Genomic DNA, 108,902 nt, shown 5'->3' on the forward strand with positions numbered 1-108,902 from the left:
CCGGAGCTGGGGGCCGAAGGCGGATCGGGTTGGGCCGTGCTGCCGGACTATGCCAGCGAACAACCGCTGCCCGAAGGCGTGACGCCACTGGCCGCGCATGTCGGGGTGCCGGAGGTGCTGCGGCGCAGGATCGGCCAGATCGGTCTGGTGGATCCGGCGCAGGCCGCCCGCTTGCAGGTGGACTTGCAGCCGGGGCAGCGGCTGGTCAGCCTTGCGGGCGATCTGTGGCGCTGGGACGGGTTCCGCGCCGGGGCCGAAGACGCGCCCTCGGCGGCGGCGCTGCGCCTGCGGCAGCTGAACCGCCTTGTGCAGTTGAAACGCGATCTGGAGGATGTGGCGGCGCGGTCCGAAGGCGCGCGGCAGGCGCATGAGGCCTTGCAGGCACGCTTGTCCGATCTGGCGCGCGCCGATCAGATGGCGCGCGATGCCCGGCGCGCGGCAGATGCCCGCGTGACCGAGGTGGGCCGGGCACTGGCCCGGGCCGAGGCCGACCGCTCGATTGCGGGCGGCAAGCTGGAGGCCGCGCGTCTGGCGGTGACACGGTTTGAGGATGAGGCGATGGCGGCGCGGGCGCGGCTGGCCGAGGCGGAGGCCGGGGCCGAAGGTCTGGGCGATCTGGAGGCGGCGCGGGCCGGGATCGAGGCGCTGCGCATTGCGGTGGAGGCCGCGCGCATCACCATGATGTCGCGCCGCTCGGCGCAGGACGAACTGCGCCGCGAGGGCGAGGCCCGGGTACGGCGGCGGCAAGAGGTCACCAAGGAAATCTCGGGCTGGCGGCATCGGCTGGAGACGGCGGAAAAGCGCAGTGCCGAACTGGCCGAACGCAAGGCCGAGGCCGAGGAGGAACTGCTGGAAGCCTCTGCCGCGCCCGAAGAAATCGCCATCAAGCGCGAAGAGCTGGGCGAGGCGATCGACGCGGCAGAGCAGCGCCGCCGCCGGGCCGCAGATGCGCTGGCCTTGGCCGAAACCGCCTTGCGCGAGGCGCAGGCCGCCGAACGCGAGGCCGAACGCGCGGCGGGCGAGGCGCGCGAAGGCCGGGCGCGGGCCGATGCGCGGGCCGATGCCGCGCGCGAAACCGTGGCCTATGCCGCCGAGCGTATCCGCGAGGATATGGAGCTGTCGCCTGCGCAACTGCTCGACACGCTTGCCGCCGACCCTGACCGGATGCCCGCGGCGGATCAGCTGGATGCCGATGTGAACCGCCTGAAACGCCAGCGCGAGGCCTTGGGCGCGGTGAACCTGCGGGCCGAAGAAGACGCCAAGGCGGTGCAGGTGGAACATGACACGCTGAAACAGGAAAAGCTGGATCTGGAGGAGGCGATCAAAAAGCTGCGCGGCGGGATTCAGGGCCTGAACCGCGAGGGGCGCGAGCGGTTGCTGACGGCGTTTGAACAGGTCAACGGCTCTTTCGCCACGCTGTTCACCCATCTGTTCGGCGGCGGCGAGGCGCGGCTGGTGCTGGTGGAAAGCGATGATCCGCTGGAGGCGGGGCTGGAGATCATGTGCCAGCCGCCGGGCAAGAAGCTGGCCGTGCTGTCGCTTTTGTCGGGCGGCGAACAGACCTTGACCGCGCTGGCGCTGATCTTTGCCGTCTTCCTCGCCAATCCTGCGCCGATCTGCGTGCTGGACGAGGTGGATGCGCCGCTGGACGATGCCAATGTGACGCGCTTCTGTGACCTGCTGGACGAGATGACGCGGCGCACCGAGACGCGCTTTCTCATCATCACGCACCACGCCGTGACCATGGCGCGCATGGACCGGCTGTTCGGGGTGACCATGGTGGAACAGGGGGTCAGCCAATTGGTGAGCGTGGATCTGAAAAAAGCCGAGGCGCTGGTGGCATGACCCCGCAGGACGTGGCAGAGGCGCTGCGCGCCGCCGGGTTTTGTGGCGTCGAGGCCGAGGGTGGGGTGATCTATGCGCGTGTCGCCCCGCAAGCCCCCGAGTTTCGCGCCGAAGAGGGCGCGGCTGGCTGGCGTCTGGTCCTGCCCTGGAACATCTCGCCCCCGGCCGCTGCGCTGGCCGCGTGGAACGCGGCGATGGGCAGCGCCCGGATGCAGATGGTGCAGGGCGAGGCGCAGCTGGTGATGGCCTATCCCGGCCCCGAGGTGCTGCCGCGCTGGGCGGCGCTGGCGGGCGAGGCCGAGGCGCATTTTATCCGGTGGCGGCGGCAGCGGCGGCCCTGGGAAGGCATGTGAGGCTCAGAGGATGCGGGGTCAGCCGGTGATCCGGCTCAGCCGGTCGCCAAGCCGCATCTCGCCATCCTGTTCGACCGAACACAGAATGCCGCGCAGCCGCAAGGCCGGGTGGCCGGGCAGCGTGACCCAGGCCTTTGCATCGGCCCCATAGCGCACCTTCCATTTCACACAGGCATCGTTGAACAGGTCGCTGACGCGCAGAACAGCGGTGCCCGCCTGCAACAGCGTGCCGACGGGCAGATTTTCCTCGGTCATGTCCAGATCGGCCACAATGGTATCGCCCGGATGCGGGGTGCCGATACGGTCGCGCCAGACCAGATCCATCACCCGCAGGGGCAGGATGGACACCTGAATACGCGGATCGCCCGACCCATCGGCCAGCCGGACCCAGGGCGCGGTGCCGAAGCGTTCGCCGGGGATGCCATCGCGGCGCGTTAACGTGATGGCCTCCCGAAAGTCGCGCTCGCCATAGCCCGGGCGAAAGCACAGTTGCAGGATCGGCGCGGCATCCTTGGGTGTAGCCAGCACATGCGGCAGGGCCGCCATCAGCTCGGGCAGGGTGATCGGGGTCAAAACAGCACCATCAGACAGGTCAGACACAGCATCAGCCCCCAGGCCCGCCACAGCGCCGTGCAGGCGGCGTCGATCTGCGCCGGGCCGGGGCTGCGCTGGCCTTCGGGGTAAACCCAGGGGAAATCGCGCATCTCGCCATTGTAGCTGCGCGGCCCGGACAGGCTGATGCCCAGAACCACCGCCATCGCCGCCTCGGGCCAGCCCGCATTGGGCGAACGGTGCAGCGGCGCATCGCGCAGGAGGATGCGCGCGGCGTCAAACCGGCCATGGCTGAGCAGGATCAGCAGCGCGGTCAGCCGGGCCGGGATCAGGTTCAGCAGATCATCGAACCGTGCCGCCGCCCAGCCGAACTGCTCATGGCGCGGGGTGCGGTGGCCGATCATGCTGTCGGCGGTATTGGTGATCTTGTAGAGCAACAGGCCCGGCAGCCCGCCGATCAGATACCACAGCAGCGGCGCAATCACGCCATCCGACAGGTTCTCGGCCGCGCTTTCGATGGCGGCGCGGGTGACGGCGGGGCCATCCATCGCGGCGGTGTCGCGCCCGACGATGCGCGCCACCATGCGGCGACCCTCGGTGATCGACATGCGCAGCCCGTCGCCCACCACGCGCACATGATCGACAAGGCTGCGCTGCGCCAGCAGCACGGCCACGGTGACAATCTCCAGCACGCCGCAATCCGGGATCAGATGGATCAGCCATCCCAGCAGCAGCGCCGCCCCGCCCAGCCCTGCCATGGCGGCCACCCCTTTCAGGCGGCGCGCGGGGCCATGGTTCAGCCGTGTGTCAGCCCAGCCGACGGCGCGGCCCATCAGCACGGCGGGGTGCGGATAGCGGCTCCACAGCAGCTTTGGCTCGCCCAGGGCCGCATCGAGCAGCATGGCGGGGATCAGCAGCGCGGCGCTCATGCCCGTGCCTCTGAGATCGCGCGCCCCAGCCGCGCCCAGCCGCTGGCGGGGGGCAGGCCAAGGCGCAGCCAGCGGGTTGAATAGGGAAAGATCCGGCTCCAGATCCGGTGGCGGGCGAGGTGGTGCTGCCAGTCTGCCGCCACGCCCACGTCATACAGGCGGAACAGCGATGTGCCGCCCACCGCCGGGGCGGGCATCAGCGCGTCAAGCCGGGCGGCATCCCGGTCAAGCCGGGCGCGGGTGTCGGCAGCCCAAGCCGGATCGGCCAGCGCCGCAGCGCCAACCCGCAGCGCCGGGCCAGACACCGGCCAGGGGCCAAGCCGCGTCGCCATTTGCGCGATCAATGCGGGATCCCCGATGGCAAAGCCCAGGCGCAGCCCGGCCAGCCCCCAGAACTTGCCAAAGCTTTTCAGCACGATGGTTCCGGGGTCTGCCGCGCGGGCGATCAGGCTGCGATCTGGCGCGATGTCGCAAAAGCTTTCGTCGATCACCGTCAGCGCGGCCTGCGATCCGCCATCCCAGAACCGGCCATCCGGGTTGTTGGGATGCACCCGCACCTGCGCATCGGCAGGGCCATCGGTCAGCGCCCAGCCTGCGGCGCGAAAGGCGCGGGCATGTTCGTTATAGGTGGGGGCGGGGATACGCACACACGTCGCAGGCACAAGCTGCGGGATCAGCGCAATCGGAGCCGAGGCTCCGGGCGTGGGCAGAACCGCAGCCCCTTCGGGCACCGACCAGCAGCGCCGGGCGGCGGTGATCAACGCCGCATGGGCGGCCTGATCGGGCAGGGCGGTCCAATCCTGCGGCAGAAAGGCGGGCAAGGGATAGGGTTCGGGGTTGATGCCGGTCGACAGGTCGATCCAGTCGGCGCGGTGGCCGCCAAAGCGCGCCGCTGCGGCGTCGATACCGCCACCATGATCGGGGGTCTGTTCCGTCTGCATCCTGCCCTCGTGCTTTGGGTCAGAGATTGCCGATTTGCACAGGGAAGGCAACAGCCCGCCGCGCCCGGCGATTCGGCCCCTGCTGCGGCTTTCCCGCAACGCCGGTCCGGGCTTTGTGCGGCAATGGCGGATTTGGACGGATTCTGTCGGCTGTTACCTTGATTTTAACATGATGTGGCAGACACTTGTTTTCGGAGGACGGGAGGCGAAGATGCTGGAATTTCTGCCCAAGGAGCTGCGCGAGGGGCTGGACCTCGCGATGGTGCGCAAGGCACGGCGCAGCCGGTTGCGGGTGCAACTGGGCGAGGCGGTGTTTCCGGTGCTGCATCTGACGACCGAGGTGATCGTGCTGGATGCCGAGCGCACACCCCGTCTGCGCGGGCTGGTCGATGTGTTCGATGGCGCACGGCATATCCTGCAAGGCCTGATCGTGGCCACCCGGGTGGAAAACGGGCGGCTTGTCTGCGAATTCAAACGCGCGACCGTGGTCAGCGAAACGGCCCCGCTGGATTTCTGGCGCGATGAAAACGCGCCGGTGGCCTATCTGCCCAAACACTAGGGACGGATTTCCACTTCGGTGCCCAAAGGGGTTGCGGCCCAAAGCTCCGCAATCTCGGCATTGCCGAGCGCGATGCAGCCTGCCGTCCAGTCATGCCGCAACAGGCTCTGCGCGGGCAGGACATTGGGCTGGCCGTGCAGGAAGATATCGCCGCCCGGATCATAGCCCCCGGCACGGGCGCGCGCGATGTCATCGGCTTGCGGATAGTTCAGGCCCAGCGACAGGTGATAGGCGCTGGCCGCATTGCGGCGGTCGATGCGAAACAGCCCTTCGGGCGTGCGGCCATCACCCTGTCGCTGCTTGTCGCCTTCGGGCGCAAACCCCAGCGCGATGCGATAGGTCTTCACCGCCTGACCTTCGCGGAACACGGTCAGGCGGCGGGCAGATTTCTCGATCAGGATGCGGTCGATCTGGCCAGTCAGCGCGATGTCTGGGCGCGGGGGCGGCGCCGGTCGCAGCCAGATCAGCGCCCCTGCCGCTCCCAGAAGCGCGAGCAGGGTCAACACAGAAAAGATCCGCGCCAGCCAGGTCATTGCAGATCGGCAAAGGCCTTTTGCAGCCGCGCCACCGCGTCGATCACCTGCGCGCGCGGGGCCGCGAGGTTGAAGCGCAGGAAGCTTTCGCCGCCCGCGCCGAAGGTGGCCCCATGATTGGCCACGATCTGCGCATCGGTCTGCACACGCGCGATGACATCGGCGGAATCCATGCCGGTATCGGCAAAATCGACCCATGCCAGATAGGTGGCCTCCAGCGGCATGGAGCGCAGGCCCGGAATGGCATTCACCCCGTCATCGAACAGGCGGCGATTGCCTTCCAGGTAGGTCATCAGCGCATCGACCCAGGCCGCCCCTTCCGCCGAATAGGCCGCCGTCGCCATGAACAGGCCAAAGGAATTGGCCGAGATGCCCATGGCGTTCATCCGGGCGGCAAAGCGGGCGCGCAGCGCGGGATCGAGGATGATCACATTGCCGGAATGGCTGCCTGCGATGTTGAAGGTCTTTGTCGTCGCCGTCATCATCACCAGCCGGTCGACCACATCCGGTGCCGCCAGCGGCATGACGGTATGGTGCTGCCCCGGAAACACCAGATCATGGTGGATCTCGTCCGACACGAGGATCAGGTCGTGGCGTTTGCAGAAATCGGCAATGGCGCGCAGCTCGTCGCGCGACCAGACCCGACCGCCGGGATTGTGCGGAGAGCACAGAATCATCATGCGGGTGCGCGGGGTGATCTGTTCATCCCACCCCGAAATGTCGAGCATGTAGCGCCCGGCATCATTGCGCAGCTTGCATTCGATCACATCGCGCCCGGCTGCTTTGATGACGCGCGCGAAGGCGTGATACACGGGCGTCATCAGCACCACCGCATCGCCGGGCTGGGTGAAGCTGTCGACGCACATCGCCGTGCCGTTGACCAGACCGTGCGTGGTGAAAATCGCCTCGGCGGGCACCTCCCAATCGTGGCGATTGGCCATCCACCAGCGGATCGCCGCCAGATACTCTGCATCGTCGCCGTAATAGCCATAGACGCCATGCGCGGCCATGCCCTCGACCGCCTGTTGCACACAGGCCGGGGGCCGGAATTCCATATCCGCAACCCACATGGCGATGCCGGTCTGGGCGGGCACGCCGTAAAGCTTTTCCATCATGTCCCATTTCACGCAATGCGTGCCGTGGCGTTGGATCACCTCGTCAAAGCAGGTGGGGCTGATCTGCGGAATGGGATGCGCGATGGTCATGGTTTGGTTCCTTATGGTCACACACAGCCTAACGCGGTGGCAGGCGGCTGCAAGGGATGCCCGGCAGGATAGGGGAATGGTCGAAATTTTCCACATCCCGCGCTGCAACTGCCTGAAATCTCTGGTTGTATGTGACATGGTGAGATTTTTTCGCAGAAATTGATATAGATAAGAGATTTTATCCCAGACGCAGAAAATTCGCCGCAGCGGTCTGTGACGCTCTCCCACCCTGCGCGCGGGCATTGCAGGAAAGGCGCAGTTTGCGTAAATCAGGCACATGATACGCCCGATCCTCATCCACCCCGATCCCCGCCTCAAGAAGCTCTGCGAGCCGATTGCCGCTGTCACGCCCGAACTGGGCAAGCTGGCCGAGGATATGCTGGACACCATGTATGACGCGCCGGGCATCGGTCTGGCCGCGCCGCAGATCGGCGTGACCCGCCGCCTGATCGTGCTGGATTGCGAAAAAGAGCCGGGCCATGCACCCCGGCCTCTGGTGATGTTCAACCCGGAAATCATCTGGTCCTCTGAAGACCTGTCGACCTATGAGGAAGGCTGTCTGTCGATCCCGGATCAATATGCCGAGGTGGAGCGCCCGGCCGAAGTGCAGGTGCGCTGGCTGGGGCTGGATGGCAAGCTGCAGGAAGAGCAGTTCTCGGGCCTCTGGGCCACCTGCGTGCAGCACGAGATCGACCATCTGAACGGCAAGCTGTTCATTGATTTTCTGGGGCCGCTCAAGCGGCAGATGATCACGCGGCGGATGGAAAAGCTGAAACGTGAACGGGCGCGGCAGGCCTGATGGCGATCCTGCCCATTCTGACCTGGCCTGACCGGCGGCTCAGCCGCCGCTGCGCCGAGGTGGCCGAGATCACGCCCGAGGTGGCGCAGCTTGCTGCGGATATGCTGGAGACCATGTATGCGGCACCGGGGCGCGGGCTGGCCGGGCCACAGGTTGGCGCGATGCTGCGGCTGTTCGTGATGGATACCGATTGGAAAGACGGGCCGCGCGCCCCGAAAGTGGTCATCAACCCCGATATCCTGTGGATGGATGACACCCGCATCGAAGGGCCGGAGGGCTGCCTGTCGCTGCCCGGCATCATCCCGCAGATCAGCCGCGCGACCGCCATCCGCCTGCGCTATACCGGGCTGGACGGGGCCGAGCGGGAAGAACTGCTGCACGGTTTTGCCGCGATCTGCGCCCAGCATGAATTCGATCACCTTGACGGGATCATGACCCTGAACCGCCTTGCGCCCGAGGCGCGGGCCATAGCCGAAAAGCAGTATTACCTGTGACCGTCCGCCGCTGCCTGCCCTGGCCGGACAAACGCCTGCAAACCCCCGCAGCCCCCGTGGACGCGATCACCGACGAGGTGCGCGCGATCTGGGCCGATATGGTCGACACCATGGATGCGATGCCCGGCTATGGGCTGGGCGCGCCACAGATCGGCGTGATGCTGCGGTTGGCAGTGGTCGATTGCTCGGACGAGCGGGGCCGTGCCGTGCTGATGGCCAATCCCGAGGTGTTGTTTGCCAGCGGCCAGTTCCGCGAGCATGAAGAGGCCAGCCCCAATCTGCCCGGCGTGTCGGCGGTAATCGCCCGGCCGCGTGCGGTGACGGTGCGGTTTCTGAATGCCGAAGGGGAGATGGAGGACCGCGATTTTGTGAACCTCTGGGCCACCTCTGTGCAGCATCAGATCGACCATCTGAATGGCTGCCTGTATTTTGACCATCTGAAACCGTTGAAACGCAAGATGCTGATTGCCAAGGCCGAAAAGCTGCGGGGCCGGGCATGAAGGTTGTGTTCATGGGCACGCCCGAGTTTTCGGTGCCGGTGCTGGAGGCGCTGGCGCGGGATCACGAGGTGGTCTGTGTCTATAGCCAGCCACCGCGCCCGGCGGGGCGGGGCAAGAAAGACCGCCCGTCGCCGGTGCAGGCGCGGGCGGAAGGCTTGGGCCTGCCGGTGCGTCATCCGGTCAGCCTGAAAAGCGCCGAGGCGCAGGCCGAGTTTGCGGCGCTTGGGGCGGATGTGGCGGTGGTGGTCGCCTATGGGCTGATCCTGCCGCAGCCGGTACTGGATGCGCCGCGCCATGGCTGCCTGAACATCCATGCGAGCCTGTTGCCGCGTTGGCGCGGGGCTGCGCCGATCCATCGGGCCATCATGGCCGGGGATGCGGAAACCGGCATCTGCATCATGCAGATGGAGGCCGGGCTGGACACCGGCCCGGTACTGCTGCGCGAGGCCGTGGCGATCGGCGCGGACGAGACGACCGGGCAGCTGCATGACCGGCTGAGCGGCATGGGCGCGCGGCTGATCGGCACCGCACTGGCGCAGCTGCCGGACCTGCACCCGGAGGTGCAGGCGGCAGAGGGCGTGACCTATGCCAGCAAGATCGACAAATCCGAAGCGCAGGTGGATTGGACCCGGCCCGCCACCGAGGTGGATCGTCTGATCCGGGGCCTCTCGCCCTTTCCGGGGGCCTGGTGCCAGATTGGTGGCGAGCGGGTGAAGCTGCTCGGCTCGCATCTGGCCGAGGGGCAGGGCGCGCCGGGGCAGGTGCTGCATGGGCTGACCGTGGCCTGTGGCAGTGGCGCGGTGGCGGTGACGCTGGCGCAGCGCGAAGGCAAGAAACCTATGGCCCCCGATGCGTTTTTGCGCGGCTTTACCCTGCCCGACCGTCTGGTCTGATCTGCGGGCCATGGACAGGCGGCAGGGCTTGGGTCACTCTGCAACAGAACCGCGAAAGGGCCCGTGATGTCATTGTTTCTGTTGATCCTGATTGTGGGGGCCGCAGCGGGCTTCCTTGCCACCCGGTTCATGCGGGTGCAGACCGATGTGCCGACCACCATCGCCCTGGGCATGGCCGGGGCGGCGGTGTCGTGGTTCGTGCTGCGGCTGATCGCCAAGCTTGCCGGATCGGGGCTGATGTTCATCGGCGCGGTGCTGGGGGCGATGGCGCTGATCTGGATCTGGAAGACCTATATCAGTCGCTGAGGCGCTTTACCGCGTCTTTCAGGCGAAAGCCCTTGCCGCCTGCCATCTGCCACAGCATCTGCCCCTGCCAGGCCGCGAACAGCAGCGCCGCTGTCTCGCGCCCCTTTGCGCCGCCGCCCAGCCGCAGCGCCAGCGCGGTTTCCACCTGCGCGCGCCAGGTTTCGGCACGGGCGCGCAGCACGGGATCGCGGAAATCCGCCGCCAGCAGCGTCAGATCCGAGGTTTCCGGCGCATCCGCCCCCAGCGCCTTGAGCAGGGCCTGCGCCCCTTTGGCGTTCAGCGCGGCATCGCCTTCGGCCTGGGTCGTGGTGGCCTCCAGCGCATCCCAGGCTGCGGCGAGGGCCGCACGCAGCATGGCATCGCGCGAGCCGAACCGTTGCACCAGCGTCGCGGCGGCCAGGCCCGTGGCCTGCGAGATGGTGGAGAAGGACACCGCCTTTTCGCCGCCCTGTGCCATCAGGTGCCGGATTTCGGCAAAAACAGCCGTGTCGGGAATGAGTTTCTTGCGGGCCATGGCGCTATCATAAGTGAATAAAAGGTTATGAAAAGAGGGCTTTGCACAGAATCAGCGGTTCAGCCCGTCGCGCGGCGGGCGGGGGTGATAGACCGGCAGCCGCCAGCCAAAGCCCAGCGATCCGGCGCGCAGGGTAAAGGTCACCCCGGCACAGGCCAGCAGGGCGACATCACGCCCCAGCCCGGCCAGCAGCACGGCGGCGGCGGCCCCGGCAAAGGCTGCGGTGACGTAAAGCTCGCCCTGCCGCAGCACCAGTGGCACCTCGTTGCACACCACGTCGCGCATCAGGCCGCCCATGCAGCCGGTGATCATGCCCATTACCAGCACCACCGGCCAGCCCAGCCCGGCCCCCATCGCCACCCCCACCCCGGCTGGCACCGCAATCGCCAGCGCACAGGCATCCAGCCAGAGCAGCGCGCGAAACCGGCTTTCCAGCCGGTGTGCGGCAAAAAACACCAGAATGGCGGCAGCCGAGGCCACGGCGAGGATGGCCGGATTGCCGACCCAGAACACCGGCTCGCGGTTGATCAGCACATCGCGCAGCGTGCCGCCGCCCACCGCCGTCAGGCAGGCGATGAAGATGAAGCCCACGATGTCCAGCTGCGCCCGGCTGGCAACCAGCGCCCCCGTCAGAGCAAAAACCGCGACCGAGACGTAATCAAGGGCCGACAGCAGGGTCATGCTGCCGGGGCCTTTTTCGGTTTGAACGGCGCCATGCCTGCGCGGGCCAGCTCGTCGGCGCGTTCATTCTCGGCATGGCCCGCATGGCCCTTGATCCATTTCCACGTCACCTGATGGCGGGCCTGTGCCGCATCCAGCCGTTGCCACAGATCGACATTCTTGACCGGCGGGCCACCAGCGGTGCGCCAGCCCTTGCGCTTCCATCCGGCCATCCATTCGGTGATGCCGTTTTTGACATAGGCACTGTCGGTGACGATGGTGATGGCCGAGGTTTTGGTCAGCGCCTCAAGCGCCGAAATCGCGGCCATCAGCTCCATCCGGTTGTTGGTCGTGTCCGGCTCGCCCCCGTTCAGCGTGCGCTCCTTCACCACCACAGCCCCTTCGCGGGCCAGCATCAGCACACCCCAGCCACCGGGGCCGGGATTGCCGGAACAGGCACCATCGGTATAGGCGTAAAGGTCTGGCATGGCTGTCCTCTGTGCTCAACGTCCTAGCGTGTGCCATAGCCTGCCCGGCGCGGGGATGCCAGCGCGGCCCGGATCAGGCGGCGCGTTCCATCGCCAGTTTCGCGCCCAGCCCGGCAAAGGAGGCGGCAAAGGCGCGGCGCAGCCATGCCATTACCGAAGGGCTGCCCAGCAGTGCCCGGCGGCCTGTGGCGGCCAGCACGGCATAGAGCAGGAAGGTGACAAAGGTCATGGCAGAAAAGCCAAGGCCCAGTTCGATCATCAGGCCGAGGGTCGCGCCCTGCGTCGGCAGGAATTGCGGCAGGAAGGCCACGAAGAACAGGGGCAGCTTCGGGTTCAGGATATTCAGCAGCACCCCGCGCCACACGATCCGCCCGATGGGGGCCGGGGCCGCAGGGGCGATATCCATGCCGCCCTTTGCCTTCAGCACGGCCCAGGCCATCCACAGCAGATAGGCGACCCCGGCATATTTCACGGTCTGGAACAGCACGGCACTGGTGTGCAGCACGGCGGCAAGGCCCGCCAGCGCCACGATCAGATGCAGCACCGTGGCAATGGTGCAGCCGATCGAGGCCCAGATCCCGGCGCGAAAGCCGCCCCCCAGGGTCATCGACAGGGTATAGACCACGCCGATACCGGGCGCGATGCAGACGACAAAGGCGGTCAACAGGAATTCGGGCGACATGGGTAAACCTCCGCTGGGTGTCTTACCCTATGCGATGCGTCGTATCTGACAAGCCAAGACTGACGGCGGGTTTCCTATTCCTGCACGCGCAGGACGCGGGGCACCTTGAACTCAACATGCTCTTTTGCGGTTTCCACCAGTTCGACCGTGGTGTCATAGCGGCTGCGGAACGCATCCAGCACCTCGTTCACCAGCACTTCGGGGGCCGAGGCCCCGGCGGTGATGCCGACGCTCCGGATGCCCTCCAGCGCGCGCCAGTCGATTTCGGTGGCGCGGTGCACCAGCTGCGCATAGGCGCAGCCTGCGGCCCGGCCCACCTCGACCAGACGGCGGGAATTGGAGCTGTTGGGCGCGCCGATCACCAGCAGCGCGTCGATCTTCGGCGCAATCGCCTTGACCGAGGCCTGGCGGTTGGTGGTGGCGTAACAGATGTCTTCCTTGTGCGGCCCGATGATTGCTGGGAAACGCGCCTGAAGGGCGGCGACAATCGCGGCGGTATCATCCACCGACAGCGTGGTCTGGGTGATGAAGGCGAGTTTGGCCGGATCGCGCGGGCGGACCTGCGCCACATCCTCGACCGTTTCCACCAGCAAGACCTCACCCGCTGGCAGTTGCCCCATGGTGCCGATGGTCTCGGGATGGCCCGCATGGCCGATCATCACCATTTGCAGTCCGGCCTCGTGATGGCGCTCTGCCTCGATATGCACCTTGCTGACCAGCGGGCAGGTGGCATCGACATAGATCATCTCGCGCCGCGCCGCTTCGGCCGGGATGGATTTGGGCACGCCATGCGCCGAAAAGATCACCGGGCGGTCATCCGGCACGTCGTCCAGCTCTTCGACAAAGACCGCGCCAAGCGCCTTGAGGCCGTCGACCACATATTTGTTGTGAACGATTTCGTGGCGCACATAGACCGGCGCGCCCCATTTGGTCAGCGCCATTTCCACGATCTTGATGGCGCGATCCACACCCGCGCAGAAACCGCGCGGCGCTGCGAGATAAAGGGTCAGGGCGGGTTTTGTCGTCATGGCGGCCTCGGGCTGGGATGGGGTTCAGGTAGGGCTTCGCGCGGCTCAGGTCCAGCCCCAAGCGATCACACCTGCGGTCAGCGCGGCCAGCACGGTGTAACGGGCGGTCTTGGCAAAGCCGACGATCAGCACGAATTGCCAGATCGGCACCCGCAGCGCCCCGGCGACAAAGCAGATCACATCGCCCAAAGGGGCCCAGCTGAGCAGCAGCGTCCAGCGCCCCCAGCGCTGATACCAGCGTTCCGCCCGCGCCAGCTGTGCCTCGGCCAGCGCAAAGCGCCCCTCCAGCCGCCGCGCGCCGCGCCCCAGGGCCCATGTCAGCGCCGATCCGGCGGTATTGCCAAGGCCCGCCACGGCGATCAGCAGCCATAGCGGCACTTTGCCTGCCAGTTGCAGGCCGACAAAGACGGGTTCGGATTGGAAGGGCAGCGGCGTGGCGGCCAGAAATGCCGCCACCAGCATGCCGAACAGCGAGGCGGGCAGCATCATGCGCGCACCGCACTCGCAAAACACAGACGCGCAGGTCTGCATGGTGCCATCCCCGCACCGATGCCGATCTGCGCGCCTGTCTTGGGTCTGCGTCTGGTCAGGGCGTCAGCCGCCCGGAACCGCATTTATTTCACGTCGACCGACAGATCCTCGCGTTCCAGACGCGGTTCGCGGGGCGGGCGGCCGATCACTTCGCGCAGTTCGTCCAGTTCGATGAAATTGTCGGCTTGACGGCGCAATTCATCGGCGATCATCGGCGGCTGGCTGCGGATGGTGGAGACCACCGACACGCGCACGCCCTGCCGCTGAAGGCTTTCCACCAGCGGCCGGAAATCGCCATCGCCCGAAAACAGCACGATATGATCGACGCGCGGTGCCAGCTCCATGGCGTTCACCGTCAGCTCGATGTCCATATTGCCTTTGACTTTGCGGCGGCCCTGACTGTCGGTGTATTCCTTGGCCGGTTTGGTGACCATAGTGAAGCCATTGTAGTGCAGCCAGTCAACCAGCGGGCGAATGGGCGAATAATCGTCATTCTCCAGTAGGGCGGTATAGTAGAAGGCGCGCAGCAGTTTGCCCCGGCGCATGAACTCCTGTCGAAGCAGCTTGTAGTCGATGTCAAACCCCAGGGCCTTCGCGGCGGCGTAAAGGTTTGATCCGTCTATGAACAGCGCAAGCCGTTCGTCCTTGTAAAACATATGTCTTTCCCCTCAAATATGCTTCGCGGCCAACATGAGCGTGAGTGGTGGTCGTGCCTTCAGAAAAACGCGCGAAACGTGATTGGATACCAATCAGTCTGCAAACCGCGCAACCCATACTTAAGAGAGTATCATTGACCCTCCCAACTGCAAGTCATGCGCTTGTCGCTTTTGGTGCCAATCTTCCTTTTGCCGACATGCCCCCGGCAGAGACCCTGCGTGCAGCGCTCGCCGCCCTTGTGGAGGAGGGGTTTCCACTTCTGCGTGTCAGTAGAATATATGCCTCTCCCTGCTTTCCGACAGGGGCTGGTCCCGATTATGTGAACGGGGCGGCGGTGATTGACGCGGGCGGGCGGTCGGCGGCGGAGGTTCTGGCAGCGCTTCACCGGATCGAGGCGCGGTTTGGCCGCGAACGCGCGACCCGCTGGGGCATGCGCACGCTGGATCTGGATCTGATTGCGCTGGGGGGGCTGGTGCTGCCGGATGCCGCGACCCAACAGGCCTGGCGCGATCTGCCTGCCGATCAGCAGGCCCGGCTTGCGCCCGATCACCTGATCCTGCCGCATCCGCGGATGCAGGACCGCGCCTTTGTGCTGGTGCCGCTGGCCGAGGTGGCGGGCGATTGGGTGCATCCGCTGCTGGGCAAAACCGTCTGTGCGCTGCGCGATGCGTTGCCTGCCGCCGCTTTGGCAGAGCTCGCATTGGCGTGATGCCGCACTGCCCGGTGGATTCCGGTCTTGTCAAGTGTCTTGCGGCGGCTTAAAGAGGCCGTTCACTGCCCCCAGTCCACAACGGAGTACCCCATGGCCCGCGTGACGGTCGAAGATTGCGTTGACAAGGTCCCCAACCGGTTCGAGCTGGTGATGCTTGCTGCCCATCGTGCCCGCGAGATTGCTGCCGGTTCCCCGCTGACAGTGGACCGCGACAATGACAAGAACCCCGTCGTCTCGCTGCGCGAGATTGCGGAAGAAACCCAAAGCGCCGATTCGCTGCGCGAGCGGATGATCGAAAGCCATCAGACCCAGATCGAAGTCGATGAGCCGGAAGAAGACCAGATGGCCATGCTCATGGGCAATGGCGAGATGGTGGATCGCCCCGCACAGGACGACATGTCGGAAGAGAAACTGCTGCGCGCCTTGATGGAAGCGCAGGGCGACCACTGAGTCGCATATAAGGCAAGGATGCGGCGAGGATGATCGACGTCGAAGACCTGATCGCCCTCGTCCGCAATTACAATCCGCGCACCAATGCCGACCTGATCCGCCAAGCGTATAGCTATGGCAAGCTGATGCATGACGGGCAGTTCCGCAAATCGGGCGAGCCCTATTTCACGCATCCCGTGGCGGTGGCCGCGATCCTGACCGAACAGCGGCTGGACGATGCGACCATCGTGACCGCCCTGCTGCATGACACGATCGAAGATACCAAATCCACCTATGCCGAAGTGGCGCGCATGTTCGGCGAAGAAGTGGCCGAGCTTGTGGATGGCGTGACCAAGCTCACCAATCTGCAACTCACCTCGACCGAATCGAAGCAGGCGGAAAATTTCCGCAAGTTGTTCGTTGCCATGTCGCGCGATCTGCGGGTGATCCTGGTCAAGCTGGCCGACCGTCTGCACAACATGCGCACGATCAAGTCGATGCGCCCGGAAAAGCAGGCGCAAAAGGCACGCGAGACGATGGAGATCTATGCGCCGCTGGCCGGGCGCATGGGGATGCAGTGGATGCGCGAAGAGCTGGAAGACCTCAGCTTTCGTGTGCTGAACCCCGAGGCGCGCAATTCCATCATCCGTCGCTTCATCACGCTGCAACGCGAAGCGGGCGATGTGGTGCACAAGATCAGCGCCGACATCCGCAACGAACTGGAAAAGGCGCAGATCGAGGCCGATGTCTATGGCCGGGCGAAAAAGCCCTATTCCGTCTGGCGCAAGATGCAGGAAAAGGATCTGGCCTTTTCGCGCCTGTCCGACATCTATGGGTTTCGGGTCATCACCCGGGGCGATGCCGATTGTTACCGGGTGCTGGGCGTGATCCATCAGCGCTGGCGGGCGGTGCCGGGGCGGTTCAAGGATTACATCAGCCAGCCGAAATCCAACGGCTATCGTTCGATCCACACCACCGTGTCGGGCCGTGACGGCAAGCGGGTGGAGGTGCAGATCCGCACCCGCCAGATGCACGAGGTCAACGAATCCGGCGTGGCGGCGCATTGGTCCTATCGGGAAGGCGTGCGGGCGCAGAACCCGTTTGCGGTGGATCCTGCGAAATGGGTGGCGGGCCTGACCGAGCGGCTGGGCGAGGAAGATCACGACGATTTCATGGAGAACGTGAAGCTGGAAATGTACACCGATCAGGTGTTCTGCTTCACGCCGAAGGGCGATGTGATCCAGCTGCCGCGCGGGGCCACGCCACTGGATTATGCCTATGCGATCCACACCCGGATCGGCAATTCCTGCGTGTCTGCCAAGGTGGACGGCATCCGCGTGCCGCTGTGGACCCGGCTCAAGAACGGCCAGTCGGTCGAGATCATCACCGCCGAAGGCCAGCGCCCGCAGGCCAGCTGGATCGACATCGTGACCACCGGCCGTGCCAAAGCGGCCATTCGCCGCAGTCTGCGCGAAGAGGACCGGGGCCGGTTCGTTAAACTGGGGCAAGAGCTGGCGCGCGCCGCCTTTGACCACGCGGGCAAGAAGGCGACCGACAAGGCGCTGCGCACCGCCGCCAAGATGCTGGGCCTGCCGGACGAGATCGAACTGCTGGCGCAGCTTGGCTCGGCCGAGCTGACGGCGCGCAAGGTGCTGGAGACGATCTATCCCGAACTTCAGGCGCAAAGCCCTGATGTTGTTGACGCACAGCGGCCTGTGGTGGGCCTGTCCTCGGATCAGAGCTATCGCCGCGCCTCCTGCTGTCAGCCGGTGCCGGGCGAACGGATCGTGGGCATCACCTACCGGGGGCAGGGGGTCGTGGTCCATGCGATTGATTGCCCGGCGCTGGCCGAATATGAAGAGCAACCGGAACGCTGGGTCGATCTGCGCTGGCAGGCCGGCCGCCATGCCGCGGTCAACACGGTCAGCCTGGAATTGACCATTTCCAATGACGCGGGCGTTTTGGGTCGGATCTGCACCTTGATTGGCGAGCAGAAGGCCAATATCTCAGACCTGCATTTCGTGGACCGGAAACCAGACTTTTACAAACTGGTGGTTGATGTCGATCTGCGGGATCTGGAACATCTGCACATGGTGATGACCGCGCTGGAAGCCGAAACGGAAGTGGCCCAGATTGCGCGGCACAGAGACATGAGCCGAAAGCCCTGAACGGGGCAGGGAAGAGACAGACGTGGTATTCAAGCGGCGCGATCCGCGCACATACAGCCAGATGGCCCGCGACTTCGTATATCCGAAGGGTGGTTTCCGGCGTGCCATACACTATGTGCTGCACCGGATGCGCCGCCTGCCGGACCAACCACACCGCATTGCGCGCGGGATCTTTGCCGGAACCTTCGTCAACTTTCCGCCGGTTTACGGCGTGCAGATGCTGTCGGCGGCGGCACTGGCCTGGGTGTTGCGCGGCAATATCATCGCGGCGCTGCTGGCCACCTTCCTGTCAAACCCGCTGACGACGCCGTTCATCGCGATGGGCTCGCTGAAGCTCGGCCACTGGATGCTGGGCATCGAGGCGCCGATGACCTTCATGTCGGTTTATGCCGCCTTTACCGATGCGGGCGGGCAGTTGTGGCACAATTTTCGCGCGGCCTTTACCGATGATGTGGCGCAGTGGGACAAGCTGATCGACTTTTTCTGGTTCATCTTCTGGCCCTATACGATCGGCGCGATCATTCCGGGGCTGGTGGCCAGTTTCATCGCCTATTACCTCTCGTTGCCGCTGATCCATGCTTATCAGAAGCTGCGCAGCGCCCGCCTGCGCGAAAAATCGGAAAAGCGCAAAGCCCTGAAGGCGCGGCTGGCCTCTGTGGCAAAGGGTATCGTGCCCACGCGTGAAAACGGGGATGACGATCCGCCCGGCGCAGCCTAGGGTCAGGCAGACGAAAGAGGAGAGGCTTGGAATGGCATCTGGCAAATTGCGGCTCGGCGTGAACATCGACCATGTGGCAACAGTGCGCAACGCGCGCGGGGCTGTCTGGCCCGATCCTTTGCGCGCAGCGCTGTTGGCCGAGGCGGCAGGCGCGGATGGGATCACCGCACATCTGCGCGAGGATCGCCGCCATATCCGCGACGCCGATATGGATGCCTTGCAGGCCGGTCTCGGGATTCCGCTGAATTTTGAATGTGCGGCAACCGCCGAAATGCAGGCCATCGCACTGCGGCTGGCGCCCCATGCGGTTTGCCTTGTGCCCGAACGGCGGGAAGAACGCACGACCGAGGGCGGGCTGGATGTGGCGGGCGATGCCGACCGGCTGGCCGCCTTCATTGCGCCGCTGCGCGCGGCGGGCTGCCGTGTCAGCCTGTTCATCGGTCATGATGCGCGCCAGATCGAGGCTGCCGCGCGCGTCGGTGCGGCGGTGGTGGAACTGCACACCGGCCATTACTCCGATCTGCACGCCGAGGGCCGTCTGGACGAGGCCGAAGCCGAGCTGAACGCCCTGCGCGCCGGGGCGCGACTGGCGCACGGGCTGGGGCTGGAGGTCCATGCGGGCCATGGTCTCACCTATGACAATGTAGGGCCGGTGGCGGCGATCCCCGAGGTGATGGAACTGAACATCGGGCATTTCCTGATTGGCGAGGCGATTTATCTGGGCCTTGGCCCCGCCATCGAAGAAATGCGCCGCCGGATGGACGAGGCGCGGGCTTGATCCTCGGCATCGGCACGGATCTGGCCAATATCGACCGGATAGAGGCGGTGCTGGCCCGGCATGGCGACAGGTTCCGCAAGCGCGTGTTCACCGACAGCGAACAGGCCAAGGCCGAAAGCCGCCCCCGCGCCGTAGCCGCCACCTATGCAAAACGCTGGGCCGCAAAAGAGGCCTGTTCCAAGGCGCTTGGCACCGGCCTGCGCATGGGGATCAGCTGGCGCGACATGGCGGTTTCGAACCTGCGCAGCGGTCAGCCGGTGATGCGGCTGAGCGGCTGGGCGGCTGAGCGGCTGGCCAGCATGACCCCGCCGGGCCATGAGGCGCTGGTGCATGTGACGCTGACCGACGATCACCCCTGGGCACAGGCCTTTGTGGTGATCGAGGCACGCGCGGTATCGCCGGGCATGGCCGGGCAAACTTGACTCCCGCAGCCATGGCGCGCATGTAGCGCGGCGAACAACCAAAGAGGCAGAGCATATGGCCAGCAAGGCGAAATCCGAAGGCGGTATCGTTGAGACGATCAAGACCGTGGTCTATGCCCTGCTGATTGCAGGGGCCTTCCGCACATTGCTGTTCCAGCCCTTCTGGATTCCGTCGGAATCGATGAAGGAAACGCTGCTGATCGGTGATTTTCTGTTCGTCAATAAAATGGCTTACGGCTATTCGCGCTATTCCTGCCCCTTTGCCATGTGCCCGTTCGAGGGCCGCATCCTCGGATCCGAGCCGGAGCGGGGCGATGTTGTGGTGTTCCGCCATCCGGTGAACGGCTCTGACTTCATCAAACGGCTGATCGGCCTGCCGGGCGATACCGTGCAGATGAAGAATGGCATCGTTTGGCTGAACGGCCAGGAAGTGCCGCAGACGCCCGATGGCCAATTTGAGGAAGTCTATGAACGCCAGGGCCCGATGGGCAACCTGCCGCGCTGTGAAAACGGCCCGGTGGGCGAAGGCGGGCTTTGCACCCGGTCGCGGTTCATCGAAACCCTGCCGAACGGCGTGCAGCATACCGTGCTGAACATCGACACCAATGGCTTTGGCGACAATACCGATGTATTCACCGTGCCGCCGGGCCATTACTTTTTCATGGGTGACAACCGCGACAATTCCACCGACAGCCGCTATAGTCAGGCGGTGGGTGGCGTTGGCATGTTGCCTGCGGATTATCTGATTGGCCGGGCTGACCGGATCATGTTCTCTTCTGCGGGCAAATCCATGCTGTATTTCTGGACATGGCGGTCGGATCGTTTTTTCAAGGCAGTTGAGTGAAACTCTCAGGGGATCTTCTCGCCTTTGCAGGGCGCATCGGGCACACATTCCGCACGCCGGAATTGCTGGTGCAGGCGGTGACACATGCCTCGATCTCATCCGCAACCCGCCCTGACAATCAACGGCTGGAGTTTCTGGGCGACAGGGTGTTGGGGCTTGTGATGGCCGAGGCTTTGCTGGCCGCCGATACGCGGGCGGCCGAAGGTCTGCTTGCACCCCGCTTCAACGCGCTTGTGCGCAAGGAGGCCTGTGCCGATGTGGCGCGCGAGCTCGGGCTTGGCGATGTGTTGAAGCTGGGCCGGTCCGAAATGATGTCGGGTGGCCGCCGCAAAGAGGCCCTGCTCGGCGATGCGATGGAGGCGGTGATTGCCGCCGTCTATCTCGATGGCGGGTTCGACGCGGCGCGCGATGTGGTGCTGCGCCATTGGTCTGGCCGCATCGGGGCGGTGCAGGCCGATGCGCGCGATGCCAAGACGGCCTTGCAGGAATGGGCGCAGGCGCGGGGGCAGGTGCCGCCCACCTATACCGAAATGGGCCGCGACGGCCCCGATCATCAGCCGGTGTTCACTGTCGAGGTGCGGCTGGCCTCGGGCGAGGGCGAAATCGCCCGCTCTGGAACAAAACGTGCGGCGGAACAAGCTGCCGCAAAGGCGCTGCTGGCGCGATTGGAGAAGCGGAATGACTGAGGCGACGCGGGCAGGTTTTGTGGCGCTGATTGGCGAGCCGAACGCCGGAAAATCCACACTTCTCAATCGGATGGTCGGCGCCAAGGTTTCCATCGTGACCCATAAGGTGCAGACGACGCGGGCGCGGATCCGCGGTGTCTGCATGGAGGGCACCGCGCAGATCGTGTTCGTGGATACGCCCGGTCTGTTCCGGCCCCGGCGCAGGCTTGACCGCGCGATGGTGGCCGCCGCTTGGGGCGGCGCTGCCGATGCCGATATCATCGTGCTGCTGGTCGAGGCGCATCGCGGCCTGACCGAAGGCACCAAGGCCATTATCGACGCGATTAGAGACCGGATTCCGCGCGGCCAGAAGGTTGCGCTGGCGATCAACAAGATCGACCGGGTGAAGGCCGAAACCCTGCTGGCGCTGTCGGCAGAGCTGAATGAGGCGTTTCCGTTTGTCGAGACCTTCATGATTTCCGCCGAAAAGGGCTATGGTGTGGACAAGCTGCGCGTCTGGCTGGCCGGCGAGATCCCCGAGGGCACCTGGTTCTATCCCGAGGATCAGATCGCAGACCTGCCGATGCGCATGATCGCCGCCGAAATTACGCGCGAGAAGTTGACGCTTCGTTTACACGAGGAATTGCCCTACCAGCTCACGGTGGAAACCGAGACCTGGGAAGACCGGCCGGACGGGTCTACCCGCATTGACCAGATCGTTTATGTCGCGCGGGATGGCCACAAGGGCATCGTTCTGGGCAACAAGGGCGAAACCATCAAGGCGGTGGGGCAGGCCGCGCGGATTGATCTGGTGGCCTTTCTGGAACGCCCGGTGCATCTGTTCCTTCAGGTCAAGGTGCGGCCGAACTGGCTGGACGAGCCGGACCGCTATTCGGAAATGGGGCTTGATTTCAAGGATGGCGATTAAGCCTTTCTTCATCGCTTCCGTGTTTGCATGAGCGCGCGGCTGGCATCCGGCCTGTGGGTGGCGGCATACCTTGCCCGTCTACGGCTGGCCGATATTCCAGCCTATCTGACGGCGCGCGGCGATGAGACGGCGGGGGCCGTCGTGGTGAAATGCGCGACCCTTGACGGTCAGGCGCGTGCCATGCAGCGGGTCTATGATTTTGAACAGGATCGCCGCATCTGGGTGCCGCTCGCCAACGGGGCCGAGGCGGATGTGGATGCGACGATTGCCCGCGCCCGGCGGTCTGACCCCGACCTCTGGGTGATCGAGATTGAAGAGCGCACGGGGCGGGATCTGCTGGATCAGGACGGCCTGCGCGAGTGATCCTCCGCCGAATTCCCTTGCCCATGTTAACGCTTTGTTCTTGTCTTGGTGGCAGCGTGCAGAGATCGGATTGCAGACATGGACTGGAGGGATGAGGGAACTGTGATCGCGGTGCGCCGTCATGGCGAAACCGCAGCGATTGTCGAGGTGTTTACGGCACAGCACGGGCGTCATGCCGGGGTGGTGCGGGGCGGGATTTCGCGCAAGATCGCCCCGATCCTGCAACCCGGATCGCAGCTTTCGGTGCAGTGGCGGGCGCGACTGGACGAGCATCTTGGGACATTTGTGGTTGAACCTCTGCGCAGCCGTGCCGAAGTTCTGGCGGATCGTCTGGCCTTGGCGGGGCTGAACGCAATCTGCGCGCTGCTGTGCTTCGCGTTGGCAGAGCGCGAGGCGCATCACGGGCTTTATGCCCAGACGCAATCCTTGCTGGATGCCTTGGGGCATGTTGGCGACTGGCCTGCGCAATATCTGCGCTGGGAACTTATGTTGTTGGAGGATATCGGCTTTGGCCTTGATCTGGGCCGCTGCGCGGTCACAGGATCACGCGAGGATCTGGCCTATGTCAGCCCGAAAACCGGCCGGGCGGTCAGTCGGGCGGCGGCGGGGCCTTGGGCAGACCGGCTGTTGCCCTTGCCGCAGGGGATGCTTGGGCAGGGGCCGGTGTCGCAACTGGAACTGGGGCAGGGGCTGGCCATCACAGGCCATTTCCTGACGCGGGAATTGGCGGGTCAGCGCCGCTTGCCTGCCTTGCCAGAGGCGCGCGGGCGGTTGCTGGATCTGTTGCTGCGCCCAAGCACAACCCGCGACACCCCGCCCTCCGGCTGAGCGTCGCAAAGACCTTGGTGCCATGTGCGACGCGGAATGTCGCGCGTGGTGCAGACGCCTGTGGCTTTGGCGCGGTCTATGAAGTGGGAGACACGTCATGGCCAATAAATACATCCCTCTGATGCTGCGGCATTCGTCGACACCGCGCATCGAGGCCTTTGCCTTGCTTGCCGGGCTTGAGGCGGCTGTTCGCGGCACCTTGATCTCGGTCATGCCACTGGTGGTGTATGAGGCGGTGAAGGATGCGGCGATTGTCAGCCGGATCTATTTTCTGGTCGGCATTGCATCGCTGATCTGGGGGTTGATGGTGCCCTGGGCCACCCGCCATGTGCCGCGGCGCTGGATGTATACCTTCGGCACCATGCTTTACCTGCTGTCGATGGGGCTGGCCATTCACGGGGAAACAACGGCTGTCACCATGGCGCTGTTATCGGCGGCCTTGGCGACAGCGACCTGTTTTGTCTGCTTCAACGCCTATGTGCTGGACTATGTGGCGCGGGCGGATCTGGGGCGGACGCAGAGCCTGCAGATGGTCTATGCCGCAACGCCCTGGGCTGTCGGGCCACTGTTCGGCGTCTGGCTGCGGGATCTGTGGGGGCCACTGCCCTTTGTGGTGGCGGCGCTGTTCGCGGTGCTGCTGCTGGCGGCCTTTTGGGTGCTGCGGCTGGGCAATGGCAAACAGATCCAGCGGGCCAAGGGGCCGACGGTCAATCCGCTCGCCTATCTTGGTCGGTTCTTCCGGCAACCGCGGCTGATCGCGGGCTGGCTGTTTGCGGTGCTGCGCAGCTGTGGCTGGTGGGTCTATGTGGTCTATCTGCCGATCTTCTGCCTTGAGGCAGGTCTTGGCGACAAGGTGGGCGGGGTCGCCCTGTCGATGTCGAATACTCTGCTGTTCATCACGCCGCTGCTGTTGCGGCTGGTGCAGCGCACATCGGTGCGGTTTGCGGTGCGCGGGGCCTTTGCGGTGTGTATGGTGATGTTCACGCTGGCGGGGGTGTTGTCGGGCTGGCCATGGATGACGGTGCTGTGCCTCATGGCAGGCTCGTTCGGGCTGGTCATGCTGGATGCGGTGGGCGGGTTGCCGTTCATGATGTCGGTGAAACCGTCAGAGCGGGTGGAGATGGCCGCCGTCTATTCCAGCTTCCGCGATGTGTCGGGCATCCTCACACCCGGGGCGGCCTGGGCTGTGCTGCTGGTCGCACCGCTGGCCGGGGTCTTCGCGGCAAGCGGTGCCGGCTTTGTGGTGGCCTGGCTGGTGGCCGGGCAATTGCATGCCCGGCTGGGGGTGACGCGCCCCTCGCGGGGCGGCGTGCAGGCTTAATCGAGCAGGCGGCGGGCGATCACTTGCGCCTGAATCTCTGCCGCGCCCTCGAAGATGTTCAGGATCCGCGCGTCGCAGAGGATGCGGCTGATCTGGTATTCCAGCGCAAAGCCGTTGCCGCCGTGAATTTGCAGCGCATTGTCGGCGCAGGCCCAAGCCACCCGCGCGCCGAGCAGCTTGGCCATACCCGCCTCAAGATCACAGCGCTTGTCGTGATCCTTTTGCCAGGCGCTGTAATATGTCAGCTGACGCGCCACCATGATCTCGACCGCCATCATCGCAAGCTTGCCCGCCACGCGCGGAAATTCGATCAGCGATTTGCCGAATTGCTTGCGGTCTTCGGCATATTTCATGCCGACCTCCAGCGCCGATTGCGCGACGCCGATTGCGCGGGCGGCGGTCTGGATGCGGGCCGATTCAAAGGTCTGCATCAATTGCTTGAAGCCCTGGCCTTCCACGCCGCCGAGCAGGTTTTCGCCCTTCACCTTGAAGCCGTCAAAGGCCAGCTCGTATTCCTTCATCCCGCGATAGCCCAGAACCTCGATCTCGCCGCCGGTCATGCCCGGGGTCGGGAAGGGGGCCTCGTCCGTGCCGGGGGTCTTTTCGGCCAGGAACATCGACAGGCCGCGGTAATCGGTGGTGTTGGGATCGGTGCGGGCCAGCAGCGTCATCACATGGGTGCGCGCGGCATGGGTGATCCAGGTCTTGTTGCCGGTGACCGTCCAATCCTCGCCCTCTTTCACCGCGCGGGTGCGCAGGCTGCCGAGATCGGAGCCGGTGTTGGGTTCGGTAAAGACCGCCGTGGGCAGGATTTCACCCGAGGCCAGCTTCGGCAGCCACTGCGCCTTCTGCTCTGCCGTGCCGCCACACAGGATCAGTTCGGCCGCGATTTCAGAGCGGGTGCCCAGCGAGCCGACGCCGATATAGCCGCGCGACAGTTCTTCCGACACCACGACCATCGAGGCTTTCGACAGGCCGAATCCGCCGAACTCTTCGGGAATGGTCAGGCCGAACACGCCCATTTCGGCCAGGGATTCGATGATCTCCATCGGGATCAGCTCGTCCTTCAGGTGCCACTCATGCGCATGTGGAATGACCCTTTCATCAGCAAAGCGGCGGAACTGATCGCGGATCATTTCCAGCTCTTCATCAAGGCCGGAGGTGCCGAAGGTGGCGCGGCCATGATTGTCACGCATCAGCACGACCAGACGCGCGCGGCTTGTCGGCGTATTGGCCGCCGCGATCAGCTGTGCTGCCGCAGCACCGGGTGTGGCCACCAGCCCAAGATCCGACAGCCGCGCAGTTTCGTTCTGCGACATCGCGATGCCACCATGGATCTGCGCCAGATATTCGCCAAAGGCGATTTGCAGCAGCAGGCCTTCCATTTCGCCAAAGCTGCCCGCTTCGGTCAACCGCTCGGCCCAGGCCTGCATCTGGCGCAGGCTTTCGGTATAGGTCGCGAGCCAGCTGAGCGTATGGGCCGCGAACTGATGCTCTTCCAGCGCCGGGGCCGAAATCTTGCCATTCACCGACACGCGGCTGCGCAGGGCCTCGCGCCCCTCTGCGAACAGGGCTTCAACCTCGGGCAGGGCGGCTTTCGTCAGGGTCAGCAGATCAGCCATCAGGGGCGATTGCGGCGCGGCTTGTCCATCATGCGGCATGGCGTTTCCTCACGGTCTGCAGGGATTCTGCGGTTGCGAAATGGGTAATCCCTTTGCAGTTGCAGCGCAACAAAAATTCAAACCGCATGTAACGTTTGAAGCAATGTGTCGCGGAAGAATAGGTCGTGCGATGCGCAAGGCAAGGCGGTAAAGCTGCACAAAATGGAGGCGATCATGGATATTCTGATGGCGGGGCTGGGCCTTGGCGCGTTCTGGGCCGCGATGGCCATCACGCTGTTTGCGGGCTTCGTCAAAGGCGCCCTGGGCTTTGCCATGCCGATGATCATGATTTCGGCCTTTTCCTCGTTTCTGCCGCCCGAGGTGGCCTTGGCCGGTCTGATCCTGCCGACACTGGTGGCCAATATCGGGCAGGCCTTCCGGCAGGGCGCGGCGGCGGCCTGGGGATCGGTGTGCAAATACCGGCGTTCGATCATTGCGACGGTGGTGTTCATCGCGATTTCCGCGCAATTCGTCCGGGTGATCCCGCAGGATCTGTTCCTGTTCGGCCTGGGGTTTCCGATCACGCTGTTTGCGGTGCTGCAACTTCTGGGGCGCAGTCTGGCGTTGAAGCTGGAACACCGCGACCGGGCCGAATGGGGGCTGGGCGTGATCAGCGGGCTTTATGGCGGGGTGTCGGGGGTGTGGGGGCCGCCGTTGTTGGTATTTCTGCTGTCGGTCGGGGCGGACAAGGTGGAAACCGTGCGGGTACAGGGCGTGGTGTTCCTGATCGGGGCGGTGGTGCTCTGCGTGGCCCATTTGCAATCCGGCGTGCTGAACGGCCAGACGCTGCCGTTTTCGGCGGCGCTTGTGGTGCCATCGCTGCTGGGCATGTGGGCCGGGCAATGGGTGCAGGACCGGCTGGATCAGGCGAAATTCCGGCGCTGGACGCAAGGCCTGCTGGTGGTGACCGGGCTGAACCTGATGCGGCGGGCCGTGGGCATGTAAAAAGGGCTGCGGCTTGTGCCGCAGCCCTTCTGGATCGGTGCAGCGGCGGTTAGCCGATGGCAGCGGCTTTCACATCGGCGTCGATGAACGGCACATACTGGCCGAAGTTATCGGCAAACATGCCCACCAGCTTGGCCGCCTGTGCATCATAGGCAGCCGCATCGGCCCAGGTGGCGCGCGGGTTCAGCAGGGTCGCATCCACGCCCGGCACAGAGACCGGCACGTCAAAACCGAAGTTCGGATCCTTGCGGAACTCGGCCTTCGAAAGCGAGCCGTCCAGCGCGGCGGTCAGCAGCGCGCGGGTGGCCTTGATCGGCATCCGCTTGCCGGTGCCGTGTTTGCCGCCGGTCCAGCCGGTGTTCACCAGCCAGCATTCGGCGCCGAACTGGGCGATCTTTTCCTGCAGCAGCTTGCCATAGACCTCGGGCCGACGCGGCATGAAGGGCGCGCCGAAGCAGGTCGAGAAGGTCGGCGTCGGCTCGGTCACGCCGCGCTCGGTGCCCGGGGTTTTCGAGGTGAAGCCGGACAGGAAGTGATACATCGCCTGTGCCGGGGTCAGCCGGGCGATGGGCGGCAGCACGCCGAACGCATCGCAGGTCAGCATGATCACGTTCTTCGGATGCCCGCCCAGCCCGGTGGCCGAGGCATTGGAGATATAGTCCAGCGGATAGGCACAACGCATGTTCTGCGTCAGGCTGCTGTCCTCGAAATCCAGCTCCAGCGTTTCGGGATCGTAGACCATGTTTTCGATCACGGTGCCGAACTTGTGGGTCGTGCCATAGATCTCCGGCTCGGCCTCGGCGCTCAGGCTGATGGTCTTGGCATAGCAGCCGCCTTCAAAGTTGAAAGTGCCCTTGCCGGACCAGCCATGTTCGTCATCCCCGATCAGGATGCGCGACGGATCGGCCGACAGCGTGGTCTTGCCGGTGCCCGACAGGCCAAAGAACACGGCGGCATCCTCGGGGTTGCCGATGGCGTGGTTGGCCGAGCAGTGCATCGGCATGATGCCTTTTTCGGGCAGCAGATAGTTCAGCAGCGTGAAGACCGACTTCTTGTTTTCGCCCGCATATTGCGTGTTGGCGATCAGGATGACCTTCTTGTCGAAGTTCAGCGAGATCACGGTCTCGGTGCGGCAGCCATGGCGGGCCGGATCGGCCTTGAAGCTGGGGCAGTTGATGATCGTCCATTGCGGAACGAAGCTGTCCAGCTCGGCCCGATCGGGGCGGCGCAGCAGATGGCGGATGAACAGGCCATGCCATGCCAGTTCTGTCACCACGCGCACGTCCAGCCGATGTTCGGCATCCGCGCCCGCATAGAGATCCTGCACAAAGTAGTCGCGGCCCTTCATATGGGCCAGCATGTCGGCGTGCAGGCGGTCAAAGGCCTCGGGGGCCATCGGGGCATTGTTTTCCCACCAGATGGTGTTTTCAACCGATGCCGTGCGGACCACGAATTTGTCTTTGGGCGAGCGTCCGGTAAATTGCCCGGTCGAGCAGAGAAACGCACCGCCCTTGCCCAGACGACCTTCGCCGCGCCGGACCGCCGCTTCGACCAGCGCCGGTTCGATGTCGTTGTAATAGACCGTTCCCAGCCCGCTGATACCTTGGGCTTCAAGGGTGTGGCTAGGGTTCACGCGTCCATTTGTCATTGTGCAAGCTCCCGGTGCCGCATGGCGGCGTCTTCAGGTTCAAATCGGCGGCCTGGGCCAAAGGGTCACCGGCCGACCCCGGTGAGCGGGTCGACACGCGCCCTATAACATGAGGATTTCGTGACGGAATAGGACGCTTTTGCACAGTTAGCGCAACCATCTCCGGTTTAGCGCAACCATTTTCCTCCAACGGGCAGGAGTGAGACAAATTAGCCATTCCTTGAGGGTTTTCGCATCGACTGAGCAGGTGCTCGGGGGGTGATTCGCAGTTTGATGTTGATTCTTGAGGATGGAAACGGAACAATGTTGTCAAAACTAGAACAATGAGCAGTACAGGAAAATCACAGATGTCGAGGATCGCCCTTGTGGACGACGACAGGAATATCCTGACGTCGGTTTCGATGACTCTTGAAGCGGAAGGCTTCGAGGTGGAAACCTATAATGATGGCCAGTCGGCCCTGGATGCCTTCAGCCGCCGCCTGCCGGACATGGCGGTTCTGGACATCAAGATGCCGCGGATGGATGGCATGGACCTGTTGCAGCGTCTGCGCCTGAAAACGACCATGCCGGTGATTTTCCTGACCTCGAAAGATGACGAGATCGACGAGGTTCTGGGTCTGCGCATGGGCGCGGATGATTATGTGAAAAAGCCGTTCTCGCAACGGCTTCTGGTCGAACGCATCCGCGCCCTGCTGCGGCGTCAGGAAGCGATTTCCACCGATGAGGTGGCTGTGACCGAAGAAACCAAGATCATGGAGCGCGGCTTCCTCAGGATGGACCCGCTGCGCCACTCGGTTGCGTGGAAAGGGCAGGATGTCTCTTTGACGGTGACGGAATTCCTGCTGCTTCAGGCACTTGCACAGCGACCGGGCTTTGTGAAAAGCCGCGATCAGCTGATGGATGTGGCCTATGACGATCAGGTCTATGTCGATGACCGCACCATCGACAGCCATATCAAGCGCCTGCGCAAGAAGATGCGTTCGGCAGACCCGGACTTCTCGGCGATCGAGACGCTGTATGGCATCGGTTATCGCTACAACGAGGAATGACGGCACAGCATGACTGCGGCGCAGCGTATCACCATGGGAAACAGTGAGCCTGTCCCTCGCAAGGGCGATGTTCTGCTGGGAGAAGACTGGGTGACGCCAGATGCGCTGGCGGAACAGGAGTTCCGGGCGGGGCGCGGGCGGCGTGGTCTGATGTCGCTCAACCGCTCGCCGCTGGCGCGCAAGATCGTGATTTTCAATATGATGGCAATTGTCATCATGGTGGCGGGGGTGCTGTTCCTGAACCCGTTCCGCGACAGCCTGGCCTTGCAGCGCGAACAGGGGTTGATCACCGAGACCGAGCTTGTCGCCAATATCTTTGAAGCGCAGCTTGCCGCCGAAGGCGGGCTGGCCGGGGCGCAGGCCACCTTGTCGAAGGTCGATCTCGGGCCGGGTGTCGAGGTTCACATCTTTGATGCGCAGGGCATGATCGTGGCGCAGGCCACCGGCGCTGCCCGCCCGATGCTGGCACCGGAGCGGTCCACCATCATCACCGATTCCCTGAACATGGTCTGGGATGGTGTCTCCAGGGTGCTGTCAGGCGGACGGAGTGCCAGCGATGCCCCCGATGGCGAGACGCTGGCGCGCGATCTGCTGGACCAGGCCAAGGCCGGGAAAACCGTGTCGAATACCGTGCAGGCCCCCGAGGGCGGCGCGCTGTTTTCTGTCGCCACGCCGATTGAGCTGGCAGGAGCGGTGCAGGGCGTGGTGGCGCTGACCTCCGCCGAGGGCGAGATTGACCGGCTGGTCCGCTATGAGCGGGAGCAGGTCTTGCAGATGTTCGTGATTGCGCTGCTCGTCTCGATTGGCCTCAGCCTCGTGCTGGCCTCGACCATTGCCAATCCGCTGTCTGATCTGGCGGCGGCTGCCGAACTGGGGCGCGACCGGGATGCCCGCAAGATGGCCCCCGGTCGGGTGCGGATCCCGGATCTGACGGCCCGCCCGGACGAGATCGGGCGCCTGTCGGTGGCGATGCGCGGCATGGTGGCCGCGCTCTATGACCGGATCGACGCGAACGAACAGTTTGCCGCCGATGTCTCGCATGAAATCAAGAACCCTCTGGCCAGCCTGCGCTCTGCCGTCGCCTCGCTGCATGTGGCGAAGCGCGATGACCAGCGCACCCGGCTGCTGGAAGTGATCGATCATGATGTGCGGCGGCTGGATCGCCTCGTCTCCGATATCTCCAATGCCTCGCGTCTGGACAGCGAGCTGGTGAAAGAGGAGGAGGAAGAGTTCAACCTGCTCAAGACCCTGGCGAATTTGTCGGAGTATTTGGGCCAGCAGGCACAGCAGCGCGGGGTGGAGTTCATCACCGATCTGCCCGCCGAACCGATCATGATCCGGGGGCTTGAGGCCCGGCTGGCGCAGGTGTTTGTCAATCTGATCACCAATGCGACCTCGTTCTGCGAAGAGGGTGATGCGGTGCGGGTCTGGGCACGCCAGCGCGACAACCGGGTGCTGATCGTGGTGGAGGATACCGGGCCGGGCATCCCGGAACAGGCGCTTACCAAAGTGTTCAAGCGGTTTTACTCTGAACGTCCGCAGGGTGATTTTGGCAATCACTCCGGTCTGGGGCTGGCGATTTCCAAACAGATCGTCGAGGCGCATGGCGGGGTGATCTGGGCCGAAAACATCCGCCCGACCCATGCCGACATCACTTCTGATCCACTGGGCGCGCGCTTCGTCGTCGGCCTGCCGGTCTGATGCCAGAGGGCGAGGCCGAAGCACTCTGGCACGCCAGCTGTGTGGCGGTCGGAGAGCGTGGCCTGCTGATCCACGGGCCTTCGGGGGCGGGCAAATCGGCGCTGGCGCTGAAGCTGATGGCACTGGGGGCGCAACTGGTTGCCGATGATCAGGTGCTGCTGCGCCGCGACGGGGCGGATGTGGTGGCGCGCTGCCCGCCGCAGATCCGCGGGCTGATCGAAGCGCGGGGCATGGGCCTGCTGCGGGCCACTGCGCGCGACGCGGTGCGGGTGGCGCTGGTGGTCGATCTGAGCCGCCAAGAGGATCACCGGCTACCGCCCCGCCATCACATCGCAGTGCTTGGGGTGACGTTGGACCTTGTGCTGGCGGTCCAGGCAGACCATTTTCCCTATGCACTCCTGCAATATTTGCGGGACGGACGGCAGGCATGATGAACAGACCAACGGATCCCCCACAGACGCATGAGCATGAATTGCTGCTGGTGACCGGCCCCTCTGGGGCAGGCCGCACCACGGCGATCAATGCGCTGGAGGATCTGGGGCATGAGGTGATCGACAACCTGCCGCTGAGCCTTGTGCCGCGCCTGATCGACGGGCCGCCACTGGGCCGTCCCATCGCGCTGGGCATCGACGTGCGCAACCGCGATTTCAACGCGACGGCGCTGATCGAACTGATCGACACGCTGACCGCCGATCCCCGCGTCATGCTGGAGCTGCTGTATCTGGATTGCGCGACCGGCGAGCTGATCCGGCGCTATTCCGAAACGCGCCGTCGGCATCCGCTGGCAGCCGAAGAAACGCCTGCGCAGGGGATCGAGCGGGAGATTGACCTGCTGGCGCCGATCCGCGTGCGTGCCGATCATCTGATCGACACAAGCGAGATGTCACCGCATGATCTGAAGGCCGAAATTGCGGAATGGTTTCACCGTGCCGGCGCGCCGGGCCTGTCGGTTTCGGTGCAGAGCTTCAGCTACAAGCGCGGCGTGCCCCGTGGGCTCGACATGATCTTCGATTGCCGGTTTCTGCAAAACCCGCATTGGGTGCCGGAGCTGCGGGCGCTGGATGGTCGGAACGAGACGGTGGTGCGGTATGTGACATCTGACCCGCGATTTGCGGAATTCCACGAAAGGTTGCGCGGGCTGCTGCTGTTTCTGCTTCCGGCGCAGAAGGCCGAGGGCAAAGCGCATCTGGCGATTGGCTTCGGGTGTACCGGGGGGCAACACAGATCGGTTGCCGTTGCAGAAATTATAGGCAATGCGCTTGCAGAAGCTGGCTGGTCAGTGTCAAAACGGCACAGGGAACTTGAACGCAGGTCCGCAGTTGCGCGACCTCAGGGATCTGGGTGATCGGGGTTTGATCGGAATCGTGATCGTGGCTCATGGCGGTTTGGCGCGGGAATATCTGTCCGCGGTCGAACATGTTGTCGGGCGGCAGGACGCAATGAGCGCGATCTCCATTGAGGATGATCACGACCGTGGCGCCAAATCGGCTGAAATCAGTGCAGCCGCAGATGCGGTGGACCAGGGCGAGGGTGTCGTGGTGGTGACGGATATGTTCGGCGGCTCGCCGTCGAACCTGTCGCTGCCGGCCTGTGCGGCCCGGAACCGCCGCATTCTGTATGGGGCTAATCTGCCGATGCTGATCAAACTGACCAAATCGCGCGATCTTCCGCTGGCAGAAGCGGTGAGCCTCGCCTTGGACGCCGGACGCAAGTATATAAACAGCCTTGATCTGGGGGGCGAGGCCGCTCCTGGGCAAGGGGGACAGGAATGACGAGTCGCAATCTGCGCATTGTGAACGAAAAAGGCCTGCACGCGCGGGCTTCGGCAAAGTTTGTCGAATGTGTCGAAGGGTTCGATGCCAGCGCCGAGGTCAGCAAGGATGGCATGACGGTGTCCGGCGATTCCATCATGGGCTTGCTGATGCTGGGCGCATCGCGCGGGACCAGCATTGATGTGGCGACGCAAGGCGCAGAGGCGCAGGCGCTTGCCGACGCGCTGGAAAAGCTGGTGGCCAACCGCTTTGGTGAAGACCATTGACGCGCCAGAGCCAGTGGACGGTGTTGTTTTGACCGAACCGACAAAGGTGACGGGGAAGGCCGAGCGGACCTATGACATGCGCAGGCTGTCATATGCCGGCACCTTCACCAATCCGTTCAAGGCGGGGGCGATCCGCAGCATTGAATGGCTGACGGCCAAGGTGACATTGTTGCGGTTGATCCGGCAGTTCGAACGGTCGGGCGCGCCGTTCGGGGCGCCATTCTGGCCCAAGGCCATCGCGCAGATGGGGATCGACATTCAGACCCCGGCGGAAGAAATCGCCCGCATCCCGGCCACTGGCCCGGTGGTGGTGGTGGCAAACCATCCGCATGGTCTGGTGGATGGCATGGTGATGGCCGAGATGGTCACGCGGGTGCGGCCGGATTTCAAGATCCTGACGCGCTCTCTGTTGACCGGCATCCCCGAGATCGAGGAATTCATGATCCCCGTGCCTTTCCCGCATGAAGACAATGCGCGCGAACTGGGGCTGGAGATGCGCAATCAGACCATGGCGCATCTGAAGCGTGGCGGGCTGATCATACTGTTTCCGGCGGGCAAGGTGGCCTGTTCCGAAGGCTGGTTCGGACCGGCGATCGAGCCGGAGTGGAACCCGTTCACGCATAAGATGATCATGCGCAGCGGTGCCACGGTGGTGCCGATCCATTTCACCGGCCAGAATTCGCGCGCCTATCAGATTGCCAACAAGCTCTCCTCGACAGTGCGGCAAGGCCTGCTGCTGTATGAGATCAAACGGGCTCTGTTCAAACCGCAGCGCCCACATATCGGGCATCCGATTCCCGCCGAGGTATTGAAGCAGTGGGAAAACAACCCGCGCGGCTTTCTGGCCTGGCTGCGCGAGTTGACGCTGTCTTTGGGGCGTTGACCGGATCCTAGCGGGTGGGAACCGGCGTTTCGCCGCGATAGTCATAAAAGCCACGACCCGTCTTTCGGCCAAGCCAACCGGCTTCGACATATTTGGTCAGCAGCGGGCAGGGGCGGTATTTGGTATCAGCCAACCCTTCATGCAGCACGTTCATGATGGCAAGGCAGGTATCCAGCCCGATGAAATCCGCCAGCTCCAGCGGCCCCATCGGATGGTTCGCGCCCAGCTTCATGGATTCGTCGATGGATTTGACCGAACCGACTCCTTCATACAGCGTATAGACCGCCTCGTTGATCATCGGCATCAGGATGCGGTTCACGATGAAGGCGGGGAAGTCTTCGGCAGAGGCCGCGGTCTTGCCCAGCTTGCCCACCACGGCCAGCAAGGTCTCATAGGTTTCGACATCGGTGGCGATGCCGCGGATCAGTTCGACCAACTGCATCACCGGCACCGGGTTCATGAAGTGGAACCCCATGAACTTTTCGGGCCGGTCGGTGCGCGAGGCCAACCGCGTGATCGAAATCGACGAGGTGTTCGAGGTCAGGATCGTCGTGGGTTTCAGATGCGGCAGCAGGGCATCAAAGATCTGCTGCTTGACGGTTTCCTTTTCGGTCGCCGCCTCGATCACCAGATCGGTCTGGCCCAGATCGGCCAGCGTCATCGTGGTCTTGATCCGGGCCATCGCGGCGGCCTTGTCTTCGGCGCTCACCTTGCCGCGGCTGACCTGGCGTTCGATGTTTTTATCAATGATGGCAATGGCTTTGGTCAGCCCCTCTGCGCTGACGTCGTTCAGCAACACCTCATAGCCCGCCAATGCGAACACATGCGCGATGCCATTGCCCATCTGACCCGCCCCGACAATGCCGACCGTTTCGATTGCCATGCCTATCTCCCCAATCATCGGGCGAACCTTATGCGCCGGATGACCCCCGGCGCAAGACCGGATCGGTTGTGGCGGCCTGCTGCCGTTAGCCATTTGGCAAGGGGTTTGCGGCAAAGTGAGTCTCGGGTGACTGAGAAACTTGGGTGGGTGCAATGGTCTATGCGTATCAGGGCGAGGGGGCCCTGGATTATTTTCCGTGCCGGTATGGCACATCGAAACTGCTGTTCCGGGGGCCGCGCCGGTCTCTGGAGCCGCCCTATATTGCCGTGCTAGGGGGCACGGAAACCTATGGCAAATTCGTGCCGCATCCCTATCCCGCGCTGGTGGAGCGGGCGACAGGGCTGCGCCTGGTCAATCTTGGCGCGGTCAATGCCGGGCTTGATGTCTATCTGAATGATCCGGAGATTCTGGGCATTAGCTCTGCTGCCCATCTGACAGTGGTGCAGATTGTCGGGGCGCAGAATCTGTCGAATCGCTTCTATGCCGTGCATCCGCGGCGCAATGACCGGTTTCTGGGGGCGACGCCCGTGTTGAAATCCCTGTATCGCGAGGTGGATTTTACCGAGTTCAATTTTACCCGGCATATGGTGCAGAGCCTGCAACGGGTGTCGGCAGAGCGGTTCGAGATCGTGGCGCAGGAATTGCGCAACAGTTGGGTCAGCCGGATGGCCGCACTGCTGGAGCGGATCGGCGGCAAGACCCTGCTGTTGTGGATCGGCGCCGCCGCGCCAGCCCCCGTGCTCGGGCCTGCAGATCTGGGCCGGGATCCGCTGCTGGTCGATGCGGCCATGGTCGCGGCCGTCAAAAGCCGTGCCACGGCCTATCTGGAGGTGCTCTACCCGCCCGTCTCTGACCCGCCTGTGGGCGAGGGGCTGCGCTATGCAACGCTGGATGCGCCTGCGGCAGAGGGCGTTCCGGGGGCGGGTGTGCATGAGACCATTGCGGCGGCCCTGGCACAGACCCTTGCCAAGCTGCTGGGGTAACAAAAAAGGCCGCCCGAAGGCGGCCTTTTCAAAATGTGGTGCGTGGGATCAGAGCTTGGCAATCAGCTCTGGCACGGCGGTGAACAGGTCTGCCACAAGGCCGTAATCCGCCACCTGGAAAATCGGGGCTTCTTCGTCCTTGTTGATGGCAACAATGACCTTGCTGTCTTTCATCCCGGCAAGGTGCTGGATCGCACCCGAAATGCCGACCGCGACATAAAGCTTGGGAGCCACAACCTTGCCGGTCTGCCCCACTTGCCAGTCATTCGGGGCATAGCCCGAATCGACTGCCGCGCGGGATGCGCCAACGGCAGCGCCGAGCTTGTCCGCCAGCGAGGAGATCAGGGCGAAATCGGCTTCGGAGCCAACGCCGCGCCCGCCCGACACCACGATCCCGGCCGAGGTCAGCTCGGGGCGGTCAGAGGTGGCGACCTTGTCTTCGACCCAGGCCGAAAGATCAGCCGCCGTGGCGCCCGAAATCGGCTCCACCGCAGCCGCGCCGGTATTGCCAACAGCGGCAAATGCGGCGGTGCGCACAGTGAACACTTTCACCTTGTCGGTGGATTTTACGGTCTGAATGGCGTTCCCGGCATAGATCGGGCGCTCGAACGTGTCGGCGTCGATCACGGCGGTCACATCGGTCAGCACCATGACATCCAGCAGGGCGGCGACGCGCGGCAGGACGTTCTTGGAAAACGCCGTCGCCGCAGCCGCGATATGGCTGTAGCCACCGGCCAGACCCACGATCAGGGCAGCGGTGGGTTCAGCCAGGCCGTGGCAATAGCTGTGATCCCCGGCGAACAGCACCTTGGACACGCCATCAAGCTTGGCGGCCTCGGCTGCGGCGGCATCGCCACCCTCGCCTGCCACCAGCACATGCACATCGCCCAGCGATTTTACCGCTGCAAGCGTCTTGGCCACCGCATCGGTGGCAAGCTGCCCGTTGTTCACATCGGCAAGCAGAAGAACACCCATCAGATCACCCCTGCTTCATCTTTGAGTTTCGCAATCAGCTCGTCGACCGATGCCACCTTCACGCCAGCCTTGCGGCCAGCCGGTTCGGTGGTCTTGATCACGGTCAGGCGCGGGGTGACATCGACGCCGTAATCGGCGGCGGTCTTTTCCTCCAGCGGCTTTTTCTTGGCCTTCATGATGTTCGGCAGCGAGGCATAGCGCGGCTCGTTCAGGCGCAGGTCCACGGTGACAACGGCGGGCAGCTTCACCTTGATGGTCTGCAAGCCGCCATCCACTTCGCGCGTCACCACGGCATTGTCGCCCTCAACGGCCAATTCGCTGGCGAAGGTTGCCTGCGACCAGCCGAGCAGCGCCGACAGCATCTGGCCGGTGGCGTTCATGTCATTGTCGATGGCTTGTTTGCCGGTCAGCACCAGGCCGGGGGCCTCGTCCTTGATCACGGCGGCCAGCAGCTTGGCCACGGCCAGCGGCTCGACGTCGGTATGCACATCCGAGGCGGCTTCGATCAGGATGGCCCGATCTGCGCCCATCGCCAGCGCGGTGCGCAGCGTTTCCTGGCTTTGTTTCACGCCGATCGACACTACCACGATCTCGGACGCGACGCCCTTTTCCTTCAGGCGGATCGCCTCTTCCACTGCGATTTCGTCAAACGGGTTCATCGACATCTTCACATTCGCAAGATCGACCCCGCTGCCATCCGCTTTCACGCGAACTTTCACGTTATAGTCAATCACGCGTTTGACAGGCACCAAAACCTTCATCAGCGGCAATCTCCTAGTTTCCAGACCCCAAGCGGGGCCTCCCAAGCTCTCCGCTGCGTTGTTAGCCCGTGAATGGCGCGGAAAACAATCCAAAAGCGACGCGCTGCGACGCCACGACGCCGCGTTATTTACCTGACGTAAGGTCTTGCAGGATCAGCGGGTCAGCCCCGGCACCCAAAGCACGTCCTTGCGGCCATCGTCATTGGCGATGCGGGCGGCGACAAAGAACCAATCACTGAGCCTGTTCAGATATTTGACGGCTTCGGCATTGATGTCTTCCATGGTGGCCAGTTCCACCACCAGCCGTTCGGCGCGGCGCGAAACGGTGCGGCACAGATGCAGATGGGCGGCCAGCGCAGAGCCGCCGGGAAGGATAAAGCTTCGCAGCGGTTCGAGATTTGCGTTCATCGCATCAATCTCGGCCTCCAGTCGCGCGACCTGCGATTCGATGACACGCAGCGGCGTGTAGCCTGCCTCGTGATCGCGGGCCATGTCAGGGCGGCAGAGATCGGCGCCCAGATCGAACAGATCGTTCTGGATGCGTTGAAGCGCCTCGTCCATGGCACCGCTGGCGTGCAGACGGGCAAGACCCAGCGTGGCATTGGTTTCATCCACCGTGCCATAGGCCGTGACGCGCAGCGAGTGTTTCGCGACGCGCACGCCATTGCCAAGCGCCGTTTCGCCCGCATCGCCGGTTTTGGTGTAGATCTTTGACAGAACGACCATCAGTTCCCCCCGCGGCTGCGGATATAGGCAAAGGCGACAATCAGGATCACCGCCAAGGCCTGCGCCGCGATTCTGTAGCGCATCAGCCGGTTTGCATGTTTGCGGTTGAACTCGCCGCCCTTGGCGAAGCCACCGATGCCGATCATCAGGATAATCAGCACGCCAAATGATGCAAGCGCGGCAACGATGAACAGCGGATCCTTGAGCAGCATGGTGTTCCCTTTCGCAATTGGCCGAGATGTAGCGGCTTTACATGGAAAGGCGAGGGCTTTGTTGTCTCAGCTGCGGGCGATCAGCCAGTCGAGCAGGCGTGTGGGCAGGATGCGGCGGGCAAAGCCCATCAGATGCGTGGCCTTGGTCACATAATAACGCGGCCTGGGCCGGGGGCTTTCCAGCGCATGAATCAGCTTGGCGGTAACGGCTGAACAGGGCAGCTCGAACGGGTCCGGGCCGGTTTTCGGATGATACAGGCGGCTCAGCAGGCTGCGGTATTCCTCGGACCGGGCAGAGCTTTCCCACTTCACCCATTTTTCGAAATGCGGGATGGAATTCTGCCGGATCAGGGTGGGAATCGGGCCGGGTTCGATCAGGATCACGGCAATGCCGGTGCCGCGCATCTCAACCCGCAGCACATCGGTCAGCCCTTCCATGGCGAATTTGGTGGCCACATAGGCACCGCGCCAGCGCATGCCGACCAGACCCAGAACCGAAGAGCAGTTGATGATGCGCCCGGCGCCCTGTTCCCGCATCATCGGGATCACCCGGCGGGTCAGATCGTGATACCCGAACAGATTGACCTCGAAAATCTCGCGCAGCGCGCTGCGGGGCAGATCCTCGACAGCGCCGGGGCAGGCATAGGCCCCATTGTTGTAAAGCGCATCCAGCGTGCCGCCGGTGCGCGCCTTCACCTCTGCGACCGCCGCTTCGATCGAGGCCTCGTCGCTGTAATCGAGCAGAAAGCTTTCCAGCCCTTCTGATTGGAGCCGGTCACAATCAGCCTGCTGCCGACAGGTGGCAAAGACACGCCAGCCGCGCGCCTTCAGGCCACGGGCGGCATCATAGCCGATCCCCGAAGAACAGCCGGTGATCAGAATGGTACGGGGGGATGACATCAACTGCTCCGGGGTTTTTCTCCCGGTTACGGCTTTTGCACCGCTAGCGCAATCATGCCAGAGTTGGGCAGGCGCGGATCAGGGCGCGGCCGTCGCGAGGAATTCGCCGGAAATGAATCCCTCCACGCCATCGCCTTCGATCAGGATGCGCGCCCAGCCATTGTCCTCGGTCCAGATCACAAGCGCCGCCTCGCCGCGTGTCAGTTTTCCAACCACGGGAAATTCGGTCGACGGCCCTTCGCGCACATTCACCGACCGGGCGGTGATATAGCGAATCTCGCCGCCGCTGGTCGGGGCAGGGGCCTCGGTCTGGGTCGCAGCCGGGCTGACCAGCGGCAGAATCAGCGGCATCTCGGGCTGCGCTTCGGGTTCGGGGGTAAAGCTGGCCTGCGTCACAAGGGGCTGCACCGGCGCGACTGCGGGCTCTGCGCTGGCCTGGGCGGGTGCCGGATCGTTTTGCAGCGCGGCCAGACCGGGGCGAAGCTGGCCGTAATCCCGCCCGCCGACGAGCATCACGACAAACAAGGCAGCACACAGAAGAAGGATCAAACGCAGCATGGGGCACCTGGAATCACTGGGAATGATCGGGGTCTATCACGGAAGTTTACGCTTTCGTGTGGAAAAAGTCCGCTCTTTTTCCCCCGCAGATAAAAGCGGCTGGACCGGCGCACGGCCTGCGATTACACCACATCCATGACCAAAAAGACCGATGACCCCAAGATCGAGCCCGTCCTGCATTCGGAGCCGCTGCGCCGTGCCATTGGCGAGCGCTATCTGACCTATGCGCTGTCCACGATCATGCACCGGGCGCTGCCCGATGCGCGGGATGGATTGAAGCCGGTTCATCGGCGGATCCTTTATGCCATGCGGGAACTCAGGCTCTCGCCCACCGGCGGGTTCCGCAAATCGGCCAAGATTTCGGGCGATGTGATGGGGAACTATCACCCCCATGGCGATGCGGCGATCTATGATGCGATGGCGCGTCTGGCGCAGGATTTCAACGTCCGCTATCCGCTGGTCGACGGGCAGGGCAACTTCGGCAATATCGACGGCGATAACCCCGCCGCCAGCCGCTATACTGAAGCCCGTCTGACCGCGATTGCCGAAACTTTGATGGAAGGGCTGGCGGAAAACGCGGTCGACTTCCGCCCCAATTACGACGGTACGCTGGAAGAGCCGGTGGTGATGCCTGCCGCCTTCCCCAATCTTCTGGCCAATGGGTCCAGCGGGATTGCGGTGGGCATGGCGACCAATATCCCGCCGCACAACCTGCACGAACTGATCGACGCCTGTCAGTTGATGCTCAAGCGCCCCGATGCCTCGGATGACGAGGTGGTGGCGCTGGTGCCCGGCCCCGATTTCCCGACCGGCGGCGTGATCGTGGAGCCGCGCGAGAATATCCTTGAAGCCTACCGCACCGGGCGCGGCGCGTTCCGGCTGCGCGCGCGCTGGCAGGTCGAGGATCTGGGCCGCGGCATGTGGCAGATCATTGTCACCGAAATTCCGTATCAGGTGCAGAAGTCCAAGCTGATCGAACGTCTGGCAGAGCTGATCCAGACCAAGAAAGTGCCGGCCCTGGCCGATGTGCGCGACGAGTCCGCCGATGACATCCGCATCGTGCTGGAACCGCGCGTGCGCACGGTGGAACCTGACATGCTGATGGGGATGCTGTTCAAGAACAGCGATCTGGAGATCCGCTTCAGCCTGAACATGAACGTGCTGATCGACGGGCGGGTGCCGCGCGTCTGTTCGCTGAAAGAGGTGCTGCGCGCCTTCCTCGATCACCGCCGCGAGGTTTTGCAGCGCCGCACCACCCACCGGATCGAAAGGATCGACCATCGGCTAGAGATTCTGGAAGGGTTCATCATCACCTTCCTGAACCTCGACCGGGTGATCGACATCATTCGCTATGACGAAGACCCCAAACGCGCCCTGATGGCCGAACACTGGGGCCGCAAGCACAAGCGCGCCACGTCGGAGGCCGATTATGTCGCCCCGGCACCGGGGGCGGGCGCGCTGACCGAGGTTCAGGCCGAGGCCATTCTCAACATGCGTCTGCGCAGCCTGCGCAAGCTGGAAGAGATGGAACTGGTGGCAGAGCGTGATGCGCTGCGGGCTGAACGGGCCGATCTGTCAGAGCTGATGGCAAGCGACATCTTGCAATGGAAGCGCATCGGCAAGGATCTGGCCGATATCCAGAAGCAATTCGGCAAAGGCGCTGCGGGCGGCGCCCGGCGCAGCACCTTTGCAGACATGGCCGATGTGGAAGACGTGCCCTACGAGGCGATGATCGAACGGGAACCGATCACGGTCATCTGCTCCAAGATGGGCTGGATCCGCGCCATGAAGGGCCATGTCGCGCTGGATACCGAGGTGAAGTTCAAGGATGGCGACGAGGGCCGCTTCATCTTCCATGCCGAGACGACCGACCGGATTCTGCTGATCGGCGCCAATGGCCGGTTCTATACGCTGATCGGGGCCAATCTGCCCGGCGGGCGGGGTATGGGCGAGCCGGTGCGCCTGATGGTCGATCTGCCGAATGACAGCGAAATCACCGATCTGATGATCTGGCGCGCGGCGGAAAAGCTGCTGGTGGCCTCGACCGCCGGGGACGGTTTTGTCGTGCCCTCCGAAGAGGTTGTGGCGCAGACCCGCGCGGGCAAGCAGGTTCTGACGGTGAAGGACGGGGTGAAAACTGCCCTGTGCCGCCGTGTGCAGGGCGACCATGTGGCTGTTGTCGGCGAAAACCGCAAACTGCTGGTGTTCCCGCTGGCAGAGCTGCCCGAAATGGCCAAGGGCAAGGGCGTGCGCTTGCAGAAATACAAGGATGGCGGCCTGTCTGATGCCATCACCTTTGTGCTGGCCCAGGGGCTGAGCTGGAAAGACCCGGCAGGGCGGACGCGGCTGGAGGCCGATCTGGCGCAGTGGCGCGGCGCACGGGCCTCTGCCGGAGCGATGGCCCCGCGTGGCTTCCCGCGCGACAACCAATTCAATTGAGCGGATCGGGCGGATACGAAACGATTGCGGAATCCTGATCTGCGCGCCTAATCTCTGGACGGGATAGAAAAGGGGAATACTCCATGGCTGTTTTTACCTTCACAGCAGTTGGCCGCGATTGGGCAAATATTGATCTTTTGTCCGTGCGCAACGATTTCGTCGACACCGTATTCGACAGCAAGCGGGAGACCTTCAGCAGTTCCGCAATCCGCCTGTTTTACGATGATGCGACCATCACCTTCGGCGGCAGGGGCTTTGCCGGCGTGTTTATCGGCGGCGAACTTGCCGATGTGACGGCGGGCACGCTGACATCGCTTTTTGTGGATCTTCCGGGCGGGCAGCGCCCCATCAGCATGACGGGCGGCGCTGTGAATGGCGTGCGCTTCTTTGACCTGCTGGAGGCCGGAAATTCGACTGGAAGCTTCAACCTGCTGTTTGCCGGAAATGACCGCGTGACGGGCGGAACCGGCAATGACCGTCTGTTTGGCCACACCGGCAATGACACCGTTGTCGGTGGGGCCGGTGGCGATACCCTGCTGGGCGATGCGGGCAAGGACCGGCTTGAAGGCGGTGCCGGGGCAGATGTGCTGGCTGGCGGCCTTGGGGTTGACCGCCTGCTGGGCGGAAAAGGCGCGGATTACTTTGTCATTGCATCCCGCGCTGGTGAGCGTCATGCCGACGTGATCGTCGATTTCAACAGGGCGGTTGACGAGATCACGCTCGACAATGACTTCCTGACCGCGCTGACGGTTTCCGGCGCGCTGGATGCGGATGCGTTCTTTGCAGGACGCGCTGCGCGCGATGCCGAGGACCGTATCATCTATCAAAAGTCCACCGGCAGCATCTATTATGATGCGGATGGCGTGGGCGGCGCAGGCAAACTGCTGATTGCCGAGGTCAAGGATGGCTTGCAGCTGTCGGCGGACGATTTCTTCGTGATCTGAGCGTTTTTCCTGTCGGCACGCCGCGTGCGTGCCGACAGGATCATTGACCGATCAATGTGCAGTGTATCGCATGGGTTTTGCCCGCAAGCTCTGCAACCGGGCCGGAGACCAGCCCGCAGTCCAGCAGATTGTCCTCGAACACCTGACGCGCGGTATAGACATTCACCGTCAGCATCGGGTCTTTGACCAGGGACAGCGGCAGGCCATCCCGCGCCCCGCCCAGTATGATCGTCTGATCCACCGGAGCGACGACATAGGTTTCACTGCCCAGATCCACCAACCCGATCTCGTTGGCACGACCCTTGCCCGCGGCAGTCGGCTCTCCCTCATACCAGACGGTGACCGTCACCATTTCATGGCTGTCGGCAATCTTGCTGCGGGCCGCCGCGTCAAAGCTGAGGTTGAGCGTGACGGGCGAGGTATCGGCCAGAGCGGGAAGGCTGGTCAGCATCAGCAGAAGCGGGGCGAGGTGCCGCATGGTCGGGCCTCTTCCATGGCAAAATGACAAGGGCGCCCGCAGGCGCCCCCGAATCAACGGCTCAATCCGCCCGGCAGGTCGGGCATATCCAGCGGCGAGAAGCCGTAGTGGCGCAGCCAGCGCAGATCGCCCTCAAAGAAGGCGCGCAGGTCGGGGATGCCGTATTTCAGCATGGCGATGCGGTCGATGCCCATGCCGAAGGCAAAGCCCTGCCATTTGTCGGGATCAATGCCGCCAGCCGCAAGCACCTTGGGGTGCATCATGCCAGAGCCGAGGATTTCCATCCACTTGTCGCCCTCGCCGATCTTCAGCTGACCACCGACATTGGAATAGCGGATGTCGACCTCGGCCGAGGGTTCGGTGAAGGGGAAGTGGCTGGCGCGGAAGCGCAGCTCCACCTTGTCCACCTCGAAGAACGCGCGGCAGAATTCTTCCAGCACCCATTTCAGGTTCGCCATGCTGATGTCGCGGTCGATGGCCATGCCTTCGACCTGATGGAACATCGGCGTATGGGTCTGATCCATATCCATGCGGTAGACGCGGCCCGGCGCGATCACGCGGATCGGCGCACCCTGATCCAGCATGGCGCGGATCTGCACCGGCGAGGTGTGGGTGCGCAGCACATGCGGCGGACGGGTGTCATCTGCGGCACGGTTCATGAAGAACGTGTCATGTTCCTGCCGCGCCGGATGTTCCGGCGGAATGTTCAGCGCATCGAAATTGTACCAGTCGCTTTCGACCTGCGGCCCTTCGGCCACCGAAAACCCCATATCGGCAAAAATCGCGGTCAGCTCGTCCATCACCTGCGATACAGGGTGGATGGAGCCAACCCGGCGCGGGCGGCCCGGCAAGGTGACATCCAGCCATTCGGCCTTCAGGCGGGCATCCAGAGCGGCATCCGCCAGCCCGGATCTGCGGGCGCGCAGGGCGGCGTCGATCTCGTCCTTGACAACATTGAGCGCAGCCCCGGCTACTTGCCGTTGCGCGGCCTCCATCTGGCCGAGTTCCCGCATCTTCAGGCTGATCTCGCCCTTCTTGCCAAGTGCCGCCAGACGCACCTCTTCCAGTGCCGCCTCATCGGTCGCACCGGCGATGGCCTCGATATACTTGCCACGCAGTTCGGTCAGGTCCATGTCAGCCTCCGTTTTCTTGGCGTCGGTGCTAGCGGGGAAGGGGCTGATTTGCAAGGCAGTGCAGACATGCGCAATCGCAGGGCCTGAAAGAACAAAGGCCCCGCCTAAGCGGGGCCTGTGCCGGATGTTTGCCGGTGGGCTTATTTCCAGATGCCGTGATCCACACCTTTGGCAATGCCCGGATGATCCGCGATGTGGAACTTGGGCAGCTTGCCAGCCTTGCGCTGTGCCAGATAATCGCGCGTCAGCACCGTGACAGTGCCGGACAACGCCAGAATGGCGATCAGGTTGATCGTTGCCATCAGCCCCATTGAGGCATCGGCGAAATCAAACACCGTGGTAACGGCCTGCAAGGCGCCCCAGACCACCATGATCAGCACAAGGCAGCGCAGCGCCATGATGGCCGAGGCATTGCCCAGCCCCAGGAAGACCATCGCGCTTTCGCAATAGGCGTAGTTGCCGATGATGGTGGTGAAGGCAAAGAAGAAGATGGCCGCCGCCACGAACCACGCACCCATCGGGCCGAAGTGATGGACAAGCGCCTGTTGCGTCAGCGCGGTTCCGGTCACGCCGCTGCCCGGCTCCAGCACGCCCGACAGCAGGATCATCACGGCGGTGGCGGTGCAGATCAGGATGGTGTCGATGAACACACCCAGAGCCTGCACAAAGCCCTGGCTGGACGGGTGGTGCGGGTCGGGAGTTGCCACGGCGGCGATATTCGGTGCCGAACCCATGCCCGCCTCGTTCGAGAACAGCCCGCGTTTTACCCCGTTCAGCATCGCAGCGGCGACGCTGCCTGCCACGCCGCCCGCCGCCGGGCCAAAGCCAAAGGCGCTGGCAACAATGTCACCCAGAACGCCGGGCACGGCTGTGATGTTCATCGCCAGAACGATGATGGCGAGCAGCAGATAGGCCCCGGCCATGAATGGCACCACGACCTCGGCGACGCGGGCAATCTGGCGGATGCCGCCAAAGATCACCACGGCGGTCAGCGCGGCAATGCCAAGGCCCATGCCCAGCTTGGGGATGCCAAACGCACCGGCAAAGGCATCCGCAATCGAATTGGCCTGAACCGCGTTGAACACCAGCCCGAAGGAGATGATCAGGCAGACCGAAAACACAGCACCCAGCCACGGCAGGCCAAGCCCTTTGGAGATGTAGAAGGCCGGGCCGCCGCGATACATGCCGTTCGGGCCATGTGTCTTGTACAACTGCGCGAGCGCGCTTTCTGCATAGGCGGTCGCCATGCCGACAAGTGCCACCATCCACATCCAGAAAATCGCACCGGCACCGCCCAGATACAGGGCCACCGCAACACCGGCGATATTGCCGGTGCCGACCCGTGAGGCCAGGCTGACGGTCAGCGCCTGAAACGGCGAAATGCCGTCCTTGTCGGTTGCATTGGAGCCGACCACACAGCGCAGCATTTCCCCGAAATGCCGGAACTGCAAAAAGCCGAGCCGGATGGTGAAGAACGCCCCCACAGCCAGCAGGCCATAGATCAGGACATAGCCCCAGAACACTGTATTGAGAAAACCGATGAGTGCTGTCACGCAAATACTCCTTGTCAACTGGCGGAGCGGGGGAGACCCCGAAAGGAGCGGCCCGGATCGGGGCGGCTCTGCCTTTTACCCATGCACGGTTTCGTGATCCGGGCCAATTGCAAACTTGTATCCGGCGCGCCGAATTTACGCCTTATGCGTGTGCAAACAGCAAAAAGCCCCCAACGCGATGCGTTGAGGGCTTTTCAAAGCGGTTTAGCTGCTGAAAATCAGACAGCCAGAGCTTGCTTGGCTTGGGCTGCGATGGCGTTGAACGCCTCCGGCTCATGCACGGCCAGATCGGCCAGAACCTTGCGGTCCACTTCGATCCCGGCTTTTGCCAGACCGTTGATGAAACGCGAATAGGTCATTTCGATGTCGAACAGACGCACGGCAGCGTTGATCCGCTGGATCCACAGGGCGCGGAAGTTGCGCTTGCGGGTCTTGCGGTCGCGGGTCGCGTACTGGTTGGCCTTGTCGACGGCCTGAGTAGCTGTGCGGAAGTTCGTGGAGCGGGCGGCGTAATAGCCTTTCGCTGCCTTGATCACCTTGCGGTGACGGGCGTGGGTCACAACGCCGGATTTAACGCGGGACATATGAGGCTCTCCTTACCGGTCGTAGGGCATGTATTTTTTGACGATCTTCGCATCGCTTGCGCACAGGATCATAGCGCCCGATGCGTCGCGGATGAACTTGGTCGTCCGTTTGATCATGCCGTGACGTTTGCCGGCCGGGCCAGCTTTCACACGACCGGAAGCCGTGAAGCTGAAACGCTTCTTCGCCGCCGATTTGGTCTTCATCTTGGGCATTTCCATCTCCTCGCTGAGGGGTGAACGCACGACTCGGCAATGCCACATGGGCCGGTCGCGCGGGTATAGAGCGGGCCGTATAGGGCCCAAATGAGTGCGGTGCAAGACCCGGATGGCAGGATTCAGTGGCGCAACTGCCCGATCACGCGGAAAAATGCGTTGGGAATGTCACGCACCTCATAGCCGCCGGGCTTTCTGGTCATCGCCAGAACGATCAGCACACCGGCGATCAGCACAAGGATCGCGGCCACACGGGGCGCCCGGCCTTCAGAGAAGGCCGAGAGCATGGAGGGAACGGCCAGAACGCCAAGTATGAGGCCGATAACCAGATATAGGTCGGAACTCACAGCATACCCCTCACAAGACCCTGCGAGAGCTTACTCGGGGTCGACGCGGTGAATCAACCGTTCATCACAGGGCGCGACACGCAGGATGTTGGTGGTACCCTGCGTGTTGAACGGCACGCCGGCAGTGACCACGATCTGATCGCTCTCGGTGGCAAAGCCCTCCTCGCGGGCGGCGCGCGCGGCCGAGATGACGGCCCCCTTGAAGCGGTCCTGCTCTTCGGTCAGCACGCAATGCGTGCCCCAGGTCAGGCACATGCGGCGGGCCGTTTCCATCAGCGGGGTCAGCGCCAGGATCGGCACGCGCGGACGTTCGCGCGATACCAGACTGACCGTGGTGCCCGACTGCGAGAAGCAGCAGATGGCCTTGATGTCGGTTGCTTCGGCGATTTCGCGGGCGGCGGCCACGATGCCATCGGCAACCGTGGTGCGTTTGGCCTTGCGCGAGGCTTCGATGATCTCGCGATACACCGGATCGCTTTCGACCGAGATGGCAACATTGTGCATCGTGGTGACGGCTTCGATCGGATATTGACCGGCGGCGCTTTCCGCCGACAGCATGACCGCATCGGCCCCTTCATAGATGGCGGTGGCCACGTCGGACACTTCAGCGCGGGTCGGGACCGGGCTTTCGATCATCGACTCGAGCATCTGCGTCGCCACGATCACCGGCTTTGCCGCCGCGCGGGCGCCGCGCACAAGGCGCTTCTGGATCGGCGGCACGGCTTGCACCGGCAGTTCGACGCCCAAATCGCCACGGGCGACCATGATGCCATCCGACACCGCCAGAATGGCGTCATAGGCCTTCACGGCGGCAGGTTTTTCGATCTTGGACAGGATCGCCGCGCGGCCCTTGGCCAGTTCGCGCGCCTCGATCACATCCTCGGGGCGCTGCACGAAGCTGAGGGCGAGCCAGTCCACGCCGATAGCGCAGGCAAATTCCAGATCCTTGCGGTCTTTGTCCGACAGCGCGGCCACCGGCAACACCACGTCGGGCACGTTCACGCCCTTGCGGTTGGAGATGGTGCCCCCGACGCTGACGGTGCAATCGGCGAAATCCGGGCCACACTCATTGACGCTGAGCCGGATCTTGCCGTCATTCACCAGAAGGGTGGCGCCGGGTTCCAGGGCCGCGAAAATTTCGGGGTGGGGCAGTTGCACGCGGTTCAGATCGCCCGGTGCATCGCTCAGGTCCATGCGGAAGGTTGCCCCCTCCACCAGATCCTCGGAGCCATTGGCAAACACGCCAACGCGCAGTTTCGGGCCCTGAAGATCGGCCAGAATGGCGATCGGGCGGCCGGTATCGGCTTCGATCTGCCGGATGATGGCGTGGCGGGCACGAATATCTTCGTGTGTCCCATGGCTCATGTTCAGGCGGAACACATCGGCCCCAGCCTCGAACAGCTTGCGGATCATGTCGTAATCCGACGAAGCTGGCCCCAGCGTGGCCACGATTTTCACATTGCGCAGGCGTCTCATGCTGCCGGTTCCTTGTCTGTCTATCTGGATGCGAGGGCCGCGGACCTTATGCCGGAAATCCGGCCGCGCGGCAACGACGCATTTGTTAGCGGTAACACCAATCGCGCAGGATTTTCATGATTCCCTTGGGCGATGGCGGTCTTTAAAGATGTATTGTGCAGAATGGTGACGAACGAATGACGAACACTCCCTTTTGGATCACGGGTGAGGCGCGGCCCGGGCGCTGGCTTGTGACCTGTGATCACGCCACCAATCATGTGCCCGCCGATCTGGGCGGTGATCTCGGCATCGCGCCCGAGGATATGGCGCGCCATATTGCCTATGATGTTGGCGCGGCAGGTCTGGCAGAGGCTCTGGGGCAGCGGCTCGACAGCCCGGTGATCTGTTCGGATTTCTCGCGGCTGGTGATCGACCCGAACCGGGGCGAGGATGACCCGACGCTGGTGATGAAGCTCTATGACGGCACGATCATTCCCGCCAACCGCCATGTCGATGCGGCCGAGACGGAGCGGCGGCTGAACAGCCTGTATCGTCCCTATCATGCGGCTTTGGCGCGGTTGGCGGCGCGGCAGGCGGATACGGTGATCGTGGCCATTCACAGCTTTACCCCCTGTCTGCGCGGGCGTCCGCCGCGCCCCTGGCAGGTGGGGGTTCTGTATTCCCATCTGGATCTGCGCCTGTCGCGCAGACTTATCGCGCGGTTGCAGGCCGAGCCGGATTTGTGCGTGGGCGACAATCAACCTTATTCCGGCCATCTGCCCGGCGATGCGGTGGATCGTCATGCCTTGCAAGGCGGGCGGCACAACACGCTGATCGAGCTGCGTAATGATCTGATCGCCACATCTGCGGCACAGGCCGCCTGGGCGGATCGACTGGCACCGATTCTGATGGCGGCGCTGTCGGATCTGGATTGAGCGATCATCCGGTCTGCGGGGCCGGATTGTTTCCCGCAAGTGGCAGAACCGCTTTGCATTTTTGACTCCGGTAGTGGCGGGCTGCTAGGGTTTGCGCTGTTTTGGGTGCGAGGGTGACATGGAAATCCTGCTGATGCTGATCGCCCTGCCGCTTGCCCTTGTCGGGATGAGTCTGGGCGGCGATGACGATGACCGGGATGATGCCCCCGAGGCGGACGCCGAACGATCTGCCGCTGACGATGGTGCGGCAGAGGCAGAACTGGCCGAGGAGGCCGAAGCCGATGTGCCGCCGGATGCAGGCAACTGGCCCGAGGCTGAGGGTGGCGCGGATATGCTGTTTGCCGAGGATGGCGAGGTTGCGCAGGCTGAGGACGTGCCGCCAGACAGCGATTGGCCCGAGGCCGGGGCAGAGCAGGGCACAGAGCATGACGAAAGCGGGGCAGAGCCGCAGGTTGTAGATTATCTGCAAACTCCGGGCGAGGCGGTCACGATCCCCGATTTTCGCGGTGACACCGATCTGCTGGATCTGAACGGCCTGTCTGATCCCGCCGCGGGTGCCGAGGATCCGGTCTGGCAGGCTTCGGGCGATGGCCAATCCACCGAGATCCTGTTGGAGGGGCGGGTTGCCGTGATCCTCGAAGGCGTCAAGGCGGTCGATTTTCAGGCCGATTGGCTGCGGGGATAAGGCCGGGGGAGGCACGCTCCCCCGGACCTGCGGCTGTTACACGGCGGCTTTGCGCATCTCGTCCAGATAGATCTCGCGCATCCGCGTGGCGACGCGGCCAACGGTGCCGTTGCCGATTGCGGTGCCGTCCACCTCGACCACCGGCATCACGAAGGCCGAGGCCGAGGTGATGAAGGCTTCGTCGGCACTCTGCGCCTCGGCGATGGTGAAATTGCGCTCTTCAACCTCCATCTGGGCTTCAACCGCAAAACGCAGCACGGCTGCGCGGGTGATGCCGTGCAGAATGTCATGCGACAGCGCGCGGGTGATGATCTTGTTGCCCTTGACGATATAGGCGTTGTTCGAGGTGCCTTCGGTTACGAAGCCATCCTCGACCAGCCAGGCGTCATCGACGCCCGCCTTCTTGGCGGCCATCTTGGCCATCGACGGGTAAAGCAGTTGCACGGTCTTGATGTCGCGGCGGCCCCAGCGCACATCCGGCACCGAAATTACCTTCCAGCCGGTTTTGGCTGCCGGACTGTCGGCCAGACCGGGCTTGGCCTGCGTGAACAGAACCACCGTCGGCGGCAGATCAGCGGCAGGATAGGCGAAATCGCGGTCGCCCGGATTGCCACGGGTGACTTGCAGATAGACCATGCCATCGGCAATGCCGTTCTGCGCCACCAACGCGCGGTGGATCGCCAGCCACTCATCATCGCTGTGCGGATTGGTCATCTCCAGCTCGGTCAGCGAGCGGGCAAGACGGGTGCAATGGCCCGCGAAATCAATCAGCTTGCCGTCCAGAACGGAGGTCACTTCATAAACGCCATCCGCCATCAGGAAGCCGCGGTCAAAGACCGAGATCCTGGCTTCATGTTCCGGCAGGTAATCCCCATTCACATAGACGGTGCGGCTCATCACAATTCCTTCGTGCTTGCGTCTGCGGCTGATGCGGTTTGGGCCAGCACAGCCAAGTCGTCAAGCCTTTGCTGGGACATGGCCGCTATGCCGCCGCGCAGCGGAATTGCTGCGTTTGCAAATCCGGCTTGCTTTCTGCTGCGCAAGAATATAACCAAACCAAGCAAATCCCCGACATTTCATTACCGAGAGACGCCGATGAGCTTCCGCATCCAGCCCACCGCCCCCGCCCGCCCGAACCGCTGCCAGCTTTTCGGCCCCGGCTCTCGTCCGGCGCTGTTTGAAAAAATGGCGGCCTCTGCGGCGGATGTGATCAACCTTGATCTGGAAGATTCGGTCGCCCCGTCCGACAAGGATCAGGCGCGGGCGAATATCATCACCGCGGTCAATACGCTCGACTGGGGCCGCAAGACGCTGTCGGTGCGGATCAACGGGCTGGATACGCCGTTCTGGTATCGCGATGTGGTCGATCTGCTGGAACAATGCGGCGAGCGTCTGGATCAGATCATGATCCCGAAAGTGGGCTGTGCCGCCGATGTCTATGCGGTCGATGCGCTGGTGACGGCCATCGAAAGGGCAAAGGGGCGGGCAAAGCCGATCAGCTTCGAGGTCATCATCGAATCGGCGGCGGGTATTGCCCATGTCGAGGAAATCGCCGCCTCCAGCCCGCGCTTGCAGGCGATGAGCCTTGGCGCTGCCGATTTTGCCGCCAGCATGGGGATGCAGACCACCGGCATCGGCGGCACGCAGGAAAATTATTACATGCTGCGCGAGGGCGTGAAGCACTGGTCCGACCCGTGGCACTGGGCGCAGGCCGCCATCGTCGCCGCCTGCCGTACCCATGGTGTTCTGCCGGTAGATGGCCCGTTCGGCGATTTTTCGGATGACGAAGGCTATCGCGCGCAGGCCCGCCGTTCGGCCACGCTGGGCATGGTTGGCAAATGGGCAATCCATCCCAAACAGATCGCGCTCGCCAACGAGGTGTTTACGCCCTCTGATTCGGCTGTCGGCGAAGCGCGCGAGATTCTGGCGGCGATGGAGGCTGCAAAAGCCCGAGGCGAGGGCGCAACCGTCTATAAAGGGCGGCTTGTGGACATTGCATCCATCAAACAGGCCGAAGTCATCGTGCGTCAGTCTGAAATGATTGCTGCCGGGGCCTGATATCCGTTGACAGCCTGCCCGTTGCGCGGGCAGGCTCATGTAACAGCGGGTTAACAATTCAGCGATCTGCGAAAAGATACCCCGCCGCAACGAGGAGAGGAGGCCTCTTGCGGCATCTTGGGAGGAGCACGCCCCGTGGCCATGCCACGGGGCGCTGCTGTTTTGGAAGGTCGCTGGCGCAGTTGCATCTTGGCCCCGCCTTGGCCATATAGAATGCCGACACTTGTGGAGCCGCCATGAACTATCTGGAATTCGAGAAGCCGCTGGCCGAAATCGAAGGCAAGGCCGAAGAACTGCGTGCCCTTGCCCGCGCCAACAAGGAAATGGATGTCGAGAAAGAGGCGGCGGCGCTCGACAAGAAGGCCGATGTGCTGCTGAAGGATCTCTATCGGGATCTGACGCCGTGGCGCAAATGTCAGGTGGCCCGCCACCCGGACCGGCCGCATTGCAAGGATTACATCGACGCGCTGTTCACCGAATACACGCCGCTGGCCGGAGATCGCAACTTTGCCGACGATCACGCCATCATGGGCGGGCTGGCGCGGTTCAACGATATTCCGGTGATGGTGATCGGCCATGAAAAGGGCAATGACACCAAATCGCGCATCGAACGGAATTTCGGCATGGCGCGGCCCGAAGGCTATCGCAAGGCGATCCGGCTGATGGACATGGCGCATCGCTTCGGCCTACCGGTGGTGACGCTGGTCGACACGCCCGGCGCCTATCCGGGCAAGGGCGCGGAAGAGCGCGGGCAGGCCGAGGCCATCGCCCGCAGCACGCAGAAATGTCTGGAAATCGGGGTTCCGCTGATTGCGGTCATCATCGGTGAGGGCGGATCGGGTGGGGCTGTGGCCTTTGCCACCGCCAACCGCATCGCCATGCTGGAACATTCGGTCTATTCGGTGATCTCGCCCGAGGGCTGTGCCTCGATCCTGTGGAAAGATGCCGAAAAGATGCGCGAAGCTGCCGAGGCGTTGCGCCTGACCGCGCAGGATCTGCAAAAGCTCGGCGTGATCGACCGCATCATCAAGGAACCGCTGGGCGGCGCGCAACGCGGCCCGAAAGAAACGGTAGAGGCCGTGGGCAAGGCGATCGAAACCATGCTCAAGGAGCTTTCGGGCAAGAAGCCCGAGGCGCTGATCCGTGACCGCCGCCAGAAATTCCTGGATATGGGCTCCAAAGGCCTCGCCGCCTGATTCACGCTTGCCATAATCCACCTTGCCAGAATCCATAGGGGCTGCGAGCCTTTGTGGAGTGGCAAGGTGGTGGGGTCGTGCATGGTGCGCCGTTTCGGAACTGATGAAGCGCAGAGCCTGTTTGGCAGCGGTCGCGCTGACTTGATCCATGGGCTTGGCGGCTTTGACTATCTTCAGGGCAATGGCGGCAATGACACGCTGGCGGGCGGCGGCACCGTCTATGGCAATACGGGCAACGACCTTTATTCGGGTGTGCGCTTCCTGTGGGACTATCTGCCGACCGCGATCTTCAAGCTTTACACATTGGATCTTGGCGCGGGCAACGACCGCTTCGTGATCAATGATCAGGATGGCCGCTTTGGCGACGGCAATTATGTCGGTCTGGGCGATCTGACGCTGGGGGCCGGGGCGGATCGGGCCATCATCGCCTCGTGTTACGGCACCACGCTGGCGCTCGGCACCGGGGCCGATACCGCCTATGTGTTGAGCGATGCAGGCGCGCGGGTGCAATTGGCGGACGGGTTTCTGCAGACCGCCGACGGGTCTGCGGATGTCGTGCATTTCGATGGCCATGGTGACGCGCTTGCGCTCTATGGCTTTGGCCGCGAGGATCGGCTGATCCTTTATGATACCGGGTTGAGCCTGGCGCAGATCCGTCAGCGCACCACCTTTCTGGATCCGGTCTCTAGGACCGATCTGCGCATCACCCTGCCGAATGAGACTGTGATCACGATTTCCAAGGCGTTTTCGGGCCATCTGACCCCGGACATGCTGGGTCTGACCGAGCGGCGGCTGGTGGTGGGCGAGGAGATCGTTCTGGGGGCGGCACGGGGCACGCAGAATGCCGTCTTTGCCGGCGGCGCGGATGATGTGCTGACAGCGGCGGGCAGGGCGCTGTTTCTGGGCGGCGGTGATGACATCGGGCGCGGTGGGCGCCGGGCTGACAGCCTTTATGGCGAAACCGGCGAAGACACGCTGCGCGGGCAGGGCGGCAATGACAGCCTGTGGGGCGAAAGCGGCGATGATGTGCTGTCTGCCGGGGCCGGGGCTGACCTGATCGACACCGGCAGCGGCGCCGATATGGCCTTTGGCGCGGCAGGGGCCGACACCTTCGTGATCCGGTTCAGTGGCGATACCCTGTCTGGTGGTGCGGGCGATGACCGGTTTGTATTTTCGGACTATCTCGGCTCTGAGACTGCCCGCATCAGTGGCGGGCAAGGGCGCGATATCTATGTGGTCGACTCCGACACCCGCAATGTTGTCGTCACGGATTTCAGGCCCGGCACGGATCGTATCGACATCAGCCTCTGGTTCACCGGAACCCCGAAGGGGCCAGAGGCAGAAGCCCGGTTCAGGGCCTATTTCTCTGAGGGGCAGTTGGTGACGCAGGATGATTTCTATCCGGCCACCGGGCTTTATGTTTCTATGTTCAGCATGACCTGGGTGTTTGAAGGCTTGAAACCCGGCGACCTTGATCGGCAGGATTTCATCCTGTTCTGACACGCAGGGCGTCAGCCCCGGAACCCAGCCTCGGCCAGCAGCCGGTCGGAGGTGCTTTCCACATCACGTTCCAGCCGCGCCATGAACTCGCCATTGGACAGGCCGGGCGGGATGGCGGGCAGGAAGGCGACGACAGCCGTGCCGGGTTTGCGCAGGATGCCGTGCTTGGGCCAGAACAGCCCCACATTGGCCGCCACCGGCACGCAATCCTGCCCCAACTGGCTATACAGCAGCGCGGTGCCCACCTTGTAGGGGGCTGAAGTGCCGGGGGCGACGCGGGTGCCCTGCGGATAGATGATCAACTGGCCCGGCAGGCTGATCCCAGCCTTGACATCCGCCATCATCTTGAGGATGGCCGCGCCACGCTTGCCCCGGTTCACCGGCACGCAGCCGATACGCAGGGCATACCAGCCAAGGATCGGGGCCCAGCGGAGTTCACTTTTCATGATGAACTTGCCCCGTGGCACCGCGCCGAAGATCAGCATGATGTCCAGAAAGCTTTGATGTTTTGCCGCGATCAGCACTTCGCCCTGCGGCACCACGCCCCGCACTTCGGTGTGCAGGCCACAGAGCGCGGCGAGGGTCCAGCGCACCCACACGCAGAAGCTGCGGCAGGCGGTATGGGCAAAACGCCGGTCGATCAGGGCAGGAATGAACAAGACAATCCCGATCACCAGCATCGCCAGATACATCTGCACGATGAAGATCAGCGACAGCGCCCATTGCAGGGGCAGGATACGGCGCATCAGGTCAACTCCCGCAATTTGGACAGGGCGGCGGCACGGGTGGCAAAGAAGGCCACGATCCCGGCCAGCAGGGGCAAGGCCAGCGGCAGCAGCCAGCCCCAGCCGGTAAAGCCAAGCCCGGTCAGAAAGCCGCCCGCCGCATCGGCGGAGGGCAGCAGCGCCACGCCGATCATGCCGGCCAAGGCTCCCACCGTCGCGCCGCCCAAGGCGCGCAGGGTAAAGCGGCGCACGAAGGCGCGGGCGATATAGGTGTCGCGCGCGCCCACCAGCCGCAGCACCCGGATCACCTGCGCATTGGCCGCGAGCGAGGCATTGGCCGCCAGCGTGATCATCGCCCCCATGGTGCCAAGGATCAGCCCGATGGACAGCAGCCCCAGCAGCCGCAACCGCCCGGCAGCCGTGGCCAGCGGCCTGCGCCAGCGGGTGTGATCGTCCAGCACGGCACCTGGGGCTTCGGCGGCAAGCCGTTGGCGCAGGCCTTCGGCATCATAGCCGTCGCCGGTCTCGGTCAACTCGATCAGGCGCGGGATCGGCAGCGCCTCGACCGGCAGGTCAGGGCCGAACCACGGCTCCAGCAGGGCGCGCTGCTCCTCGTCGCTCAGGGCGCGGGCCTCGCCGACGCCGGGCGTGGTGGACAGCACCGCCAGTACGGCCTGCGTCTGCACCTCCAGCTGATCCGCCGGGGCCGAGACCCGCACCGTGGCGGTGCGCGCCAAGGCGTCCGACCAGCGGTCGGCCATCCGCCCCGAGGCAAGTGAAAGCGCCAGCGCAAAGACGGCCAGAAAGGTCATGGCTCCGGCGGTGAAGCTGGTCAGCCAGGCGGTATGGCCGGTGGGCGGCACCACGCGGTCGGCCTGACGGTCGCCCTGGACCAGCAGCGAAAGATAGCGTTTCAGTATCACAGATCCGCCCCCGCCAGTTGGATGCGCCGCGCCTTGATCCGCAACACGCGGGCCGCAACCTGCGCCTTGGCCTGCCGGATCAGGTTCAGATCATGGGTGGCGATCACGATGGTCTTGCCCATCCGGTTCAGTTCCACCAGCAGGGTCAGCAGCCGCAGCGACAGATCCCAGTCAAGGTTGCCGGTCGGCTCATCCGCGAGGATCACATCCGGCCCCATGATGATGGCGCGTGCCAGCGCGGCCCGCTGCCGCTCGCCGCCCGAAAGCGAGGGGGGCAGGGCATCCGCCAGATGTTTCAGCCCGACCCAGCCGAGCAGGTCGCCCAGATCCTCGCCGCTCACCTCGCGGTTGGAGACGGTCAGCGGCAAGGAGACATTGGCGGCCAGCGGCAGGTGGTCAAGAAACTGGCAATCCTGATGCACCACCCCGACCCGGCGGCGCATCCTTGCCACCTCGTCGCGGTCAAGGCTGCGCACTTCACGGTCGAACAGGGTGACATGGCCCGAGGTGGGCAGCAGCTCTGCATAGCACAGCTTCAGGAAGGTCGATTTGCCCGATCCGGACGGCCCGGTCAGGAAATGGAACGATCCGGGTGCCAGCCGCAACGACACATCCGAGAGCAATTCGCCCCCGCCGTAAGTATAGGCTACATTCTCAAGTGAAATCACAGGCAGGCCCCTTCCGCACACGCGCTGCACAATCGCCCAGCCACGCGGCGGTTTCAACGGGCAGGCCGATGCAACGCGCGAAAATCATTCCTGCGTGAGGCTTGGATATGCGGAATATCGTTGCTACAACAGAATTCGTCACCAACCGGACAACGGTTGGGGCGGACACCGGCAGGGGCGGGGACGAATGCGGCTGATTTGCCCAAATTGTGATGCACAATACGAAGTTGCCGATACGGCGATCCCGGATGAAGGGCGCGACGTGCAATGTTCCAACTGTGGCCATGGCTGGTTTCAGCTGTCGCCCCATGCGATTGCCGCCGCCGAGGCCGAGGCGGAACTGTTCGAGGCCCCTGAACCCGTAGCCGTAACCGATGAAGAGGGGCCTGCCGAAGCGGACGCGCTGATTGCGGGGGATGTGCCGCAGACGGATGTGCCGCCCGCCCCTGAGGTGCCGGTTGCCGAAGAGCCTGCCGCCGTGCCGCCGCCCGTGGCCGCAACCCCGCGCCGCAGCATGGATGAAAATCTGATGGCCGTGCTGCGCGAAGAGGCAGAGCGCGAGGCACAGGCCCGCGCGAAGGAAGAGCCGCGCCCGCTGGAAACGCAGGGTGAACTGGGGCTGGAGGCAGCGACTGCCGCCGCAGCCATCAGCCCCTCGGACCGCCGTATTGCCCAACTGAAAGGCATCGACCCCGATGCCATGCCAGAACCGGAAGTCATCACCCGCGCGCCCAAGGGCCGCGAGTTGCTGCCGGATATCGAAGAGATCAATTCGACGCTTCGGCCCAGTGTGGATCGGGGCGAAGATGCGCAGGCGCTGGCGGATGTCGGCCCGTCATTGCGGCAAGACGCCAGCTTTCGCAGCGGCTTCGCGCTGATGCTGTTGCTGGCGGCCGGGCTGGCGCTGGCCTATGTGATGGCCCCGCGCATCGCCCAGCAGATCCCCGGCACGGCCGATGCGATGACGGCCTATGTCGCGGCGGTGGATGCAGCACGGCTGTGGCTGGACGCCTGGATGCAACGGGCGATCATGGCGCTTCAGGGCTGATTACCCGGCCTACCTGCCGATCCTGCGCGCGGATCAGAACAGCTCCAGCAAGCGTTTGAGGTAGTCGCGCTCGGTTTCGGCGCGCTGCTGCTCGCCTGCCCGACGTCGGATTTCATCCAGAAGATCCTGCGCGCGGCGATAGACATCCGGCCCGCGTGCCATGTTGCCATCCGATCCGATCACTCCGGAATTGCCGGTTTCGCGGCCCAGCGGGTCGCGCTGCGGCCCCTGATCGCCCCGACCCTGCGCCTGCCCTTCGCCCTGCTCTTGCCGTTCGGCTTCGGCCTGCGCATCGCCCAAGGCGCGCATGCCGTCGCGCATCCGGTCCATCGCATCGGCCTGCCGGTCCAGCGCGCCGGACAGATCGCCGTCGCGCAGGGCACGCTCGGCGTCATCCATCTCGCGCTCGGCCTCATCCAGCGCCCGCCGCCCGGCTTCGCCTTTTTCCGATCCGGCACCGGGCAGGCGGTTGCCATTCAGCGCGTCAAGACGGTCGCGCAACGCCTGCTGGCGTTCGGCAAGGTCTTTGCCCTCGGGGCCTTCGCTACCGCTACCATCACCCTGCTGCTGCTGGCCGGAAGGGCCTTGCTGCAATTCGCGGAAGGCTTCGTCAGACAGTTGTTGCTGATCGCGCAGCGTGTCCTGCAATTCGCGCATGCCGGGCATCTGCGGCCCGCCCTGACCCCCGGCCCCGCCTTCGGTGATTTGCAGGTTCTCCAGCAATTTCTGCAACATCGCCATGGCTTCGGCGGCCTCGGCCATGCGGCCTTCTTCCATCAGACGCTGGATTTCATCCATCATTTCCTGAATCTGGTCGCCAGTCAGCTGCATCCGCTGCTGATTTTCGGCCATCTCGCTGTCGGGATTGCGCTGCGCCTCTTCGGCCAGAAGCTGCATGTAGTCTTCGGTTGCGGCGCGCAGTTCCTCCATCAGCTCCTGAATTTCCGCCGGGTCCGCGCCGTTGCGGATGGCTTCGTTCAGGCGCTCTTGCGCGCGGGCCAGCCTCTCGCGCGCCGAGGCGAGATCGCCCTCTTCCACCAGCAGGGCAATCTCCCACAACTCATCCGCCAGCGCATCGCGCTGCTCGGCGGTCAGGCTTGCCGCGGTGGTATTGAGCTGCTTGAGGGCGGCCATCAGCCGTTTGAACGTGGTCTCGTCGCGCATCAGATCATCGGGCAGATGGGTGATCGCCTTGAAGATTTGTGCCGCGCGCGGGCCGTTTTCGCGCGACCATAGCAAATCGCGGCGCAATTCGATGATCGTGGCGGCCAGCGGATCAAAGAACCGCTTGCCGGGCAGGATGATGCTCAGCGGGTCAGCCGTGCCGGTCTGATTTTGCGCATCGGTGGCCGTCAACCGGATCTGCACCGGCTGATTGGCAAAGGGGTGCTTCGAGACATCTTCGATGAGCGCATCCGAAAAAGCGGCGCGATTGCCGCTGATCGGCAGCGGCAGGTCGATCACCAGCGCCTCGCGCGGCTCTGGCGCGATGGCAAGGCCATAACGGCGGTCCAGCTTGGCCAGATCCAGCGCGATGCTGGCGGTGCCGCCGGTGATGCCATAATCGTCCTCGACCGCGAAGGGCAGCTTCATCTTGCCATCACGTTCGCGGCTGACATCGCCGGTGATGCGAATGGTGGGCGCCGTGTCGGGAAGCGCCATGATCTGCCATGTGCGCCCGCCCGGCCCATTGATCGCCACCGCGCCATCCTGCATCACCGCAAAGCTTTGGGCGAGATCGGAAGCCGGGGGCGGCGTGGTCTGGCCGGACACGGTTTCCGACAGCGTCAGCGCACCGACCTCGCCATAAAGCCGGATCTGCATCCGCGTGCCTTGCGGCAGCTCCAGCGGCCCCTGCGCAATGTCATTGAGGTAGAGCGCCGGTTTGCCGGTGTGCAGGGGCGGCTGCGCCCAGCCTTCCCAGGTCGGGCCGTTCATCATCGCCTCGGCCGCGCCGGGGGCCAGCCCCGAGACACTTGCCACCCGCCAGATGGAGCCGAACATGAGCGCCATCACCAGCGCCGTCAGCGCCAGATACCGCAGCCCGAACGGATCGCGGCTGGCCAGCCGCAGATCGGGGCGCACCGGCTTGGCCATGGCGGCCCGCGCTGCCATGCGCGCCCGGTGGGTCTGCCACACGGCGACTGATGCGGGGTCGGTGCTGCCAATCGCCTGATCATCGGCCAGCGCCGACAGCGGGTGCCCCGGCAAAGATGCATCCAGCCGCACCACGGCCTCTGCCCGTCGTGGGTGGTGAAACCGCCGCAACCCGTGCCAGACGGCCCAGACCCCGCCGACGATGGCGGCGACAAGCCCGCCCCAGGCGGCTTCCAGCGGCAAGGCATCCTGCACCCCGAAGGTCAGCGCGGCGAGTGTGACAAGCGCCACCGACCACAGCGGCCAGAACGCCCGCGACAGCCGCTCGGCCCAAAGCCCGGCCCACGTCAGCCGCAGGGGCCAACGGATGCGGTGCATCACTTCGGGGGTGCGTCTGTCTGTCATGCCCTCCGCCGCGGCGCTTGCGGTCCTGTTACAGCCATTCGGGGATGTTATCGCGCTTCAGGATTTCGTCAAAGCTTGGTCTTGCGCGGATGACAGCGAAGTGATCGTCCCGCACCAGCACTTCGGGGATCAGCGGGCGGGTGTTGTATTCGCTGGCCATCACCGCGCCATAAGCCCCGGCAGAGCGGAAGGCGACCAGATCACCCTCGGCCAGCAGCGGCAACTCGCGGGCCTTGGCGAAGGTATCGCCGGTTTCGCAGACCGGCCCCACTACATCAAACCCCTGCGAGGGTGCCGCCGCCGCAGGCTCCTGCACCGCCACGATGTCGTGATGCGCGCCATACATCGAGGGGCGCACCAGATCATTCATCGCCGCATCGAGGATCAGGAAATCGCGGCCTTCGCCGTTTTTCACATAGATCACCGTGCTGACCAGAACGCCCGCATTGCCGGCAATCAGCCGCCCCGGCTCGATCTCGATCTCGCAGCCCAGATGGCCGACGGTGCGTTTGATCAGCGCGCCGTAATCCAGCGGCAGGGGCGGGGCCTCGTTGGAGCGGGTATAGGGAATCCCCAGACCGCCGCCCAGATCCAGACGGCGGATATTATGGCCATCGGCGCGCAGCACCGCCGTCAGATCGGCCACTTTCAGATAGGCCTGTTCAAACGGTTCCAACTCGACCAGCTGACTGCCGATATGCACGTCGATGCCGACGACATCGAGGCCCGGCAGGCGTGCCGCCTCGGCATAGACCTCGCGGGCGCGGGCGATGGGAATGCCGAACTTGTTTTCGGATTTGCCAGTGGCGATCTTTTCATGGGTGCGGGCATCGACATCCGGGTTCACCCGGATGGTGATCGGTGCCACCACCCCCATGCTGGCCGCCACGTCGGACAGCGCGCGCATCTCGGGCTCGCTTTCCACATTGAACTGCCGGATGCCGCCCTCCAGCGCCAGCCGCATTTCGGCGCGGGTCTTGCCCACACCGGAAAACACGATGCGGTCGCCCGGCACACCCGCAGCCTTTGCGCGCAGATATTCGCCGCCCGACACCACATCCATGCCCGCGCCAAGATCGCCCAGCAGTTTCAGAACCGCCACATTGGACAGCGACTTGATGGCGAAACAGACCATATTGGGCAGTGGATCAAGGGCTTCCTTGAACAGCTGATAGTGGCGGGCCAGCGTCGCGCTGGAATAGCAATAGAACGGCGTGCCGACACTGGCGGCAATCTCTGACAGGGCCACATCCTCGGCGTGAAGACTGCCGTTTTTATACAGAAAATGATCCATTGCCCGCCCTTTCGTGCCTAACAGTCCGCGTATAGCAGAACGGACCGGCCACGCAATCGCGGCTCATCTGACCTGGGCGGTGCGCAGGAACAGATACAGCGGAAGCCCGCAGCTGACGCCGATGCAGAAGGTGGCGGGAATGGCGATCAGGGCGCGCCAGTTCCGCCGCACCCGCGTTTCGGCCAGAATCCACAGCGTCAGCGCCACGGCGGCAATCGTCAGATCCCAGGTCAATCCGGTGGTCGAGGCATTGACATACCACGCGTCGATCAGCCCCGAGAGGCCACTGCCGGTCTCGCGCATGTGGCGCAGGAACCAATACATCGGATGGATGGCCCCCCAGAGCGCCAGTGCCAGATAGGCAAGCCGCAGCGGCGACATCACAGGCCGATCCCGATGCCGACCCCACCCACCCGGGTGGAGATGCGCCCGCCATAGGGGTTCACCCCCAGACGGACGCCGCCAACGTTGGTGGCCACATTGGGCGTGACCCGCACGCCCTGCGGCGTGACGCCCATGTTCACCCCGACCTGCGGTTCGCGCACGGGGGCGGCGCAGGCCGCAAGCACAAGGCCCACAAGCACAAGGCAGGACACCCGCGCGCGCGCCATCACAGGGTTCCCACCACGCCCATGCGTGCGTCGCCGCTGATCGACAGGCCGGGTTTCGGCTTCGGGGCCTCGGGGGCGCCATCGGCACCACAGGCAGCCAGCACGGCCAGAACGGCAAAAGACAGGATCACACGCATCACGGACTTCACTCCTCGGGGTTTCACCAGCCTATGCTCAGGCCAGCGCCGCCTTCCAGCGAGCAATCTGTGCCCTGACCTGAACCGGCGATGTTCCGCCATAGGATGTGCGCGAGTTGACCGAGTTTTCCACCCCCAGCACATCAAAGACATCGGCGCGGATGCCCGCATAAACCGATTGCATATCGGCCAGCGACAGATCCGGCAGATCAATGCCCCGCTTTTCGGCCATGCCGACCAGCGTGCCGGTCACATGATGCGCCTCGCGGAAGGGCAGGCCGAGTTCGCGCACCAGCCAATCGGCCAGATCGGTGGCGGTGGAAAAGCCCGAGGCCGCCGCGACGCGCAGATTGTCGACCATGGCGTGCATGTCCCCGACCATGCCGGTCATCGCGGCCAGACCCAGCATCAGCGTATCGGCGGCGTCAAAGACCTGTTCCTTGTCTTCCTGCATGTCTTTGGAATAGGTCAGCGGCAGGCCTTTCATCACGGTGAACAGTGCCACCGTCGCCCCCATGATCCGGCCCAGCTTGGCGCGCAGTAGTTCCGCCGCATCGGGGTTCTTCTTCTGCGGCATGATGCTGCTGCCGGTGGTCCATTTGTCGGACAGGCGCACAAAGCGGAACTGGGCCGAGGACCAGATCACCAGCTCTTCGGCAAAGCGCGACAGGTGCATGGCGCAGATGCTGGAGGCGCTGAGGAACTCAAGCGCGAAATCGCGGTCGGCCACCGAATCAAGGCTGTTGGCGGTGGGGCGGTCAAAGCCCAGGGCCTGCGCCGTCATCGCGCGGTCAATCGGGAACGAGGTGCCCGCCAGGGCCGCCGCGCCCAGCGGACATTCATTCATCCGCGCCCGCGCGTCGATGAACCGGCTGCGGTCACGCGCCAGCATTTCGACATAGGCCATCATGTGATGGCCCCATGTCACCGGCTGTGCGGTTTGCAGATGGGTAAAGCCGGGCATGACCCAATCGGCCCCGACCTCGGCCTGCGCCAGAAACGCCTGCATCAGCGCCTCGATCCCCGAAATCGCCGCATCGCACTGGTCCCGCACCCAGAGCCGGAAATCCACCGCCACCTGATCATTGCGCGACCGGGCGGTGTGCAGGCGCTTGCCCGCTTCGCCCACGATCTCGGTCAGGCGGGCTTCCACCGCCATATGGATGTCTTCCTGCTCCACCCGGAATTCGAAATTCCCGGCCTCGATCTCTGACAACACCGTGAGAAGGCCTTCCCGAATGGCCTCGGCATCTTTATCCGTCAGGATGCCCACGGTCGCAAGCATCGCGGCATGGGCGCGTGAACCGGCAATATCCTGCGCGTAAAGCCGCTGGTCAAAGCCGATGGAGGCGTTGATCGCCTGCATGATGGCATCTGGCCCGGCGCTGAAGCGCCCGCCCCACATGGCGTTGGCGGAGGATTGGGGGATGTCGTTCGCGCTCATGGGCCTGCCTTTGGAGGTGATATGCTGCCTGTCCGTGCTGCCGTCCTTTATACGGCCTTGCTGTTTGGTGCAAACCCGGCTGCGGCCGATATTGCCGCCGCCGATGCCCTGCGCGAGGGCGACATGAAGAAACTGAATTTCTCGGAGGCGCAGCCGCTGCCTGCCATCGGGCTTGTCGGCATGGATGATGCGCCGCGCAGCCTTGAGGAATTTCGCGGCAAATGGGTGCTGGTGAACTTCTGGGCCACATGGTGCCCGCCCTGCCGGAAAGAAATGCCCAGCCTCGGCGCGTTGCAGACCGAATTCGGCGGCGCGACATTCGAAGTGGTCACTGTTGCCACCGGACGCAATGCCGTGCCCGCCATCGACAAGTTCTTTGCCGAAGCAGGCGTGACACATCTGACCGCGCTGCGCGATCCGAAGGCCGAACTGGCCCGCGAAATGGGCGTGGCGGGCTTGCCTGTGACGGTGGTTCTGAACCCCGAGGGGGCCGAGGTCGGGCGGCTGATCGGCGATGCCGATTGGCACAGTGCCGAGGCGCGGGCGGTGCTTACGGCCTTGATGCAGTAAGGGCCGCCACCCTCGCATGGCTGGGGCAGGTGATCATGTGATCATTCACCATGCCAGTGGCCTGCATGAAGGCGTAAACGATGGTCGGGCCGCAGAACTTGAACCCTTCGGCCTTAAGCGCCTTTGACATGGCAACCGACTCTGGTGTCTGGGTCGGCACCTCTGCCATGCTGGCCCGCCGGTTCTGGACCGGGCTGCCGCCGACGAAACTCCACAGGAAAGGCGCAAAGCCCTCGCGCTGGTCAATCCGCAGATAGGCCTGCGCGCCGGTGATCGTGGCCTCGATCTTGCCGCGATGGCGCACGATGCCCGGATCGGTCAGCAAGCGTTGCACCTCCGGCTCGCCCCATGTGGCGATGATCTCGGGCCGGAAGCCTGCGAAGGCCGTGCGAAAGCTTTCGCGTTTGCGCAGGATGGTGATCCAGCTCAGCCCGGCCTGAAACCCGTCCAGAATCAGTTTTTCCCACAGGGCGCGGCCATCCCATTCCGGCACGCCCCAATCAGTATCGTGATAGGCAACATACAGCGGATCATCTCCGCACCAGCCGCAGCGTTGGTCTTGCATGGCTGACTCCCGAATTAAAATTAGAACTAAATGTGAACCTTCACGCTGTCTTTACCTTTGGCGGCGCAGTCTGTCGAGGATTTCGAAACGCTGAGGAGGGGATGCGATGGCCACGGACCGCAGGCGCAATCAGGCGAGTCTGGTCCCCGATGCCAATCCGCTGGCCTTTGTGGTTTCCGAACAGGACAAACAAACCATCACGATGGTCGAGGCCGCATTGCGTGAAAAGCGCCTGCGCCTTGCCTATCAGCCGGTGGTGCTGTCGGCCGATCCGCAGCGCGTCGCCTTTTATGAAGGGCTGATCCGGGTGCTGGATGAAAGTGGCAGGGTGATCCCGGCGCGTGATTTCATGGGGGCGGTGGAAACGCAGGATCTGGGCCGCCGGATCGACTGTGCCGCGCTGGAACTGGGGTTTCAGACCTTGGCGAAACACAGCGATATCCGGCTGTCGGTCAATATGTCGGCACGGTCCATCGGGTATCCGCAGTGGATGCGCACGCTGAAACAGGGGTTGGAACTGTCACCCGCCATTGGCGAGCGGTTGATTCTGGAGATCACCGAAAGCTCGGCCATGCTGGTGCCGGAACTGGTGACCGCCTTCATGGATGATCTGCAACGCGCGGGCGTGGCCTTTGCGCTGGATGATTTTGGCGCGGGCTACACCGCCTTCCGCTATTTCAAGGATTTCTTCTTTGACGTGATCAAGATCGACGGGCAGTTCATCCGCAATATCCACCGCGATGGCGACAATCAGGTGCTGACGCGGGCCCTGCTGTCGATTGCCCGGCAGTTTGAAATGTTCACCGTGGCGGAATCGGTCGAAACGATTGAGGAAGCTGAATTTTTGCGCGGCATCGGTGTGGATTGCCTGCAAGGTTATCTGTTCGGCGCCCCCACGCTGCACCCGGCCTTCCTGTCCGAGAGCGAGCGGCGCCGGGCATGAGGCGACGTGCCGCAGATTGGATGCGTGTCAAAATTCCGCAGTCCCGCGCAATTTTCTTGCCCCGCTACGCAATCTTGCTTACCCCAAGTTGCAGCGCGGTGGCTGATCGCCGCCGCTTCTATCGGCCAAGGGAGTAGGATCAGAACCATGACCAATGTCGTAATCGTATCCGCGGCGCGCACCGCCGTCGGCAGTTTCAACGGCGCTTTTGCCAATACTCCCGCACATGAGCTTGGCGCGGCAGTGATCGACGCTGTGGTGGCCCGCGCAGGCATCGACAAGGCCGATGTCTCGGAAACCATTCTGGGGCAGGTGCTGACGGCAGGGCAGGGCCAGAACCCGGCGCGTCAGGCGCATATCCTTGCCGGTCTGCCGAAAGAGGCTTCTGCCTGGTCGATCAATCAGGTCTGCGGTTCGGGTCTGCGGTCGGTCGCGCTGGGCGCGCAGCATGTGCAGCTGGGTGATTCGTCCATCGTTGTGGCCGGTGGTCAGGAAAACATGTCGCTCAGCCCCCATGTCGCGCATCTGCGGGCCGGGCATAAGATGGGTGACATGAAGTTCATCGACTCGATGATCAAGGATGGTCTGTGGGACGCGTTCAACGGCTATCACATGGGCCAGACCGCGGAAAACGTGGCGAACCAATGGCAGATCAGCCGTGACATGCAGGACGCTTTCGCCGTCGCCTCGCAGAACAAGGCCGAGGCAGCGCAGAAAGCCGGGCGTTTCGCGGATGAGATCATCCCGTTCATCATCAAGGGCCGCAAAGGCGATATCACGGTGGATGCCGATGAATATATCCGCCATGGCGCGACGCTGGATGCGATGGCCAAGCTGAAGCCGGCCTTCGCCAAGGATGGTTCGGTGACGGCAGGCAATGCGTCGGGCTTGAATGATGGCGCGGCGGCGGTGCTGCTGATGTCGGCGGACGAGGCTGCCAAGCGCGGCCTGACCCCGCTGGCCCGCATCGCCTCTTATGCGACCGCCGGGCTGGATCCGGCGATCATGGGCGTTGGCCCGATCCATGCCTCGCGCAAGGCGCTGGAGAAGGCAGGCTGGAAAGCCGCCGATCTGGATCTGGTCGAGGCGAACGAAGCCTTTGCCGCGCAGGCCTGTGCGGTGAACAAGGATATGGGCTGGAACCCCGATGTGGTGAACGTGAACGGCGGCGCGATTGCGATCGGCCACCCGATCGGCGCTTCGGGCTGCCGGATCCTGAACACGCTGCTGTTTGAAATGGCGCGCCGCGATGCCAAGAAGGGTCTGGCGACCCTGTGCATCGGCGGCGGCATGGGCGTGGCCATGTGCCTTGAGCGCGCATAATCCACACAACCTGTAACAGGTCTGCGAAATATTACTGCAAATGTAAAAAAGCGGGCGCAACAATGTTGCGCCCGCTTTTCCTATTCGGTAACAGGATTCCAAGCACACTATCCCTGGAGGAGGAATCATGTCGAAAGTTGCTTTGGTCACCGGCGGTTCGCGCGGCATTGGCGCAGCGATTTCCATCGCGCTGAAAAATGCCGGTTATACCGTCGCCGCCAATTATGCCGGCAATGATGAAGCCGCCGCCAAATTCACCGCCGAAACCGGCATCAAGACCTACAAGTGGTCGGTGGCAGAGTATGATGCCTGCGCCGCAGGCATTGCGCAGGTCGAGGCGGATCTGGGTCCGGTCGCGGTGCTGGTGAACAATGCAGGCATCACCCGCGATGCCATGTTCCACAAGATGACGCCGGGCCAGTGGAAAGAGGTGATCGACACCAACCTCACCGGCCTGTTCAACATGACGCATCCGCTGTGGTCCGGCATGCGGGATCGCAAATTCGGTCGTGTGATCAACATCTCGTCGATCAATGGCCAGAAGGGCCAGGCCGGTCAGGCCAACTATTCTGCCGCGAAATCGGGTGATCTGGGCTTCACCAAAGCGCTGGCGCAGGAAGGCGCACGCGCAGGCATCACCGTCAATGCCATCTGCCCCGGTTACATCGGCACCGAGATGGTGCGGGCGATTGACGAAAAGGTGCTGAACGAGCGTATCATTCCGCAGATCCCGGTGGGTCGTCTGGGCGAGCCGGAAGAAATCGCCCGCTGCGTGGTGTTCCTCGCCGCTGAGGATGCGGGCTTCATCACTGGCGCAACCATCAGCGCGAATGGCGGTCAGTTCTTCGTCTGAGCCATTAAAATTTCCGCTAAAGGCCCGCGCGAGCGGGCCTTTTTGCTTGCGGGCCCGTCGGGGCGCGGGCAGATTGCACGCCCTGAGGGAGGCCCGAATGACCCGAAACCGCGCAACTGCCATCGGCTTTACGGCTGTCCTGCTTTGGGCACTGCTGGCCCTGTTCACCATCGGCTCTGCGCCGGTGCCGCCCTTGCTGCTGAACGCGCTGTGCTTTGCCATCGGTGGCGGGATCGGTCTGATCTGGACGCTGGCCACCGGGCAGGGGGCGGTGCTGCGCAAGGTGCCGTTCAAGGTCTATGCCTTTGGTACGCTGGGGCTATTTGGCTATCACCTGCTGTATTTTACCGCCTTTCGCCTGTCGCCCACGGCAGAAACCGGCCTGATTGCCTATCTTTGGCCGCTGTTCATCGTGCTGCTGTCGGGCCTGCTGCCGGGCGAGCGGCTGACGGCGCTGCATATCTTTGGCGCTCTTGTGGCCTTTGCCGGGGCGGCACTGATCGTGCTGACCCGTGGAAGCAGTGGCGAAGGCTCGGTGCTGGGTCTGGTGCTGGCCTTTGGCTGTGCGGTGACTTGGGCCGTTTATTCGGTGCTGTCGCGCCGTCTGGGGGCGGTGCCCACCGCCTCGGTCACCATATTCTGTCTGGCGACCGCCGTTTTGTCGATGGTGGCACACCTGGCGCTGGAGCAAACGCAGTGGCCCGACACTGCCATGGGCTGGTTTTCGGTGCTGGCGCTGGGCATCGGCCCCGTGGGCATTGCGTTTTTCACCTGGGATACCGGCATGAAAAAAGGCGACATCCAACTGCTCGGTGTCGCCTCCTATGCTGCGCCTCTACTCTCCACGCTCGCGCTGGTTATAGCCGGGATCGCGCCCCCATCGCTCATGCTGCTTGTCGCGGCGATTCTGATCACCGGAGGGGCGGCGCTGGCGGCGAAGGCCAGCGCCAAACGAAATCAGGCGTGAGACAACCTCGCAATTTCCTCTTTGATCTTCAGCTTCTGTTTTTTCATTTCCGCGATTTTCAGATCGTCGATGGCAGGCGCGCGTTGGGCCTTTTGAACCATGTCCGACAGGTGTTCGTGCTTCTTCTTCAGCTCAGAAATATGCGAAGCGACAGTCATGCAAACCTCCTGTGATATGTTCGACAAGGTGATTGCAGCACGGATTCATCCGTCTGTCATCAAAATGTAACCGCCGCAGCGCAGCATTTACGGTCAATTAGCTGAACTGCGCCGAAAGATCGCAGCCCATGCGCAAAATTGCGTTCGCCTCGGGCGTGTAGGCCTCGCGGTCGCCCTCATGCGCGGCACCGCTGTGCAGGATCAGCGGCGGCAACAGGCGGAATCGCGCGCGCCCGCCCTTTCTGGCGCGCAGAATCACCCGCTTTGCCTCGCGCCCCGTCCGGGCGGCAAGCGGCAGCACTGCGGCGGATCCCAGCGTGCCGAGGTTGCCCAAAAGTTCGGGCAGGGCATCCGCGCCGGTGATCATTGTCAGCCAGCCGCCGGGGCGCAACCGCCGCGCCGCCGCCCTGAGCCAGTCTGCCAGCGGCACCTCATCCACCTGCATGGCAACCGCGCGGGCCGGGGTGGGGGAGGGCGTGCCGCCCGGCGGGTAATAGGGGGGATTGCAGACCACCTGATCGAACTCGCGCCGCAAGGCCAGGGGCACCTGCCGCAGATCGCCTTCGATCACCTCAAGCGCCATCCCGTTGCGGCTGGCATTGCGGCGGGCCAGATCGGCATAGGCCGGTTGTAACTCCAGCCCGGTGAGGTGCAGGCCCGCAACGCGTGTGCCAAGGCACAGGGCCGCCGCCCCCGCGCCACAGCCCAGATCCAGCACCCGATCCCCGGCGCGGGCCGGGCAGGCCGCCGCCAGCAGCACCGGATCGGTGGCCGCGCGATAGCCCTGCGCGGGCTGCCACAACCGCAGCCGCCCGGAAAGAAAGGCATCATCTGTCAGCGCATCATCGGCAAACATTGCAAGCCCCGTGAGTTGCCCCTGTGCGTCACAGCCCTGTCGGGATGTCGTTATCCGCGAGGACAGCCCGTGCCACAAACAGATCCCGGTCCGCCACCATCAAACGACGCGGCAAAATGCCAAGGTTGCCATCAAGGATGCTCATGTGGACGTCCATCTGAAACACCGCTATACCCTCGCCCTCAAGAAGGGCTGTGGCAAAGGCGATGATCGTCGGGTCGGTGCTGCGCAACAGGTCTTTCATGGCGGCAAGACTGTCGGCAATCCCCGCGATTGTCGAGAGGCGGAGACGGGAATAGGACGGGACAGGATGGGTTTGGACGAAGCTGCGCAAAAACCGCATGACCGCCTGAGCGCATGGCTCGCTGCCGATATGGAGGCGGTGAACCTGATGATCCGCACCCGCATGGCCTCGGAACATGCGCCGCGCATCCCACAGGTGACGGCGCATCTGGTCGAGGCGGGCGGCAAACGGCTGCGCCCGCTGCTGACATTGGCCGCCGCGCGGATGTGCGGCTACGACGGCCCGTTCCATGTGCATCTGGCCGCGACGGTGGAATTCATCCACACCGCCACCCTGCTGCATGATGATGTGGTGGATGAAAGCGCGCAGCGCCGGGGCCGCCCTACCGCCAACCTGTTGTGGGACAACAAATCTTCTGTGCTGGTCGGCGATTATCTATTTTCCCGCAGTTTTCAGCTGATGGTGGAAACCGGTAATCTGCGCGTGCTGGACATTCTGGCCAATGCCTCGGCCACCATTGCCGAGGGCGAGGTGCTGCAACTGACGGCGGCACAGGATCTGGCGACGACCGAAGCGATCTATCTGCAAGTGGTGCGTGGCAAGACGGCAGCCCTGTTTTCTGCCGCGACCGAGGTGGGCGGCGTGATCGCGGGTGCGCCGGAAGATCAGGTGCAGGCGCTGTTCACCTATGGCGATGCTTTGGGCATTGCCTTCCAGATCGTCGATGACCTGCTGGATTATGGCGGCACATCGGCAGTGATCGGCAAGAACACCGGCGATGATTTCCGCGAACGCAAGCTGACGCTGCCGGTGATCAAGGCGGTGGCGCAGGCGGATGCAGACGAGCGCGCCTTCTGGGAACGCACGATTGCCAAGGGCCAGCAGGCCGAGGGCGATCTGGAGCGGGCGCTGGAGATCATGGCGCGGCATGGCGCGATGGAGGCTGCGCGCGCCGATGCGCTGGCCTGGGTTGCCAAGGCCAAGACGGCGCTTGCCGTCCTGCCCGAGCATGAGATCAGGGGCATGTTGGTCGATCTGGCCGATTATGTAGTGGCGCGGATCAACTGATCCATATCGGCGCGGCCGGGATAGACGATGCCCGCCGCCGCCCACCAGTCGGGATGATCGGCGCGCAGCGCCTCGGCCGCCGCGATGGCGTCACCCTCTTTGGCGAACAACGCAAAGCAGGTGGCGCCGGAGCCTGACATCCGGGTGAACAGCGCGCGCGGCTGATCGGCCAGCGCCGCCAGAACATCGCCAATCACCGGCGCATGGCTGCGGGCGGGTGTTTCCAGATCATTGCGTTGCTCGGCCAGCCAAGTGGCCAGTGCGGCAGCATCGGGCCAGTGCGGCACGCTGTCGGGCATCGGCGCGTTGTTCTTTTGCGTCAGCGCGCGAAACACCACCGGGGTCGGCACTTCGACACGCGGATTGACCAGAACCACATGCAGTTCGGGCAGCGGTGGCAGCCAGTCCAGCTGCGCACCGATGCCTCGCATCCGCGCCGGATGCGAGGCGAGGCAGACCGGCACATCTGCCCCCAATGCCACAACCGCATCCGCTTCGGCCTTGTTCATCGGGGTCATGGGCGCGCCGGACATCAGCCGCAGCCGCATCACCGCCCGGATCGCCGCCGCCGCATCGGCAGAGCCGCCACCAATGCCGCTGGTGGGGGGCAGCAATTTGGTCAGGGTAAAGGCCGCCCCGGTGCCGCCCGCCACCAGACGCGCGGCTTTCAGCACCAGATTGTCATCCCCCCCCGGCACGTCTGCGGCAAAAGGCCCCTCAATGGTCAAAGACAGATCCTGTGCGGGCACCGCACGCAGTCTGTCGCCAATGCCCGCGAACACCACAAGACTGTCCAGCAGATGATAGCCGTCCTCGCGCTGGCCCGTGACATGCAGGGTCAGGTTGATCTTGGCGTAACCGAATTCATTGATCATTCGGCGGTGCCATTCTGTGCGGCTTCGACCGGAACCAGCGGTTTGGCACCTTCTTCGGCCAGAACCGCATCCAGCCCGATGTCGAGCTTGCGACGGATGCGTTTGGCCTCTTTTTCTTCGGGTTCATAAGACAGCGCGCGCCGCCATTGGAACTGCGCCTCCAGCTTGCGCCCGGCGGCCCAGTAGATATCGCCCAGATGGTCGGTCACGATCGGGTCCACCGGCTCCATCAGCGAGGCGCGTTCCATCGGCTCCACCGCATCGGCATAGCGGCCAAGCCGGAAATAGGCCCAGGCCAGACTGTCGGTGATATAGCCGCTGTCCGGCTGTGCCGCGACGGCGCGCTCGATCAAGGACAGCGCCTCGTCGAGATTCTTGTTCAGCTCCAGAAAGCTGTAGCCGAGATAGTTGAGAACCTGCGGCTGATCGGGCGCAAGCTCCAGCGCGCGGCGCAGATCGGCCTCGGCCTGATCCCAGCGCTTTTGCCGTTCGTGGCAGATGCCCCGGCTGAAGAACAGCGGCCAGTCCTTCGCTTCGGGCGTGCCCAGCAGGGCAATCGCGGCATCATAGGCCTTTGCGGCATCCTCGAACCGTTCCTGCCGCCGCAGCAGATCGGCATAGGTGGTCTGCACCGACAGCAGGTTGGGATAGGCCTTGGCCAGCGCCTGCATCACCTCGAGCGCGGCTTCGGCCTTGCCGCTGGACAGCAGGGTTTCGGCCCGGCCCATCTCGGCCAGATAATATTCCGGCGCATCGGCAGGCACGGCGGCATAGGTTTCCACCGCAAGCTCATGCTGCCCTTCGGAATTGAGCAGGCCCGCCGACATCAGTACCGCTTCGGTGTGATCGGGGCGCAGCCATGCGGCGGCCCGGCTGTAAAGCAGGGTATAGCCGTTTTCCGCCTCGCCGCTGAGCGCGGTGGCGAGGGTGTAAAACACTTCGGCAATGCCCTGATCGGCATTGACTGCGATATTGTAGGGAATCGCCTCGCCAGCCTCCAGCCGCGCGCGCAGGCTGTCGATTGCCGGATCCTGACCGCGCGCAAAGGCCTGATCCAGCATGGCGATGGCATCGGGGTTGCGCTCAAGCTGGCTGAGGATCTGGGCGTGGGCCACGACACCCCGGCGCAGCATCTTGATGGCGCCCACCGCATCGCTGGCCAGAATCTTGTCTGCGCCTTCAAAATCCCCGACCGAAGCAAGGGCGAGGGCCTTGTGATAGGCCCCGAAGATCTCCACGCCCTTGGTCTGCGCCAGTTTGTCGAACCCTGCCAGAGCCTCGTTCATCCGGCCATTGCCGGCCTCGGCCCAGGAGTTCACCAACTGGTCGAACAACATGCCGACCTCGCGGCCTTCTTTCTGACCGGCGAGGATGGCGGCAAAGTCGCTGCGCTTGGCATCGGCGACCACGATGGCCAGATTGGCAATCTGGCTGCGCCCGCCGAGCGCCGTCAGCTCTTTGGCGCGTTCGGCAGCGGTGTTGAAATCACCCGATCCCATCGCAGAGACTACCACCCCGTCCAGCAATTGCGGATTGTCAGGGTCTGCCGCCAGTGCCCGCACAAACCAGCCAAGCGCCGCCCGGTAATCGCTTTCCGTGGCCGCGATGCGCGCCGCAAGATAGGCCCCGGCATCGGCCTTTTCGGTGGCGGCGGGTGGGGTATCCGTCGGAGCCTCCTGCGCCAGCAGAGGCGCGCCCAGCAAGGCACAGGCAAGGGCAATCGCGGTTTGGGTCAGGCGCATGTGGTCCTCCGGGTTCGGACTGTCAACCTAGGATGTGGCTCGGCCATACGCAATGCGGGGCAGCCTTTCAGCCGCCCCGCACCAGCGCAAAGTCGCGCAGAAGTGTTCAATTTCGGCCCTGATTGCGGGCGCGATCACATATTGGGGTAATTCGGCCCGTCGCCGCCCTGTGGGGTCGTCCAGTTGATGTTCTGGCTGGGATCCTTGATGTCGCAGGTCTTGCAGTGGACGCAGTTCTGGAAGTTGATGACAAAGCGCGGATCCTTGCCCTCTTCGGCCACCACCTCATAAACGCCGGCCGGGCAATAACGTTGCGCCGGTTCGGCATACATCGGCAGGTTGACCAGAATCGGCACCGAGGCGTCTTTCAGCTTCAGATGCGCGGGCTGTGCCTCGTCATGGTTGGTAAAGCTGAAGGCGACATTGGTCAGCCGGTCGAACGACAGTTTGCCATCCGGGCGCGGATAGTCGATCACCTTGTGATCCTTGGCCAGCCCGGTTGCCGCCGCATCGGTCTTGCCGTGGCGCAGCGTGCCGAAGGCGGTCAGCCCGATGGTGTTGAGCCACATGTCCAGCCCGCCGCCCATCAGCGAGGCCACCAGCCCGAATTTCGACCAGAGCGGTTTGACGTTGCGGACCTTTTTCAGATCCTTGCCGATGCCGCCGCCGCGCACCTCGGCCTCATAGGCCGACAGCTCGTCGCCCTCGCGGCCTGCCGTGATCGCGGCATGCGCGGCCTCTGCCGCCGCCTTGCCCGACAGCATCGCATTGTGGTTGCCCTTGATACGCGGCACGTTGACCAGCCCGGCAGAGCAGCCGAGCAGGGCCACGCCGGGGGCCACCATCTTGGGGATGGACTGCCAGCCGCCTTCGGAGATGGCCCGCGCGCCGTAGGCCACCCGTTTGCCACCCTTCAGCAGCTCGGCCACCATCGGGTGATGTTTGAAGCGCTGGAACTCCATATAGGGGTACAGATGCGGGTTCTTGTAGTTCAGGTGAACCACGAAACCGACGTAGACCTGATTGTTTTCCAGATGATAGATGAAACTGCCGCCGCCTGCATTGCTGCCCAGCGGCCAGCCCATCGTATGGGTCACAGTGCCCTCGCGGTGTTTCGCAGGGTCGATTTCCCAGATTTCCTTCATGCCGATGCCGAATTTCTGCGGGCAGTGCCCTGCCGACAGATCGTATCTGGCAATGACTTCCTTGGCGAGCGAGCCGCGCACGCCTTCGCTCAGGAACACATATTTGCCGCGCAGCACCATGCCCGGTTCGTAATTCGGCCCGGGCGCGCCGGTTTCGGGGTCGCGGCCAAACTCGCCCGCGATGACACCCGCCACGCGGTTGCCTTCATAGACCAGCTCCGAACAGCTCATGCCCGGGAAGATCTCGACGCCCAGCCCCTCGGCGACCCCCGCCATCCAGCGGCAGACATTGGCCATCGACACGATGTAATTGCCGTGGTTGTTCATCAGGGGCGGCATTGGCCAGTTGGGAATCCGCACCTGACCAGCCGGGCCGAGCATGTAGAAATTGTCTTCCTTCACCTCGGTCTTGATCGGCGCATCCATCTTGCGCCAGTCGGGCAGCAGTGCATCCAGCCCCGACGGATCCAGCACCGCCCCCGACAGGATATGCGCGCCGACCTCGGAGCCCTTTTCCAGCACGACCACGTTCAGATCGGCATCCAGTTGCTTCAGCCGGATCGCCGCCGACAGTCCCGCAGGCCCCGCCCCGACGATGACGACATCATAGTCCATGCTCTCGCGTTCGATATCGCTCATCGCGTCCCCCTCTGGCGTCCAGGCGCCGACAGGCACCGCTGGCTTGAAAATCTGGCGTTTTGTCTGCCCCAAGGGAAGGCCGAGGTCAATCATGACGCAACATCAAAACGCCGCATCGCGGCATAGATGAAATATTCTTGCGGGCAGGATGCCGCTTCTGGCGCAACCGATGCCGTTTCCATGCCGCAGCCCTCTTGCATTTGTCGGCCCGCTGGGGTCAGGTGCAGGGAAGCACATGCAAGGTCATGGCCCTTTACCGGGCTGTGGCTTTGTTTTTTTAGGTGAAGAGGCCGATGGAAAAGATTCCGATGACCCGCGCCGGCCATGCCGCGCTTGATGAAGAGCTGAAGACGCTGAAATCGGTGGAACGTCCCGCAGTGATCCGGGCGATTGCCGAGGCGCGTGAACATGGCGACCTGTCGGAAAACGCCGAATATCATGCTGCGCGCGAAAAGCAGAGCTTCATCGAGGGCCGGATCAAGGAGCTGGAAGGCATGTTGTCGCTGGCCGAGGTGATCGACCCGTCAAAACTGTCCGGTGCGATCAAGTTCGGGGCCACGGTCACGCTGGTCGATGAGGATACGGACGAAGAAAAGACCTATCAGATCGTCGGTGAGGCCGAGGCCGATATCGAAAACGGCCTGCTGAACATCAAGTCGCCACTGGCCCGCGCCCTGATCGGCAAGGACGAGGGCGACAGCGTCGAGGTCAAGACCCCCGGCGGGCAGCGCAGCTATGAAGTGTTGAGCATCCGGTACGCCTGACGGCGACGAAAGGCAGGGCACGATGGCCGAGCCAGAGGACAAAACCCGCCGCGCGCCGCTGGATGCGGTGGGCCGGTTCACGGCCACCGAAGCGGTGGCCGCAGCCCTCAGCCTGATCTGGCTGGTGGCGGTTGCTGCCTATTCCTTCACCGCGCCGGATGGCACGGGGCCGCTGGGCATCGTGATGACGCTGATGATGGTGTTTCTGCCCATCGCGCTGATCTGGGTGACGGTGACGACACTGCGGTCGGTGCAGGAATTGCGCGCCGAAGCGACCCGGCTGCAATCGGCTGTGGAATCGATGCGCAATGCCTATGTGACGACGCAGGTGCAGCCCTCGGTGCAGCGCAAGCTGGAAGAGATCGAGCGCACTGCGAAACAGGCCGAAACGGCCTTGGCCACCTTCACCTCGCGGCGCGATGCGTCTTTGGTGGTCGCCTCGGCGGATCGCAAGGCGGCGATGGCGGCCCCCGCCCGGGCCGCGCCCGCCGAGGATCAGCCGGCCCTGGCACTGGGCACCCCGGCAGAGGATCTGCGCGCGCCGCTGTCGGTGGGCGATTTCATCCGCGCCTTGCAGTTTCCTGAAAGCCCCGAAGACAAGGACGGCTTTCGGGCGCTGCGGCTGGCGCTTGAGGACCGGGCGGTGGCCAAGCTGATCCGGGCCGCGCAGGATGTGCTGACCCTGCTGTCGCAGGAGGGTATCTTCATGGATGACCTCAAGCCCGAACGGGCGCGCCCCGAATTGTGGCGCAGCTTTGCGCAGGGCGAACGCGGGCGCGGCATTTCCGGGCTTGGCGGTATCCGCGACCGCTCGTCGCTGGCGCTGACTGCCGGGCGGATGCGCGAAGACCCGATCTTCCGCGACGCGGCGCATCACTTTCTGCGCACCTTCGACCGGACCTTTGCCGAATTTGAAAAAACCGCCACAGACGCCGAACTGGTGGATCTGGCCGATACCCGCACCGCGCGCGCCTTCATGCTGTTTGGCCGGGTGGCTGGGGTGTTCGACTGATCGACTCCGCCGCTAAAGGCGCTCCACGTTCAGCCAGACACCGCCCTGGGGTCGCAGGGTCAGGATCATCACCGGCTTTGGTGCTCGGCCCGGAATCGCGGTAAAGCGGAACCGGGCGAGCAGCGTGGCCAGAATGATCACCGCCTCTTGCAGCGCGAAATTCGCACCGATGCAGATGCGCGGTCCATCCCCGAACGGCAGGAAAGCAAACCGATCCGGGCGCGTTCCGTCAAAACGGCCTGGATCGAACATATCAGGGTCACGCCACAGCGCATGGTGCCGGTGCAGAGCATAGATCGGCAGGATCACCGTATCGCCGGGCCGCACCTCGCGCCCGCACAGCGTATCGGCAACACGCGCGGTGCGCGACAGAAAGGCCGCAGGCGGATAGAGGCGCAGCGTTTCCTCCACGATCCGGCGGATCAGCGGCAGCGCAGGCATATCCGCCGCCCCGGCGGCGCGGCTGCCCAAGGCCTCCTGCGCCTCGTGGCGCGCGGCCTCCTGCACCGCCGGATCGAAGGCACACAGATACAGCGCCCATGCCAGCGTCAGCGCGGTGGTTTCATGCCCGGCGACGATGAAGGTCAGCAGATTGTCGCGCAGCTCTGCCGTGCGCATCCGCCGCCCGCTTTCGGGGTCTTGCCCGGCCAGCAGCAGATCCAGCAGATCGGGCACCGCACCGCCCCCTTCGGCGCGGCGGCGGTCGATGGCGCTGTCGGCCATGCGTTTCATGGCGCGCATCTGCCCGCCCGCCAGCAGGCGTGACGGGCGCGGCACCCAGCCGGGCAGGCCCAGAATATCCAGCACCGACAGTTTCGCGGTGCCCGCGATGTAATGCTCGATCGCGGCATGGACGGCGGTGCGATCAATGCCGCCGCCCGACAGGGTCACATCCGAGATCACCTCGAAGGTGGCCGTCACCATTTCATCGAACAGATCCGCCGCGCCGCCCGATGCTGCGTCCAGCCGCGCCGAACTGCGCTCTGCCGCTGCGGTCATCACCGGGGCGAGGGCGGCCACATTGCGATGGGAAAACACCGGAGCGGCGGTGCGGCGTTGCCACATCCAGCTTTGGCCTTCGGCCACGAACAGGCTGTCGCCGATGGCGGGTTCGAGGATCAGTTTGGTGACCAGCGATTTGGGATAATCCTCCACCCGGTCGCGCAGGATCTGTTTCAGCGCACCCGGATCCATGACCATGTGCCAGCGCTTGCCGGTGCGCCCCGACAGGATCGGCGCATGGGTGGCGATTTCGGGGATCAGCTCCAGCACATTGCGCCGCCCGGCCTGCAACGAGCCCCAGATGCCCAGCGGCACGTTCGACAGCGGCACCCGCGCAGGGCAGGGCGGCGGGGTTTGGGCGGCGGTCTGCATCGGGCACCTCTTGCTTGCCCGTTTCAATATAGGCGGCGGGCCGCATGGGGCAAACTGCGGGCCGTTGCGCGGCGGGGCGGGAAAAGCTATGCGGGGGCCTGACCCAACCGGAGCCTGCCATGCCCGTCCTGCGCCCCCTTGCCCTCGTGCTCGGCCTTGCCACTCTTGCTGCCTGTGCCAAGAACGATCTGGCCGAACCGCCGGTCGATCTGGGCGATTTTGTCATGGGGCACAATATCGTGGTCTCCGACAAGGTGCAGAAGGTGCCGATCTCGCGCGCGGCCACGCCGGAAGAATGGAAAGTGGCGATGACCAAGGCGGTGGATGACCGTTTTGGCCGTTACGAGGGCAGCCGGATCTACAATATCGGCATTTCCGTCGATGCCTATGCGCTGGCCCCGCCCGGGATTCCGGTGGTTGCGGCGCCGAAATCGGTGCTGGTCGTGACGGCGAATATCTGGGACGACGCCAAGCAGAAAAAGCTGAATGCCGAAGGCAAGCAGTTGACAATCTTTGAAAGTTTCGACGGCGACAATGTGATCGGCACCGGGCTGACCAAGACCCGCGAACAGCAGATGGCGGCGCTGTCGTACAATGCTGCCAAGGCGGTGGAGGGCTGGCTGCTGGAAAACCCCACGTGGTTTGGCCTGCCGACCAAGGAAGAGGCCGCCGCGACCGCCAAGGCGGCAAAGGCCGACGCCAAGGCCGCCGAGAAAGCCGAGGCCGAGGCCGCGAAACTTGCGCCCCCTGTGACAGCGGTTCCAGCCAAGTGAGGCTTGATTTTCCTGTAGTCAATGGATAAGTCGCGCCCGGTGTAGATCCGGGCCTGACTGTAGGGGCCCCCCAATCCGCGAGGCCCATCATGGCAAAGGCAAAGTTTGAACGGACGAAACCGCACGTCAACATTGGCACGATTGGCCACGTTGACCACGGCAAGACGACGCTGACGGCAGCGATCACGAAGTATTTTGGTGAATTCCGTGCCTATGACCAGATTGACGGCGCACCGGAAGAGCGGGCACGGGGGATCACGATCTCGACCGCGCACGTGGAATACGAATCGGAAGCGCGTCACTACGCCCACGTCGACTGCCCCGGCCACGCCGACTATGTGAAGAACATGATCACCGGTGCCGCGCAGATGGACGGCGCGATCCTGGTGGTGAACGCAGCTGACGGCCCGATGCCGCAGACGCGCGAGCACATCCTGCTCGGCCGTCAGGTCGGCATTCCGTACATGGTCGTCTACCTGAACAAGGTCGACCAGGTGGATGACGAAGAGCTGCTGGAACTGGTGGAAATGGAAGTTCGCGAACTTCTGTCGTCCTACGACTATCCCGGCGACGACATTCCGATCATCAAGGGCTCGGCTCTGGCGGCGATGAACGGCACCAACCCGGAAATCGGCGAAAACTCGATCCGCGCGCTGATCGCGGCTGTCGACGCCTATATCCCGACCCCGGCGCGCGCTGTTGACCAGCCGTTCCTGATGCCGGTCGAAGACGTGTTCTCGATCTCGGGCCGCGGCACCGTTGCCACCGGCCGGATCGAGCGCGGCGTGGTGAAGGTCGGCGAGGAAGTCGAGATCGTCGGCATCCGCCCGAACAAGAAAACCGTCTGCACTGGCGTCGAGATGTTCCGCAAGCTGCTGGACCAGGGCGAAGCTGGCGACAACGTCGGCCTGCTGCTGCGCGGTGTGGACCGTGAAGGCATCGAGCGCGGCCAGGTTCTGTGCAAACCGAACTCGGTGAAACCGCACACCAAGTTCGAAGCCGAAGCCTATATCCTGACCAAGGAAGAAGGCGGCCGTCACACGCCGTTCTTTGCGAACTACCGTCCGCAATTCTACTTCCGCACCACCGACGTGACCGGGACGGTTGAACTGCCGGAAGGCACCGAAATGGTGATGCCGGGCGACAACCTGAAGTTCAACGTCTCGCTCATCGCCCCGATCGCGATGGAAGAGAAACTGCGCTTCGCCATCCGTGAAGGCGGCCGCACCGTCGGTGCAGGCGTCGTGTCGAAAATCATCGAGTGATCCTGCGATCTGCGGGATGATGAAAGGGCCGCCTTCGGGCGGCCCTTTTCTTTGTTGCGCCTGCGCCGACGGGCAGGGCAGGGGGATGCAGAAAATCGCGCCCCATCCTCAGGTTGCCCCTTGCTTTCCCCCGCCAGCTGCCTTAACCCACGCCTCAGGCCTAGGAGTTTAGCTCAGTTGGTAGAGCATCGGTCTCCAAAACCGAGGGTCGTGGGTTCGAGTCCCCCAACTCCTGCCAGGCCATTCCCCCGAAGTTGTTAGCGGCATGGCGCCACAGCTGGCTTGACGCGCATTTGTGCGCTGGCGGTGTTTGGATGCTGCCTGAATGGCTTGAATTCCGCGCGTCGACCGCGTATCTCCCCGGCTTGATACCGGCGCAGAGCGCCTTAGCAGGACGTTAACTCATGGCCAAGGTCACCCCTCTCCAGTTCATCCAGCAGGTGCGCACCGAGGTGGGCAAGGTCGTCTGGCCGTCGCGCCGCGAAGTGATGCTGACCACGGTGATGGTGTTCATCATGGCGGCGCTGTCGGCGACCTTCTTCAGCCTCGTCGATCTGGGGATCCGCTCTGGCCTGTCGGTGGTGGTCAACGGCTTCGGCGGTTGATAGCGTACGGCGCGTGCCGCATGGGCAGGCGGGCGGTTTTTCCTTGAATTGGCGGGCATAGCGGGCTATTGCCCAGCCAACGAATGTGAAACCGGCGCGCAGCGATTCGTGTTGCGCGCTGTTTTTTGTTCCGGTCCTGGCGAATACATCGTTGGGAAAGCAGAATTTTTCCGGGGATGCGCCCCGGCGGCAAAGGTGAAGAGCAGCATGGCGAAGCGGTGGTATTCGGTGAGCGTTCTCTCGAATTTCGAGAAGAAGATCGCCGAGCAGATCAAGCAAGCCGTGGCGGATGCCGGTCTCGAGGACGAGATCGAAGAGGTCATGGTTCCCACCGAAGAGGTGATTGAGGTTCGGCGCGGCAAGAAGGTCACGTCGGAGCGTCGGTTCATGCCGGGCTATGTGCTGGTGCGGATGGAGATGACGAATCGGGGCTATCACCTGATTTCGTCGATCAACCGTGTGACGGGCTTCCTCGGTCCGCAGGGCAAGCCGATGCCGATGCGCGACACCGAGGTCAATGCGATTCTGAACCGTGTCGAAGAGGGCGAGGCGCAGCCGCGCAATCTGATCCGCTTCGAGATCGGCGAGAAGGTCAAGGTGACCGACGGGCCGTTCGAGGGCTTCGATGGCATGGTCGAGGATGTGGATGAAGATCATTCGCGCCTGAAGGTCACGGTGTCGATCTTTGGCCGTGCGACCCCGGTCGAACTGGAATTCACTCAGGTTTCCAAAGAGCTGTGAGTGTATCGCGTGGGAGGCGAGCGGGCTGAGGCGCGCGGACCGGACCACTAAACCATGCGTCCCCGAGGGGATGCGGTGACAAAGGAGAGGCCCGATGGCCAAGAAGATTATCGGCAGCCTGAAGCTGCAAGTGAAAGCGGGGCAAGCCAACCCGTCCCCGCCCGTTGGCCCGGCTCTGGGTCAGCGCGGTCTGAACATCATGGCCTTCGTGAAGGAATTCAACGCGAAGACCGCTGATATCACCCCCGGCACGCCGACCCCGGTGATCATCACCTATTACCAGGACAAGTCGTTCAGCCTCGAGCTGAAGACCGCTCCGGCCTCGTTCATGCTGAAGCAGGCTGCAGGTCTGCCGCCGGTTGGCAAGCGCAACCGCGCCAAGGGTTCGGCCAAGCCGGGCCGCGAAGTGGCGGGCAAAGTGTCCGTGGCCCAGATCCGCGCGATTGCGGAAGCCAAGATGAAAGACCTGAACGCCAATTCGATCGAAGCGGCGATGCAGATCATTCTCGGCTCGGCCAAGTCCTGCGGCATTGAAGTGAAGGGCTGAGACCATGGCACAAGTTGGTAAACGCACCAAAGCAGCCCGTGAAGCCTTCGTCGGCAAAGAGTCGATCACGGTTGAAGATGCGGTCAAGCTGATCAAGTCGGCGGCTTCGGCCAAGTTCGACGAAACGCTGGAAATCGCAATGAACCTCGGCGTTGACCCGCGTCACGCAGACCAGATGGTCCGCGGCGTGGTGCAGCTGCCGAATGGCACCGGCAAAACCGTGCGCGTGGCCGTGTTCGCCCGTGGCGCCAAGGCTGATGAAGCCAAGGCCGCTGGCGCGGATATCGTCGGCGCAGAAGACCTGATGGAATCGATCCAGGCTGGCAAGATCGAGTTCGACCGTTGCATCGCAACGCCGGACATGATGCCGCTGGTCGGCCGTCTGGGCAAGATCCTTGGCCCGCGCAACCTGATGCCGAACCCCAAGGTCGGCACCGTGACGATGGACGTGAAAACGGCTGTTGAAGCGGCAAAAGGCGGCGAAGTGCAGTTCAAGGTCGAAAAAGCAGGCGTGATCCACGCCGGTATCGGCAAAGTGTCGTTCGACGAGCAGAAGCTGGCCGAAAACGTGCGCGCTTTCGTTGATGCCGTGACCCGTGCCCGTCCGTCGGGTGCCAAGGGCGCGTATCTGAAGAAAGTCTCGCTGTCCTCGACCATGGGCCCCGGCGTTTCGCTGGACCTTGCTTCGGCTGCGGGCAACTGAGTTTCGGGGCGGGGATACCCCCGCCCTCCAGAGTTTCCCGTGGCAACACGGGAATGGCGGGGCGGCCCGCGAGGTAACCGCCCTGTCCTGTCCGAGACGGTGGGTGGCGCGCAAACGCCTTAATACTCCTGCCTGAGATGGGGATCGAGATTTAAGGCACCTTCGGGTGATCTTGGCTCGGGACCCGTAATAAGGACCCGAACGTTCCCGATGTCATCGGGGACAAATATGAGCCGGGGGGTAACCCCCACACTTGGAGTGAAACTGTGGATAGAGCCCAGAAAGAGAAAGTGGTCGAGGAACTCGGCCAGATCTTCGCAAGCTCTGGCGTTGTTGTGGTCGCACACTACGCAGGTATCACGGTTGCTCAGATGCAGGACCTGCGCGCAAAAATGCGTGCCGTTGGCGGGTCCGTACGCGTTGCCAAGAACAAGCTCGCCAAGATCGCCCTTGAAGGCAAACCCGGCTCCGGCATGGGTGACCTTCTGACGGGCATGACCGTGATGGCCTATTCCGAAGACCCTGTCGCTGCGGCGAAGGTTGCGGAAGCCTATGCCAAGACCAACGACAAGTTCGTTATTCTTGGCGGGGCAATGGGTGACACGGTTCTGGACTCGGCCGGTGTGAAAGCCGTGGCCGCCATGCCGTCGCGCGAAGAGCTCATCGCTCAGATCGTGTCGATGATTGGCGCCCCCGCCTCCTCCATCGCCGGTGCCATTGGCGCGCCTGCTCAAAACATCGCTGGCATCCTGAAAACCATCGAGGAAAAAGCTGCGGCCTGACCGCAGACTTCACCTCGGGATACTTGCGTGGGTTGACCCAATCTCGTTGGAACCCCATCTTAACTGAACGGAACTGGAAAAATGGCTGATCTTAAAGCACTTGCCGAACAAATCGTCGGTCTGACCCTGCTGCAAGCGCAGGAACTGAAGAACATCCTGAAAGACGACTACGGCATCGAGCCCGCTGCTGGCGGCGCTGTGATGATGGCTGGCCCGGCTGCTGCCGCTGCTCCGGCTGAAGAAGAAAAGACCGAATTCGACGTCGTCCTGACCGACGCCGGCGCGAACAAGATCAACGTGATCAAAGAAGTCCGCGCAATCACCGGTCTGGGCCTGAAAGAAGCCAAAGACCTCGTTGAGGCTGGCGGCAAGGTCAAAGAAGGCGCTTCGAAAGCTGACGCTGAAGCGATGAAGAAGAAGCTCGAAGAGGCTGGCGCCAAGGTCGAGCTGAAGTAATCTGTCAGGTGCCTCTGGCACCCGATTGATTTGCAAATGGCTGGGTCCGACCTTGTGTCGGGCCCAGCTATGCGCGTCTTGGAAGGGGCTTTGCCCAAGTGTCTTCCCAGGCGCGGTTCAAGGTTCGGGAGCGGCCCTTCGGGACGGGCTGCATGAATGGAACCTTCCCCCTGATCGCCAAGCGGCGCGCACCCGTACCCCGACGGGCTGTGTGTCGGCGAAAAACGAAAGGTGACTATGAGCATGGCTCAGAGCTACGTTGGCCAGAAGCGCATCCGCCGCTACTTTGGCAAGATCCGTGAAGTTCTTGAAATGCCGAACCTCATCGAGGTTCAGAAATCCTCTTACGACCTGTTCCTGAAATCGGGCGACGGTGTGAAGCCGGCCGATGGCGAAGGCATTCAGGGCGTGTTCCAGTCGGTGTTTCCGATCAAGGATTTCAACGAGACCGCTGTTCTGGAATTCGTGAAATACGAGCTGGAAAAGCCGAAATATGACGTGGACGAGTGCCAGCAGCGCGACATGACCTATGCCGCACCGCTGAAGGTCACCCTGCGCCTGATCGTGTTTGATGTCGACGAAACCACCGGCGCGCGGTCGGTGAAAGACATCAAGGAACAGGATGTCTACATGGGCGACATGCCCCTGATGACCTCCAACGGGACGTTTGTGGTCAACGGCACCGAACGGGTGATCGTGTCGCAGATGCACCGCTCGCCGGGCGTGTTCTTTGACCATGACAAGGGCAAGACCCATTCTTCGGGCAAGCTTCTGTTCGCCTGCCGCATCATCCCGTATCGCGGCAGCTGGCTGGACTTCGAGTTTGATGCGAAGGATATCGTGTTCTCGCGGATCGACCGTCGGCGCAAGCTGCCGGTGACGACGCTGCTCTATGCGCTTGGCATGGATCAGGAAGGCATCATGGATGCCTATTACGATACCGTGAACTTCAAATACCTGAAGAACAAGGGCTGGGTCACCAAGTTCTTCCCCGAACGGATCCGCGGCACCCGCCCGTCGTTCGACATCGTGGATGCAGGCACCGGCGAAGTGATCTGCAAGGCCGGCGAAAAGATGACGCCGCGCATGGTCAAGAAACTGATCGACGATGGCAAGGTGACCGAGCTGCTGCTGCCCTACGATCAGATCGTGGGCCGCTATGTGGCGAAGGACATCATCAACGAAGAAACCGGGGAAATCTGGGTCGAAGCCGGTGACGAGCTCACCATGGAATACGACCGGGATGGCGAAGTGAAAGGCGGCAGCCTGAAGCTGCTGCTGGATCAGGGCATCACCGAGATTCCGGTGCTGGACATCGACAACGTGAACGTCGGTCCTTACATGCGCAACACCATGGCGGCAGACAAGAACATGGGTCGCGATACCGCGCTCATGGACATCTACCGCGTCATGCGCCCCGGCGAGCCGCCGACGGTGGAAGCCGCAAGCCAGCTGTTCGATACGCTGTTCTTCGACAGCGAGCGCTATGATCTCTCGGCTGTTGGCCGGGTGAAGATGAACATGCGTCTGGATCTGGGCCGCCCGGATACCCAGCGCACGCTGGACCGTGCCGACATCGTGGCCTGTATCAAGGCTCTGGTGGAACTGCGCGACGGCAAGGGCGAGATCGACGATATCGACCACCTCGGCAACCGCCGGGTGCGTTCGGTTGGCGAACTGATGGAAAATCAGTATCGCGTCGGCCTGCTGCGCATGGAACGTGCCATCAAGGAGCGCATGTCGTCGGTAGAAATCGACACGATCATGCCGCAAGACCTGATCAACGCCAAACCGGCGGCGGCGGCGGTGCGTGAATTCTTCGGCTCCTCGCAGCTGTCGCAGTTCATGGACCAAACCAACCCGCTGTCCGAAGTGACGCACAAGCGCCGTCTGTCGGCGCTCGGGCCGGGCGGTCTGACGCGCGAGCGTGCGGGCTTCGAGGTGCGCGACGTTCACCCGACCCACTATGGCCGGATGTGCCCGATCGAGACGCCGGAAGGTCAGAACATTGGTCTGATCAACAGCCTCGCCACTTTCGCCCGTGTGAACAAATATGGCTTCATCGAGACGCCGTATCGCAAGGTGATCGACGGCAAGGTGTCGGACGACGTGGTCTATATGTCGGCCACCGAAGAAATGCGCCACACGGTTGCACAGGCCAATGCCGCGCAGGATTCCGAAGGCCGCTTCCAGGACGATCTGATTTCCTCGCGGAAAGCGGGCGAATTCATGCTGAATCCGCCGGATGCCATCGACCTGATCGACGTGTCGCCGAAGCAGCTTGTGTCGGTCGCAGCATCGCTGATCCCGTTCCTTGAGAACGACGACGCCAACCGCGCGCTGATGGGCTCGAACATGCAGCGTCAGGCCGTGCCGCTGCTGCAATCGGATGCGCCCTTTGTCGGCACCGGGATCGAGGCCGTTGTGGCCCGCGACTCGGGGGCTGCCATCATGGCGCGCCGGGCCGGCGTGATCGACCAGGTGGACGCAACCCGTATCGTTGTGCGCGCGACCGAAATGCTGGAACCGGGCGAGCCGGGCGTCGACATCTATCGTCTGCGCAAGTTCAAACGCTCGAACCAGTCGTCCTGCATCAACCAGCGCCCGCTGGTGAAGGTGGGCGACACGGTGGCGCGTGGCGAGGTGGTGGCCGATGGTCCCTGCACCGACATGGGCGAACTGGCACTTGGCCGGAACGTGATCGTGGCCTTCATGCCGTGGAACGGCTACAACTATGAAGACTCGATCCTGATCAGCGAACGTATCCTGCGCGATGACGTCTTCACCTCGATCCATATCGAGGAATACGAAGTTGCGGCCCGCGATACAAAGCTGGGGCCGGAAGAGATCACCCGCGACATTCCGAACGTCGGTGAAGAAGCGCTGCGCAACCTCGACGAGGCGGGCATCGTGTACATCGGTGCCGAAGTGCAGCCGGGCGACATTCTGGTTGGCAAGATCACCCCCAAGGGCGAAAGCCCGATGACGCCGGAAGAAAAACTTCTGCGCGCCATCTTTGGTGAAAAAGCGTCGGACGTGCGCGATACCTCGCTGCGCCTGCCGCCGGGGGCCTATGGCACCATCGTGGAAGTCCGCGTGTTCAACCGTCATGGTGTGGACAAGGACGAACGTGCGCTGCAAATCGAGCGGGAAGAGGTCGAGCGTCTGGCCCGTGACCGCGACGACGAGCTGGCAATCCTGGAGCGCAACATCTACTCGCGCCTCAAGACGCTGATCATGGGCAAAGTGGCTGTCAAAGGCCCGAAAGGCATCAAGGCCGGTTCCGAGATCAACGACGATCTGCTGAGCCAGTTGTCGCGTGGCCAGTGGTGGCAGCTTGCCCTTGGGGAAGAAGCCGAGGCCAAGGATGTCGAGGCGCTGCACGATCAGTTCGAGGCACAGAAGCGCGCGCTGGATCACCGCTTTGATGACAAGGTGGAAAAAGTCCGTCGTGGCGACGATCTGCCTCCGGGCGTGATGAAGATGGTCAAGGTGTTCGTCGCGGTGAAGCGCAAGCTGCAACCGGGCGACAAGATGGCCGGTCGTCACGGCAACAAGGGTGTTATCTCGAAGGTTGTCCCGATGGAGGACATGCCCTTCCTCGCGGATGGCACCCCGGTTGACCTCGTGCTGAATCCGCTCGGCGTGCCGTCGCGGATGAACGTCGGGCAGATTCTGGAAACCCACATGGGCTGGGCCGCGCGCGGTCTGGGTCTGAAGATCGACGATGCCTTGAAAGAGTATCGCCGTTCGGGTGACATGACCCCGGTGCGCGAAGCCGTGCGTCTGGCCTATGGTGACGAAACCTATGAAGGGGCATTTGCCGACAAGGACGAGGCCGACTTCCTCGAACTGGCTGGCAACGTCACCCGTGGTGTTCCGATCGCCTCGCCGGTGTTCGACGGTGCGAAAGAAGCAGACGTGAACGACGCGCTGACCCGCGCGGGCTTTGATACCTCGGGGCAATCCGTGGTGTTCGACGGTCGCAGCGGCGAGCAGTTCCAGCGCAAGGTCACCGTGGGCGTGAAATACATGCTCAAGCTGCACCACCTTGTCGACGACAAGCTGCACGCCCGTTCCACCGGCCCGTACAGCCTTGTGACCCAGCAGCCGCTGGGTGGTAAGGCGCAGTTCGGTGGTCAGCGTCTGGGGGAGATGGAGGTCTGGGCTCTGGAAGCTTACGGCGCCGCCTATACCCTGCAGGAAATGCTGACCGTGAAGTCGGACGACGTGGCGGGCCGGACCAAGGTCTACGAATCCATCGTCAAGGGCGAGGACAATTACGAGGCAGGTGTCCCGGAATCGTTCAACGTTCTGGTGAAGGAAGTGCGTGGCCTCGGCCTCAACATGGAACTCCTGGATGCGGAGGAAGAGTGAGCAGAGGACGGGTTAACCCCGTCTTGTGCCCAGATGGCAGGGCGGGGAGTTCCCCGCGCTGCCAAACCTTCCCCCGCCGCCCCCATTCTTAGGAATTGAAATGAACCAGGAACTCAGCACCAACCCGTTCAACCCGGTGGCGCCCGTCAAGACTTTCGACGAGATCAAGATCTCGCTGGCTTCGCCCGAGCGGATCCTGTCGTGGTCGTTCGGTGAAATCAAGAAGCCGGAAACCATCAACTACCGCACGTTCAAGCCCGAGCGTGACGGTCTGTTCTGCGCGCGGATCTTTGGCCCGATCAAGGATTACGAATGCCTCTGCGGCAAATACAAGCGCATGAAATATCGCGGCGTTGTCTGCGAGAAATGCGGTGTGGAAGTCACGCTGCAAAAGGTGCGCCGCGAGCGCATGGGCCATATCGAACTGGCGGCGCCCGTCGCCCATATCTGGTTCCTGAAATCGCTGCCGTCCCGCATCGGTCTGATGCTGGACATGACGCTGCGCGATCTGGAACGCATCCTCTATTTCGAAAACTATGTGGTGATCGAGCCGGGTCTGACCGACCTGACCTATGGTCAGCTGATGACCGAGGAAGAATTCCTCGACGCGCAGGACCAGTTCGGCGCTGATGCTTTCACCGCGAATATCGGTGCCGAGGCAATCCGCGAGATGCTGGCCGCGATTGATCTGGACAGCACCGCCGTGCAGCTTCGGGAAGACCTGAAGGAAGCCACCGGCGAGCTGAAGCCGAAGAAGATCATCAAGCGCTTGAAGATCGTGGAAAGCTTCCTCGAATCCGGCAACCGCCCGGAATGGATGATCCTGACCGTGCTGCCGGTGATCCCGCCAGAACTGCGCCCTCTGGTGCCGCTGGATGGGGGACGTTTTGCGACCTCTGACCTGAACGACCTGTATCGTCGCGTCATCAACCGCAACAACCGTCTGAAACGGCTGATCGAGCTGCGTGCGCCCGATATCATCGTGCGCAACGAAAAGCGCATGCTGCAAGAAGCCGTGGACGCGCTGTTCGACAATGGCCGTCGCGGCCGCGTGATCACGGGCACCAACAAGCGCCCGCTGAAATCGCTGTCCGACATGCTGAAAGGCAAACAGGGCCGCTTCCGTCAGAACCTTCTGGGGAAACGGGTCGACTTCTCGGGCCGTTCGGTGATCGTGACCGGGCCGGAGCTGAAACTGCATCAGTGCGGCCTGCCGAAGAAGATGGCGTTGGAGCTGTTCAAGCCCTTCATCTATTCGCGTCTGGAGGCCAAGGGCCTGTCCAGCACCGTGAAGCAGGCGAAGAAGCTGGTCGAGAAAGAGCGCCCGGAGGTCTGGGACATCCTTGATGAGGTGATCCGCGAACACCCGGTGCTGCTGAACCGCGCACCGACGCTGCACCGTCTGGGCATCCAGGCGTTCGAGCCGATCCTAATCGAAGGCAAGGCAATCCAGCTGCACCCGCTGGTCTGCTCGGCCTTCAACGCCGACTTCGACGGCGACCAGATGGCTGTTCACGTTCCGCTCTCGCAGGAAGCCCAGCTGGAAGCGCGCGTGCTGATGATGTCGACGAACAACGTTCTGTCGCCCGCCAACGGCGCGCCGATCATTGTTCCGTCGCAGGACATGGTGTTGGGCCTGTATTACACCACCATGGAACGCAAGGGCATGGTCGGTGAAGGCATGATCTTCACCGATGTGGACGAAGTGGAACATGCGCTGGCCGCAGGCTCCGTGCATCTGCACGCCAAGATCCAGGCGCGTCTGCGTCAGGTCGATGGCGAAGGCAACATCATCTGGAAGCGTTACGAGACGACCCCCGGGCGTCTGCGTCTGGGCAACCTGCTGCCGCTGAACGCGAAAGCCCCGTTCGAGCTGGTGAACCGCCTGCTGCGCAAGAAAGACGTGCAGACCGTCATCGACACCGTCTACCGCTACTGCGGTCAGAAAGAGTCGGTGATCTTCTGTGACCAGATCATGGGTCTGGGCTTCCGCGAGGCGTTCAAGGCCGGGATTTCGTTCGGCAAGGACGACATGCTGATCCCCGACACCAAATGGGACATCGTGAACGAAGTCCGCGATCAGGTGAAGGAATTCGAACAGCAGTACATGGACGGCCTGATCACTCAGGGCGAAAAGTACAACAAGGTTGTCGATGCCTGGTCGAAATGCTCCGACAAGGTCGCAGGCGAGATGATGGCCGAGATTTCGGCTGTGCGCTATGACGATGCCGGTGCTGAAAAAGAGCCGAACTCGGTCTACATGATGTCCCACTCCGGGGCACGGGGTTCGCCTGCACAGATGAAGCAGCTGGGCGGGATGCGCGGTCTGATGGCCAAGCCTTCGGGCGAGATCATCGAAACGCCGATCATCTCGAACTTCAAGGAAGGTCTGACCGTTCTTGAATACTTCAACTCGACCCACGGCGCCCGGAAGGGCCTTGCGGATACGGCACTGAAAACGGCGAACTCGGGGTATCTGACCCGCCGCCTGGTGGACGTGGCGCAGGATTGCATCGTGCGGTCGCATGATTGCGGCACCGAAAACGCCATTACCGCCGAAGCGGCAGTGAATGACGGTGAAGTGGTCGCGTCGCTGGCCGAGCGTGTGCTGGGCCGTGTGGCGGCGGATGACATCTTTGTGCCGGGTACCGAAGAAGTGGTGGTGAAACGGGGCGAGCTGATCGACGAACGCAAGGCAGATGCGATCCTGCAAGCGGGCGTTGCAACGGCGCGCATCCGCTCGCCGCTGACCTGCGAAGCCGAAGAGGGCGTCTGCGCCATGTGCTATGGCCGTGACCTTGCACGCGGCACGCTGGTGAACCAGGGCGAAGCTGTCGGCATCATCGCCGCACAGTCGATCGGCGAGCCGGGCACCCAGCTGACGATGCGGACCTTCCACATCGGCGGTATTGCTCAGGGTGGTCAGCAGTCCTTCCTCGAAGCCAGCCAAGAGGGCAAGATCGAGTTCCGCAATGCCAACCTTCTGGCAAATGCCAATGGCGAACAGATCGTCATGGGCCGGAACATGCAGATTGCCATCATCGACGAGGCCGGTCAGGAACGCGCAGCCCATAAGGTGACTTATGGTGCCAAGGTTCACGTCAAGGAAGGGGCCGCGGTCAAACGTGGTGCCAAGCTGTTCGAATGGGATCCCTATACCCTGCCGATCATCGCCGAAAAGGCCGGTATCGCGCGCTTTGTCGACCTGATCTCGGGCATCTCGGTGCGCGACGATACTGACGAAGCCACCGGCATGACGCAGAAGATCGTCACCGACTGGCGTTCGGCACCGAAAGGTGGCGACCTGAAGCCGGAAGTGATCGTGATGAACCCGGAAACCGGCGAGCCGATGCGCAACGAGCAAGGCAACCCGATCTCTTACCCGATGTCGGTCGACGCGATTCTGTCGGTTGAAGACGGGCAAGAGATGAAGGCCGGTGACGTCGTGGCGCGTATCCCGCGCGAAGGTGCCAAGACCAAGGACATCACCGGGGGTCTGCCCCGCGTGGCCGAACTGTTCGAAGCCCGTCGCCCGAAAGATCACGCCATCATCGCGGAAACCGATGGTTATGTGCGCTTCGGCAAGGACTACAAGAACAAGCGCCGCATCACCATCGAGCCGGTGGACGAGACGCTCCAGACGCAGGAATACATGATCCCGAAAGGGAAACATATTCCGGTTCAGGAAGGCGATTTCGTCCAGAAGGGCGATTACATCATGGACGGCAACCCCGCGCCGCATGACATCCTGCGCATCATGGGTGTCGAGGCGCTGGCCAACTACATGATCGACGAAGTGCAGGACGTCTATCGTCTGCAAGGCGTGAAGATCAACGATAAGCACATCGAAGTGATCGTGCGCCAGATGCTCCAGAAGTTCGAAGTTCTGGATTCGGGCGAAACGACGCTGCTGAAAGGTGAGCATGTCGACAAGGCCGAACTGGACGAGATGAACGACAAGGCGCTGTCGCATGGCATGCGCCCGGCTCAGGCAGAGCCGATCCTTCTGGGGATCACCAAGGCTTCGCTGCAAACCCGGTCGTTCATTTCGGCGGCGTCCTTCCAGGAAACCACCCGCGTTCTGACCGAGGCTTCGGTGCAGGGCAAACGCGACAAACTGGTGGGCCTGAAAGAGAACGTGATCGTGGGTCGTCTGATCCCGGCGGGCACCGGCGGTGCCACCAGCCGCGTGAAGAAGATCGCAGCGGATCGCGACGGCAAGGTGATCGACGCCCGCCGCAACGAGGCGGAAGCCGCAGCCGCACTGGCCGCGCCGACCGCAGCGTCGGTGGTGCCGGATGTGGACAGCAGCCTGGCTGACACGATCGAAAGCCGCGAGTGATCGCAGCGACCTGACGTTGAACAGCCCCTGCCGTAAGGCGGGGGCTGTTTGCATTTCGGTGTTTCATTTTGACAAGCCGATCTGTGGCGGCAATGCTGGAACAAAGCATTGGAACAGGCCGAAGATGACCGCGAAATTCCAGAACCAGATCATCGGGCTGATGCGGTTTTCCTACCCGTCAAAAGGCGGATTTGTGAAATCCGACGATGACCCTGAAGTGCTGGAAACCCGGCTTTACGACCCTGTGCGGCTGGAGCGGCGGTTCCAATTGTTTGAGCGGCTGACCATGCCGTCGTTGCTGGCGCAAAGTGACACGGATTTTGCGATGATCTTTCTGATCGGCCGCAGCCTCCCGGATGTCTGGCGTGACCGGCTGCATGATGCCATCGCGCCGCTGGCGGGGGCGCGGGTTGTGGCGCTGACCTCACTGCCGCATTACCTTGCGGTGCGGCGGGCCTTTGCCATGGCCGAACAGGACAGGGCCACCCATGTCACCGGGTTTCGACTGGATGATGATGATGCGCTTGACCGGGATCATATCGCCCGGATGCGGCGGACCGTGGCGGCCCTGTTGCCGGTGGCCGGGATGGATGCGCCATTGGTGACCGGCAGCAACCGGGGCTACTTTCTGGAGCGCAAACCCGGCGGCAACACGATTTTCGAGGTTGTGGAAAAAACGCCGATTGGCATTGGCCTTGCGATGACCACGCCCAAAGGTGTGCAGGAGAACATCTTTCGCCGCAATCACCGCTTCTGCGGCCAGTATTATAACACCTATACCGACGCCAATGTGCCAGCCTTCATCCGCACGGTGCACAGCGACAATGACAGCGACCCCCACGCCTCGGGCAAGATCGAGAAATGCAGTTGGGAGGATGCGGCGCCGCTGATCGAGGCGCATTTTCCCTTTACCGCCGAAACCCTGCAAGCGGTCTGAGCCGGGCCTGCGGTTTGCCCCTTGCAAAGCCCGGCGCGGCTTGCGCAACATGCGGGCATGCAGCCGCCCGACGATCCTTCCGAAGCGCGATCCCCGATCCAGGTGATTGGTCTTTGCCGCTTTTCGGTGCCCAGTCGCGGCGCGTTCCGGGTGATCCATGACAGCGTGGCGCAGCGGCGCGAGATGCTTTATGCGCCCGCGCGGCTGAACTATCGACTGGTCTGGCTGGAGCATGTTCTGTTGCCCGCGATCCGGGCCCAAAGCGATCCCGAATTCATTCTGGTGCTGCTTCTGGGCGAGGATTTCCCACAGCCATGGTTGCGTGGGATCGAGGCGCTGACCCGCGATATTCCGCAGGTCCGGCTGGCGTTCGCGCCCCCGCTGGAACACCGGGCCATCTGCGCGGATGCGATGCGACCGCATATCGACCCGGAGGCGGTCTATGTGGCGCAGTTCCGGCTCGATGACGATGATGCCATTGCCACCACTTTCGTGCGGCGCGTGCGCCGGGATGTGGCGTGGCAGGATCGGATGCTGAGCCGGAATGGGCTGATGGCGCTGGATTACGGCAAGGGCCTCGTCTTGCGCGATACCGGTGCGGAGTTGCGGGTGGAGCCCTGCATCACACAATGCTGGGCACCGGGGCTGGCCATCGTGACGCGCCCGGCTTCGGGCAAGTTTGTGCTGGATTTTCCGCATCATACGCTGTGGCGACGGATGCCGGTTCTGTCGCAAATCGACCAGATCATGTTTGTGCGGGGCGCGCATGATGGCAATGACAGCCGTATTGCTGTGCAGGAGCGGGGCTTTGCCTTGGCCCCTGATGCTGTGCCCGCCCTGATGCGTGACCGCTTTGCCATTGATCTGGCGGCGGTTGCCACGGCGCTTTCGACTGTGAGACCCGCGAAATGATCTTGTCCGACAATATGCGCGGCGCTGTGCTGATGAATATTGCCATGCTGGCCTTCACCCTGAACGATACGGCGATGAAGGCGGTCAGCAGCACTATGCCGCTGTTTCAGGCGATCACCCTGCGGGGGCTGGTGACAACGGCGGCGCTGTTGGCAATTGCGGCGGCCTCTGGCCCATTGCGGCTTTGGCCCACCGGGCGTGACGGGCGGATGAACGCGCTGCGCACGCTGGCCGAAGTGCTGGCGACACTCACTTTTCTGGTGGCGCTGACGCAGATGCCCTTGGCCAACCTGTCGGCCATCATGCAATCGCTGCCGCTGGCGGTGACGCTGGCGGCGGCGCTGGTGTTCCGTGATCAGATCGGCTGGCGGCGGCTGCTGGCGATTGCCGTGGGCTTTTGTGGTGTGCTGCTGATCATCAAGCCGGGCACTGACGGGTTCGACCGCTGGTCGATGCTCGGCCTCGCCTCGGTTGCCTGTGTGGTGGTGCGTGATCTTGCGACGCGCGAGGTGAGCCGCAACACCGCCTCGGCCACCGTTGCCGTCTGGGCCTCATTGGCGGTGACGCTGATGGGGGCGGTGGGCATGATCTTCACCGGCTGGGCGCCGGTCAGCCTGCGCGAGGCACTGTTGATCCTTGCCGCCTCGGCCAATCTGATCGTGGGTTATATGTCGGTCGTCATGGTGATGCGGGTGGGCGACATCGGCTTTGTTGCACCCTTCCGATATATGGCGCTGTTCTGGGCCATTTTGATGGGCTTTCTGATTTTTGGCAGCCTGCCCGATGGCTGGACCGTGATCGGGGCTGCAATCGTGGTCGCCACAGGCATCTTTACGCTGTGGCGCGAGCGGCACAGGCGAGGTGCCGCCCCTTTGGCCTCCGCCCTTTCTGACCCGAAGTTTTCACAGGGGCGTTGAATTTTGGCCGTATTCGCGGCCTAAGCTGAGGCCATGAATCTACCACCTTCCCCCGTGTCGCTGCAAAGGCCCGGCCGCCTCTGGCTGTTGGCGTTGCTGTTCTGTGCCGAAGTGCTGGCGCTGGCCGTGGCCTATCAGTTCTTTGCGGTGATCGAATGTCACGCAACGGATCTGAACGGCGTTTGCCGGTTCTTGCGCAGTCTGGTGGCGCGCGCCGTGGTGATGTTCGCCGCATTCGGCCTGCTGCTCTGGGCGCGGCCCTTGGCCCTTTCGGCGTTTCGGCGCAGCGTGGAAGGGCAGGGGGCGGCGCTTGTTTGGCGGTTGCTGCATGTGCTGGGGGTGCTGTTGCTGATCAGCCCGCTGGCCTTCGCGCCGGGCGGCAATATCGGTGCGGTGTTTGATCTGGCGGTGTGGCCGCTGCTGCTGGGCAGCGTGCTGGCGGCGGTGGGCGGGCTGTTCTGGCTGGCACCGCCGCAGGCTTGGGCGCGATTGCTGGTGCAGGATCACTTTGCGCCGGTGATCACGCTGGCGCTTGCCGCCGTGCTGCCGGATCTTGCCGATATGGCGCTGCCGCTGTGGGATTGGCAGGGGCTGACGCGGCTGACCTTCGATGCGGTGCATCTGTTCCTTGGCCTGTTTGCCAGCGACATCCGCGTGGATGCGCCCGGCTATATCATCGGTTTTCCGCAGTTCAGCGTGCATATCGCACGGCAATGTTCGGGGGTTGAGGGCGTGGCCTTGGTGACGGGGTTCACCGTGCTTTATGCATTCATCTTTCGCGATACGGTGCGTTTTCCGCATTTCTGGCTGGTGGTGCTGCCGCTGGCGATCATGCTGAGCTGGCTGCTGAACGTGGTGCGGGTTGGTGGGCTGATCCTGATCGGGCAATATGTTTCGCCCGATCTGGCGGTGAACGGCTTTCACTCTTACGCGGGCTGGGTGTTCTTCACCCTGCTGGCGCTGGCCATTGTCTGGGGCGTGCAGACGGTGCCATGGCTGCATCGCGCGCGGATGTCAGGCCCCACGACCGCGGGGCGGCTGACCGAGGATCCCTTGGCCGGCGCCTTGCTGCCCTTTGCGATATTCATGGGTGTCAGCCTGCTGACCCATGCATTGTTTCCACATCCCGAACTGGGTTATCCGCTGCGGGCCATGGCGCTGGGTCTGGCGATCTGGGCCTTTCGCGGATTTTATCGGCAGTTTGAGTGGCGGGTGGATCCGCTGGCGGTGGCGCTGGGGGGCTTGGTCGGGCTGGGTTGGTTGTGGTTCGATCAGGCGGATGCCCGGGCGGGCATGGATCTGGCACGGGCTTTGGGCGGGCTGTCGGGCTGGATGCTGGCGATCTGGATCGTCACGCGGCTGATTGGCACCGTTCTGCTGGTGCCGCTGGTGGAAGAGATGTTCTTCCGCGGCTATCTTCTGGCGCGGCTCGACGGCCCGGCGCCGTGGCAGCGGCTGTTGGCGGTCGCCGTTTCATCTGCGGCATTCGCCGCCTTGCACGGGCGCTGGCTGGCGGCAGGGGTGGCCGGGATCATCTTTGCGTTGGTAATGCTGCGGCGGGGCCGGGTGGCTGATGCGGTGATTGCCCATATCGCGGCCAATCTGGTTGTCGCGGCCTGGGCGTTCGCCACCAGCGACTTTGCGCGCATTTAAAAACGGGGCGCACCGGATGGTGGCCCCGTTTTTGACGTCATGCCGATGCAGAGCGTTTCAGGCAGCGCGACGGCGGCGCTCCCACACAAACAGCATCACCACGGCAACCGCAGCAATGGCCAGCAGGCCAGCCGAAGCGTCGATCTCCGGCACGGAAGTCGGCGTCGGGGTCGGCGTGCCGCCACCCGAACCGCCGCCGCCAAAGCAGCGCCAGGGCGTGAAGATCGAGCAGCCGCTGCCATAGGTCTGCGCAGCGGCAGATCCGGCAGAAACAACCGCAACGGTCGCACCGGCGGCGAGGGATTTGAGGAATTGAGTCATGTTCGTCTCCGGGCACAGTATATGCGCCTTAGAAATGCCACAAAGCCGCAAGGCCGGCCAGAAAATTCCGTGAAAATGCCTAATTTGCCCGATGCCGCACTGCCGCAGGTTGCCAATACCCGTGGCTTTGCGCCATTGTTGCAGTGTTGCGCACAGTGATTGCGCAGACTGCCATATTGGCTTCGGTATTTGCCCCGGCCCGCGATTCGGCCAACCCGCTGCCAGCACCTGCCAGGCCAAGGGCCGCCACCCCTGCTGCTGTTGACAACCTGTGCGACTCCCCCTATACGCCGCCTACCTCGATCTGCGGGATTCCGTGATCTGGGTTCAAAATTGATGTGGTCACGATCCGGGCGCAAGCTCCGATCCTCTGAAATTCCACCGCGTCGTCCCTGCGAAGGGGGCGTATGCGGTTTTGGTGTTTTGCGGACGCGCAAGGCACGTATCGACGAAATGCCCCCGGAAACGTCACTGACGGGTGATGATTGAACGGGTTGCAACATAGAGGCTAGTCTAATGCCGACGATCCAACAGCTGATCCGCAAGCCGCGGGAAGCACGGAAAACGCGGTCCAAGTCGCAGCACTTGGAATCCTGCCCGCAAAAGCGCGGCGTTTGTACCCGCGTATACACCACGACCCCGAAAAAGCCGAACTCCGCTATGCGGAAAGTTGCCAAGGTCCGTCTGACCAATGGCTTCGAGGTGATCAGCTATATCCCCGGTGAAAAGCACAACCTTCAGGAGCACTCCGTGGTTCTGATCCGCGGCGGCCGGGTGAAAGACCTTCCGGGTGTGCGTTACCACATCCTGCGCGGCGTTCTGGATACCCAGGGCGTCAAAGACCGTCGTCAGCGTCGTTCGAAATACGGCGCGAAGCGTCCGAAGTGAGGTTCTGAGAGATGTCCCGTCGTCACGCCGCCGAAAAGCGCGAAATCCTTCCCGATGCCAAGTATGGCGATCGGGTTCTGACCAAATTCATGAACAACCTGATGCTCGACGGCAAGAAGTCCGTCGCTGAATCGATCGTTTATGGTGCCCTCGACCGCGTTCAGACCCGTCTGAAGCGCGAGCCGATCCAAGCCTTCCATGAGGCGCTGGACAATGTGAAGCCCTCCGTCGAAGTGCGTTCGCGCCGCGTCGGTGGTGCGACCTATCAGGTTCCGGTCGAAGTCCGCACCGAGCGCCGCGAAGCGCTTGCGATCCGCTGGCTGATCATCGCTGCTCGCAAGCGCAACGAAAACACCATGGAAGAACGTCTGGCCGCTGAACTGTCGGATGCGGTGAACAACCGTGGCACCGCGGTGAAGAAGCGCGAAGACACCCACAAGATGGCCGACGCGAACAAAGCGTTCAGCCATTACCGCTGGTAAGGGGTCCACATGGCACGCGACTATCCGCTTGAGCGTTACCGCAATTTCGGGATCATTGCCCATATCGACGCGGGCAAGACCACGACTTCGGAACGCATCCTTTACTACACCGGCAAGTCCCACAAGATCGGCGAAGTCCATGACGGCGCCGCGACGATGGACTGGATGGAGCAGGAGCAAGAGCGCGGCATCACCATCACCTCGGCTGCCACGACCACGTTCTGGAACCGTCAGATCGATTCGACTGCGGGTCTTGGCGACAAGGCAACGAAGTATCGTTTCAACATCATCGACACCCCCGGCCACGTCGACTTCACCATTGAAGTCGAGCGTTCGCTGGCCGTTCTCGATGGCGCTGTGGTTCTGCTCGATGGCAACGCCGGCGTGGAGCCGCAGACCGAAACCGTGTGGCGTCAGGCTGACCGCTACAAGGTTCCGCGGATCGTGTTCGTCAACAAGATGGACAAGACCGGCGCCGACTTCATGAACTGCGTGAAGATGATCAAGGACCGGACGGGCGCGAATGCCATGCCGATCGTCCTGCCGATCGGTGCGGAAGACAAGCTGGAAGGCATCATCGACCTCGTGACCATGGAAGAATGGGTCTATGAGGGCGAAGACCTTGGGGCGTCCTGGCGCCGCCAGCCGATCCGCGACGAGCTGAAAGATGAAGCCGACGAGTGGCGCCTGAACCTGCTGGAAACGGCAGTCGGTCAGGACGACGCTGCGATGGAAGCCTATCTGGAAGGCAACGAGCCGGATGTCGACACGCTGCGCGCGCTGATCCGCAAGGGCACGCTCGCCATCGACTTCATTCCGGTGATGGCTGGTTCGTCGTTCAAGAACAAGGGCGTGCAGCCCCTCCTGAACGCCGTGATCGACTATCTGCCCTCGCCGCTGGACGTGCCGCCCTATATGGGCTTCGCGCCGGGCGACGAGACCGAGACCCGCAACATCGCGCGTTCGGCCGATGACGACCAGCCCTTCTCGGCGCTGGCCTTCAAGATCATGAACGACCCCTTCGTGGGCTCGCTCACCTTCACCCGGATCTATTCGGGCAAGCTGGCCAAGGGCGATGCGATGATGAACGCGACCAAAGAGCGCAAAGAGCGCGTTGGCCGCATGATGATGATGCACGCCATCGAACGCGAAGAAATCACCGAAGCATTTGCGGGTGACATCATCGCGCTTGGCGGTCTGAAAGAGACCACCACGGGTGACACGCTTTGTGACCCGGCGAACCCGGTCGTTCTCGAAACCATGACCTTCCCGGTCCCGGTGATCGAGATCGCGGTGGAGCCGAAGACCAAAGCCGACCAGGAAAAGATGGGCATCGCTTTGGCCCGTCTGGCTGCCGAAGACCCGTCCTTCCGCGTCGAAACCGATATCGAATCGGGCCAGACCATCATGAAGGGCATGGGCGAACTTCACCTCGACATCCTCGTGGACCGCATGCGTCGCGAGTTCAAGGTCGAGGCGAATATCGGTGCGCCGCAGGTGGCTTACCGCGAAACCATCTCGCGCGAGCACGAGATCGACTACACGCACAAGAAACAGACCGGTGGTACCGGCCAGTTCGCACGCGTCAAGCTGGTCATCTCGCCGACGGAGCCGGGCGAAGGTTATTCGTTCGAATCCAAGATCGTGGGCGGTGCGGTGCCGAAGGAATACATCCCCGGCGTCGAAAAAGGCATCAAATCCGTCATGGATTCGGGCCCGCTGGCTGGCTTCCCGGTGATCGACTTCAAGGTGCAGCTGATCGACGGCGCGTTCCACGATGTTGACTCGTCGGTTCTGGCCTTCGAGATCGCCTCGCGCGCCGCAATGCGCGAAGGTCTGAAGAAAGCCGGCGCCAAGCTGCTGGAGCCGATCATGAAAGTCGAAGTCGTCACCCCGGAAGAATACACCGGCGGCGTCATCGGCGACCTGACCTCACGTCGGGGCATGGTCACGGGGCAGGACAGCCGCGGCAACGCGAATGTCATTTCCTCGATGGTCCCGCTGGCGAACATGTTCGGCTACATCAACACGCTGCGCTCGATGACCTCGGGCCGGGCTGTGTTCTCGATGGAATTCGACCATTACGACGCCGTGCCCGAGAACATCTCGCAAGAGATCCAGAAGAAATACGCCTGATCGGTGCGGCGGGGGCAACCCCGCCCTACCACATCGTAGGCCGGGGTCGACCCCGGCGCATCTGAACCAATGAGGAGTTTGCCAAATGGCAAAGGCAAAGTTTGAACGGACGAAACCGCACGTCAACATTGGCACGATTGGCCACGTTGACCACGGCAAGACGACGCTGACGGCAGCGATCACGAAGTATTTTGGTGAATTCCGTGCCTATGACCAGATTGACGGCGCACCGGAAGAGCGGGCACGGGGGATCACGATCTCGACCGCGCACGTGGAATACGAATCGGAAGCGCGTCACTACGCCCACGTCGACTGCCCCGGCCACGCCGACTATGTGAAGAACATGATCACCGGTGCCGCGCAGATGGACGGCGCGATCCTGGTGGTGAACGCAGCTGACGGCCCGATGCCGCAGACGCGCGAGCACATCCTGCTCGGCCGTCAGGTCGGCATTCCGTACATGGTCGTCTACCTGAACAAGGTCGACCAGGTGGATGACGAAGAGCTGCTGGAACTGGTGGAAATGGAAGTTCGCGAACTTCTGTCGTCCTACGACTATCCCGGCGACGACATTCCGATCATCAAGGGCTCGGCTCTGGCGGCGATGAACGGCACCAACCCGGAAATCGGCGAAAACTCGATCCGCGCGCTGATCGCGGCTGTCGACGCCTATATCCCGACCCCGGCGCGCGCTGTTGACCAGCCGTTCCTGATGCCGGTCGAAGACGTGTTCTCGATCTCGGGCCGCGGCACCGTTGCCACCGGCCGGATCGAGCGCGGCGTGGTGAAGGTCGGCGAGGAAGTCGAGATCGTCGGCATCCGCCCGAACAAGAAAACCGTCTGCACTGGCGTCGAGATGTTCCGCAAGCTGCTGGACCAGGGCGAAGCTGGCGACAACGTCGGCCTGCTGCTGCGCGGTGTGGACCGTGAAGGCATCGAGCGCGGCCAGGTTCTGTGCAAACCGAACTCGGTGAAACCGCACACCAAGTTCGAAGCCGAAGCCTATATCCTGACCAAGGAAGAAGGCGGCCGTCACACGCCGTTCTTTGCGAACTACCGTCCGCAATTCTACTTCCGCACCACCGACGTGACCGGGACGGTTGAACTGCCGGAAGGCACCGAAATGGTGATGCCGGGCGACAACCTGAAGTTCAACGTCTCGCTCATCGCCCCGATCGCGATGGAAGAGAAACTGCGCTTCGCCATCCGTGAAGGCGGCCGCACCGTCGGTGCAGGCGTCGTGTCGAAAATCATCGAATAAGATGATTTTCGGGCTTGCCCTACGGGGCATGCCCCACTAAACGCGCGATGATGCGTAGGCGGGTCAGCTTTCGGGCTGACTCGCTGAATTTCATCTATACCGTATGAAACCTTCGGAAGAGGGGCCGGGGGCGGTGAGCCGCCCCTTCGCTTCCCGCCGAGCCCAAGGGCATTGAGACAATGAGTCAGACTATCCGCATCAGGCTGAAAGCCTTCGATTACCGCGTGCTGGATGCCTCCACGCAGGAAATCGTAAACACCGCGAAGCGGACCGGCGCGCAAGTGCGTGGCCCGATCCCGCTGCCGAACAAGATCGAAAAGTTCACGGTTCTCCGCGGTCCGCACATCGACAAGAAGTCGCGCGACCAGTGGGAAATCCGCACGCACAAACGTCTTCTCGATATCGTCGATCCGACCCCGCAGACCGTGGACGCGCTGATGAAGCTCGACCTCGCTGCCGGCGTCGACGTCGAAATCAAAGTGTAAGGGGGCATGAACAATATGCGCTCTGGTGTTATCGCTAAGAAGCTGGGCATGACCCGGCTGTTCCTCGAAGACGGCAAGCAGGTTCCTGTGACCGTTCTTCAGCTCGACGCGCTGCAAGTCGTGGCTCAACGCACTGCTGACAAGGATGGCTACACCGCTGTCCAGCTCGGCGCTGGCGTGGCCAAGGCCAAGCGCACCACCGCTGGCATGCGTGGGCATTTTGCCAAGGCCAATGTTGCGCCCAAGCGCAAAGTGGCCGAATTCCGCGTGTCGCCCGACAATCTGATCGAAGTGGGCGCGGAAATCACCGCTGACCACTACCTCGCTGGCCAGTATGTGGACATCGCAGGCACCTCGATCGGTAAGGGTTTTGCCGGTGCGATGAAGCGTCACAACTTTGGTGGTCTGCGCGCGTCGCACGGTGTGTCAATCTCGCACCGTTCGCACGGTTCGACCGGCCAGTGCCAGGATCCGGGCAAGGTGTTCAAAGGCAAGAAGATGGCTGGCCATCTTGGCGCCGTGCGTGTGACCACGCAGAACCTCGAAGTCGTTCGGACCGACGCCGACCGTGGCCTGATCATGGTCAAGGGCGCCGTCCCCGGTTCCAAGGGTGGCTGGGTCACGATCAAGGATGCGGTCAAGAAAGCCGCGCCCGCTGGTCTGCCGCTGCCTGCCGCTGTGCGTTCGGCTGCTGTCGCTGTTGAAGCGACCGTCGAAGGGGGTGAAGCATGAAACTTGATGTGATCAAGCTGGACGGCGGCAAAGCCGGTTCCATCGATCTGGACGAAGCGCTGTTCGGCCTCGAGCCGCGCGCCGACATCCTGCACCGCGTCGTGCGCTGGCAGCGGGCCCGTGCCCAGGCTGGCACCCACTCGACGCTGACCCGCGCCGAAGTGTCCTACTCGACCAAGAAGATCTATCGCCAGAAGGGCACCGGCGGCGCACGCCACGGGTCCAAGAAGGCGCCGATCTTCCGTCACGGTGGTGTCGTCAAGGGCCCGACCCCGCGCAGCCACGCGCATGACCTGCCCAAGAAGTTCCGGGCTCTGGGTCTGCGTCACGCGCTGTCGGCCAAGGCCGCTGCGGGCGAGCTGATCATCCTGGACGCGGCCACCATGGCCGATGCCAAGACCTCTTCGCTGGTGAAAGCCGCGAAGGAGCTGGGCTGGAAGCGCGTCCTGATCATCGACGGTGCTGAAGTGAACGAAAACTTCGCTCTGGCCGCACGCAACATCGAAGGTATTGATGTGCTGCCGTCGATGGGGGCAAACGTCTATGATATCCTGAAGCGGGATCAGCTCGTGATCACCAAAGCAGGTATCGAAGCTCTGGAGGCGCGTCTGAAATGAGCGTGAAACCCGAACATTTCGACCTGATCAAGAAGCCGATCATCACCGAAAAGGCCACCCTGGCAGGCGAGTCCAATGCCGTGGTGTTCCAGGTGGCGATGGACGCGACCAAACCGCAGATCAAGGAAGCTGTTGAAGCTGTCTTTGGCGTGAAGGTGAAGGCGGTCAACACCACCATCACCAAAGGCAAGGTCAAGAAGTTCCGCGGCCGGATCGGCGAGCGGAGCGACAAGAAAAAGGCATATGTGACCCTCGAGGAGGGGAACTCTATCGACGTGGCCACCGGCCTCTGATAGAAGCCCACGAATCTCGCGGCCCCGGCATTTCCGGGGCCGCGGATTTTTTGCGAAAGCAGGTTTTGCACGGCTGGCAACAGACAGGCGCAACCTGTGACGAAGTGTAGTCGGGGATCTTCGGAGCCCTTCAACCGCGAGACGACGACCCGAAGCTGGTTCCAGTGAACAGGGGCGTCATTCGCAAGCTAACGGAAGACAGAAAGCATGGCACTCAAGTCGTATAAACCGACGACGCCTGGCCAGCGTGGGCTGGTTCTGATCGACCGTTCGGAGCTGTGGAAAGGCCGTCCGGTCAAATCCCTTACTGAGGGTTTGACCAAGACGGGTGGCCGCAACAACACCGGACGCGTCACGATGTGGCACAAAGGCGGCGGCGCGAAGCGCCTGTACCGCGTTGTGGACTTCAAACGTCGCAAATTCGATATGGCGGCAGTCGTTGAACGGATCGAATACGATCCGAACCGCACCGCCTTCATCGCGCTGGTCAAGTATGAGGATGGCGAACTTGCCTATATCCTCGCGCCCCAGCGTCTCGCCGTGGGTGACTCCGTCATCGCCGGTGCCAAGACCGACGTGAAACCGGGCAACGCAATGCCGTTCTCCGGCATGCCGATCGGTACCATCGTTCACAACGTCGAGCTGAAGCCCGGCAAGGGCGGCCAGCTGGCCCGCGCTGCTGGCACCTATGCCCAGTTCGTTGGTCGTGATGGTGGCTACGCCCAGATCCGCCTGTCCTCGGGCGAACTGCGTATGGTCCGTCAGGAATGCATGGCCACCGTTGGTGCCGTGTCGAACCCCGACAACTCCAACCAGAACTTCGGTAAAGCCGGTCGTATGCGCCACAAGGGCGTGCGCCCGACCGTTCGCGGTGTTGCGATGAACCCGATCGACCACCCGCATGGTGGTGGTGAGGGCCGGACCTCTGGTGGCCGTCACCCGGTTACGCCGTGGGGCAAGGGCACCAAGGGCAACAAGACCCGTAAGAACAAGCAGACCGACAAGTACATTGTCCGGTCGCGCAATGCGAAGAAGGGGCGTTAATCCATGTCGCGTTCTGTTTGGAAAGGCCCCTTTGTCGACGCTTATGTGCTGAAGAAAGCCGAAAAAGCGCGCGACTCGGGCAAGAGCGAAGTGATCAAGATCTGGTCGCGCCGTTCCACCATCCTGCCGCAATTCGTCGGGCTGACCTTTGCCGTCTATAACGGCAAAAAGCACATCCCGGTTGCGGTGTCCGAAGAAATGATCGGCCAGAAGTTCGGTGAGTATTCGCCGACCCGGACCTACTACGGTCACGCCGCCGATAAAAAAGCCAAGAGGAAGTAATCGCCATGGGTAAGGAAAAGAATCCGCGCCGCGTGGCGGAGAATGAGGCACTGGCCAAGGCCAAGATGCTTCGCACCTCGCCGCAGAAGCTCAACCTTGTCGCTGGTCTGATCCGTGGCAAGAAGGTGGACAAGGCCATTGCCGATCTCACCTTCTCCAAGAAGCGGATCGCCAATGACGTGCTGAAGTGCCTGCAGTCGGCCATTGCCAATGCTGAAAACAACCACGGCCTCGACGTTGACGAGCTGGTGGTTGCAGAAGCGTACTGCGGCAAGAACCTGGTGATGAAACGGGGCCGTCCGCGCGCACGCGGCCGGTTCGGCAAGATCATGAAGCCGTTCTCGGAAATCACCATCAAGGTGCGTCAGAAAGGGGAGACTGCGTAATGGGTCAGAAGGTTAACCCTATCGGGATGCGCCTCCAGGTCAACCGCACCTGGGACAGCCGTTGGTTCGCCGATTCGAAAGACTACGGCAACCTGCTGCTTGAAGACCTCAAGATGCGCGAGTTCATCCACGAGGAATGCAAGCAGGCCGGCGTGTCGCGTGTCATCATCGAGCGTCCGCACAAGAAGTGCCGTGTGACCATTCACACTGCACGTCCGGGTGTGATCATCGGCAAGAAAGGTGCAGACATCGAAGGTCTGCGCAAGAAGCTGATGGCTTTCACCAAGTCGGAACTGCACCTGAACATCGTCGAAGTCCGCAAGCCGGAAGTCGACGCCCAGCTGGTGGCCGAATCGATCGCCCAGCAGATGGAACGCCGCGTCTCCTTCCGTCGCGCCATGAAGCGCGGCGTGCAGAACGCGATGCG

Annotated in this window: 118 protein-coding genes and 1 tRNA gene (2 of these 119 only partly in view); 72 read left to right on the forward strand and 47 right to left on the reverse strand. The window is 63.2% G+C overall.

Annotated elements, in window-relative coordinates; genetic code table 11:
* Together KM031_RS11530 and KM031_RS11535 are read left to right on the forward strand one after the other, a co-directional pair.
* Nucleotides 1-1,845, forward strand: partial view of a chromosome segregation SMC family protein gene (locus KM031_RS11530; protein WP_215504763.1) — the 3' portion only. 1,611 nt of this gene lie to the left of the window's left edge; only the last 1,845 of its 3,456 coding nucleotides appear in the window; its start codon lies off the left edge, out of view; it ends in the stop codon at nt 1,843-1,845.
* Nucleotides 1,842-2,198 (forward strand): hypothetical protein, encoded by a 357-nt coding sequence (locus tag KM031_RS11535; protein WP_215504762.1) that lies wholly within the window; start codon nt 1,842-1,844, stop codon nt 2,196-2,198. The genes KM031_RS11530 and KM031_RS11535 overlap by 4 nt, the downstream gene beginning before the upstream one ends.
* An 18-nt stretch (nt 2,199-2,216) precedes the next feature.
* Here the strand turns inward: KM031_RS11535 and KM031_RS11540 are convergent, their stop codons facing one another.
* Genes KM031_RS11540 through KM031_RS11550 form a run of 3 tightly spaced genes read right to left on the reverse strand, consistent with a single transcriptional unit; the run spans nt 2,217 to nt 4,620 of the window.
* Entirely contained in the window at nt 2,217-2,744 is a 528-nt protein-coding gene (locus KM031_RS11540; protein ID WP_215505001.1) for a hypothetical protein, read from the reverse strand.
* A 23-nt stretch (nt 2,745-2,767) separates the two neighbouring features.
* Nucleotides 2,768-3,679: an adenosylcobinamide-phosphate synthase CbiB gene (gene cbiB / locus KM031_RS11545; RefSeq protein WP_215504761.1), complete on the reverse strand. Its 912-nt coding sequence runs from the start codon at nt 3,677-3,679 to the stop codon at nt 2,768-2,770.
* A complete protein-coding gene (locus tag KM031_RS11550) occupies nt 3,676-4,620 on the reverse strand; it encodes a threonine-phosphate decarboxylase (protein WP_215504760.1) in 945 nt (314 codons plus the stop codon). Before KM031_RS11550 ends, cbiB begins: the two co-directional genes overlap by 4 nt.
* 211 nt (nt 4,621-4,831) lie before the next feature.
* Here KM031_RS11550 and KM031_RS11555 point away from each other — a divergent pair, with 211 nt between their 5' ends.
* Nucleotides 4,832-5,179, forward strand: a complete 348-nt coding sequence (locus KM031_RS11555) for a hypothetical protein (protein ID WP_215504759.1) — start codon at nt 4,832-4,834, stop codon at nt 5,177-5,179.
* Here the strand turns inward: KM031_RS11555 and KM031_RS11560 are convergent.
* Both KM031_RS11560 and KM031_RS11565 read right to left on the reverse strand, forming a co-directional pair.
* The gene (locus KM031_RS11560) at nt 5,176-5,685 is read right to left on the reverse strand and encodes a L,D-transpeptidase family protein (protein ID WP_307742825.1); all 510 of its coding nucleotides are present in this window, start codon (nt 5,683-5,685) and stop codon (nt 5,176-5,178) included. The genes KM031_RS11555 and KM031_RS11560 overlap by 4 nt on opposite strands.
* Before the next feature lie 23 nt (nt 5,686-5,708).
* Nucleotides 5,709-6,917, reverse strand: coding sequence for a MalY/PatB family protein (locus KM031_RS11565; RefSeq protein ID WP_215504757.1), 1,209 nt, complete (start codon nt 6,915-6,917; stop codon nt 5,709-5,711).
* 277 nt (nt 6,918-7,194) lie between these two features.
* Between KM031_RS11565 and def (KM031_RS11570) the strand changes: the two genes are divergently transcribed.
* The 5 genes from def (KM031_RS11570) (at nt 7,195) to KM031_RS11590 (ending at nt 9,909) form a co-directional block, all read left to right on the forward strand.
* Nucleotides 7,195-7,716, forward strand: a complete 522-nt coding sequence (gene def, locus KM031_RS11570; protein ID WP_215504756.1) for a peptide deformylase — start codon at nt 7,195-7,197, stop codon at nt 7,714-7,716.
* On the forward strand, nt 7,716-8,210 hold the full coding sequence (gene def / locus KM031_RS11575; RefSeq protein WP_215504755.1) for a peptide deformylase: 495 nt from the start codon (nt 7,716-7,718) through the stop codon (nt 8,208-8,210). Before def (KM031_RS11570) ends, def (KM031_RS11575) begins: the two co-directional genes overlap by 1 nt.
* Nucleotides 8,207-8,710: a peptide deformylase gene (gene def / locus KM031_RS11580; protein ID WP_215504754.1), complete on the forward strand. Its 504-nt coding sequence runs from the start codon at nt 8,207-8,209 to the stop codon at nt 8,708-8,710. Before def (KM031_RS11575) ends, def (KM031_RS11580) begins: the two co-directional genes overlap by 4 nt.
* Entirely contained in the window at nt 8,707-9,603 is an 897-nt protein-coding gene (gene fmt / locus KM031_RS11585) for a methionyl-tRNA formyltransferase (protein ID WP_215504753.1), read from the forward strand. Before def (KM031_RS11580) ends, fmt begins: the two co-directional genes overlap by 4 nt.
* Before the next feature lie 66 nt (nt 9,604-9,669).
* The gene (locus KM031_RS11590) at nt 9,670-9,909 is read left to right on the forward strand and encodes a GlsB/YeaQ/YmgE family stress response membrane protein (RefSeq protein ID WP_215504752.1); all 240 of its coding nucleotides are present in this window, start codon (nt 9,670-9,672) and stop codon (nt 9,907-9,909) included.
* Here KM031_RS11590 and KM031_RS11595 read toward each other — a convergent pair.
* The 7 genes from KM031_RS11595 to KM031_RS11625 all read right to left on the reverse strand — a co-directional run bounded on the left by KM031_RS11595 (nt 9,899) and on the right by KM031_RS11625 (nt 14,468).
* Nucleotides 9,899-10,423: a TetR family transcriptional regulator gene (locus KM031_RS11595; protein WP_215504751.1), complete on the reverse strand. Its 525-nt coding sequence runs from the start codon at nt 10,421-10,423 to the stop codon at nt 9,899-9,901. The two genes, KM031_RS11590 and KM031_RS11595, sit on opposite strands and share 11 nt — an antisense overlap.
* A 51-nt stretch (nt 10,424-10,474) precedes the next feature.
* On the reverse strand, nt 10,475-11,104 hold the full coding sequence (locus KM031_RS11600; RefSeq protein WP_215504750.1) for a trimeric intracellular cation channel family protein: 630 nt from the start codon (nt 11,102-11,104) through the stop codon (nt 10,475-10,477).
* Nucleotides 11,101-11,571 carry a ribonuclease HI gene (gene rnhA, locus KM031_RS11605; protein WP_215504749.1) on the reverse strand — a complete coding sequence of 157 codons (471 nt, stop codon included), beginning with the start codon at nt 11,569-11,571 and terminating at the stop codon, nt 11,101-11,103. Before rnhA ends, KM031_RS11600 begins: the two co-directional genes overlap by 4 nt.
* A 73-nt stretch (nt 11,572-11,644) precedes the next feature.
* A complete protein-coding gene (locus KM031_RS11610; protein WP_215504748.1) occupies nt 11,645-12,253 on the reverse strand; it encodes a LysE family translocator in 609 nt (202 codons plus the stop codon).
* A gap of 74 nt (nt 12,254-12,327) precedes the next feature.
* Nucleotides 12,328-13,281: a 4-hydroxy-3-methylbut-2-enyl diphosphate reductase gene (ispH, locus tag KM031_RS11615; protein ID WP_215504747.1), complete on the reverse strand. Its 954-nt coding sequence runs from the start codon at nt 13,279-13,281 to the stop codon at nt 12,328-12,330.
* Between the two features lie 45 nt (nt 13,282-13,326).
* Complete coding sequence (locus KM031_RS11620) at nt 13,327-13,770, reverse strand: YqaA family protein (protein ID WP_215504746.1); 444 nt, start codon at nt 13,768-13,770, stop codon at nt 13,327-13,329.
* Nucleotides 13,771-13,895: 125 nt separating this feature from the next.
* Entirely contained in the window at nt 13,896-14,468 is a 573-nt protein-coding gene (locus KM031_RS11625; protein ID WP_215504745.1) for a LabA-like NYN domain-containing protein, read from the reverse strand.
* A 53-nt stretch (nt 14,469-14,521) separates the two neighbouring features.
* Here KM031_RS11625 and folK point away from each other — a divergent pair, with 53 nt between their 5' ends.
* From folK to KM031_RS11685, 12 genes are all read left to right on the forward strand, one after another.
* Nucleotides 14,522-15,178, forward strand: coding sequence for a 2-amino-4-hydroxy-6-hydroxymethyldihydropteridine diphosphokinase (gene folK / locus KM031_RS11630; RefSeq protein ID WP_307742831.1), 657 nt, complete (start codon nt 14,522-14,524; stop codon nt 15,176-15,178).
* Between the two features lie 93 nt (nt 15,179-15,271).
* Nucleotides 15,272-15,631, forward strand: a complete 360-nt coding sequence (gene rpoZ, locus KM031_RS11635; protein ID WP_215504743.1) for a DNA-directed RNA polymerase subunit omega — start codon at nt 15,272-15,274, stop codon at nt 15,629-15,631.
* Nucleotides 15,632-15,660: 29 nt separating this feature from the next.
* Nucleotides 15,661-17,778, forward strand: coding sequence for a RelA/SpoT family protein (locus KM031_RS11640; RefSeq protein WP_215504742.1), 2,118 nt, complete (start codon nt 15,661-15,663; stop codon nt 17,776-17,778).
* 22 nt (nt 17,779-17,800) lie between these two features.
* Nucleotides 17,801-18,496, forward strand: a complete 696-nt coding sequence (locus KM031_RS11645; protein WP_215504741.1) for a DUF2062 domain-containing protein — start codon at nt 17,801-17,803, stop codon at nt 18,494-18,496.
* Between the two features lie 31 nt (nt 18,497-18,527).
* Complete coding sequence (locus tag KM031_RS11650; protein ID WP_215504740.1) at nt 18,528-19,274, forward strand: pyridoxine 5'-phosphate synthase; 747 nt, start codon at nt 18,528-18,530, stop codon at nt 19,272-19,274.
* Complete coding sequence (acpS, locus tag KM031_RS11655; RefSeq protein ID WP_215504739.1) at nt 19,271-19,696, forward strand: holo-ACP synthase; 426 nt, start codon at nt 19,271-19,273, stop codon at nt 19,694-19,696. Before KM031_RS11650 ends, acpS begins: the two co-directional genes overlap by 4 nt.
* A gap of 55 nt (nt 19,697-19,751) precedes the next feature.
* Nucleotides 19,752-20,540, forward strand: coding sequence for a signal peptidase I (lepB, locus tag KM031_RS11660; RefSeq protein WP_215504738.1), 789 nt, complete (start codon nt 19,752-19,754; stop codon nt 20,538-20,540).
* Nucleotides 20,537-21,226 (forward strand): ribonuclease III, encoded by a 690-nt coding sequence (gene rnc, locus KM031_RS11665; protein ID WP_215504737.1) that lies wholly within the window; start codon nt 20,537-20,539, stop codon nt 21,224-21,226. Before lepB ends, rnc begins: the two co-directional genes overlap by 4 nt.
* A complete protein-coding gene (gene era / locus KM031_RS11670) occupies nt 21,219-22,133 on the forward strand; it encodes a GTPase Era (RefSeq protein WP_215504736.1) in 915 nt (304 codons plus the stop codon). The genes rnc and era overlap by 8 nt, the downstream gene beginning before the upstream one ends.
* A 27-nt stretch (nt 22,134-22,160) precedes the next feature.
* On the forward strand, nt 22,161-22,496 hold the full coding sequence (locus KM031_RS11675) for a DUF1491 family protein (protein WP_215504735.1): 336 nt from the start codon (nt 22,161-22,163) through the stop codon (nt 22,494-22,496).
* A gap of 78 nt (nt 22,497-22,574) precedes the next feature.
* Nucleotides 22,575-23,324, forward strand: a complete 750-nt coding sequence (gene recO, locus KM031_RS11680) for a DNA repair protein RecO (protein ID WP_215504734.1) — start codon at nt 22,575-22,577, stop codon at nt 23,322-23,324.
* A 97-nt stretch (nt 23,325-23,421) separates the two neighbouring features.
* Nucleotides 23,422-24,645: an MFS transporter gene (locus tag KM031_RS11685; protein WP_215504733.1), complete on the forward strand. Its 1,224-nt coding sequence runs from the start codon at nt 23,422-23,424 to the stop codon at nt 24,643-24,645.
* On the opposite strand, the gene KM031_RS11690 is transcribed toward KM031_RS11685, so the two are convergent.
* Nucleotides 24,642-26,306 (reverse strand): acyl-CoA dehydrogenase family protein, encoded by a 1,665-nt coding sequence (locus KM031_RS11690; RefSeq protein WP_215504732.1) that lies wholly within the window; start codon nt 26,304-26,306, stop codon nt 24,642-24,644. The two genes, KM031_RS11685 and KM031_RS11690, sit on opposite strands and share 4 nt — an antisense overlap.
* Before the next feature lie 174 nt (nt 26,307-26,480).
* On the opposite strand from KM031_RS11690, the gene KM031_RS11695 reads away from it, so the two are divergent.
* A complete protein-coding gene (locus KM031_RS11695) occupies nt 26,481-27,251 on the forward strand; it encodes a sulfite exporter TauE/SafE family protein (protein ID WP_246566991.1) in 771 nt (256 codons plus the stop codon).
* 49 nt (nt 27,252-27,300) lie between these two features.
* Here the strand turns inward: KM031_RS11695 and KM031_RS11700 are convergent, their stop codons facing one another.
* On the reverse strand, nt 27,301-28,899 hold the full coding sequence (locus KM031_RS11700) for a phosphoenolpyruvate carboxykinase (protein ID WP_215504731.1): 1,599 nt from the start codon (nt 28,897-28,899) through the stop codon (nt 27,301-27,303).
* A 347-nt stretch (nt 28,900-29,246) separates the two neighbouring features.
* On the opposite strand from KM031_RS11700, the gene KM031_RS11705 reads away from it, so the two are divergent.
* Genes KM031_RS11705 through KM031_RS11735 form a run of 7 tightly spaced genes read left to right on the forward strand, consistent with a single transcriptional unit; the run spans nt 29,247 to nt 34,570 of the window.
* The gene (locus KM031_RS11705) at nt 29,247-29,948 is read left to right on the forward strand and encodes a response regulator transcription factor (protein ID WP_215504730.1); all 702 of its coding nucleotides are present in this window, start codon (nt 29,247-29,249) and stop codon (nt 29,946-29,948) included.
* Nucleotides 29,949-29,957: 9 nt separating this feature from the next.
* Nucleotides 29,958-31,649 (forward strand): sensor histidine kinase, encoded by a 1,692-nt coding sequence (locus KM031_RS11710; RefSeq protein WP_215504729.1) that lies wholly within the window; start codon nt 29,958-29,960, stop codon nt 31,647-31,649.
* Nucleotides 31,649-32,080: an HPr kinase/phosphorylase gene (locus KM031_RS11715; RefSeq protein ID WP_215504728.1), complete on the forward strand. Its 432-nt coding sequence runs from the start codon at nt 31,649-31,651 to the stop codon at nt 32,078-32,080. Before KM031_RS11710 ends, KM031_RS11715 begins: the two co-directional genes overlap by 1 nt.
* On the forward strand, nt 32,080-32,994 hold the full coding sequence (gene rapZ, locus KM031_RS11720) for an RNase adapter RapZ (RefSeq protein WP_215504999.1): 915 nt from the start codon (nt 32,080-32,082) through the stop codon (nt 32,992-32,994). The genes KM031_RS11715 and rapZ overlap by 1 nt, the downstream gene beginning before the upstream one ends.
* Nucleotides 32,995-33,001: 7 nt before the next feature.
* Nucleotides 33,002-33,421: a PTS sugar transporter subunit IIA gene (locus KM031_RS11725; RefSeq protein WP_215504727.1), complete on the forward strand. Its 420-nt coding sequence runs from the start codon at nt 33,002-33,004 to the stop codon at nt 33,419-33,421.
* Entirely contained in the window at nt 33,418-33,687 is a 270-nt protein-coding gene (locus tag KM031_RS11730; protein WP_215504726.1) for an HPr family phosphocarrier protein, read from the forward strand. The genes KM031_RS11725 and KM031_RS11730 overlap by 4 nt, the downstream gene beginning before the upstream one ends.
* Before the next feature lie 28 nt (nt 33,688-33,715).
* A complete protein-coding gene (locus KM031_RS11735; RefSeq protein ID WP_371878993.1) occupies nt 33,716-34,570 on the forward strand; it encodes a lysophospholipid acyltransferase family protein in 855 nt (284 codons plus the stop codon).
* Nucleotides 34,571-34,577: 7 nt separating this feature from the next.
* Here the strand turns inward: KM031_RS11735 and KM031_RS11740 are convergent, their stop codons facing one another.
* The gene (locus tag KM031_RS11740; RefSeq protein WP_215504724.1) at nt 34,578-35,453 is read right to left on the reverse strand and encodes a 3-hydroxybutyryl-CoA dehydrogenase; all 876 of its coding nucleotides are present in this window, start codon (nt 35,451-35,453) and stop codon (nt 34,578-34,580) included.
* A 152-nt stretch (nt 35,454-35,605) separates the two neighbouring features.
* Here KM031_RS11740 and KM031_RS11745 point away from each other — a divergent pair, with 152 nt between their 5' ends.
* Nucleotides 35,606-36,436: a DUF6473 family protein gene (locus KM031_RS11745; RefSeq protein ID WP_215504723.1), complete on the forward strand. Its 831-nt coding sequence runs from the start codon at nt 35,606-35,608 to the stop codon at nt 36,434-36,436.
* A gap of 48 nt (nt 36,437-36,484) precedes the next feature.
* On the opposite strand, the gene KM031_RS11750 is transcribed toward KM031_RS11745, so the two are convergent.
* From KM031_RS11750 to KM031_RS11775, 6 genes are all read right to left on the reverse strand, one after another.
* A complete protein-coding gene (locus KM031_RS11750) occupies nt 36,485-37,411 on the reverse strand; it encodes an electron transfer flavoprotein subunit alpha/FixB family protein (protein WP_215504722.1) in 927 nt (308 codons plus the stop codon).
* Entirely contained in the window at nt 37,411-38,172 is a 762-nt protein-coding gene (locus KM031_RS11755; protein ID WP_215504721.1) for an electron transfer flavoprotein subunit beta/FixA family protein, read from the reverse strand. Before KM031_RS11755 ends, KM031_RS11750 begins: the two co-directional genes overlap by 1 nt.
* Before the next feature lie 153 nt (nt 38,173-38,325).
* Nucleotides 38,326-38,898, reverse strand: coding sequence for a cob(I)yrinic acid a,c-diamide adenosyltransferase (locus KM031_RS11760; protein ID WP_215504720.1), 573 nt, complete (start codon nt 38,896-38,898; stop codon nt 38,326-38,328).
* Nucleotides 38,898-39,107, reverse strand: coding sequence for a twin transmembrane helix small protein (locus KM031_RS11765; protein ID WP_215504998.1), 210 nt, complete (start codon nt 39,105-39,107; stop codon nt 38,898-38,900). Before KM031_RS11765 ends, KM031_RS11760 begins: the two co-directional genes overlap by 1 nt.
* Before the next feature lie 69 nt (nt 39,108-39,176).
* The gene (locus KM031_RS11770; RefSeq protein ID WP_215504719.1) at nt 39,177-40,010 is read right to left on the reverse strand and encodes an SDR family NAD(P)-dependent oxidoreductase; all 834 of its coding nucleotides are present in this window, start codon (nt 40,008-40,010) and stop codon (nt 39,177-39,179) included.
* A gap of 78 nt (nt 40,011-40,088) precedes the next feature.
* A complete protein-coding gene (locus tag KM031_RS11775; protein WP_215504718.1) occupies nt 40,089-40,568 on the reverse strand; it encodes an SH3 domain-containing protein in 480 nt (159 codons plus the stop codon).
* A gap of 135 nt (nt 40,569-40,703) precedes the next feature.
* On the opposite strand from KM031_RS11775, the gene KM031_RS11780 reads away from it, so the two are divergent.
* Complete coding sequence (locus tag KM031_RS11780) at nt 40,704-43,007, forward strand: DNA topoisomerase IV subunit A (RefSeq protein WP_215504717.1); 2,304 nt, start codon at nt 40,704-40,706, stop codon at nt 43,005-43,007.
* Nucleotides 43,008-43,090: 83 nt separating this feature from the next.
* Nucleotides 43,091-43,951 (forward strand): calcium-binding protein, encoded by an 861-nt coding sequence (locus tag KM031_RS11785; RefSeq protein ID WP_215504716.1) that lies wholly within the window; start codon nt 43,091-43,093, stop codon nt 43,949-43,951.
* Between the two features lie 40 nt (nt 43,952-43,991).
* Here the strand turns inward: KM031_RS11785 and KM031_RS11790 are convergent, their stop codons facing one another.
* From KM031_RS11790 to pyk, 7 genes are all read right to left on the reverse strand, one after another.
* A complete protein-coding gene (locus KM031_RS11790) occupies nt 43,992-44,429 on the reverse strand; it encodes a hypothetical protein (protein WP_215504715.1) in 438 nt (145 codons plus the stop codon).
* Between the two features lie 53 nt (nt 44,430-44,482).
* Nucleotides 44,483-45,562, reverse strand: a complete 1,080-nt coding sequence (pheS, locus tag KM031_RS11795; protein WP_370879007.1) for a phenylalanine--tRNA ligase subunit alpha — start codon at nt 45,560-45,562, stop codon at nt 44,483-44,485.
* Nucleotides 45,563-45,702: 140 nt separating this feature from the next.
* Nucleotides 45,703-47,115 (reverse strand): alanine/glycine:cation symporter family protein, encoded by a 1,413-nt coding sequence (locus KM031_RS11800; RefSeq protein ID WP_215504714.1) that lies wholly within the window; start codon nt 47,113-47,115, stop codon nt 45,703-45,705.
* A gap of 218 nt (nt 47,116-47,333) precedes the next feature.
* Nucleotides 47,334-47,699, reverse strand: coding sequence for a 50S ribosomal protein L20 (rplT, locus tag KM031_RS11805; protein ID WP_215504713.1), 366 nt, complete (start codon nt 47,697-47,699; stop codon nt 47,334-47,336).
* A 12-nt stretch (nt 47,700-47,711) separates the two neighbouring features.
* Nucleotides 47,712-47,912, reverse strand: a complete 201-nt coding sequence (gene rpmI / locus KM031_RS11810) for a 50S ribosomal protein L35 (protein ID WP_091303153.1) — start codon at nt 47,910-47,912, stop codon at nt 47,712-47,714.
* A gap of 122 nt (nt 47,913-48,034) precedes the next feature.
* Nucleotides 48,035-48,259, reverse strand: a complete 225-nt coding sequence (locus tag KM031_RS11815) for a hypothetical protein (RefSeq protein ID WP_215504712.1) — start codon at nt 48,257-48,259, stop codon at nt 48,035-48,037.
* 30 nt (nt 48,260-48,289) lie between these two features.
* Nucleotides 48,290-49,735 carry a pyruvate kinase gene (gene pyk, locus KM031_RS11820; protein WP_215504711.1) on the reverse strand — a complete coding sequence of 482 codons (1,446 nt, stop codon included), beginning with the start codon at nt 49,733-49,735 and terminating at the stop codon, nt 48,290-48,292.
* A gap of 176 nt (nt 49,736-49,911) precedes the next feature.
* Here pyk and KM031_RS11825 point away from each other — a divergent pair, with 176 nt between their 5' ends.
* Entirely contained in the window at nt 49,912-50,649 is a 738-nt protein-coding gene (locus KM031_RS11825) for an N-formylglutamate amidohydrolase (RefSeq protein WP_215504710.1), read from the forward strand.
* A gap of 118 nt (nt 50,650-50,767) precedes the next feature.
* Nucleotides 50,768-51,334: a hypothetical protein gene (locus KM031_RS11830; RefSeq protein ID WP_215504709.1), complete on the forward strand. Its 567-nt coding sequence runs from the start codon at nt 50,768-50,770 to the stop codon at nt 51,332-51,334.
* A 36-nt stretch (nt 51,335-51,370) separates the two neighbouring features.
* Here the strand turns inward: KM031_RS11830 and KM031_RS11835 are convergent, their stop codons facing one another.
* Nucleotides 51,371-52,231: a D-amino-acid transaminase gene (locus KM031_RS11835; RefSeq protein WP_215504708.1), complete on the reverse strand. Its 861-nt coding sequence runs from the start codon at nt 52,229-52,231 to the stop codon at nt 51,371-51,373.
* Nucleotides 52,232-52,429: 198 nt separating this feature from the next.
* Here KM031_RS11835 and KM031_RS11840 point away from each other — a divergent pair, with 198 nt between their 5' ends.
* The 3 genes from KM031_RS11840 to KM031_RS11850 all read left to right on the forward strand — a co-directional run bounded on the left by KM031_RS11840 (nt 52,430) and on the right by KM031_RS11850 (nt 56,088).
* Nucleotides 52,430-53,392: an L-malyl-CoA/beta-methylmalyl-CoA lyase gene (locus KM031_RS11840; RefSeq protein WP_215504707.1), complete on the forward strand. Its 963-nt coding sequence runs from the start codon at nt 52,430-52,432 to the stop codon at nt 53,390-53,392.
* A gap of 236 nt (nt 53,393-53,628) precedes the next feature.
* Nucleotides 53,629-54,588 (forward strand): acetyl-CoA carboxylase carboxyltransferase subunit alpha, encoded by a 960-nt coding sequence (locus tag KM031_RS11845; protein ID WP_215504706.1) that lies wholly within the window; start codon nt 53,629-53,631, stop codon nt 54,586-54,588.
* A gap of 81 nt (nt 54,589-54,669) precedes the next feature.
* Nucleotides 54,670-56,088, forward strand: coding sequence for a calcium-binding protein (locus tag KM031_RS11850; protein WP_215504705.1), 1,419 nt, complete (start codon nt 54,670-54,672; stop codon nt 56,086-56,088).
* A gap of 11 nt (nt 56,089-56,099) precedes the next feature.
* On the opposite strand, the gene KM031_RS11855 is transcribed toward KM031_RS11850, so the two are convergent.
* Genes KM031_RS11855 through KM031_RS11865 form a run of 3 tightly spaced genes read right to left on the reverse strand, consistent with a single transcriptional unit; the run spans nt 56,100 to nt 58,404 of the window.
* Nucleotides 56,100-56,834: a lysophospholipid acyltransferase family protein gene (locus KM031_RS11855; RefSeq protein WP_215504704.1), complete on the reverse strand. Its 735-nt coding sequence runs from the start codon at nt 56,832-56,834 to the stop codon at nt 56,100-56,102.
* On the reverse strand, nt 56,834-57,736 hold the full coding sequence (locus KM031_RS11860; protein ID WP_371878994.1) for a cell division protein FtsX: 903 nt from the start codon (nt 57,734-57,736) through the stop codon (nt 56,834-56,836). The genes KM031_RS11855 and KM031_RS11860 overlap by 1 nt, the downstream gene beginning before the upstream one ends.
* Complete coding sequence (locus KM031_RS11865) at nt 57,733-58,404, reverse strand: cell division ATP-binding protein FtsE (RefSeq protein WP_215504703.1); 672 nt, start codon at nt 58,402-58,404, stop codon at nt 57,733-57,735. The genes KM031_RS11860 and KM031_RS11865 overlap by 4 nt, the downstream gene beginning before the upstream one ends.
* Nucleotides 58,405-58,591: 187 nt before the next feature.
* Here KM031_RS11865 and KM031_RS11870 point away from each other — a divergent pair, with 187 nt between their 5' ends.
* Nucleotides 58,592-59,452 carry a zinc-ribbon domain-containing protein gene (locus tag KM031_RS11870; RefSeq protein WP_215504702.1) on the forward strand — a complete coding sequence of 287 codons (861 nt, stop codon included), beginning with the start codon at nt 58,592-58,594 and terminating at the stop codon, nt 59,450-59,452.
* Nucleotides 59,453-59,485: 33 nt separating this feature from the next.
* Here the strand turns inward: KM031_RS11870 and KM031_RS11875 are convergent, their stop codons facing one another.
* The 6 genes from KM031_RS11875 to argH form a co-directional block, all read right to left on the reverse strand.
* Nucleotides 59,486-61,954, reverse strand: a complete 2,469-nt coding sequence (locus KM031_RS11875) for a DUF4175 domain-containing protein (protein WP_215504701.1) — start codon at nt 61,952-61,954, stop codon at nt 59,486-59,488.
* 28 nt (nt 61,955-61,982) lie between these two features.
* Nucleotides 61,983-63,248 (reverse strand): diaminopimelate decarboxylase, encoded by a 1,266-nt coding sequence (lysA, locus tag KM031_RS11880; RefSeq protein ID WP_215504700.1) that lies wholly within the window; start codon nt 63,246-63,248, stop codon nt 61,983-61,985.
* Nucleotides 63,249-63,311: 63 nt separating this feature from the next.
* The gene (locus tag KM031_RS11885) at nt 63,312-63,629 is read right to left on the reverse strand and encodes a DUF2834 domain-containing protein (RefSeq protein WP_215504699.1); all 318 of its coding nucleotides are present in this window, start codon (nt 63,627-63,629) and stop codon (nt 63,312-63,314) included.
* Nucleotides 63,629-63,859 (reverse strand): hypothetical protein, encoded by a 231-nt coding sequence (locus tag KM031_RS11890; RefSeq protein ID WP_215504698.1) that lies wholly within the window; start codon nt 63,857-63,859, stop codon nt 63,629-63,631. The genes KM031_RS11885 and KM031_RS11890 overlap by 1 nt, the downstream gene beginning before the upstream one ends.
* Entirely contained in the window at nt 63,859-63,999 is a 141-nt protein-coding gene (locus tag KM031_RS11895) for a hypothetical protein (protein WP_215505026.1), read from the reverse strand. Before KM031_RS11895 ends, KM031_RS11890 begins: the two co-directional genes overlap by 1 nt.
* 34 nt (nt 64,000-64,033) lie before the next feature.
* Nucleotides 64,034-65,440 (reverse strand): argininosuccinate lyase, encoded by a 1,407-nt coding sequence (gene argH, locus KM031_RS11900; protein WP_215504697.1) that lies wholly within the window; start codon nt 65,438-65,440, stop codon nt 64,034-64,036.
* A 21-nt stretch (nt 65,441-65,461) separates the two neighbouring features.
* Between argH and KM031_RS11905 the strand changes: the two genes are divergently transcribed.
* Nucleotides 65,462-66,010: a TlpA family protein disulfide reductase gene (locus KM031_RS11905; RefSeq protein ID WP_215504696.1), complete on the forward strand. Its 549-nt coding sequence runs from the start codon at nt 65,462-65,464 to the stop codon at nt 66,008-66,010.
* Here KM031_RS11905 and KM031_RS11910 read toward each other — a convergent pair.
* On the reverse strand, nt 65,991-66,575 hold the full coding sequence (locus KM031_RS11910; RefSeq protein ID WP_215504695.1) for a DNA-3-methyladenine glycosylase I: 585 nt from the start codon (nt 66,573-66,575) through the stop codon (nt 65,991-65,993). The genes KM031_RS11905 and KM031_RS11910 overlap by 20 nt on opposite strands.
* 106 nt (nt 66,576-66,681) lie before the next feature.
* On the opposite strand from KM031_RS11910, the gene KM031_RS11915 reads away from it, so the two are divergent.
* The 4 genes from KM031_RS11915 (at nt 66,682) to yddG (ending at nt 70,661) form a co-directional block, all read left to right on the forward strand.
* A complete protein-coding gene (locus tag KM031_RS11915; RefSeq protein ID WP_215504694.1) occupies nt 66,682-67,518 on the forward strand; it encodes an EAL domain-containing protein in 837 nt (278 codons plus the stop codon).
* 147 nt (nt 67,519-67,665) lie between these two features.
* Nucleotides 67,666-68,841 carry an acetyl-CoA C-acetyltransferase gene (locus KM031_RS11920; RefSeq protein ID WP_215504693.1) on the forward strand — a complete coding sequence of 392 codons (1,176 nt, stop codon included), beginning with the start codon at nt 67,666-67,668 and terminating at the stop codon, nt 68,839-68,841.
* 127 nt (nt 68,842-68,968) lie between these two features.
* Nucleotides 68,969-69,694, forward strand: a complete 726-nt coding sequence (gene phbB / locus KM031_RS11925) for an acetoacetyl-CoA reductase (protein WP_215504692.1) — start codon at nt 68,969-68,971, stop codon at nt 69,692-69,694.
* A gap of 97 nt (nt 69,695-69,791) precedes the next feature.
* Nucleotides 69,792-70,661, forward strand: a complete 870-nt coding sequence (gene yddG / locus KM031_RS11930) for an aromatic amino acid exporter YddG (protein WP_215504691.1) — start codon at nt 69,792-69,794, stop codon at nt 70,659-70,661.
* On the opposite strand, the gene KM031_RS11935 is transcribed toward yddG, so the two are convergent.
* The 3 genes from KM031_RS11935 to KM031_RS11945 form a co-directional block, all read right to left on the reverse strand.
* Nucleotides 70,652-70,819: a YdcH family protein gene (locus tag KM031_RS11935; RefSeq protein WP_215504690.1), complete on the reverse strand. Its 168-nt coding sequence runs from the start codon at nt 70,817-70,819 to the stop codon at nt 70,652-70,654. The genes yddG and KM031_RS11935 overlap by 10 nt on opposite strands.
* A gap of 97 nt (nt 70,820-70,916) precedes the next feature.
* Nucleotides 70,917-71,675: a tRNA1(Val) (adenine(37)-N6)-methyltransferase gene (locus KM031_RS11940; protein ID WP_215504689.1), complete on the reverse strand. Its 759-nt coding sequence runs from the start codon at nt 71,673-71,675 to the stop codon at nt 70,917-70,919.
* Nucleotides 71,676-71,703: 28 nt separating this feature from the next.
* Entirely contained in the window at nt 71,704-71,919 is a 216-nt protein-coding gene (locus KM031_RS11945; protein ID WP_215504688.1) for a putative signal transducing protein, read from the reverse strand.
* On the opposite strand from KM031_RS11945, the gene KM031_RS11950 reads away from it, so the two are divergent.
* Nucleotides 71,821-72,987, forward strand: coding sequence for a polyprenyl synthetase family protein (locus tag KM031_RS11950; protein WP_370879009.1), 1,167 nt, complete (start codon nt 71,821-71,823; stop codon nt 72,985-72,987). The genes KM031_RS11945 and KM031_RS11950 overlap by 99 nt on opposite strands.
* On the opposite strand, the gene KM031_RS11955 is transcribed toward KM031_RS11950, so the two are convergent.
* The 3 genes from KM031_RS11955 to KM031_RS11965 all read right to left on the reverse strand — a co-directional run bounded on the left by KM031_RS11955 (nt 72,963) and on the right by KM031_RS11965 (nt 77,388).
* Nucleotides 72,963-73,862 carry a 4-(cytidine 5'-diphospho)-2-C-methyl-D-erythritol kinase gene (locus KM031_RS11955; RefSeq protein ID WP_215504686.1) on the reverse strand — a complete coding sequence of 300 codons (900 nt, stop codon included), beginning with the start codon at nt 73,860-73,862 and terminating at the stop codon, nt 72,963-72,965. The genes KM031_RS11950 and KM031_RS11955 overlap by 25 nt on opposite strands.
* Nucleotides 73,859-75,604 (reverse strand): tetratricopeptide repeat protein, encoded by a 1,746-nt coding sequence (locus tag KM031_RS11960; protein WP_215504685.1) that lies wholly within the window; start codon nt 75,602-75,604, stop codon nt 73,859-73,861. The genes KM031_RS11955 and KM031_RS11960 overlap by 4 nt, the downstream gene beginning before the upstream one ends.
* Before the next feature lie 134 nt (nt 75,605-75,738).
* Nucleotides 75,739-77,388, reverse strand: coding sequence for an electron transfer flavoprotein-ubiquinone oxidoreductase (locus KM031_RS11965; RefSeq protein ID WP_215504684.1), 1,650 nt, complete (start codon nt 77,386-77,388; stop codon nt 75,739-75,741).
* 293 nt (nt 77,389-77,681) lie between these two features.
* On the opposite strand from KM031_RS11965, the gene greA reads away from it, so the two are divergent.
* Together greA and KM031_RS11975 are read left to right on the forward strand one after the other, a co-directional pair.
* Nucleotides 77,682-78,152, forward strand: coding sequence for a transcription elongation factor GreA (gene greA, locus KM031_RS11970; RefSeq protein ID WP_215504683.1), 471 nt, complete (start codon nt 77,682-77,684; stop codon nt 78,150-78,152).
* A 22-nt stretch (nt 78,153-78,174) separates the two neighbouring features.
* Nucleotides 78,175-79,164, forward strand: a complete 990-nt coding sequence (locus tag KM031_RS11975; protein ID WP_215504682.1) for a hypothetical protein — start codon at nt 78,175-78,177, stop codon at nt 79,162-79,164.
* 12 nt (nt 79,165-79,176) lie between these two features.
* Here KM031_RS11975 and KM031_RS11980 read toward each other — a convergent pair whose 3' ends face one another.
* On the reverse strand, nt 79,177-80,538 hold the full coding sequence (locus KM031_RS11980; RefSeq protein WP_215504681.1) for a cytochrome P450: 1,362 nt from the start codon (nt 80,536-80,538) through the stop codon (nt 79,177-79,179).
* Between the two features lie 119 nt (nt 80,539-80,657).
* On the opposite strand from KM031_RS11980, the gene KM031_RS11985 reads away from it, so the two are divergent.
* From KM031_RS11985 to xrtE, 15 genes are all read left to right on the forward strand, one after another.
* On the forward strand, nt 80,658-81,311 hold the full coding sequence (locus KM031_RS11985) for a hypothetical protein (protein WP_215504680.1): 654 nt from the start codon (nt 80,658-80,660) through the stop codon (nt 81,309-81,311).
* Between the two features lie 89 nt (nt 81,312-81,400).
* Nucleotides 81,401-82,576 (forward strand): elongation factor Tu, encoded by a 1,176-nt coding sequence (gene tuf, locus KM031_RS11990; protein ID WP_215504664.1) that lies wholly within the window; start codon nt 81,401-81,403, stop codon nt 82,574-82,576.
* 162 nt (nt 82,577-82,738) lie between these two features.
* Nucleotides 82,739-82,814, forward strand: a tRNA-Trp gene (locus tag KM031_RS11995).
* Between the two features lie 166 nt (nt 82,815-82,980).
* Nucleotides 82,981-83,181 carry a preprotein translocase subunit SecE gene (secE, locus tag KM031_RS12000; protein ID WP_215504679.1) on the forward strand — a complete coding sequence of 67 codons (201 nt, stop codon included), beginning with the start codon at nt 82,981-82,983 and terminating at the stop codon, nt 83,179-83,181.
* Nucleotides 83,182-83,388: 207 nt separating this feature from the next.
* Complete coding sequence (gene nusG, locus KM031_RS12005) at nt 83,389-83,922, forward strand: transcription termination/antitermination protein NusG (RefSeq protein WP_215504678.1); 534 nt, start codon at nt 83,389-83,391, stop codon at nt 83,920-83,922.
* A 94-nt stretch (nt 83,923-84,016) separates the two neighbouring features.
* A complete protein-coding gene (rplK, locus tag KM031_RS12010; protein ID WP_215504677.1) occupies nt 84,017-84,469 on the forward strand; it encodes a 50S ribosomal protein L11 in 453 nt (150 codons plus the stop codon).
* A 4-nt stretch (nt 84,470-84,473) separates the two neighbouring features.
* Complete coding sequence (gene rplA, locus KM031_RS12015; RefSeq protein WP_215504676.1) at nt 84,474-85,172, forward strand: 50S ribosomal protein L1; 699 nt, start codon at nt 84,474-84,476, stop codon at nt 85,170-85,172.
* Between the two features lie 266 nt (nt 85,173-85,438).
* Nucleotides 85,439-85,954 carry a 50S ribosomal protein L10 gene (gene rplJ, locus KM031_RS12020; protein WP_215504675.1) on the forward strand — a complete coding sequence of 172 codons (516 nt, stop codon included), beginning with the start codon at nt 85,439-85,441 and terminating at the stop codon, nt 85,952-85,954.
* A gap of 81 nt (nt 85,955-86,035) precedes the next feature.
* Nucleotides 86,036-86,410, forward strand: a complete 375-nt coding sequence (gene rplL, locus KM031_RS12025; protein WP_215504674.1) for a 50S ribosomal protein L7/L12 — start codon at nt 86,036-86,038, stop codon at nt 86,408-86,410.
* Between the two features lie 243 nt (nt 86,411-86,653).
* Nucleotides 86,654-90,787, forward strand: coding sequence for a DNA-directed RNA polymerase subunit beta (gene rpoB / locus KM031_RS12030; protein WP_215504673.1), 4,134 nt, complete (start codon nt 86,654-86,656; stop codon nt 90,785-90,787).
* 100 nt (nt 90,788-90,887) lie between these two features.
* Entirely contained in the window at nt 90,888-95,129 is a 4,242-nt protein-coding gene (gene rpoC, locus KM031_RS12035) for a DNA-directed RNA polymerase subunit beta' (RefSeq protein WP_215504672.1), read from the forward strand.
* A 124-nt stretch (nt 95,130-95,253) separates the two neighbouring features.
* Nucleotides 95,254-96,066, forward strand: a complete 813-nt coding sequence (locus KM031_RS12040; RefSeq protein ID WP_215504671.1) for a glycosyltransferase — start codon at nt 95,254-95,256, stop codon at nt 96,064-96,066.
* A gap of 57 nt (nt 96,067-96,123) precedes the next feature.
* Complete coding sequence (locus KM031_RS12045) at nt 96,124-96,978, forward strand: glycosyltransferase (RefSeq protein WP_215504670.1); 855 nt, start codon at nt 96,124-96,126, stop codon at nt 96,976-96,978.
* Nucleotides 96,975-97,895: a DMT family transporter gene (locus KM031_RS12050; RefSeq protein ID WP_215504669.1), complete on the forward strand. Its 921-nt coding sequence runs from the start codon at nt 96,975-96,977 to the stop codon at nt 97,893-97,895. The genes KM031_RS12045 and KM031_RS12050 overlap by 4 nt, the downstream gene beginning before the upstream one ends.
* A gap of 33 nt (nt 97,896-97,928) precedes the next feature.
* Nucleotides 97,929-99,548, forward strand: a complete 1,620-nt coding sequence (xrtE, locus tag KM031_RS12055; protein WP_215504668.1) for an exosortase E/protease, VPEID-CTERM system — start codon at nt 97,929-97,931, stop codon at nt 99,546-99,548.
* Nucleotides 99,549-99,605: 57 nt separating this feature from the next.
* Here xrtE and KM031_RS12060 read toward each other — a convergent pair whose 3' ends face one another.
* Nucleotides 99,606-99,869: a VPEID-CTERM sorting domain-containing protein gene (locus KM031_RS12060; RefSeq protein WP_215504667.1), complete on the reverse strand. Its 264-nt coding sequence runs from the start codon at nt 99,867-99,869 to the stop codon at nt 99,606-99,608.
* Nucleotides 99,870-100,385: 516 nt separating this feature from the next.
* Here KM031_RS12060 and rpsL point away from each other — a divergent pair.
* The 12 genes from rpsL to rpsC form a co-directional block, all read left to right on the forward strand.
* Nucleotides 100,386-100,757, forward strand: coding sequence for a 30S ribosomal protein S12 (rpsL, locus tag KM031_RS12065; protein ID WP_091303734.1), 372 nt, complete (start codon nt 100,386-100,388; stop codon nt 100,755-100,757).
* Between the two features lie 11 nt (nt 100,758-100,768).
* Nucleotides 100,769-101,239, forward strand: a complete 471-nt coding sequence (gene rpsG / locus KM031_RS12070) for a 30S ribosomal protein S7 (RefSeq protein ID WP_215504666.1) — start codon at nt 100,769-100,771, stop codon at nt 101,237-101,239.
* Between the two features lie 9 nt (nt 101,240-101,248).
* Nucleotides 101,249-103,375 (forward strand): elongation factor G, encoded by a 2,127-nt coding sequence (gene fusA, locus KM031_RS12075; RefSeq protein WP_215504665.1) that lies wholly within the window; start codon nt 101,249-101,251, stop codon nt 103,373-103,375.
* A gap of 85 nt (nt 103,376-103,460) precedes the next feature.
* Entirely contained in the window at nt 103,461-104,636 is a 1,176-nt protein-coding gene (gene tuf / locus KM031_RS12080; protein ID WP_215504664.1) for an elongation factor Tu, read from the forward strand.
* A gap of 179 nt (nt 104,637-104,815) precedes the next feature.
* The gene (gene rpsJ / locus KM031_RS12085; protein ID WP_054301625.1) at nt 104,816-105,121 is read left to right on the forward strand and encodes a 30S ribosomal protein S10; all 306 of its coding nucleotides are present in this window, start codon (nt 104,816-104,818) and stop codon (nt 105,119-105,121) included.
* A gap of 15 nt (nt 105,122-105,136) precedes the next feature.
* Nucleotides 105,137-105,853, forward strand: a complete 717-nt coding sequence (gene rplC / locus KM031_RS12090; protein WP_215504995.1) for a 50S ribosomal protein L3 — start codon at nt 105,137-105,139, stop codon at nt 105,851-105,853.
* Nucleotides 105,850-106,470 carry a 50S ribosomal protein L4 gene (gene rplD / locus KM031_RS12095; protein ID WP_215504663.1) on the forward strand — a complete coding sequence of 207 codons (621 nt, stop codon included), beginning with the start codon at nt 105,850-105,852 and terminating at the stop codon, nt 106,468-106,470. The genes rplC and rplD overlap by 4 nt, the downstream gene beginning before the upstream one ends.
* Complete coding sequence (locus KM031_RS12100) at nt 106,467-106,763, forward strand: 50S ribosomal protein L23 (protein ID WP_215504662.1); 297 nt, start codon at nt 106,467-106,469, stop codon at nt 106,761-106,763. Before rplD ends, KM031_RS12100 begins: the two co-directional genes overlap by 4 nt.
* 207 nt (nt 106,764-106,970) lie before the next feature.
* Nucleotides 106,971-107,807, forward strand: coding sequence for a 50S ribosomal protein L2 (gene rplB / locus KM031_RS12105; protein ID WP_215504661.1), 837 nt, complete (start codon nt 106,971-106,973; stop codon nt 107,805-107,807).
* Nucleotides 107,808-107,810: 3 nt separating this feature from the next.
* Nucleotides 107,811-108,089: a 30S ribosomal protein S19 gene (gene rpsS, locus KM031_RS12110; protein WP_215504660.1), complete on the forward strand. Its 279-nt coding sequence runs from the start codon at nt 107,811-107,813 to the stop codon at nt 108,087-108,089.
* Nucleotides 108,090-108,094: 5 nt separating this feature from the next.
* Entirely contained in the window at nt 108,095-108,475 is a 381-nt protein-coding gene (rplV, locus tag KM031_RS12115) for a 50S ribosomal protein L22 (RefSeq protein WP_215504659.1), read from the forward strand.
* A protein-coding gene (gene rpsC, locus KM031_RS12120; protein WP_215504658.1) for a 30S ribosomal protein S3 crosses the window boundary here: on the forward strand, nt 108,475-108,902 show its 5' portion. 289 nt of this gene lie beyond the right edge of the window; 428 of the gene's 717 nt are visible here — the first part of the coding sequence; the start codon lies at nt 108,475-108,477; the stop codon falls past the right edge of the window. Before rplV ends, rpsC begins: the two co-directional genes overlap by 1 nt.

It is taken from the genome of Gemmobacter fulvus (genome assembly GCF_018798885.1).
Lineage (GTDB): Bacteria > Pseudomonadota > Alphaproteobacteria > Rhodobacterales > Rhodobacteraceae > Gemmobacter > Gemmobacter fulvus.

What these genes read in the sequence shown, in the direction of transcription:
- KM031_RS11535 (WP_215504762.1), top strand. Translation starts at nt 1,842, where the DNA reads ATGACCCCGCAGGACGTGGCAGAGGCGCTGCGCGCCGCCGGGTTTTGT.
- KM031_RS11540 (WP_215505001.1), bottom strand. Translation starts at nt 2,744, where the DNA reads ATGGCGGCCCTGCCGCATGTGCTGGCTACACCCAAGGATGCCGCGCCG.
- cbiB (WP_215504761.1), bottom strand. Translation starts at nt 3,679, where the DNA reads ATGAGCGCCGCGCTGCTGATCCCCGCCATGCTGCTCGATGCGGCCCTG.
- KM031_RS11550 (WP_215504760.1), bottom strand. Translation starts at nt 4,620, where the DNA reads ATGCAGACGGAACAGACCCCCGATCATGGTGGCGGTATCGACGCCGCA.
- KM031_RS11555 (WP_215504759.1), top strand. Translation starts at nt 4,832, where the DNA reads ATGCTGGAATTTCTGCCCAAGGAGCTGCGCGAGGGGCTGGACCTCGCG.
- KM031_RS11565 (WP_215504757.1), bottom strand. Translation starts at nt 6,917, where the DNA reads ATGACCATCGCGCATCCCATTCCGCAGATCAGCCCCACCTGCTTTGAC.
- def (WP_215504756.1), top strand. Translation starts at nt 7,195, where the DNA reads ATGATACGCCCGATCCTCATCCACCCCGATCCCCGCCTCAAGAAGCTC.
- def (WP_215504755.1), top strand. Translation starts at nt 7,716, where the DNA reads ATGGCGATCCTGCCCATTCTGACCTGGCCTGACCGGCGGCTCAGCCGC.
- fmt (WP_215504753.1), top strand. Translation starts at nt 8,707, where the DNA reads ATGAAGGTTGTGTTCATGGGCACGCCCGAGTTTTCGGTGCCGGTGCTG.
- KM031_RS11590 (WP_215504752.1), top strand. Translation starts at nt 9,670, where the DNA reads ATGTCATTGTTTCTGTTGATCCTGATTGTGGGGGCCGCAGCGGGCTTC.
- KM031_RS11595 (WP_215504751.1), bottom strand. Translation starts at nt 10,423, where the DNA reads ATGGCCCGCAAGAAACTCATTCCCGACACGGCTGTTTTTGCCGAAATC.
- KM031_RS11600 (WP_215504750.1), bottom strand. Translation starts at nt 11,104, where the DNA reads ATGACCCTGCTGTCGGCCCTTGATTACGTCTCGGTCGCGGTTTTTGCT.
- rnhA (WP_215504749.1), bottom strand. Translation starts at nt 11,571, where the DNA reads ATGCCAGACCTTTACGCCTATACCGATGGTGCCTGTTCCGGCAATCCC.
- KM031_RS11610 (WP_215504748.1), bottom strand. Translation starts at nt 12,253, where the DNA reads ATGTCGCCCGAATTCCTGTTGACCGCCTTTGTCGTCTGCATCGCGCCC.
- ispH (WP_215504747.1), bottom strand. Translation starts at nt 13,281, where the DNA reads ATGACGACAAAACCCGCCCTGACCCTTTATCTCGCAGCGCCGCGCGGT.
- KM031_RS11620 (WP_215504746.1), bottom strand. Translation starts at nt 13,770, where the DNA reads ATGATGCTGCCCGCCTCGCTGTTCGGCATGCTGGTGGCGGCATTTCTG.
- KM031_RS11625 (WP_215504745.1), bottom strand. Translation starts at nt 14,468, where the DNA reads ATGTTTTACAAGGACGAACGGCTTGCGCTGTTCATAGACGGATCAAAC.
- rpoZ (WP_215504743.1), top strand. Translation starts at nt 15,272, where the DNA reads ATGGCCCGCGTGACGGTCGAAGATTGCGTTGACAAGGTCCCCAACCGG.
- KM031_RS11640 (WP_215504742.1), top strand. Translation starts at nt 15,661, where the DNA reads ATGATCGACGTCGAAGACCTGATCGCCCTCGTCCGCAATTACAATCCG.
- KM031_RS11650 (WP_215504740.1), top strand. Translation starts at nt 18,528, where the DNA reads ATGGCATCTGGCAAATTGCGGCTCGGCGTGAACATCGACCATGTGGCA.
- lepB (WP_215504738.1), top strand. Translation starts at nt 19,752, where the DNA reads ATGGCCAGCAAGGCGAAATCCGAAGGCGGTATCGTTGAGACGATCAAG.
- era (WP_215504736.1), top strand. Translation starts at nt 21,219, where the DNA reads ATGACTGAGGCGACGCGGGCAGGTTTTGTGGCGCTGATTGGCGAGCCG.
- KM031_RS11675 (WP_215504735.1), top strand. Translation starts at nt 22,161, where the DNA reads ATGAGCGCGCGGCTGGCATCCGGCCTGTGGGTGGCGGCATACCTTGCC.
- recO (WP_215504734.1), top strand. Translation starts at nt 22,575, where the DNA reads ATGGACTGGAGGGATGAGGGAACTGTGATCGCGGTGCGCCGTCATGGC.
- KM031_RS11685 (WP_215504733.1), top strand. Translation starts at nt 23,422, where the DNA reads ATGGCCAATAAATACATCCCTCTGATGCTGCGGCATTCGTCGACACCG.
- KM031_RS11690 (WP_215504732.1), bottom strand. Translation starts at nt 26,306, where the DNA reads ATGCCGCATGATGGACAAGCCGCGCCGCAATCGCCCCTGATGGCTGAT.
- KM031_RS11695 (WP_246566991.1), top strand. Translation starts at nt 26,481, where the DNA reads ATGGATATTCTGATGGCGGGGCTGGGCCTTGGCGCGTTCTGGGCCGCG.
- KM031_RS11700 (WP_215504731.1), bottom strand. Translation starts at nt 28,899, where the DNA reads ATGACAAATGGACGCGTGAACCCTAGCCACACCCTTGAAGCCCAAGGT.
- KM031_RS11705 (WP_215504730.1), top strand. Translation starts at nt 29,247, where the DNA reads ATGTCGAGGATCGCCCTTGTGGACGACGACAGGAATATCCTGACGTCG.
- KM031_RS11710 (WP_215504729.1), top strand. Translation starts at nt 29,958, where the DNA reads ATGACTGCGGCGCAGCGTATCACCATGGGAAACAGTGAGCCTGTCCCT.
- KM031_RS11715 (WP_215504728.1), top strand. Translation starts at nt 31,649, where the DNA reads ATGCCAGAGGGCGAGGCCGAAGCACTCTGGCACGCCAGCTGTGTGGCG.
- rapZ (WP_215504999.1), top strand. Translation starts at nt 32,080, where the DNA reads ATGAACAGACCAACGGATCCCCCACAGACGCATGAGCATGAATTGCTG.
- KM031_RS11730 (WP_215504726.1), top strand. Translation starts at nt 33,418, where the DNA reads ATGACGAGTCGCAATCTGCGCATTGTGAACGAAAAAGGCCTGCACGCG.
- KM031_RS11740 (WP_215504724.1), bottom strand. Translation starts at nt 35,453, where the DNA reads ATGGCAATCGAAACGGTCGGCATTGTCGGGGCGGGTCAGATGGGCAAT.
- KM031_RS11745 (WP_215504723.1), top strand. Translation starts at nt 35,606, where the DNA reads ATGGTCTATGCGTATCAGGGCGAGGGGGCCCTGGATTATTTTCCGTGC.
- KM031_RS11750 (WP_215504722.1), bottom strand. Translation starts at nt 37,411, where the DNA reads ATGGGTGTTCTTCTGCTTGCCGATGTGAACAACGGGCAGCTTGCCACC.
- KM031_RS11755 (WP_215504721.1), bottom strand. Translation starts at nt 38,172, where the DNA reads ATGAAGGTTTTGGTGCCTGTCAAACGCGTGATTGACTATAACGTGAAA.
- KM031_RS11760 (WP_215504720.1), bottom strand. Translation starts at nt 38,898, where the DNA reads ATGGTCGTTCTGTCAAAGATCTACACCAAAACCGGCGATGCGGGCGAA.
- KM031_RS11770 (WP_215504719.1), bottom strand. Translation starts at nt 40,010, where the DNA reads ATGTCATCCCCCCGTACCATTCTGATCACCGGCTGTTCTTCGGGGATC.
- KM031_RS11775 (WP_215504718.1), bottom strand. Translation starts at nt 40,568, where the DNA reads ATGCTGCGTTTGATCCTTCTTCTGTGTGCTGCCTTGTTTGTCGTGATG.
- KM031_RS11780 (WP_215504717.1), top strand. Translation starts at nt 40,704, where the DNA reads ATGACCAAAAAGACCGATGACCCCAAGATCGAGCCCGTCCTGCATTCG.
- KM031_RS11785 (WP_215504716.1), top strand. Translation starts at nt 43,091, where the DNA reads ATGGCTGTTTTTACCTTCACAGCAGTTGGCCGCGATTGGGCAAATATT.
- KM031_RS11790 (WP_215504715.1), bottom strand. Translation starts at nt 44,429, where the DNA reads ATGCGGCACCTCGCCCCGCTTCTGCTGATGCTGACCAGCCTTCCCGCT.
- pheS (WP_370879007.1), bottom strand. Translation starts at nt 45,562, where the DNA reads ATGGACCTGACCGAACTGCGTGGCAAGTATATCGAGGCCATCGCCGGT.
- rplT (WP_215504713.1), bottom strand. Translation starts at nt 47,699, where the DNA reads ATGTCCCGCGTTAAATCCGGCGTTGTGACCCACGCCCGTCACCGCAAG.
- rpmI (WP_091303153.1), bottom strand. Translation starts at nt 47,912, where the DNA reads ATGCCCAAGATGAAGACCAAATCGGCGGCGAAGAAGCGTTTCAGCTTC.
- pyk (WP_215504711.1), bottom strand. Translation starts at nt 49,735, where the DNA reads ATGAGACGCCTGCGCAATGTGAAAATCGTGGCCACGCTGGGGCCAGCT.
- KM031_RS11825 (WP_215504710.1), top strand. Translation starts at nt 49,912, where the DNA reads ATGACGAACACTCCCTTTTGGATCACGGGTGAGGCGCGGCCCGGGCGC.
- KM031_RS11830 (WP_215504709.1), top strand. Translation starts at nt 50,768, where the DNA reads ATGGAAATCCTGCTGATGCTGATCGCCCTGCCGCTTGCCCTTGTCGGG.
- KM031_RS11835 (WP_215504708.1), bottom strand. Translation starts at nt 52,231, where the DNA reads ATGAGCCGCACCGTCTATGTGAATGGGGATTACCTGCCGGAACATGAA.
- KM031_RS11840 (WP_215504707.1), top strand. Translation starts at nt 52,430, where the DNA reads ATGAGCTTCCGCATCCAGCCCACCGCCCCCGCCCGCCCGAACCGCTGC.
- KM031_RS11845 (WP_215504706.1), top strand. Translation starts at nt 53,629, where the DNA reads ATGAACTATCTGGAATTCGAGAAGCCGCTGGCCGAAATCGAAGGCAAG.
- KM031_RS11850 (WP_215504705.1), top strand. Translation starts at nt 54,670, where the DNA reads ATGGTGCGCCGTTTCGGAACTGATGAAGCGCAGAGCCTGTTTGGCAGC.
- KM031_RS11855 (WP_215504704.1), bottom strand. Translation starts at nt 56,834, where the DNA reads ATGCGCCGTATCCTGCCCCTGCAATGGGCGCTGTCGCTGATCTTCATC.
- KM031_RS11870 (WP_215504702.1), top strand. Translation starts at nt 58,592, where the DNA reads ATGCGGCTGATTTGCCCAAATTGTGATGCACAATACGAAGTTGCCGAT.
- KM031_RS11875 (WP_215504701.1), bottom strand. Translation starts at nt 61,954, where the DNA reads ATGACAGACAGACGCACCCCCGAAGTGATGCACCGCATCCGTTGGCCC.
- lysA (WP_215504700.1), bottom strand. Translation starts at nt 63,248, where the DNA reads ATGGATCATTTTCTGTATAAAAACGGCAGTCTTCACGCCGAGGATGTG.
- KM031_RS11885 (WP_215504699.1), bottom strand. Translation starts at nt 63,629, where the DNA reads ATGTCGCCGCTGCGGCTTGCCTATCTGGCACTGGCGCTCTGGGGGGCC.
- KM031_RS11890 (WP_215504698.1), bottom strand. Translation starts at nt 63,859, where the DNA reads ATGGCGCGCGCGCGGGTGTCCTGCCTTGTGCTTGTGGGCCTTGTGCTT.
- argH (WP_215504697.1), bottom strand. Translation starts at nt 65,440, where the DNA reads ATGAGCGCGAACGACATCCCCCAATCCTCCGCCAACGCCATGTGGGGC.
- KM031_RS11905 (WP_215504696.1), top strand. Translation starts at nt 65,462, where the DNA reads ATGCTGCCTGTCCGTGCTGCCGTCCTTTATACGGCCTTGCTGTTTGGT.
- KM031_RS11910 (WP_215504695.1), bottom strand. Translation starts at nt 66,575, where the DNA reads ATGCAAGACCAACGCTGCGGCTGGTGCGGAGATGATCCGCTGTATGTT.
- KM031_RS11915 (WP_215504694.1), top strand. Translation starts at nt 66,682, where the DNA reads ATGGCCACGGACCGCAGGCGCAATCAGGCGAGTCTGGTCCCCGATGCC.
- KM031_RS11920 (WP_215504693.1), top strand. Translation starts at nt 67,666, where the DNA reads ATGACCAATGTCGTAATCGTATCCGCGGCGCGCACCGCCGTCGGCAGT.
- phbB (WP_215504692.1), top strand. Translation starts at nt 68,969, where the DNA reads ATGTCGAAAGTTGCTTTGGTCACCGGCGGTTCGCGCGGCATTGGCGCA.
- yddG (WP_215504691.1), top strand. Translation starts at nt 69,792, where the DNA reads ATGACCCGAAACCGCGCAACTGCCATCGGCTTTACGGCTGTCCTGCTT.
- KM031_RS11935 (WP_215504690.1), bottom strand. Translation starts at nt 70,819, where the DNA reads ATGACTGTCGCTTCGCATATTTCTGAGCTGAAGAAGAAGCACGAACAC.
- KM031_RS11940 (WP_215504689.1), bottom strand. Translation starts at nt 71,675, where the DNA reads ATGTTTGCCGATGATGCGCTGACAGATGATGCCTTTCTTTCCGGGCGG.
- KM031_RS11945 (WP_215504688.1), bottom strand. Translation starts at nt 71,919, where the DNA reads ATGAAAGACCTGTTGCGCAGCACCGACCCGACGATCATCGCCTTTGCC.
- KM031_RS11955 (WP_215504686.1), bottom strand. Translation starts at nt 73,862, where the DNA reads ATGATCAATGAATTCGGTTACGCCAAGATCAACCTGACCCTGCATGTC.
- KM031_RS11960 (WP_215504685.1), bottom strand. Translation starts at nt 75,604, where the DNA reads ATGCGCCTGACCCAAACCGCGATTGCCCTTGCCTGTGCCTTGCTGGGC.
- KM031_RS11965 (WP_215504684.1), bottom strand. Translation starts at nt 77,388, where the DNA reads ATGAGCGATATCGAACGCGAGAGCATGGACTATGATGTCGTCATCGTC.
- greA (WP_215504683.1), top strand. Translation starts at nt 77,682, where the DNA reads ATGGAAAAGATTCCGATGACCCGCGCCGGCCATGCCGCGCTTGATGAA.
- KM031_RS11975 (WP_215504682.1), top strand. Translation starts at nt 78,175, where the DNA reads ATGGCCGAGCCAGAGGACAAAACCCGCCGCGCGCCGCTGGATGCGGTG.
- KM031_RS11980 (WP_215504681.1), bottom strand. Translation starts at nt 80,538, where the DNA reads ATGCAGACCGCCGCCCAAACCCCGCCGCCCTGCCCTGCGCGGGTGCCG.
- KM031_RS11985 (WP_215504680.1), top strand. Translation starts at nt 80,658, where the DNA reads ATGCCCGTCCTGCGCCCCCTTGCCCTCGTGCTCGGCCTTGCCACTCTT.
- tuf (WP_215504664.1), top strand. Translation starts at nt 81,401, where the DNA reads ATGGCAAAGGCAAAGTTTGAACGGACGAAACCGCACGTCAACATTGGC.
- secE (WP_215504679.1), top strand. Translation starts at nt 82,981, where the DNA reads ATGGCCAAGGTCACCCCTCTCCAGTTCATCCAGCAGGTGCGCACCGAG.
- nusG (WP_215504678.1), top strand. Translation starts at nt 83,389, where the DNA reads ATGGCGAAGCGGTGGTATTCGGTGAGCGTTCTCTCGAATTTCGAGAAG.
- rplK (WP_215504677.1), top strand. Translation starts at nt 84,017, where the DNA reads ATGGCCAAGAAGATTATCGGCAGCCTGAAGCTGCAAGTGAAAGCGGGG.
- rplA (WP_215504676.1), top strand. Translation starts at nt 84,474, where the DNA reads ATGGCACAAGTTGGTAAACGCACCAAAGCAGCCCGTGAAGCCTTCGTC.
- rplL (WP_215504674.1), top strand. Translation starts at nt 86,036, where the DNA reads ATGGCTGATCTTAAAGCACTTGCCGAACAAATCGTCGGTCTGACCCTG.
- rpoB (WP_215504673.1), top strand. Translation starts at nt 86,654, where the DNA reads ATGGCTCAGAGCTACGTTGGCCAGAAGCGCATCCGCCGCTACTTTGGC.
- rpoC (WP_215504672.1), top strand. Translation starts at nt 90,888, where the DNA reads ATGAACCAGGAACTCAGCACCAACCCGTTCAACCCGGTGGCGCCCGTC.
- KM031_RS12040 (WP_215504671.1), top strand. Translation starts at nt 95,254, where the DNA reads ATGACCGCGAAATTCCAGAACCAGATCATCGGGCTGATGCGGTTTTCC.
- KM031_RS12045 (WP_215504670.1), top strand. Translation starts at nt 96,124, where the DNA reads ATGCAGCCGCCCGACGATCCTTCCGAAGCGCGATCCCCGATCCAGGTG.
- KM031_RS12050 (WP_215504669.1), top strand. Translation starts at nt 96,975, where the DNA reads ATGATCTTGTCCGACAATATGCGCGGCGCTGTGCTGATGAATATTGCC.
- xrtE (WP_215504668.1), top strand. Translation starts at nt 97,929, where the DNA reads ATGAATCTACCACCTTCCCCCGTGTCGCTGCAAAGGCCCGGCCGCCTC.
- KM031_RS12060 (WP_215504667.1), bottom strand. Translation starts at nt 99,869, where the DNA reads ATGACTCAATTCCTCAAATCCCTCGCCGCCGGTGCGACCGTTGCGGTT.
- rpsL (WP_091303734.1), top strand. Translation starts at nt 100,386, where the DNA reads ATGCCGACGATCCAACAGCTGATCCGCAAGCCGCGGGAAGCACGGAAA.
- rpsG (WP_215504666.1), top strand. Translation starts at nt 100,769, where the DNA reads ATGTCCCGTCGTCACGCCGCCGAAAAGCGCGAAATCCTTCCCGATGCC.
- fusA (WP_215504665.1), top strand. Translation starts at nt 101,249, where the DNA reads ATGGCACGCGACTATCCGCTTGAGCGTTACCGCAATTTCGGGATCATT.
- tuf (WP_215504664.1), top strand. Translation starts at nt 103,461, where the DNA reads ATGGCAAAGGCAAAGTTTGAACGGACGAAACCGCACGTCAACATTGGC.
- rpsJ (WP_054301625.1), top strand. Translation starts at nt 104,816, where the DNA reads ATGAGTCAGACTATCCGCATCAGGCTGAAAGCCTTCGATTACCGCGTG.
- rplC (WP_215504995.1), top strand. Translation starts at nt 105,137, where the DNA reads ATGCGCTCTGGTGTTATCGCTAAGAAGCTGGGCATGACCCGGCTGTTC.
- rplD (WP_215504663.1), top strand. Translation starts at nt 105,850, where the DNA reads ATGAAACTTGATGTGATCAAGCTGGACGGCGGCAAAGCCGGTTCCATC.
- KM031_RS12100 (WP_215504662.1), top strand. Translation starts at nt 106,467, where the DNA reads ATGAGCGTGAAACCCGAACATTTCGACCTGATCAAGAAGCCGATCATC.
- rplB (WP_215504661.1), top strand. Translation starts at nt 106,971, where the DNA reads ATGGCACTCAAGTCGTATAAACCGACGACGCCTGGCCAGCGTGGGCTG.
- rpsS (WP_215504660.1), top strand. Translation starts at nt 107,811, where the DNA reads ATGTCGCGTTCTGTTTGGAAAGGCCCCTTTGTCGACGCTTATGTGCTG.
- rplV (WP_215504659.1), top strand. Translation starts at nt 108,095, where the DNA reads ATGGGTAAGGAAAAGAATCCGCGCCGCGTGGCGGAGAATGAGGCACTG.